The 115,343-nt window shown below is 72.7% G+C and carries 96 protein-coding genes, 2 pseudogenes and 2 riboswitches (2 of these 100 only partly in view); of the genes and pseudogenes, 48 read left to right on the top strand and 50 right to left on the bottom strand.

The window, feature by feature from the left end:
- Positions 1–1,549 carry the 3' portion of a Tex family protein gene (locus BLV05_RS06570; protein WP_269149040.1) on the top strand. The gene continues 845 nt to the left of window position 1, outside the view, so only the last 1,549 of its 2,394 coding nucleotides appear in the window; its start codon lies beyond the left edge, outside the window; it ends in the stop codon at positions 1,547–1,549.
- A gap of 4 nt (positions 1,550–1,553) precedes the next feature.
- Here BLV05_RS06570 and BLV05_RS06565 read toward each other — a convergent pair whose 3' ends face one another.
- Positions 1,554–2,132 (bottom strand): hypothetical protein, encoded by a 579-nt coding sequence (locus BLV05_RS06565; protein WP_052762116.1) that lies wholly within the window; start codon positions 2,130–2,132, stop codon positions 1,554–1,556.
- 220 nt (positions 2,133–2,352) lie between these two features.
- Between BLV05_RS06565 and BLV05_RS06560 the strand changes: the two genes are divergently transcribed.
- Positions 2,353–3,417: a zinc-dependent alcohol dehydrogenase family protein gene (locus tag BLV05_RS06560; RefSeq protein ID WP_046766863.1), complete on the top strand. Its 1,065-nt coding sequence runs from the start codon at positions 2,353–2,355 to the stop codon at positions 3,415–3,417.
- Here BLV05_RS06560 and BLV05_RS06555 read toward each other — a convergent pair.
- The gene (locus BLV05_RS06555; protein ID WP_046766864.1) at positions 3,396–4,025 is read right to left on the bottom strand and encodes a TetR/AcrR family transcriptional regulator; all 630 of its coding nucleotides are present in this window, start codon (positions 4,023–4,025) and stop codon (positions 3,396–3,398) included. The genes BLV05_RS06560 and BLV05_RS06555 overlap by 22 nt on opposite strands.
- A gap of 119 nt (positions 4,026–4,144) precedes the next feature.
- Here BLV05_RS06555 and BLV05_RS06550 point away from each other — a divergent pair, with 119 nt between their 5' ends.
- The 8 genes and pseudogenes from BLV05_RS06550 (at position 4,145) to BLV05_RS06520 (ending at position 10,037) form a co-directional block, all read left to right on the top strand.
- Entirely contained in the window at positions 4,145–5,161 is a 1,017-nt protein-coding gene (locus BLV05_RS06550) for an aldo/keto reductase (RefSeq protein ID WP_046766865.1), read from the top strand.
- Between the two features lie 11 nt (positions 5,162–5,172).
- On the top strand, positions 5,173–6,195 hold the full coding sequence (locus BLV05_RS06545; protein ID WP_046766866.1) for an aldo/keto reductase: 1,023 nt from the start codon (positions 5,173–5,175) through the stop codon (positions 6,193–6,195).
- Positions 6,192–6,665, top strand: a pseudogene (locus BLV05_RS38520) (NAD-dependent epimerase/dehydratase family protein); the annotation flags it as partial. The gene BLV05_RS06545 and the pseudogene BLV05_RS38520, both read left to right, overlap by 4 nt.
- 106 nt (positions 6,666–6,771) lie before the next feature.
- Complete coding sequence (locus BLV05_RS37550) at positions 6,772–7,092, top strand: Rossmann-fold NAD(P)-binding domain-containing protein (protein ID WP_046766868.1); 321 nt, start codon at positions 6,772–6,774, stop codon at positions 7,090–7,092.
- Positions 7,093–7,105: 13 nt separating this feature from the next.
- Entirely contained in the window at positions 7,106–7,930 is an 825-nt protein-coding gene (locus tag BLV05_RS06535; RefSeq protein ID WP_197683558.1) for a glycoside hydrolase domain-containing protein, read from the top strand.
- Between the two features lie 46 nt (positions 7,931–7,976).
- On the top strand, positions 7,977–9,314 hold the full coding sequence (locus BLV05_RS06530; protein WP_046766869.1) for a glycoside hydrolase domain-containing protein: 1,338 nt from the start codon (positions 7,977–7,979) through the stop codon (positions 9,312–9,314).
- A gap of 90 nt (positions 9,315–9,404) precedes the next feature.
- Positions 9,405–9,590 (top strand): YegP family protein, encoded by a 186-nt coding sequence (locus BLV05_RS06525; RefSeq protein WP_046766870.1) that lies wholly within the window; start codon positions 9,405–9,407, stop codon positions 9,588–9,590.
- Positions 9,591–9,659: 69 nt separating this feature from the next.
- Positions 9,660–10,037: a VOC family protein gene (locus BLV05_RS06520; protein ID WP_046766871.1), complete on the top strand. Its 378-nt coding sequence runs from the start codon at positions 9,660–9,662 to the stop codon at positions 10,035–10,037.
- Positions 10,038–10,428: 391 nt separating this feature from the next.
- On the opposite strand, the gene BLV05_RS06515 is transcribed toward BLV05_RS06520, so the two are convergent.
- The 5 genes from BLV05_RS06515 to BLV05_RS06495 form a co-directional block, all read right to left on the bottom strand.
- A complete protein-coding gene (locus tag BLV05_RS06515; protein ID WP_197683557.1) occupies positions 10,429–12,639 on the bottom strand; it encodes an ABC transporter permease in 2,211 nt (736 codons plus the stop codon).
- Between the two features lie 154 nt (positions 12,640–12,793).
- On the bottom strand, positions 12,794–13,342 hold the full coding sequence (locus tag BLV05_RS06510; RefSeq protein ID WP_197683556.1) for a GNAT family N-acetyltransferase: 549 nt from the start codon (positions 13,340–13,342) through the stop codon (positions 12,794–12,796).
- Positions 13,343–13,894: 552 nt separating this feature from the next.
- The gene (locus BLV05_RS06505; RefSeq protein ID WP_157524214.1) at positions 13,895–17,416 is read right to left on the bottom strand and encodes a hypothetical protein; all 3,522 of its coding nucleotides are present in this window, start codon (positions 17,414–17,416) and stop codon (positions 13,895–13,897) included.
- A gap of 300 nt (positions 17,417–17,716) precedes the next feature.
- The gene (locus tag BLV05_RS06500) at positions 17,717–18,493 is read right to left on the bottom strand and encodes an META domain-containing protein (protein WP_052762117.1); all 777 of its coding nucleotides are present in this window, start codon (positions 18,491–18,493) and stop codon (positions 17,717–17,719) included.
- A gap of 1 nt (position 18,494) precedes the next feature.
- Positions 18,495–18,962, bottom strand: a complete 468-nt coding sequence (locus tag BLV05_RS06495) for an META domain-containing protein (protein WP_052762118.1) — start codon at positions 18,960–18,962, stop codon at positions 18,495–18,497.
- Between the two features lie 135 nt (positions 18,963–19,097).
- Between BLV05_RS06495 and BLV05_RS06490 the strand changes: the two genes are divergently transcribed.
- Positions 19,098–20,957: an acyl-CoA dehydrogenase gene (locus BLV05_RS06490; protein WP_046766875.1), complete on the top strand. Its 1,860-nt coding sequence runs from the start codon at positions 19,098–19,100 to the stop codon at positions 20,955–20,957.
- 174 nt (positions 20,958–21,131) lie between these two features.
- Positions 21,132–22,727, top strand: a complete 1,596-nt coding sequence (gene aceB, locus BLV05_RS06485) for a malate synthase A (RefSeq protein ID WP_046766876.1) — start codon at positions 21,132–21,134, stop codon at positions 22,725–22,727.
- 220 nt (positions 22,728–22,947) lie between these two features.
- Here aceB and BLV05_RS06480 read toward each other — a convergent pair whose 3' ends face one another.
- Positions 22,948–24,333, bottom strand: a complete 1,386-nt coding sequence (locus BLV05_RS06480) for an NAD-dependent malic enzyme (protein WP_046766877.1) — start codon at positions 24,331–24,333, stop codon at positions 22,948–22,950.
- Between the two features lie 81 nt (positions 24,334–24,414).
- Between BLV05_RS06480 and BLV05_RS06475 the strand changes: the two genes are divergently transcribed.
- On the top strand, positions 24,415–25,191 hold the full coding sequence (locus BLV05_RS06475) for an IclR family transcriptional regulator (RefSeq protein ID WP_046766878.1): 777 nt from the start codon (positions 24,415–24,417) through the stop codon (positions 25,189–25,191).
- 5 nt (positions 25,192–25,196) lie between these two features.
- Here the strand turns inward: BLV05_RS06475 and BLV05_RS06470 are convergent, their stop codons facing one another.
- From BLV05_RS06470 to BLV05_RS06460, 3 genes are read right to left on the bottom strand one after another with little or no spacing between them, the layout of a single operon-like run.
- Entirely contained in the window at positions 25,197–26,516 is a 1,320-nt protein-coding gene (locus tag BLV05_RS06470) for a (Fe-S)-binding protein (protein ID WP_046766879.1), read from the bottom strand.
- Positions 26,507–27,667, bottom strand: a complete 1,161-nt coding sequence (locus BLV05_RS06465) for an FAD-binding oxidoreductase (RefSeq protein WP_046766880.1) — start codon at positions 27,665–27,667, stop codon at positions 26,507–26,509. The genes BLV05_RS06470 and BLV05_RS06465 overlap by 10 nt, the downstream gene beginning before the upstream one ends.
- On the bottom strand, positions 27,664–29,106 hold the full coding sequence (locus BLV05_RS06460) for an FAD-binding oxidoreductase (protein ID WP_046766881.1): 1,443 nt from the start codon (positions 29,104–29,106) through the stop codon (positions 27,664–27,666). Before BLV05_RS06460 ends, BLV05_RS06465 begins: the two co-directional genes overlap by 4 nt.
- Positions 29,107–29,372: 266 nt before the next feature.
- Between BLV05_RS06460 and BLV05_RS06455 the strand changes: the two genes are divergently transcribed.
- A complete protein-coding gene (locus BLV05_RS06455) occupies positions 29,373–30,059 on the top strand; it encodes a GntR family transcriptional regulator (protein ID WP_152690569.1) in 687 nt (228 codons plus the stop codon).
- Positions 30,060–30,141: 82 nt separating this feature from the next.
- Here the strand turns inward: BLV05_RS06455 and BLV05_RS06450 are convergent, their stop codons facing one another.
- The gene (locus BLV05_RS06450) at positions 30,142–31,695 is read right to left on the bottom strand and encodes a DEAD/DEAH box helicase (RefSeq protein WP_052762120.1); all 1,554 of its coding nucleotides are present in this window, start codon (positions 31,693–31,695) and stop codon (positions 30,142–30,144) included.
- Positions 31,696–31,967: 272 nt separating this feature from the next.
- On the opposite strand from BLV05_RS06450, the gene BLV05_RS06445 reads away from it, so the two are divergent.
- Entirely contained in the window at positions 31,968–32,387 is a 420-nt protein-coding gene (locus BLV05_RS06445) for a PPOX class F420-dependent oxidoreductase (RefSeq protein WP_046766882.1), read from the top strand.
- Here BLV05_RS06445 and BLV05_RS06440 read toward each other — a convergent pair.
- The 5 genes from BLV05_RS06440 to BLV05_RS38135 form a co-directional block, all read right to left on the bottom strand.
- Complete coding sequence (locus tag BLV05_RS06440; RefSeq protein WP_046766883.1) at positions 32,372–33,979, bottom strand: PH domain-containing protein; 1,608 nt, start codon at positions 33,977–33,979, stop codon at positions 32,372–32,374. The two genes, BLV05_RS06445 and BLV05_RS06440, sit on opposite strands and share 16 nt — an antisense overlap.
- On the bottom strand, positions 33,976–34,473 hold the full coding sequence (locus BLV05_RS06435) for a PH domain-containing protein (RefSeq protein ID WP_046766884.1): 498 nt from the start codon (positions 34,471–34,473) through the stop codon (positions 33,976–33,978). The genes BLV05_RS06440 and BLV05_RS06435 overlap by 4 nt, the downstream gene beginning before the upstream one ends.
- The gene (locus BLV05_RS06430) at positions 34,466–35,110 is read right to left on the bottom strand and encodes a TetR/AcrR family transcriptional regulator (protein ID WP_046766885.1); all 645 of its coding nucleotides are present in this window, start codon (positions 35,108–35,110) and stop codon (positions 34,466–34,468) included. The genes BLV05_RS06435 and BLV05_RS06430 overlap by 8 nt, the downstream gene beginning before the upstream one ends.
- Before the next feature lie 57 nt (positions 35,111–35,167).
- Positions 35,168–37,006 (bottom strand): NHL domain-containing thioredoxin family protein, encoded by a 1,839-nt coding sequence (locus BLV05_RS06425; RefSeq protein WP_046766886.1) that lies wholly within the window; start codon positions 37,004–37,006, stop codon positions 35,168–35,170.
- A gap of 260 nt (positions 37,007–37,266) precedes the next feature.
- The gene (locus BLV05_RS38135; protein WP_267884842.1) at positions 37,267–37,395 is read right to left on the bottom strand and encodes a thioredoxin domain-containing protein; all 129 of its coding nucleotides are present in this window, start codon (positions 37,393–37,395) and stop codon (positions 37,267–37,269) included.
- A gap of 122 nt (positions 37,396–37,517) precedes the next feature.
- On the opposite strand from BLV05_RS38135, the gene BLV05_RS06420 reads away from it, so the two are divergent.
- Positions 37,518–38,972: a glycerophosphodiester phosphodiesterase family protein gene (locus tag BLV05_RS06420; RefSeq protein WP_046766887.1), complete on the top strand. Its 1,455-nt coding sequence runs from the start codon at positions 37,518–37,520 to the stop codon at positions 38,970–38,972.
- Positions 38,972–40,744 (top strand): bifunctional metallophosphatase/5'-nucleotidase, encoded by a 1,773-nt coding sequence (locus BLV05_RS06415; protein ID WP_046766888.1) that lies wholly within the window; start codon positions 38,972–38,974, stop codon positions 40,742–40,744. Before BLV05_RS06420 ends, BLV05_RS06415 begins: the two co-directional genes overlap by 1 nt.
- 21 nt (positions 40,745–40,765) lie before the next feature.
- Here BLV05_RS06415 and BLV05_RS06410 read toward each other — a convergent pair whose 3' ends face one another.
- The 6 genes from BLV05_RS06410 to paaN form a co-directional block, all read right to left on the bottom strand.
- On the bottom strand, positions 40,766–42,829 hold the full coding sequence (locus BLV05_RS06410) for a S9 family peptidase (RefSeq protein ID WP_231948763.1): 2,064 nt from the start codon (positions 42,827–42,829) through the stop codon (positions 40,766–40,768).
- Between the two features lie 62 nt (positions 42,830–42,891).
- Complete coding sequence (locus BLV05_RS06405; RefSeq protein WP_046766889.1) at positions 42,892–43,899, bottom strand: LacI family DNA-binding transcriptional regulator; 1,008 nt, start codon at positions 43,897–43,899, stop codon at positions 42,892–42,894.
- Positions 43,900–43,930: 31 nt separating this feature from the next.
- Entirely contained in the window at positions 43,931–44,845 is a 915-nt protein-coding gene (locus tag BLV05_RS06400; RefSeq protein ID WP_046766890.1) for a carbohydrate ABC transporter permease, read from the bottom strand.
- On the bottom strand, positions 44,842–45,780 hold the full coding sequence (locus BLV05_RS06395; protein ID WP_046767187.1) for a carbohydrate ABC transporter permease: 939 nt from the start codon (positions 45,778–45,780) through the stop codon (positions 44,842–44,844). The genes BLV05_RS06400 and BLV05_RS06395 overlap by 4 nt, the downstream gene beginning before the upstream one ends.
- A 116-nt stretch (positions 45,781–45,896) precedes the next feature.
- On the bottom strand, positions 45,897–47,261 hold the full coding sequence (locus BLV05_RS06390) for an ABC transporter substrate-binding protein (protein WP_046766891.1): 1,365 nt from the start codon (positions 47,259–47,261) through the stop codon (positions 45,897–45,899).
- Between the two features lie 178 nt (positions 47,262–47,439).
- Positions 47,440–49,116 (bottom strand): phenylacetic acid degradation protein PaaN, encoded by a 1,677-nt coding sequence (gene paaN, locus BLV05_RS06385; protein WP_046766892.1) that lies wholly within the window; start codon positions 49,114–49,116, stop codon positions 47,440–47,442.
- A 96-nt stretch (positions 49,117–49,212) separates the two neighbouring features.
- On the opposite strand from paaN, the gene paaI reads away from it, so the two are divergent.
- On the top strand, positions 49,213–51,120 hold the full coding sequence (paaI, locus tag BLV05_RS06380) for a hydroxyphenylacetyl-CoA thioesterase PaaI (RefSeq protein ID WP_063932491.1): 1,908 nt from the start codon (positions 49,213–49,215) through the stop codon (positions 51,118–51,120).
- Complete coding sequence (gene pcaF, locus BLV05_RS06375; protein WP_046766893.1) at positions 51,117–52,316, top strand: 3-oxoadipyl-CoA thiolase; 1,200 nt, start codon at positions 51,117–51,119, stop codon at positions 52,314–52,316. Before paaI ends, pcaF begins: the two co-directional genes overlap by 4 nt.
- Positions 52,317–52,402: 86 nt before the next feature.
- Here the strand turns inward: pcaF and BLV05_RS06370 are convergent, their stop codons facing one another.
- The 4 genes from BLV05_RS06370 to BLV05_RS06355 form a co-directional block, all read right to left on the bottom strand.
- A complete protein-coding gene (locus tag BLV05_RS06370) occupies positions 52,403–53,758 on the bottom strand; it encodes a dihydrolipoamide acetyltransferase family protein (protein ID WP_046766894.1) in 1,356 nt (451 codons plus the stop codon).
- Between the two features lie 10 nt (positions 53,759–53,768).
- Positions 53,769–54,746: an alpha-ketoacid dehydrogenase subunit beta gene (locus tag BLV05_RS06365; RefSeq protein WP_046766895.1), complete on the bottom strand. Its 978-nt coding sequence runs from the start codon at positions 54,744–54,746 to the stop codon at positions 53,769–53,771.
- The gene (gene pdhA / locus BLV05_RS06360) at positions 54,743–55,921 is read right to left on the bottom strand and encodes a pyruvate dehydrogenase (acetyl-transferring) E1 component subunit alpha (RefSeq protein WP_046766896.1); all 1,179 of its coding nucleotides are present in this window, start codon (positions 55,919–55,921) and stop codon (positions 54,743–54,745) included. The genes BLV05_RS06365 and pdhA overlap by 4 nt, the downstream gene beginning before the upstream one ends.
- 369 nt (positions 55,922–56,290) lie before the next feature.
- Positions 56,291–57,544, bottom strand: a complete 1,254-nt coding sequence (locus BLV05_RS06355) for a thioester domain-containing protein (protein WP_046766897.1) — start codon at positions 57,542–57,544, stop codon at positions 56,291–56,293.
- Positions 57,545–57,739: 195 nt separating this feature from the next.
- On the opposite strand from BLV05_RS06355, the gene BLV05_RS06350 reads away from it, so the two are divergent.
- Genes BLV05_RS06350 through BLV05_RS06340 form a run of 3 tightly spaced genes read left to right on the top strand, consistent with a single transcriptional unit; the run spans position 57,740 to position 60,296 of the window.
- Entirely contained in the window at positions 57,740–58,537 is a 798-nt protein-coding gene (locus tag BLV05_RS06350; RefSeq protein WP_046766898.1) for a thioesterase family protein, read from the top strand.
- Positions 58,538–58,545: 8 nt separating this feature from the next.
- A complete protein-coding gene (locus tag BLV05_RS06345) occupies positions 58,546–59,694 on the top strand; it encodes a sensor histidine kinase (RefSeq protein WP_197683554.1) in 1,149 nt (382 codons plus the stop codon).
- Positions 59,691–60,296, top strand: a complete 606-nt coding sequence (locus BLV05_RS06340) for a response regulator transcription factor (protein WP_046766899.1) — start codon at positions 59,691–59,693, stop codon at positions 60,294–60,296. Before BLV05_RS06345 ends, BLV05_RS06340 begins: the two co-directional genes overlap by 4 nt.
- A gap of 4 nt (positions 60,297–60,300) precedes the next feature.
- Here BLV05_RS06340 and BLV05_RS06335 read toward each other — a convergent pair whose 3' ends face one another.
- Genes BLV05_RS06335 through BLV05_RS06325 form a run of 3 tightly spaced genes read right to left on the bottom strand, consistent with a single transcriptional unit; the run spans position 60,301 to position 65,106 of the window.
- Positions 60,301–61,563 carry an Nramp family divalent metal transporter gene (locus tag BLV05_RS06335; protein ID WP_082154928.1) on the bottom strand — a complete coding sequence of 421 codons (1,263 nt, stop codon included), beginning with the start codon at positions 61,561–61,563 and terminating at the stop codon, positions 60,301–60,303.
- Between the two features lie 5 nt (positions 61,564–61,568).
- Entirely contained in the window at positions 61,569–62,573 is a 1,005-nt protein-coding gene (locus BLV05_RS06330; RefSeq protein ID WP_046766900.1) for a ribonucleotide-diphosphate reductase subunit beta, read from the bottom strand.
- Between the two features lie 19 nt (positions 62,574–62,592).
- Positions 62,593–65,106, bottom strand: coding sequence for a ribonucleoside-diphosphate reductase subunit alpha (locus tag BLV05_RS06325; protein WP_046766901.1), 2,514 nt, complete (start codon positions 65,104–65,106; stop codon positions 62,593–62,595).
- Positions 65,107–65,262: 156 nt separating this feature from the next.
- A riboswitch (cobalamin riboswitch) is annotated at positions 65,263–65,496 on the bottom strand.
- A gap of 184 nt (positions 65,497–65,680) precedes the next feature.
- On the opposite strand from BLV05_RS06325, the gene BLV05_RS06320 reads away from it, so the two are divergent.
- A complete protein-coding gene (locus tag BLV05_RS06320; protein ID WP_046766902.1) occupies positions 65,681–66,643 on the top strand; it encodes an EamA family transporter in 963 nt (320 codons plus the stop codon).
- Between the two features lie 110 nt (positions 66,644–66,753).
- Entirely contained in the window at positions 66,754–66,915 is a 162-nt protein-coding gene (locus tag BLV05_RS35600; RefSeq protein ID WP_157524212.1) for a hypothetical protein, read from the top strand.
- Between the two features lie 82 nt (positions 66,916–66,997).
- On the opposite strand, the gene BLV05_RS06315 is transcribed toward BLV05_RS35600, so the two are convergent.
- Together BLV05_RS06315 and hisC are read right to left on the bottom strand one after the other, a co-directional pair.
- Positions 66,998–68,407, bottom strand: a complete 1,410-nt coding sequence (locus BLV05_RS06315; RefSeq protein WP_082154929.1) for a tetratricopeptide repeat protein — start codon at positions 68,405–68,407, stop codon at positions 66,998–67,000.
- Between the two features lie 298 nt (positions 68,408–68,705).
- Positions 68,706–69,776, bottom strand: coding sequence for a histidinol-phosphate transaminase (gene hisC / locus BLV05_RS06310; protein WP_046766903.1), 1,071 nt, complete (start codon positions 69,774–69,776; stop codon positions 68,706–68,708).
- Positions 69,777–69,831: 55 nt separating this feature from the next.
- Here hisC and BLV05_RS06305 point away from each other — a divergent pair, with 55 nt between their 5' ends.
- The 6 genes from BLV05_RS06305 (at position 69,832) to BLV05_RS37545 (ending at position 74,240) form a co-directional block, all read left to right on the top strand.
- The gene (locus BLV05_RS06305) at positions 69,832–70,206 is read left to right on the top strand and encodes a phage holin family protein (protein WP_046766904.1); all 375 of its coding nucleotides are present in this window, start codon (positions 69,832–69,834) and stop codon (positions 70,204–70,206) included.
- A gap of 196 nt (positions 70,207–70,402) precedes the next feature.
- Positions 70,403–70,840, top strand: a complete 438-nt coding sequence (locus BLV05_RS06300) for a hypothetical protein (RefSeq protein ID WP_046766905.1) — start codon at positions 70,403–70,405, stop codon at positions 70,838–70,840.
- A gap of 12 nt (positions 70,841–70,852) precedes the next feature.
- Positions 70,853–71,422 carry a low molecular weight protein-tyrosine-phosphatase gene (locus tag BLV05_RS06295; protein ID WP_046766906.1) on the top strand — a complete coding sequence of 190 codons (570 nt, stop codon included), beginning with the start codon at positions 70,853–70,855 and terminating at the stop codon, positions 71,420–71,422.
- Positions 71,403–72,269 carry a fructosamine kinase family protein gene (locus BLV05_RS06290; protein WP_046766907.1) on the top strand — a complete coding sequence of 289 codons (867 nt, stop codon included), beginning with the start codon at positions 71,403–71,405 and terminating at the stop codon, positions 72,267–72,269. Before BLV05_RS06295 ends, BLV05_RS06290 begins: the two co-directional genes overlap by 20 nt.
- Positions 72,270–72,403: 134 nt before the next feature.
- The gene (locus tag BLV05_RS06285; RefSeq protein ID WP_083421284.1) at positions 72,404–73,579 is read left to right on the top strand and encodes an ATP-binding cassette domain-containing protein; all 1,176 of its coding nucleotides are present in this window, start codon (positions 72,404–72,406) and stop codon (positions 73,577–73,579) included.
- Positions 73,479–74,240 (top strand): ABC transporter permease subunit, encoded by a 762-nt coding sequence (locus BLV05_RS37545; RefSeq protein WP_083421283.1) that lies wholly within the window; start codon positions 73,479–73,481, stop codon positions 74,238–74,240. The genes BLV05_RS06285 and BLV05_RS37545 overlap by 101 nt, the downstream gene beginning before the upstream one ends.
- 1 nt (position 74,241) lies before the next feature.
- On the opposite strand, the gene BLV05_RS06275 is transcribed toward BLV05_RS37545, so the two are convergent.
- Together BLV05_RS06275 and BLV05_RS06270 are read right to left on the bottom strand one after the other, a co-directional pair.
- Complete coding sequence (locus tag BLV05_RS06275) at positions 74,242–74,907, bottom strand: SIMPL domain-containing protein (protein ID WP_052762122.1); 666 nt, start codon at positions 74,905–74,907, stop codon at positions 74,242–74,244.
- 4 nt (positions 74,908–74,911) lie between these two features.
- Positions 74,912–75,547, bottom strand: a complete 636-nt coding sequence (locus tag BLV05_RS06270) for a VOC family protein (protein WP_046766910.1) — start codon at positions 75,545–75,547, stop codon at positions 74,912–74,914.
- A 143-nt stretch (positions 75,548–75,690) separates the two neighbouring features.
- Between BLV05_RS06270 and BLV05_RS06265 the strand changes: the two genes are divergently transcribed.
- Entirely contained in the window at positions 75,691–75,966 is a 276-nt protein-coding gene (locus BLV05_RS06265) for a GNAT family N-acetyltransferase (protein ID WP_197683553.1), read from the top strand.
- A 1-nt stretch (position 75,967) separates the two neighbouring features.
- On the opposite strand, the gene thiE is transcribed toward BLV05_RS06265, so the two are convergent.
- Positions 75,968–76,612, bottom strand: coding sequence for a thiamine phosphate synthase (gene thiE / locus BLV05_RS06260; protein WP_046766911.1), 645 nt, complete (start codon positions 76,610–76,612; stop codon positions 75,968–75,970).
- 41 nt (positions 76,613–76,653) lie between these two features.
- Positions 76,654–76,759, top strand: a riboswitch (TPP riboswitch).
- On the opposite strand from thiE, the gene thiO reads away from it, so the two are divergent.
- The 5 genes from thiO to BLV05_RS06235 all read left to right on the top strand — a co-directional run bounded on the left by thiO (position 76,752) and on the right by BLV05_RS06235 (position 80,141).
- Positions 76,752–77,912 (top strand): glycine oxidase ThiO, encoded by a 1,161-nt coding sequence (gene thiO / locus BLV05_RS06255; protein WP_197683552.1) that lies wholly within the window; start codon positions 76,752–76,754, stop codon positions 77,910–77,912. Its footprint overlaps the riboswitch before it by 8 nt.
- On the top strand, positions 77,909–78,133 hold the full coding sequence (gene thiS / locus BLV05_RS06250) for a sulfur carrier protein ThiS (RefSeq protein ID WP_046766913.1): 225 nt from the start codon (positions 77,909–77,911) through the stop codon (positions 78,131–78,133). Before thiO ends, thiS begins: the two co-directional genes overlap by 4 nt.
- Position 78,134: 1 nt before the next feature.
- Positions 78,135–78,920 carry a thiazole synthase gene (locus tag BLV05_RS06245; RefSeq protein ID WP_046766914.1) on the top strand — a complete coding sequence of 262 codons (786 nt, stop codon included), beginning with the start codon at positions 78,135–78,137 and terminating at the stop codon, positions 78,918–78,920.
- 61 nt (positions 78,921–78,981) lie between these two features.
- Positions 78,982–79,572, top strand: a complete 591-nt coding sequence (locus BLV05_RS06240; protein WP_046766915.1) for an HAD-IA family hydrolase — start codon at positions 78,982–78,984, stop codon at positions 79,570–79,572.
- A 50-nt stretch (positions 79,573–79,622) separates the two neighbouring features.
- Positions 79,623–80,141: a DinB family protein gene (locus BLV05_RS06235; RefSeq protein ID WP_052762123.1), complete on the top strand. Its 519-nt coding sequence runs from the start codon at positions 79,623–79,625 to the stop codon at positions 80,139–80,141.
- A 9-nt stretch (positions 80,142–80,150) separates the two neighbouring features.
- Here the strand turns inward: BLV05_RS06235 and BLV05_RS06230 are convergent, their stop codons facing one another.
- The 5 genes from BLV05_RS06230 to BLV05_RS36880 all read right to left on the bottom strand — a co-directional run bounded on the left by BLV05_RS06230 (position 80,151) and on the right by BLV05_RS36880 (position 93,024).
- Positions 80,151–80,888 (bottom strand): alanyl-tRNA editing protein, encoded by a 738-nt coding sequence (locus tag BLV05_RS06230; RefSeq protein WP_046766916.1) that lies wholly within the window; start codon positions 80,886–80,888, stop codon positions 80,151–80,153.
- A gap of 28 nt (positions 80,889–80,916) precedes the next feature.
- Complete coding sequence (locus tag BLV05_RS06225) at positions 80,917–82,383, bottom strand: NAD-dependent succinate-semialdehyde dehydrogenase (protein ID WP_046766917.1); 1,467 nt, start codon at positions 82,381–82,383, stop codon at positions 80,917–80,919.
- A gap of 170 nt (positions 82,384–82,553) precedes the next feature.
- On the bottom strand, positions 82,554–91,850 hold the full coding sequence (locus BLV05_RS06220; RefSeq protein WP_046766918.1) for a carboxypeptidase regulatory-like domain-containing protein: 9,297 nt from the start codon (positions 91,848–91,850) through the stop codon (positions 82,554–82,556).
- Between the two features lie 145 nt (positions 91,851–91,995).
- Positions 91,996–92,280, bottom strand: a complete 285-nt coding sequence (locus BLV05_RS06215) for a putative quinol monooxygenase (protein WP_046766919.1) — start codon at positions 92,278–92,280, stop codon at positions 91,996–91,998.
- A gap of 9 nt (positions 92,281–92,289) precedes the next feature.
- Entirely contained in the window at positions 92,290–93,024 is a 735-nt protein-coding gene (locus BLV05_RS36880; RefSeq protein ID WP_046766920.1) for a nuclear transport factor 2 family protein, read from the bottom strand.
- A gap of 79 nt (positions 93,025–93,103) precedes the next feature.
- On the opposite strand from BLV05_RS36880, the gene BLV05_RS06205 reads away from it, so the two are divergent.
- Both BLV05_RS06205 and BLV05_RS06200 read left to right on the top strand, forming a co-directional pair.
- A complete protein-coding gene (locus BLV05_RS06205; protein ID WP_046766921.1) occupies positions 93,104–93,691 on the top strand; it encodes a TetR/AcrR family transcriptional regulator in 588 nt (195 codons plus the stop codon).
- A gap of 76 nt (positions 93,692–93,767) precedes the next feature.
- Positions 93,768–94,169: a cupin domain-containing protein gene (locus BLV05_RS06200; RefSeq protein ID WP_046766922.1), complete on the top strand. Its 402-nt coding sequence runs from the start codon at positions 93,768–93,770 to the stop codon at positions 94,167–94,169.
- A gap of 4 nt (positions 94,170–94,173) precedes the next feature.
- Here BLV05_RS06200 and BLV05_RS06195 read toward each other — a convergent pair whose 3' ends face one another.
- From BLV05_RS06195 to BLV05_RS06175, 5 genes are all read right to left on the bottom strand, one after another.
- Entirely contained in the window at positions 94,174–94,821 is a 648-nt protein-coding gene (locus BLV05_RS06195) for a nitroreductase family protein (RefSeq protein ID WP_046766923.1), read from the bottom strand.
- Between the two features lie 8 nt (positions 94,822–94,829).
- Entirely contained in the window at positions 94,830–98,249 is a 3,420-nt protein-coding gene (locus tag BLV05_RS06190) for a TM0106 family RecB-like putative nuclease (protein ID WP_046766924.1), read from the bottom strand.
- A gap of 111 nt (positions 98,250–98,360) precedes the next feature.
- Entirely contained in the window at positions 98,361–98,753 is a 393-nt protein-coding gene (locus BLV05_RS06185) for a hypothetical protein (protein ID WP_157524210.1), read from the bottom strand.
- 179 nt (positions 98,754–98,932) lie between these two features.
- Entirely contained in the window at positions 98,933–99,286 is a 354-nt protein-coding gene (locus tag BLV05_RS06180) for a hypothetical protein (RefSeq protein WP_152690570.1), read from the bottom strand.
- Between the two features lie 120 nt (positions 99,287–99,406).
- Positions 99,407–100,111, bottom strand: a complete 705-nt coding sequence (locus BLV05_RS06175) for a sulfite exporter TauE/SafE family protein (protein ID WP_197683551.1) — start codon at positions 100,109–100,111, stop codon at positions 99,407–99,409.
- Positions 100,112–100,139: 28 nt separating this feature from the next.
- On the opposite strand from BLV05_RS06175, the gene BLV05_RS06170 reads away from it, so the two are divergent.
- The gene (locus tag BLV05_RS06170; RefSeq protein WP_231948762.1) at positions 100,140–100,469 is read left to right on the top strand and encodes a nucleotide pyrophosphohydrolase; all 330 of its coding nucleotides are present in this window, start codon (positions 100,140–100,142) and stop codon (positions 100,467–100,469) included.
- Between the two features lie 5 nt (positions 100,470–100,474).
- On the opposite strand, the gene BLV05_RS06165 is transcribed toward BLV05_RS06170, so the two are convergent.
- The 5 genes and pseudogenes from BLV05_RS06165 to BLV05_RS38515 form a co-directional block, all read right to left on the bottom strand.
- Positions 100,475–101,425, bottom strand: a complete 951-nt coding sequence (locus BLV05_RS06165; protein ID WP_052762124.1) for a DUF4862 family protein — start codon at positions 101,423–101,425, stop codon at positions 100,475–100,477.
- Positions 101,426–101,513: 88 nt separating this feature from the next.
- Positions 101,514–102,872 (bottom strand): MFS transporter, encoded by a 1,359-nt coding sequence (locus BLV05_RS06160; RefSeq protein WP_046766928.1) that lies wholly within the window; start codon positions 102,870–102,872, stop codon positions 101,514–101,516.
- Positions 102,869–104,068, bottom strand: a complete 1,200-nt coding sequence (locus BLV05_RS06155; RefSeq protein WP_046766929.1) for an MFS transporter — start codon at positions 104,066–104,068, stop codon at positions 102,869–102,871. The genes BLV05_RS06160 and BLV05_RS06155 overlap by 4 nt, the downstream gene beginning before the upstream one ends.
- Positions 104,069–104,451: 383 nt before the next feature.
- Entirely contained in the window at positions 104,452–104,925 is a 474-nt protein-coding gene (locus BLV05_RS38130; RefSeq protein ID WP_052762125.1) for an AAA family ATPase, read from the bottom strand.
- A 70-nt stretch (positions 104,926–104,995) separates the two neighbouring features.
- Positions 104,996–105,517, bottom strand: a pseudogene (locus tag BLV05_RS38515) (hypothetical protein); the annotation flags it as partial.
- 381 nt (positions 105,518–105,898) lie between these two features.
- On the opposite strand from BLV05_RS38515, the gene BLV05_RS38510 reads away from it, so the two are divergent.
- The 9 genes from BLV05_RS38510 to BLV05_RS06105 form a co-directional block, all read left to right on the top strand.
- Positions 105,899–106,702 carry a WYL domain-containing protein gene (locus BLV05_RS38510; RefSeq protein WP_082154932.1) on the top strand — a complete coding sequence of 268 codons (804 nt, stop codon included), beginning with the start codon at positions 105,899–105,901 and terminating at the stop codon, positions 106,700–106,702.
- On the top strand, positions 106,699–107,685 hold the full coding sequence (locus BLV05_RS06140) for a WYL domain-containing protein (RefSeq protein ID WP_046766931.1): 987 nt from the start codon (positions 106,699–106,701) through the stop codon (positions 107,683–107,685). The genes BLV05_RS38510 and BLV05_RS06140 overlap by 4 nt, the downstream gene beginning before the upstream one ends.
- Positions 107,686–107,722: 37 nt before the next feature.
- A complete protein-coding gene (locus BLV05_RS06135; RefSeq protein WP_046766932.1) occupies positions 107,723–108,475 on the top strand; it encodes an 8-oxoguanine DNA glycosylase OGG fold protein in 753 nt (250 codons plus the stop codon).
- 72 nt (positions 108,476–108,547) lie between these two features.
- A complete protein-coding gene (locus tag BLV05_RS06130) occupies positions 108,548–109,315 on the top strand; it encodes an 8-oxoguanine DNA glycosylase OGG fold protein (protein WP_052762126.1) in 768 nt (255 codons plus the stop codon).
- Positions 109,316–109,471: 156 nt separating this feature from the next.
- Positions 109,472–111,289 carry a helicase domain-containing protein gene (locus BLV05_RS06125; protein ID WP_046766933.1) on the top strand — a complete coding sequence of 606 codons (1,818 nt, stop codon included), beginning with the start codon at positions 109,472–109,474 and terminating at the stop codon, positions 111,287–111,289.
- Between the two features lie 249 nt (positions 111,290–111,538).
- Entirely contained in the window at positions 111,539–112,402 is an 864-nt protein-coding gene (locus BLV05_RS06120) for a WYL domain-containing protein (protein ID WP_160312710.1), read from the top strand.
- A gap of 2 nt (positions 112,403–112,404) precedes the next feature.
- Complete coding sequence (locus tag BLV05_RS06115) at positions 112,405–113,403, top strand: helix-turn-helix transcriptional regulator (protein ID WP_046766935.1); 999 nt, start codon at positions 112,405–112,407, stop codon at positions 113,401–113,403.
- Positions 113,404–113,433: 30 nt separating this feature from the next.
- Complete coding sequence (locus BLV05_RS06110) at positions 113,434–113,856, top strand: OsmC family protein (RefSeq protein WP_046766936.1); 423 nt, start codon at positions 113,434–113,436, stop codon at positions 113,854–113,856.
- A 7-nt stretch (positions 113,857–113,863) separates the two neighbouring features.
- Positions 113,864–115,343: the 5' portion of an SWIM zinc finger family protein gene (locus tag BLV05_RS06105; protein ID WP_046766937.1), read on the top strand. It continues 41 nt past the right edge of the window; only the first 1,480 of its 1,521 coding nucleotides appear in the window; it begins with the start codon at positions 113,864–113,866; its stop codon lies beyond the right edge, outside the window.

The raw sequence follows: 115,343 nt of genomic DNA, 5'->3' as shown, positions 1-115,343 counted from the left end.
CTGGCGCACCCGCATCCTGCTCCGCCTCGACCTCGACCTGCGCACGCGGCTGCGCGAGGCGGCCGAGGAGGAGGCGATCAGGGTCTTCGCCACCAACCTGCGCGACCTGCTGCTGGCCGCGCCGGCCGGCACCCGCGCCACGCTCGGCCTCGACCCCGGGTTCCGCACCGGCGTGAAGGTCGCCGTCGTCGACGCCACCGGCAAGGTCGTCGCCACCGACACGATCTACCCGCACCAGCCCACGAACCGGTGGAACGAGGCGCTCACGGCGCTGGAGCGGCTGGCGCGCGAGCACGACGTCGACCTCGTCGCCATCGGCAACGGCACCGCTTCACGTGAAACGGACAAGCTCGCCGCCGACCTCGTCAAGTTGCGGCCCGGGCTGACCAAGGTCATGGTCTCCGAGGCCGGTGCGTCGGTGTACTCCGCATCGGCGTTCGCGTCGCAGGAGCTGCCCGGCATGGACGTCTCGCTGCGCGGCGCGGTGTCCATCGCCCGGCGGCTGCAGGACCCGCTGGCCGAGCTGGTGAAGATCGACCCGAAGTCCATCGGCGTCGGCCAGTACCAGCACGACCTCCCCGACTTCTCGCTGTCCCGCTCGCTCGACGCCGTCGTCGAGGACTGCGTCAACGCCGTCGGCGTCGACCTCAACACCGCCTCGACCCCGCTGCTCAGCCGTGTCTCCGGCATCACGCCCGGGCTGGCCGAGAACATCGTCACGCACCGCGAGAACCACGGCCCGTTCCGCACCCGCACCGCGCTCAAGGAGGTCACGCGGCTCGGCCCGAAGGCGTTCGAGCAGTGCGCCGGCTTCCTGCGCATCCAGGGCGGCGACGACCCGCTCGACACCTCCGGCGTGCACCCCGAGGCGTACCCGCTGGTCCGGCGAATCGTCGGCACCTCGGGGCGTGATCTCAAGGGGCTGCTCGGCGACACCCGGGCGCTGCGCGAGTTCCGTCCGGCCGACTTCGCCGACGACGTCTTCGGCGTCCCGACGGTCACCGACGTGCTGCGCGAGCTGGAGAAGCCCGGCCGCGACCCGCGCCCGTCGTTCCAGACCGCCACGTTCAGCGACGGCGTCGAGAAGCTCACCGACCTCACGCCCGGCATGCGACTGGAGGGCGTCGTGACCAACGTCGCCGCGTTCGGGGCGTTCGTCGACGTCGGCGTGCACCAGGACGGTCTCGTGCACGTGTCGGCGATGTCCAAGCGGTTCGTGTCCGACCCGCGCGAGGTGGTCAAGCCCGGCGACGTCGTGCAGGTCAAGGTCATGGACGTCGACGTCGATCGCAAGCGCATCTCGCTGACGCTGCGCCTCGACGACGAGCTGCCCGCGCCCGGCGCCGGCGGCCGGCAGCCGCGCGGCGGCCAGCCCCGCGGCGGTCAGCCAGGCGGCGGTCAGCCAGGCGGCGGTCAGCCAGGCGGCGGTCAGCCAGGCGGCGGGAAGCCGCCCCGCAACCGGCCGCCGCGCGAGCGTGACTCCACCCGCGACTCCACCCCTGGCGGCGCCATTGCCGACGCGTTCCGGCGGGCCGGCTACGACCGCTGACCCCTCACGGGGTGGTGCCCAGCTTGGGGTCGAACGCCCGCACCCAGAACACCCCGTGCTCGGCGTCGTAGTCCTGGATCATCGCGGTGTTGCCCGGGCGCAGCTCCTCAGCGCCGTCGTGGCGCACCTCGATGACGACGGGCGCGCCGTCGGCGCCGGTGACCTCGGCCTGGCCGGCGTCGGGACCGACCTCGCCGGTGCGCACGACGCAGATGCTGCCGACCAGCCGGGCCGGGTCGGCGGGCCGGCCGGGCCGCAGCACGCGGCGGATCGGCCGGGTCAGTACGGCCGTCCCCAGCGCGGCGGCCGCGAGCGCCAGCACGACGATCACCACGGACGCCACCAATCCCGGCGGACGTGCCGAGACGTCGCTGTCGTGCAGCAGCGTGCCGGCCAAGGTGGCCAGCCAGGCGAGCAGGAGGAACACGGACCCGATGACGTTCAGCGGCACGCCGTCGCCGGACACCGGCGGGTTCCCGCCGACCATGACCAGCAGCCAGTACACGAGGACGGCGACGGCGAGGAACGTGAACGGCACCACCGGGGACGTCATGGCGGCGTCGAAGAGATCGTTGATCGCCACCGTCCAGCCTTCCGAACGCGCAGGTGGTCAGCGTGACTATAGCGCCGCAGCCGGGCGCGCTACCGGCATTTTCGGCCAACACCTAAGGTCGCCCTGTCGAGGGTCAGGCACACCGGCGGCGACTGGGGGCCGGAGGCTCCCACGAGTCGTCGGTCGAGGGCGTGAGGTGACCGGAGCGAGTGACGGCCGGTGCCTGGCCCGAAGCATGAGAGGGGTTGCTGTGCGGGCGATGGTGTACGAGAGGTTTCGCGAACGGCCGGTCGTCCGCGACGTTCCCGAGCCCGCCTGCCCGCCCGGCGGCGCCGTCATCAAGGTCGAGGCGACCGGCCTCTGTCGCAGCGACTGGCACGGCTGGCAGGGCAGCGACGACGACATCGAGGTGCCGCACGTGCCCGGCCACGAGCTGGCCGGCGTGCTCGCCGAGGTGGCGCCCGACGTCGCGGACCACGGCTGGCGGCCGGGCGCGCGCGTCACCGTCCCGTTCGTCTGCGCGTGCGGCGAGTGCGAGCAGTGCCGGGCCGGCGACCACCAGGTCTGCGAGCGGCAGACGCAGCCGGGCTTCACCCACTGGGGCTCGTTCGCGGAGTACGTGGCGATCGAGCACGCCGCGATCAACCTGGTCCGGCTGCCCGACGAGGTCGGGTTCGCGACCGCGGCCGGGCTCGGCTGCCGGTTCGCGACGGCCTACCGCGCGGTCGTGCAGCAGGGCCGGGTCGCCGACGGCGAGTGGGTCGCGGTGCACGGCTGCGGCGGGCTGGGGCTGTCCGCCGTCATGATCGCCGCCGCGCACGGAGCGCGGGTGGTCGCCGTCGATGTGACGGCGCCGGCGCTCGCGCTGGCCCGGACGGCAGGCGCCGCGGTCACCGTCGACGCGAGCGACGGGACCGACGTCGTGGCCGCCGTCCGCGACGCCACCGGCGGCGGGGCACACCTCTCCCTCGACGCGCTGGGCAGCACGGCGACGTTCCAGAACTCGGTGCGCGGACTGCGCCGGCGCGGGCGGCACGTCCAGGCCGGGCTGCTGCTGGCCGAGCACGCGACCCAGGCGGTCGCGATGGGCCCGCTGGTCGGGACGGAGCTGGAGCTGCTGGGCAGCCACGGCATGGCGGCGCACCACTACCCGGCGATGCTGGCCGAGGTCGCCGACGGCACGCTCCGGCCGGAGCTGCTGCTCGGCTGCGAGCTGACCCTGGAGGACGGCGTCGACGCGTTGCTGGCGATGACGGACGGCTCGCCGACCGGCGTGACGATCCTGCGGCCGGGTCAGGTCGCCGGGCGCGAGTAGAGCGCCGACATCCACACGTGGGTCAGCACGTCGGCCAGCCGCTTCCGGTCGCCGAACGGCTCGACGTCGAGCGCGGCGAGGTAGTACAGGCGCTCACCGAGCCAGGTCAGCGTCGCGGCGAGATCGTGCGGGTCGACCGACGACGGCGTCAGGCCGCGCTCCTGGTCGGCGCGGATGCGCGCCTCGGTGATGGCGGTGTAGCTGCCCATCAGCTCCAGCCACAGCGCGCGCAGCCGCGGGTCGGAGTGCCAGTTCTCGACGACGGCGCGCAGCAGCGCCGCGTGCTCGGCCCAGAAGGTGGCACCGCCCTCGATGCCGGCCCGCACGCCGGGCTCGGGATCGGCGCCGGGCGGATGCTCGAGCCACGGATCGGCCATCTCGCTGGTGACGCCGACGGCCTCGCGGATCAGCTCGGCCAGCACGTCGTGCTTGCCCTCGAAGTAGAAGTAGAAGCTGCCGCGCGCGACGCCCGCCGCCTGGAGCACGTCGGCGACGCTGAGCTCGTCGAACCGGCGCTCGTCGAGCAGATCCTTGGTGGCGGTCAGGATGGCCCGCCGCACGTCGCGGTCGTCGCCGGAACGCGCGGGCGGTACCCGTCGCCGCGCCACGAGGTCAGCCTAGCGACAGCCATGGACAATCAGTCTGGACACTTCGTCTAGACGGGTCGTATGCTCGAAGCTGAACACTTTGTCTAGACGCTGTGTTCAGCGTCCGATGAGAGGACACCATGCGTTATCGACTGCTCGGTCGCAGCGGCCTGCGCGTCTCCGAGCTCTTCCTCGGCACCATGACGTTCGGCGAGGACTGGGGCTGGGGCGCCGCGGAGGCCGAGTGCCGGGCGATGCTCGACGCGTACGCCGCGGCGGGCGGCAACGTCATCGACACCGCCAACCAATACACAGACGGAGCCAGCGAGCGGATCCTGGGCGAACTGCTGGGCAAGGACCGAGACCGATACGTGCTCGCCACCAAGTACACCCTGACGCTGGACGGCAGCGACCCGAACGCGTCCGGGAACCACCGCAAGAGCCTGACCCGTTCGCTCGAGCACAGCCTGACCAGCCTGCGTACCGACCGCATCGACCTGCTCTGGGTGCACATCTGGGACCAGCACACGCCGATCGAGGAGACCATGCGCGCCCTGGACGACGCCGTCCGCGCTGGCAAGGTGCTCTACGTCGGCATCTCCGACGCCCCGGGCTGGGTCGTGTCGCGCGCCAACATGCTGGCCGAGCTGCGCGGGTGGACGGCGTTCGCCGGGCTCCAGGTTCCGTACAGCCTCACCCGCCGAGACGTCGAACGCGACCTGCTGCCCATGGCCGACGCGCTCGGTCTGTCCGTCGCCGTCTGGTCGCCGCTGGCCGCCGGCGTACTGACGGGGAAGTTCACCCGCAGCACGCCCGCCGCGCCCAGCCGGGTGGCGAGCGCCGACGTCTCCGAGCGCGACCTGCGCATCGCCCGCGAGGTCGACGCCGTCGCCGACGAGCTCGGCGTCACCTCGTCGCGGGTGGCCTTGGCCTGGACCATGGCGCGGCGGTCGAACGTGCACCCGATCGTCGGCGCCCGCAGCGTCGACCAGCTCACCGACAACCTGGCCGCCGCCGACCTCGTCCTCCCCGACGAGGCGCTGGCCCGCCTGGACGACGTCAGCACCATCGAGCTGGGCTTTCCACTGGACTTCATCGACTCCGCCCAGGGCTTCGTCTACGGCGAGGCCGGCACGCGCGTCACCGCGCGATCCTGAGAGGACAGGCATTGCTCTACACCCGGCTCGGCACGTCCGGTCTCGTCGTCTCCCGGCTGACCTTCGGCGCCATGACCTTCGGCAGCTACGAGGTCGGCAACGGCTTCCGCGCCGACGTCGGCCAGCGCGACGCGGACCGGATGGTCGGCGTGGCGCTGGACGCCGGCGTCACCGTCTTCGACACCGCGGAGGCGTACGGCAACGGCGCGAGCGAGGAGGTCCTCGGCGCCGCACTGGCGCGGTCAGGCGCCCGCGACCGCGTCGTCGTCGCCACCAAGGTCTTCAACGGTCCCGGTCCCGACGTCAACGGCAGCGCGCTGTCGTACCGGCACGTGGTCAACAACGCCGAGGCGGCGCTGCGCCGGCTCGGCACCGACTGGATCGACCTCTACCAGCTGCATCTGCCCGACTTCCACACCCCGCTGGACGAGACGCTGCGCGCCCTGGACGACCTGGTCCGCCGCGGCCTGGTGCGCTACACCGGCTGGTCGAACTTCCCGGCCTGGTACGCGGCCCAGGCGCGCGCCGTCCAGGAACGCGCGGGCTGGGCGCCGTTCGTGTCCGGGCAGCTCTACTACTCACTGGTCGGCCGCGACGCCGAGGACGAGCTGCTGCCGTACACGCGCGCGGCGGGCCTGGGCACGCTGATCTGGTCGCCGCTGGCCAGCGGCTTCCTCACCGGCAAGTACACCCGGGCCGACCCGTCCGGCGGGGGCGGGCGGCGCCGCGACTTCGCCGTCCCGCCGGTCGACCTCGAGCGCGGATACGACGTCGTCGACGCGCTGCGCGAGCTGGCCGGCGAGCACGGCGTCACCCCGGCGCAGGTGGCCTACGGCTGGCTGCTCGCCCGGCCGGGCGTCAGCTCGCTCATCGTCGGCGCCAGCAGTCCCGAGCAACTGGCCGAGAACCTCGCCGCCGCCGACTTCGTGCTGCCGGCCGGCGACGTCGCCCGGCTGGACGCGCTGACCACGCCCGCGCCGCGCTACCCGGCCTGGGCGGTGCCGGCAGGCGACCCGGCAGAGGTGCCGCGGTGAGGGTCTTCGTCACCGGCGCGACGGGGTTCGTCGGCGCCGCGGTCGTGCGGGCGCTTCGCCGGCGCGGGCACACCGTCACCGGCCTGGCCCGCAGCCCGGCCAGCACCGCGGCGCTGGTCGCGGCCGGCGTCGAGCCGCTGCCGGGCTCGCTCGGCGACGGCGACGCGCTGCGGGCCGGCGCGGCGCACGCCGATGCCGTCGTGCACGCCGCCTTCTCGCGGCAGTACCTCGACGACACCGGCGCGGCGGTCGCCACCGAGCGAGCCGCCGTCGGCCACCTGCTCACCGCGCTCGACGGCACGGCCACGCGGTTGCTCTACACCAGCGGGCTGGGCGTGGTCGGCGACACCGGCGACCGCGAGGTCGGCGAGGACACCGACGTCGAACCGCCGGCCCCGATGCGCTGGCGGCGCGAGCTGGAGCTGCGAGTGCTGGCGTCCGGGCACGGCGTCGTGCTGCGGCCGCCGCTGGTGTACGGGCACGGCCAGGGCCACGTACTCGAGATCATGGTCCGGACGGCGCTGGAGCGGGGCGCGTCGTCGTACCCCGCCCCGGGGGACCCGCCCCTGGCCCAACGTGCACGTCGACGACCTCGGCCGGGCGTTCGCGCTGGCCGCCGAGGACGCGCCCGCCGGGACCCTGCTGCACGTCGTGGGTGGCGTGTCGACGGCGAAGGAGATGAGCGAGGCGATCGGCCGGCTCATCGGCGCACCGGAGGCGACGTCGGCGCTGCCGCTGGACGTCGCCCGGCGCGAGCTGCCGATCGCCGACTGGATGGCGGTGCGCCAGCGCATCGGCGCCCGCCGCGTGCGCGACCTGCTCGGCTGGCGGCCGGAGGGGCCGTCCATCGCCGCGGACCTGGCCGAAGGGACCTATCGCCGGTTGCTCCCGCAATGATATGACTGTTTCCATGACCCGGAGACGACACGCGGTCATCGCCGCCACCGTCCTGTTCGCCGCCACCTCCGTCACCGCAGCCGCCCCGGTGAGCGCCACCGACGCGCGCCTCCCGGAGCCCACCATCGCCACCGGCCTCGGCTTCGACACCTGCACCGCACCGTCGGTCGCCGCGCTCGACGCGTGGTGGGGCACGTCGCCTTACACCACCGTCAACATCTACTTCGGCGGCATCAACCGCGGCTGCCGCCAGCCGAACCTGACGCCGTCGTGGGTCCAGACCGTCAGCGGCATGGGCTGGGGCCTGCTGCCGACCTACATGGGCCACCAGCCGATCTGCATCCTCGGCACCAAGGAGCACCGGTTCACCGAGGCCGACGCCACCGCCATCGGCACCGCGAACGCGCAGGACGCCATCGCGCAGGCCCAGCACCTCGGGCTGCTGCCGGGCAGCGCGCTGTACGCCGACGTCGAGCACTACGACCGCCGCGACACCTCGTGCATCACCGCGGTCCGCCGCTACGTCTCCGCGTGGACGACGACGCTGCACGACGCGGGCTACCTGGCCGGGGTGTACGTGCACCAGGACTCCGGCGTGCGCGACCTGTCCGCCGTCTACGACTCCCCCGACTACGCCCGTCCCGACGCCGTCTGGATGGCGCGGTGGGACGGCAACCCGGCGCTCACCGGGTGGCCGACGGCGCCCGACAGCCAGTGGTCGAATCACCAGCGCGCCAAGCAGTACCTCGGCGACCACAACGAGACGCACGGCGGCGTCACCATCAACATCGACAGCGACTCCCTCGACGCGCCCATCGCCACGGTTGCAGATCGATAACTAGGCTGACCTCCCTGTTCACGCCCTGTTCGCAGGAGCAGACTCGATGGTGACGGACGGGGGGTCCATCATGCGCACACTCACCAAGGCGGCGGGGGCCGCCGTCGCCGCCGCCACGTTCGTGGCCGCGAGCATCAGCACGGCGGCCGCGCTGCCGGACTCGCCGGTCTACTATCCGCCCGGGTCGGCATCGACTCTCGCCATCGGGCGCGGGTTCGACACGTGCACGGCCCCGTCGATCTCGGCGCTGAAGACGTGGCTCGCGTCGTCGTACCGGACGGTCAACATCTACTTCGGCGGAGTGAACCGCGGCTGTGCCCAGCCGAACCTCTCCGCCGGCTGGGTGCGCGACGCGACGGCGGCCGGCTGGCGGCTTCTGCCCACGTACTTCGGCCGGCAGCCGTACTGCATGCTGGGCACGAAGCCGCACCGCTACACCGCCGGGACGGCCGGGGCGTACGGCACCTCCGAGGCGCAGGACGCCATCGCCCAGGCACGCGCCCTGGGCCTGCTGCCTGGCAGCGCCCTCTACGCCGACGTCGAGCACTACGACCGCACCGACGCCACCTGCGCGCTCGCGGTGCGCCGCTACGTCTCCGCCTGGACGACCACGCTGCACGGCGCCGGCTACCTGGCCGGGGCGTACGTGCACCAGGACTCAGGGCTGCGCGACCTGTCCGCGTCCTACGGGAACTCGAGCTGGGCCCGCCCGGACGCCGTGTGGATGGCCCGGTGGGACGGCAACCCCGCGCTGAGCGGCTGGCCGACGGCGCCGAATGCGCAGTGGGCCGGGCACCAGCGGCTCAAGCAGTACCTCGGCGACCACAGCGAGACCTGGGGCGGCGTCACACTCCACATCGACAGCGACGCCCTCGACGCGCCGGTCGCGACGACCGCCCGCAGCTACAGCGTGACCAGCTCGACGTCGCTGAACGCGCGCAGCGGGCCAGGCACGTCCTACCCGGTTGTCAGCAGCCATACGCCCGGCAGCACGCTCGCGGTGATGTGCCAGGGCCTCGGGTCGGTGGTCGGGACGAGCTCGGTGTGGGACCGGCTCACCAACGGCGCGTGGGTCGCAGACTATTACGTCTCGACGCCGTCGAACACGACATTCTCCAGCCCATTGCAGCGGTGCACGTACCCCGGTCAGGTCACCAGCACCACACCGCTCAGCGCGCGCACCGGACCGGGTGTGTCATATCCGGTCAGCGGCGCTGCGCTGCCGCCTGGAGCGCTGGCGTGGGTGATGTGCCAGAACACGGGAACGGCGGTGGGCACCAGCGCCGTCTGGAACCGGATGGCCGACGGACGCTGGGTGCCCGACTACTACGTGGCCAACCGCTCCAACACGACGTACAGCGCACCCGTGCCGCGCTGCCCGTGAGCCGACACGGGCCGGTTCGTGCGGCGCGGGTCCGGCCCTGCCTCTACGCTGCTGCTGCCAGGTGTTGTCGTCACAAGGAAGGTCTCACCGATGGCTGGGAAGTTCGAGCTCTACAAGGACAAGTCCGACCAGTACCGCTTCCGCCTGAAGGCCGGCAACGGCGAGGTCATCGCCGTCGGCGAGGCCTACACCAGCAAGAGCGGCGCGCTGAACGGCATCGACTCCATCAAGCGCAACGCCGCCGACGCGGAGGTCGACGACCAGACCGACGACTGACGTCCGGGCGTCGCGAGAGCCCCGGTCCGCAGTGCGGGCCGGGGCTCCGGTCGTCTAGCGTCGGGGCACATGGCAGCCCTGCGTGAGATCGTCATCGACTGCGAACACGCCCCGAGCCTGGCCCGCTTCTGGGCCGCCGTGCTCGACGACTACGAGGTCCTTCCCTACGACGACGCCGAGATCGCGCGGCTGGCCGCGCTCGGCCTCACCCCCGAGACCGACCCCACGGTGGGTGTCGGCGGCCCCGGCCCGACGCTGTTCTTCCAGCAGGTGCCCGAGCCCAAGACCGTCAAGAACCGCGTCCACCTCGACGTCGAGGCGCCGGACCAGCAGGCCGAGGTCGACCGGCTGCTCGCCCTCGGGGCCACCGTGCACAGCGTCCACGAGCGGTGGACCACGATGCTCGACCCCGAGGGCAACGAGTTCTGCGTCGCGCAGCCCGGCTGACGGGCAGCGTGTGTCTCCACGGTCTAGGGCTGGGCATCGGCCGGTTCTGGGCGGCGCGTGAACGGCCACCTTGCAATGAGCACCGTGACGCACCACCCTCAGCCGAACGCAGCTTGGCACGGCTGGCGTCGCGCTTGGTTGGGCTGATCGTCGCCGGCGTGTCCGGAATGTCGGCCTCTGAACGACGATCTACCCAGCCAAGCCGTCATGGTCCATCGTGCCGGAGGCCCGGCCCCGCAGCGGGGTGGTGCGTGGAAGCGCTCATTGCAAAGCGCTGCGGACGGCCGGGCGAGTCGCCGGTATCTCGGCCGGCCGTGCCCGATCAGGTGACACCACGCGGAGCAGGTGAGGCGCCCCGGGTAGCGCCGACACTGCCCATTCCGCGCGGTTCTCAGTCGGCCGTCGCCGCCGCCTGCGCCGCCCGCTGCCGTAGCGCCCGCCAGGCCGGCAGCAGTGTCGCAGTCAGCGTCAGCCCCAGCGCCACGGCCACCACGCCCAGGTAGATCAGCGGCGAGCCCGACGGCGTCAGCTGGTCGGCCCGCGCGAGGCTGAACGGGACCAGCGTCGCGACCGAGGCGAGCGTGCCGAGCGTGATGCCGACGGCCGCCACCAGCACGCCCTCGGCGCTGACCATCCGCAGCACCTGGGCGCGGGTGGCCCCGGTCAGCCGTTGCAGCCCGAACTCGCGCCGCCGCGCGCCGGTACTGGCCGACAGCACGTTGATCACCGAGATCGCGGCGTACGCGACGATCATCAGGACGATGGTGTAGTTGGCGAACGCGAGGGTGCGCTGCTGGTCGCCGTAGTCGTCGAACAGCGCCGCGCGGTCGGCGACGGCCAGCCCGGGCGTCGCCGCGGCCAGCTCGCGCAGCTCGGCCAGGACGGGAGCGGCCGACCCGCCGTCGGCGGCGACCAGGATCTCGTGCGCGCCGCCGGTGGTCGTGTGCGGCGCCAGCAGGTCCGCCGGCAGCAGCAGCGTGTCGTAGTCGTCGGCGGCGTCGAAGGTCGCGGTCACCTCGACCGTCGCGGCCGCGCCGTCGCCCAGCCGCAGCGTCAGCTCGTCGCCGATGCCGACCCCGAGCGACCGCGCGTGGTCCGCGTCCAGCGCGACGGTGTCGCCGGTCAGGTCGGTCATCGCGCCGTCGACCGTCGTGACCGGGGTGGTCGCGGCCGCGCCGGCGGCGGTGACGCCCTGCAGCGTCCAGCCCTCGTCGCTCTGCGAGTCGTCGTGCGGCGACTCGACGAAGCCCGTGCTGCGGACCAGCTCGGAGGCGCCGGCGACGCCCGGCAGCGCGGCGATCCGGTCCACCAGCTCCGGCTCGGCCGACACGGACGACGTCACGACGGCGTCGGCGACCAGCCCGCGGGTGAACGTCTCGCGGTTGACCGCGTCCTCGGTGGCCTGCAGGTAGAGGGTGCCGGTGGCGATGCCGGTGAGCATGATGATCGGGGTGACGACGGCGGCCGTGCGCGCCGTGCGGCCGCGGGCGTTGAGCACGGCCAGGTGCCCGGAGACGCCGGCGACGGCCCGGACCGGCCACTGCAGCAGTGCGGTCATCGCACGGGTCAGGACGGGGGCCAGCAGCGCCAGGCCGATGGCCCACAGGAACACCGCGGGGCCGGCCGTGCTGGACGTGAGCGGGCCGCTCATCACCGTCACCGTGACGACGCCCAGCGCGATGCCGCCGCTCAGCGCCAGCAGCCCGAACACCCAGCGCCACGCACCCATCGTGCGGGTCTGCAGGTCGGCCTCGGTCAGCGCCTGGGTGGGCCGGACGGCGGCCGCCCGGCGGCCCGCGACCAGCGCGCCGCCGATCGCCGCGATCAGCGCCGCGCCGACCGCCGACACGATCGGGATCCAGCCCTGCCGGAACTCCACACCGGCCGGCACGACACCGGCGTCGGTCATCCGCTCGAACAGGAACCGGCCCAGGTACTGGCCGGGGATCAGCGCGACGGACGTCGCGACCACGGACAGCACCAGCGTCTCGCCGAGCACCATGCGGCGCAGCTGGCCGGGCGTCCCGCCGACCGCGCGCAGCAGCGCCAGCTCGCGGCCGCGCTGCTGGATGGACAGCGCCAGCATCGACGCCACGCCGAACATCGAGACCATCGTCGCCCAGCCGCCGAACACCCCGGCCAGCGAGATGAGGTCCTCGCTGCTGGCCTGCGCCTCGGGCAGCTCGGCCAGGCCGCGGTCGTCGCCGGTGAGCGTCGTCGTGGCGGTGCCGTCGAGCGCGGCGTCGATGCGCTCGCTCAGCTCACCCGCGCCGACGCCGGGCGCGGCCGTCACCGCGATCGCGTCGACGGTGCCGGCGGGTGCGGGCTCGTCCAGCACGTGCCCCTCGGCGGCGGCCACGCCGTCGACGGCGGCGACCGTCGCGACCAGGTCGTCGTCGACGCGCACCCGCTCGGGCAGCACCGCCGACTCGTCGGTGCCGGGGATGGCGTAGCGCTGCTCCCCCGCGACGACGACGTCGGCGCCGGTCAGCTGCTGCGGCGGCACGGCGGTGCGGATGCCGGTCTCCATCAGCCCGCCGCACGCCATCACCATGGCGGCGCCGAGGACCATCGCCACGAACGCCGCCACGAACGCTCCCATGCGATACCGCAGGGTTCGTACCGCCAGACCGAACATCGGTTGCTCCCGAGAACCTGGTCGCGCGGGGTGCGCGACGTCGGGTTCGACGCTACGGAGCGGGCGGCGCGGTACCCATGGCGCTGACCGGCGGCTTCACCGGGGGGACAGCCCCACCTCAGACGCTGCGGCGGGCCAGCCAGTCGGGCCGGAGCAGGCCCATGACGATGGTATCGACCCGCTGGCCGTCCCACAGCAGCGACTCGCGCATCCGGCCCTCGACGACGAACCCGCACTTCTCGTAGGAGCGCTGCGCCCGCGGGTTGAACGCGTACACCTCGAGGTCGACCCGATGGACGCCGACCTCGTCGAACAGGTGGCGCAGCATCAGCTCGATCGCCTCCGGGCCGAGGCCCCGGCCACGGTACGTCTCGATGAGGTCGATGCGGAAGCCGGCGGTCTCGTTGTCGGCGTCGATGTCGTTGACGGCGATGCCGCCGGCGTACTCACCCGTGACGGCGTCTTCGATGACCCAGTCGAGCCGCTCGTCCTGCTCGGCCCGGCTGGCGCAGTAGGCGTCGATATCGGCCCGGGTGAACGTGCGGTGGGTGCCGGTGAGCCGCATCGACTCGGGATCGTGCAGCGACTCGAACAGGGCCGCGGCGTGCTCGGGGCCGAGCGGGACCAGCCGAATGCGCTCGCCGGTCAGCGTGGGCGTGGTGGCCACGGCTGCTAGGTTGATCACCGGCCCTGTCTACCGGCCGCGGGTCGCCGGCGGCAATCGAATTTGCGCAGCCGGACAAAGGCGAAGGCCCCTCGGAGTAAGGGTCCGAGGGGCCTTCTCAGTCGACCAGAACCATCACCGCCGGATGAACCGGCCGGATGCTCGCCACCTCCGATGACGGCAGCTCGAGCGGCGGTGCTCTCACGGTTGCCCGTGGGTGCTCCACTGCCCTTCCGGTCTGCCGGCTGGCTCCGTCAGCCGCCCCGCGCATCGGTGTGCGGTTCGTCGGGTTGCCCCGACGTGGCGAACTGCCGTTATCCTTCCGGCCCGCCCTCGACTCGTTCAGTGCCTTTGACCAGGTCACCCCGGCTTTCCGGCTCCGAACTCGTCGATGACGATGGAGTATTTCTAGTCCTGTCGCGCACGCCGCACAAGGGGTTCGGCGAAGATTTCCGGGCCCTTTCGTCACCCACAAGGCTGTCCACAAGAGGCTGAGCGTGAGCCGTCCGTTACCCACACCCCTGTGCACAGAATCTGTGGACAACTCGGCGGACTTCACCGCCGGTTCAGCACCCGTGTGACGGCCGCGACGACGGTCGTGGCGAGCACCGCGCCGCAGAAGACGAGCCCGTAGGCCACGACCAGATCCATCCCGCGCGGGTCCCACGCGGCGTCCTGGCCGAGACTCAGGATCGGGATCAGCAGGTCGAGCGTGTAGCCGATCGGGTTGAACGTCGGGTGGACGTTCACCTCGACCGGGTCCAGCTCCTTGCCCCAGAAGTACACCGTGCCGAACAGCAGCAGGCCGACGAACCAGAGCGCCGCCAGGCCGGGCCGATAGCCGAAGCCGACGGTGTAGTCCTGCAGGTAACCCCAGCCCTTCATCAGCAGCTGGCCCAGCGACGACGTGCCGAGCAGGTCGCGGCGGTGCCGGAGCCGGGCCAGCAATACGGTGCGCGCGGCGGCGTCGTCGCCGGAGCGGCGGTAGTGGTTGGCCAGCTGCTCGTACACCTGGTGCTGGTAACCGGTGGGGTCGCGGCGCAGCCAGGCGAGCGCGGTCTCGACGTCGGCGTCGCCGGGGTCGTCGAAGGTCAGGCCGGACAGCATCACCATCGACGTGTCGGTGGGGTCCATCACCAGCGTGCGGACCTCGGACTCGCGCAGGTCGACGGCGATCTCGCCGGCCGGCAGCTCGACCGTGCCGGCCTGCAGCTCGGACAGGTCGATCAGCGTCCGCGCCTCACGCGCCGTGGTGGCGGCGACGTTCAGGTCGTTCATGAGGATCCGCCGGGCCACCACGGCCTCGTGCAGGCTGACCAGCGGCCGCTCCTGCTCGGTGCCGGCCTTCGGGGCGTCGGCGGTGTGGTCCTGGCTGATGGTGACCTGTTCGCAGGAGAGCTCGCCGATGTGCGCGCGGTCCAGGCGCACCTCGCCGACGATGGTCAGGGGGCCGTTGCCGGTGGAGCGCCGCGAGCCGAGCTCGACCGCCCCGGACACCTGCAGGTTCGGCGCGAACACCGCGGTGCGGCCCGGGTTCGTCAGCGTGGTGCGGCCGCGGACCAGCAGCCGGCCGGTCAGGGCCACCTCGGCCAGCGAGAACTGCCCGGTCAGCTCGACGTCGCGGCACTCCAGGTTGCCCTCGACCTTGAGCCCGGCGGCCGCGACGATCTCCCCGACGGGCACCCGGCCGTCGTTGCGCTCGCCGATCACGCCGTGCACGTCGGTCAGCACGACGCTGAAGCCCACCTCGGCCCGCCGCAGCGCCACACCGCCGGTCAGCTCGGCGTCGCGGAGCTGGAACGAGCTGCCGACCACGACCTGGGCGGCGTCGACGGCGATCCGGCCCGGGTGGTGATAGCGGCCGCCGTCGAGGATGAGGTCGCCGCCCACCCGCGTCCGCGCGAGCACGACCGCGCCGTCGACGTCAAGCCGGGTCAGCCGGAACACCCCACAGCGGACCTCCGGCAGCAGCAGTGCCGTCCGTCCGGGCGCGGCGAAGCGCGCATGGCGCAGGCTCAGCCCGGCCGAGAAGGTCGACCCGGTGAGCCGCAGCGCGCCGCGGAACTCGCCGCCGTCGACGAGGAACTCGTCGGACGTCGCCTGGATCGCACTGAACACGATCGACCCGTCGGCCGACCCGACGCCGTGCCCGGCCAGCGTCGAGCCGCTGAGCACGAACCGGCGCCGCACGTGCGCCTGGTCGAAGGAGACGGTGCCCTCGATCTCGGCCCGCTCGAACGAGACCTTGCCGCCCACCTGCATGCCGGTGCCGTCGAGCGCCCGATGGTCGGGGCGGCGCAACTCGGCGCCGTCGAACACGAGGTCGCCGCCGACCTTGCCGTCGCGCATGACGACGCCGCCGTCGGCCCAGAAGCCGCCGAGGTCGGTGGAGTACGGGTCGTTGCCGACGACGAGGTCGCCGCGGACGTCGATGCGCGGCGCGATCAGCGCGTTGCCGTCGGGGTTGTAGATCTGCGCGCCGGTCAGCACGACGCTGTCAGCGACCGCCGCGGTGAGCCGGACGGCGCCGTCGCAGACCATGCCGCGGGCGGTGAACCGGCCGTCGACCCGCAGCCCGATGGCGTCGACGCCCATGCCGGACGCCTCGATGTAGGCGCCGCGCAGCAGCACGTCGCTGCGGACCCGGGCCTGGAACAGCCGCAGCTGACCCTGCACCCGGACGCCGTCCATGGCCAGGCTCTTGCCGAGGTCGGCGTGGGCGAGGTCGATGTCGCCGCGGCAGCGGAACCGCCGGCCGAGCACCAGCCGCTCGCCGATCACGGCCCGCGACGCGGCCAGCGCGCGGTAGCCGCCGTCGAGGTTCGCGCCGCTGAGGAAGACCGCCGCGCCGACCCGGATGCCCTTGATGTTCAGCCCGCCCATGGCGGACAGCCGCTCGAGGTTGAGGTCGCGACGGACCGTCGCCGACTGCAGGCTCACCGCCCACGAGTCGTCCGGGTTGGTGACCCGGGTGCCGACGAGCCGGACCGACGTCGCCTCCATCTCGTCCAGCATGACGCGGCCGACCAGCCGGGCGCGGTCGGCCACCAGGGAGCCGACCGCGGCGCCGATGCCGACCAGCGCGTACCCGCCGGGGTTGCTGATCTCGACGCCGCTCAGCGCGAGGGTGTCGCGGACGACCCCGCGTGGGATCAGCATGCGGCCGAGGATGCGGGTGCCGTTCTCGGCCTCCAGCCGGTCGGCCTCGATGTCGCTGGCGATCAGCGCGTCGCCGCCGGGGTTGGCCAGCACCGCGGCGTCGAACACGACGCTGCCGGCGATGGTCGCATGGCCGAGGTCGATGGCGCCGCTGCAGCGCAGGCCGCGGCCCTGCACGCCGCCCGCGACCAGCCGGCGGGCGTCCAGCGCGACACCGTGCCGGTTGCGCAGGACGGCGTCGGTGAGGTCGACCCGGCCGGCCACCGTCGCGCCCGACAGCACGATCGGGCCGCGGACCCGCGCGCCGACCAGGCCGAGGCCGCCGTCGACCCGCAGCCGCTCGGCGTCGACGGCCTCGCCGGACGACGCGAACAGCCGCGCGCGGGTGAGCAGCAGGTCGCCGCCGACGCTGAGGTTGCGGGCGTGGAACAGCGTGGAGTGACCCTGGAAACGGCTGTCCTCGAACGACGCCGACCGGTGCACGTGGGTGTCGACCATGCTCACCGAGCCGACCAGGCACTCGCGGACCGACAGCGCGTTCTGCACGTCGACGGACTCCGCACGCAGGTCGGGCACCCGGCAGCGGACCAGCTCGACGCCGGCCGCGGTCAGCTCCGCGAGCGCGAGGAGGTCGTCGATCCAGCACATGTCCAGCCGCAGCGGCCGCTCCAGGCGCCCGTAGCGCAGCTGCAGGCCGCCGGTGATGCGCGCGCCGGTGAGCCGGACGGCGGCGCCGGGCACCCCGCCGGGGTCGCGGAGCAGCTCGTCGACGATGCGGGCCCGGACGGTACGCGACTCGTCCCACGCGTCGGCGGACTCGACGGAGCGGGGATCGATGTCGCGTCCGAGGTCGGCCTCGCCGCCGCGCGCCACGGCCGCCCGCAGCGCTGACTCGGCCCGGCTGAGCCTGTCGCGCACGCTGCCTCCCGGTCCGGCCATCTCATCCTCGCCGTTGTCGGTGATCAATGTAACGGCAACGGCAAAGCGGTTGTATACGGACGGACCAGCTCGAAGCGATCCCGGCGATACGCCGTGTCGTTACGCGGCGTTCATCCGCGGATGCGATAAGAATCAAGAAGACCCCTCGGGGTAAGGGCCCGAGGGGTCTTTCACCTGCGCCGACGCGAGCACCAACGCGTCGATACGCAGCGTGACCCACAGGTTGTGGATCAGTTGTGGAAAGCCGCGCCGAACCGTGACAAACGGCGCCGCCTTCGGTCAACCGGCGGACACCGCCTGCACCCCGAACCCGCTCGGCGCCTCCAGCGACAACCGGTCGGCCGTGATGGAGAACCGGACCGCGCCGTCCAGCGCCGCGAGCACGACGTCCTCGACGTACCCCGTCGCGCCGTTACAGGCCATGTCGGTCATGCCGAGGTCGGCGACCGTGAGGGTGTCGCCGTCGATCGTGACGGTGCCGTCGATGGCGTTGCAGCCGGTGTGGCCGGTCAGGGCATCGCCGTCGATGCGCAGGAACGGCGTGACGCCCACCGGCACGGACGATGCCGTCGCGCCGTCGGTGAGCCCGTCGATGTCCCATTGCCGGCCGGTCAGCTCGACCGGCGGCTCCAGCACGTCGCGGTCGGTCAACGACACCGTCTGGTCGCCCGCCGTGAGCACCAGCACGTCGTCGGCCAGCTCCCAGGCCGGCTCGGCGGACAGCAGCTCGACCAGCCACTCGTCGGAGGCCATGACGGCGGGCTCGCAGCCCATCTCCGTCAGGCCGAGGTCGCTGACGAGCCGGCCGCCGGACAGCTCGACCGGCCCGTTGGCGCTGTTGCAGCCGGCCGTGGCCAGCAGCCGGCCGTCGTCGGTGAAGGTGAGGTCCAGCGGGCCGCCGCCGGGGATGCCGACGTCCTCGGTGGAGACGAAGGTGCGGCCGGTCAGCTCGTTGCCGCCGCCGTCGCCACCGTCCGTGCCTGCGGCGGAGTCGCCGCAGGCGGCCAGGAGCATCAGGACGCCCAGCAGGCAGAGGGCACCCGCTGGGCGTCGCATGTCAGAGGTCGGTGGACGGAGCGTCGGAGGCGAGCAGGCTCAGCGAGTCGCCCTCGGTGTTGGTGAGCGTCAGGGCGTCGCCGGTCACCTCGACCGTGACCTCGCCGTTGAGCACCGCCAGCATGTGGGTGTCGATCTGGCCGAGCTCGCCGGAGCAGCCGCGGCGGGTCGAGATGAGCGGCTGGAAGGTGATGCTGGCGTCGCCCACCTCAGCCGACCCGCTGAAGCCGTTGCAGCCGGTCGTGCCGGTGACGTCGCCGTTCTCGTCGATCTCGAAATATGCCTCCGGGTCGGACTGGCCCGCGACCGTCGCGCCGGCGGCCTGCAGTTCCTCGAGCACCCACCGGCTGCCGACGATCGGCACAGCCGGTTCGGTGGAGCCGTCGGATCCAGAGTCGCCAGGGACGGCGGTGGTGTCGTCGCCGCTGTCGTTACCGCCACAGGCCGCCAGCAAGGCGATGCTGGCCACCGCAGCGAGGGTTCCTAGTCGTCGCATATCCATGGGACGGACGCCGGGCCTCCGCCGTTCCTGGGTTGCGCGAAGTTACCGACAAGTAGCACCATGGAGTTACCGGCTGGTAGCAACGTGCTGACGGAGGATGCGATGAGCCACTACAGGTCCAACCTGCGCGACATCGAGTTCGCGCTGTTCGACGTGTTCGGCAGCGACGCGCAGTTGGGCAGCGGGCGCTACGAGGAGTTCGACGCCGACACCGTGCGCAGCATCCTGGCCGAGGTCGACCGCATGAGCCGCGAAGACCTCGCCGCCTCGTACGTCGAGTCCGACCGCACGCCGCCGGTCTACGACCCCGCCGCCCGCACCGTCGCGCTCCCCGAGGCGTTCAAGAAGAGCTTCGCCGCGCTGATGGACTCCGAGCTCTGGCGCTTCGCGCTGCCCGAGGGCCTGGGCGGCACGCCGCTGCCGCCGTCGGTGTTCTGGGGCGCCGCCGAGCTGATCCTCGGCTCCAACGCCGCCGCCTGGATGTACGCGTCGGGCCCGTCGTTCGCCAGCGTCATCTGGCGCAACGCCACCGAGGCGCAGAAGCGCATCGCCGAGATCATGATCGAGCGGCAGTGGGCGGCCACCATGGTGCTCACCGAGCCCGACGCCGGCTCCGACGTCGGTGCCGGCACCACCAAGGCGTACCCGCAGCCCGACGGCACCTGGCACGTCGAGGGCGTCAAGCGCTTCATCACCTCCGGCGAGCACGACATGAGCGAGAACATCGTCCACCTCGTGCTCGCCCGGCCGGTCGGCGTCGAGGGTGCCGGCGGCCCGGGCACCAAGGGGCTGTCGCTGTTCGTGGTGCCGAAGATCCGGTTCGACCCCGCGACCGGCGAACTGGGCGAGCGCAACGGCGTCTACGCCACCAACGTCGAGAAGAAGATGGGCCTCAAGGTCTCGACGACCTGCGAGCTCACCTTCGGCGACGGCGAGCCGGCCACGGGCTGGCTGCTCGGCGACGTCCACGACGGCATCGCGCAGATGTTCCAGGTCATCGAGTACGCCCGCATGATGGTCGGCACGAAGGCCATCGCGACGCTCTCCTCCGGCTACCTCAACGCGCTCGACTACGCCAAGGAGCGCGTCCAGGGCGCCGACCTCACCCGGGCCAACGACAAGACCGCGCCCCGCGTCACCATCACCCACCACCCCGACGTCCGCCGCTCGCTGATGACCCAGAAGGCGCACGCCGAGGGCATGCGGGCGCTGGTCCTCTACACCGCCACCATGCAGGACGCCGTCGCGGCCGCGGCGGCGCGCGGCGAGACCGACGAGAACGCCGAGCGCGTCAACGACCTGCTGCTGCCGATCGTCAAGGGCTACGGCTCGGAGCGGTCGTGGGTGCTGCTCGGCTCGGAGTCGCTGCAGACCTTCGGCGGCTCGGGCTTCCTGCAGGACTACCCGCTCGAGCAGTACGTCCGCGACGCCAAGATCGACACCCTGTACGAGGGCACCACGGCCATCCAGGGTCAGGACTTCTTCTTCCGCAAGATCGTCCGCGACAACGGCCAGGCCCTCGGCTGGCTGTCGCAGCAGATCCAGCAGACCGTCGACGACGAGTTGGGCGGCGGCCGGTTGAAGGTCGAGCGCGAGCTGCTGGCCAAGGCGCTGGCCGACGTCCAGGGCATCCTCGGCACGATGGTCGGCTTCCTCATGTCCGCCGACGAGCGCACCGAGGGCGGCGACGTCCGCAACGTCTACAAGGTCGGCCTCAACACCACCCGGCTGCTGCTCGGCGCCGGCGACCTCGTGGTCGCCTGGCTGCTGCTCCGTCAGGCTGCCGTGGCCCTGACCAGGCTCGACGGCGAGGTCGCCGAGAAGGACCAGGCGTTCTACGAGGGCAAGGTGGCGGCCGCGCAGTTCTTCGCCCGGCAGGTGCTGCCGCGGCTCGCGGCCGAGCGGGCCGTGGCCGAGGCCACCGACAACGCCCTCATGGACCTCGACGAGGCCGCCTTCTGACCCGTCGCGACTGACCGCCGCCCCCGATCCGTCGGCCCTCGGACCGTTCCACCCACGGTCCGGGGGCCGTCGCCTGACCCGCATCGCGCATCCCGGTTGACCACCCCTTCACGCCCCTCGTATTCTGTTATACAGATAGCAGTTTCCGAATCGCGGAATTTCGAGGAGCGCACGATGGCGGGTATCGAGGTCACCGGTCCGATGCACGAACGGTTCGACGAGGTGTTGACCCCTGCCGCGCTGGCCCTGATCGAGCGGTTGCACCGGGAGCTGAACCCGCGCCGCCTCGATTTGCTGCGCCGTCGCGCCGAACGGACCGCCGCCGTGGCCGCGGGCGCCGACCTCGACTTCCTCGCCGAGACCAAGGACGTCCGCGAGGACGACTCGTGGCGGGTCGCGCCGCCGGCGCCGGGCCTGGAGGACCGCCGGGTCGAGATCACCGGTCCGACCGACCGCAAGATGACCATCAACGCGCTCAACTCCGGCGCCAAGGTGTGGCTGGCCGACCAGGAGGACGCCAACACGCCGCTGTGGGAGAACGTCGTCCAGGGGCAGCTCAACCTGAGCGACGCCATCGACGCGACGATCGAGTTCACCAACCCCGACGGCAAGCACTACGCGCTGCGCACCGACCAGCCGCTGGCCACCATCGTCGTCCGGCCGCGCGGCTGGCACCTGCCCGAGAAGCACATCACCGTCGACGGCGAGCCGACGTCGGGCGGGCTGGTCGACTTCGCGCTGTACCTCGCCACCAGCGGGCGCAAGCAGCTCGACCGCGGCCAGGGGCCGTACTTCTACCTGCCGAAGATGGAGAGCCACCTCGAGGCGCGCCTGTGGAACGAGGCGTTCGTCATCGGCCAGGAGGCGCTGGGCATCCCGCGCGGCACCATCCGCGCGACCGTCCTCATCGAGACCTACCCGGCGGCGTTCGAGATGGAGGAGATCCTCTACGAGCTGCGCGAGCACTCCGCGGGGCTCAACGCCGGCCGCTGGGACTACATGTTCAGCGTCATCAAGACCCACCGCACCCGCGGCACCGACTTCGTCCTGCCCGACCGCAACTCCGTCACCATGACGGTGCCGTTCATGCGCGCCTATACCGAGCTGCTGGTGCGCACGTGCCACAAGCGCGGCGCGCACGCCATCGGCGGCATGGCCGCGTTCATCCCCAGCCGCGACCCGGAGATCAACGAGGCCGCGTTCGCCAAGGTGAAGGACGACAAGACCCGCGAGGCCGGCGACGGCTTCGACGGCTCCTGGGTGGCCCACCCGGGCATGGTCGAGGTCTGCCGCGAGGCGTTCACCGCCGTCCTCGGCGACCGCCCGAACCAGATCGACCGCGCCCGCGACGACGTCCACGTCACCGCCGCCCAGCTGCTCGACGTCGCCTCGACGCCCGGCGACGTCACCGAGGCCGGCCTGCGCAGCAACATCTCCGTCGGCATCCAGTACCTCGCCCACTGGCTGGGCGGCACCGGCGCCGTCGGCATCAACAACCTCATGGAGGACGCCGCGACCGCCGAGATCAGCCGCAGCCAGGTCTGGCAGTGGCTGCACAACGGCGTCGAACTGGCCGACGGCCAGCGGGTCACCCCCGAGCTGGTCCAGCGCCTCATCGACGAGGAGTGCGCGGCCATCGAGCAGCGCATCGGCGCCGACGCGTTCGGCGGCGGTCACTGGGCCGAGGCCAGGGCCACCTTCACCGACCTCGCCCTGGCCGACGACTACACCGACTTCCTCACCCTGCCCGCCTACGAGCGCATGCCCTGACACCGTCGCGGGATGCCGCAACGCGAGACCCGCCGTCCGGATGTGCCGGGCGGCGGGTCTCGCGTTTCGAGCGAGGCTGTCAGGCGCTCGCGTGAATGCAGATGGCAAACGTCACGAATTTCGTGACGCTCCGCGAGTGTCCCTCACGCCCGGCCTCCAGCCGGACTGCGCCGACCGGTGGGGGTGGGCGAGCCCAGACCACTGACCAGAACGATTCGAACTAGTTCGCGTGGGCGGCGTGCTTGACGGCGGCGGCGACGGCCGGGGCGACCTCGGGGTCGAACACCGACGGGACGATGTAGCTGGCGTTCACCTGCTCCGGGCCGACGGCGTCGGCGATGGCCCGGGCGGCGGCCAGCATGGCGGCGTCGGTGATCTCGTGCGCACCGGCGTCGAGCATGCCGCGGAAGAACCCGGGGAAGGCCAGCACGTTGTTGATCTGGTTCGGGAAGTCCGATCGGCCGGTGGCGACGACGGCGGCATGCTCGCGCGCGGCGATCGGGTCGACCTCGGGGTCGGGGTTGGCCAGCGCGAACACGATCGCGTCGGGCGCCATCGTCGCGATGTCCTCGCCGGTGAGCAGGTTCGGGCCGGAGACGCCGATGAACACGTCGGCGCCGGCCAGCACCTCGCGCAGCGAGCCGGTCGCGCCGCGCGGGTTGGTGTTCTGGGCGATCCAGCGGCGGAACTCGTCGCGGCCCTCGCCGTCGGGGTGGACGGCGCCGTGGCGGTCGCAGGCGACGATGTCGGTGACGCCCTGGGCGTGCAGCAGCCGGATGATCGCGTGGCCGGCCGCGCCAACGCCGCTCACGACCACACGCACGCCGTCGAGCGGCTTCCCGACCACACGCAGCGCGTTGTAGAGCGCCGCCAGCACCACGATCGCGGTGCCGTGCTGGTCGTCGTGGAAGACGGGGATGTCGAGCAGCTCGCGCAGCCGCGCCTCGATCTCGAAGCAGCGCGGCGCGGAGATGTCCTCGAGGTTGATGCCGCCGTAGACCGGGGCGAGCGCCCTGACGATCGAGACGATCTCGTCGGGGTCCTGGGTGTCGAGGCAGACCGGCCAGGCGTCGACGCCGCCGAACTGCTTGAACAGCGCCGCCTTGCCCTCCATGACCGGGAGCGCGGCCGCCGGGCCGATGTTGCCCAGCCCGAGGACGGCCGACCCGTCGGTGACGACGGCGACGGTGTTGCGCTTGATGGTGAGCCGGCGGGCGTCCTCGGGGTTCTCGGCGATCGCCAGGCAGACCCGGGCGACGCCGGGGGTGTAGGCGCGGGAGAGGTCGTCGCGGTGCTTGAGCGGGACCTTCGGGTTGACCTCGAGCTTGCCGCCGAGGTGGATGAGGAACGTCCGGTCGCTCACCTTCCGGACCGTGACGCCGTCGACCTGTGTCAGCGCCTTGGTGATCGACTCGCCGTGGTCGGAGTCGACGGCGTCGCAGGTGACGTCGACGACGAGGCGGTCGGCGAAGGACTCGACGACGTCGAGGGCGGTCAGCGCGCCGCCGGCCGCGCTGACGGCGGCGGCCAGGCCGCTGGTGGCCGTCGACGAGGACGGCGCCTCGACGCGGACCGTGATCGCGTATCCCGGGCTGGGCGTTGCCATCTCATCTCCAGTGTGTGGTTGTGGCCGCCAGCGACGGCCCAAATCAGAAAATTTTGCATTGCGGATGTTAGTGTCTGCTGTGTGGAAACCGACTCGTCGCGGGCTCGCTCGGGTGGCGTGCAGTCGGTCGAGCGTGCCTTCGGCCTGCTCGAGACCATGGCCGACCACGGCGGCAGCATGGGGTTGTCCCAGCTGGCCACGGCCTCGCAGCTGCCGCTGCCGACCATCCACCGCATCGTCCGTACGCTCGTCGACCTCGGCTACCTGCGTCAGGAGCCGTCGCGACGCTACGCCCTCGGGCCGCGCCTGATCAGGCTCGGCGAGAGCTCCTCGACCATGCTCAGCACGTGGGCACGGCCGCAGCTCACTCACCTGGTCGACGAGCTGGGCGAGTCGGCGAACCTCGCGATGCTCGACGGTGACCAGATCGTATACGTGGCGCAGGTGCCGTCGCGCCATTCCATGCGGATGTTCACCGAGGTCGGCCGCCGGGTCTGGCCGCACTGCACCGCAGTCGGCAAGGCCGTGCTGGCCACCCTGCCGGAGCGGACGGTGCGCGAGATGCTGCAGCGCACCGGCATGGCGCAGCAGACCGAGCACACCATCACCGACCCCGCCGAGTTCGGCCGCGAGCTCACCCGCACGGCCGGCCGCGGCTACGCCGTCGACGAGGGCGAGCAGGAGATCGGCGTGCGCTGCGTCGCCGTCGCCGTGCCCGACGCGCCGTCGAAGCTGGCGCTGTCCATCTCCGGCCCGGCCACCCGCGTCACCGACGACCTCGTCGCCCGCGCCGTCCCGTTGCTGACCCGGGCAGCCCGCGACCTCTCCGAGCAGCTCAGCGGCCAGGCCCGGGCCTGACGCGGTCACCGTCGCGCCTTGTCCAGCGGCGCCCCGCGGATCGAGGCGTCCAGGATCTCGATCGGGTGCACCAGCGGGATGTCCGTGCTGAGGAAGCGGCGCACCTGCAGCAGGCATCCGGCGTTCGCGGTGGCGATGACGTCGGGCGCGGCCGACTCGAGGCTCGCCGCCTTGCGCCGGCCCAGCTCCTCGGCGGTCTCAGGCTGCACGAGGTTGTAGATGCCGGCCGACCCGCAGCAGATGTCCGCCTCCGGGACGTCGGTGACCTCGACGCCGGGGACGGCGCGCAGCAGGTCGCGCGGCTGCCGGCGGATGCGCTGGGCATTGGCCAGGTGGCAGGCGTCGTGGTAGGCGACCTTGGCCTGGACGGGGTGCCGCACCGCGCGCGGTTCCAGCTCGGCCAGCAGCTCGTTGACGTCGCGGACGGACGCGGCGAACCGGGCCGCGCGCTCGGCATAGGCGGGGTCGTCGGCGAGCAGCCGGTCGTACTCCTTCATCGACGAGCCGCAGCCGGCGACGTTGACGACCACGACGTCGGCGTTCGCCTGCTCGAACGTGTCGATGAGCTTGCGCGCCCGGGCGGCGGCGTCGTCCTCGAGGCCGGCGTGCAGGTTCAGCGCACCACAGCACTGCTGACCCTGCGGCACGACGACCTCGCAGCCCTCGGCCGCCAGCACCCGCGCGGTCGCGGCGTTGACGTCGCCGAACAGCACCCGCTGGGCGCAGCCCTCGAGCAGGGCCACCCGCAGCCGCCGCTCCCCCGCCGCCGGGGTGACCGGCCCCAGCCGGCGGAACAGCGACCGGACCGGCACCGGCGGCAGGAGGTCCTCGGCGGCGCGCAGCTCGGCCGGCAGGCGGTCCACGATGCCGAGCCGGTGCGCCAGCGCGCGCAGCCCGAGGCGCCGGTACAGCACGCCGAACAGCGCGGCGACCCGCATCCGCGCCGGGTACGGGAACACCGCGAAGATCGCCCGGCGCACCAGCCGCTCCCGCCGGGTGCGCGGGACGTGCCGCTCCAGCTGCGGCCGCGTCGCCTCCAGCAGCAGGTCGTACTGGACGCCCGACGGGCAGGCCGGCACGCAGGCCAGGCAGCCCAGGCAGGAGTCGATGTGCCCGGCGATGGTGCGGTCGAGCGGGATCTCGCCGCGCTGGGCGAGATCGATCAGGTAGATGCGCCCGCGCGGCGAGTCCATCTCCTCGCCGCCGACCGCGTACGTCGGGCAGCTGGGCAGGCAGAACCCGCAGTGCACGCAGTCGTCCAGCAGCTCGCGCCGCGGCGGGTGGTGCGCATCGAACGAGCCGGAGCCGCCCGGCGTCAGAACCATGGCGCGAACCTTCCGTTGCCGAGCCGGTCGTCGGGGTCGAAGGCGCGTTTGACGGCGCGCAGCACGGCGACGGCGGGCGGCGGCGCGCCCCACGCGGGCAGCTCGACGCGCAGGCCGGCGGCCCAGCGGCAGACGGTGGTGGCCGGGTAATCGGCGCGCAGCGCGGTGACGACGGCGGCGTGCGCGGCCGCGGTACCGCCGCGCAGCCGGACGGTGTGCGCGCCGGCGAACGGGCTGCTGGTCATCGCGGCGTCGACGGCGTGCGCGGCAGCCTCGCGGGTGACCAGGCCGGCCAGCGCCGGGGTGCGGTCGGGCGCCGTGCCGAGGCGGACGACGGTGTCGCCGTCGATGCCGCGGACGAGGCCGGCGACGCCCTGCCAGTGCGTGGCGGCCCGCTCGTCGTCGCCGGGCAGCCACTGCGCGTCGGCACCGGCCAGCGCCGTCGCCCGGCGGCCGCGGTCGTCGACGCCGCCGGCCGTCCCGTCGAACCGGGCGAGCAGCGTCCCGTCACACCACTCGACGGCGACCGGCTCGAGCGAACCGTGGATCAGCCGGCCGCCGAGCTCGAACGCCGCGGCCGCGTCGCACGGGACCGCCAGCGTCGCCGTCGCCGCCGCGCGCGGATGCACGCGGAGCACCACCTCGGCCAACACGCCCAGTGTGCCGAGCGAACCGTGGAACAGCTTGGCGAGGTCGTAGCCGGCGACGTTCTTGATGACGTGTCCGCCGGAGCGCGCCACCGTCGCGTCGGCCAGCACCACCGTCACGCCGATGACGCAGTCGCGCGACGTGCCGAACGTGTGCCGCACCGGACCGGCGTCGGCCGTAGCCACCAGCCCGCCGACGGTGGCGCCGTCACTCGCGCGGGCCGGGTCGAGCGCCACCCACTGGGCGTGCGCGGCCAGCGTCTCCTGCAGCGCGGCGAACGGCATGCCGGCCTGCACGGCCACCGTCATGTCCGTCGGGTTGTAGCTGATCAGGCCACTCATCGCGGTGGTGTCGAGGACGGCGTCGTACGTCGGCTCGCCGCCCCAGTCCGCGGCGGTGCCGGCCCCGGCGACGGCCAAGGGCTCGCCCGCCCGGGCGCTGTCCGCCAAGGCGTCACGCAGCTCGGCCAGGCTCGCAGGCCGGTACGTCGTCACGGTGCTCATAGCCGCTCGATCACCCCGGCCTCCTCCAGCGGGTGCGGGCGGTACGGCCCGGGCCGCTCGCCGCACAGCCGCGGCGTCGGGAACACCTTGCCCGGGTTGCACAGGCCGTCGGGGTCGAAGGCCGAACGCAGCCGCAGCATCGTCGCGAGGTCGTCCTCGCCGAACATCCGCGGCATCGAGCAGGCCTTGTCCGCGCCGATGCCGTGCTCGCCCGACAGCGACCCGCCCAGCTCGACGCACAGCTCCGCGATCTCGGTGGACAGCCGCTCGGCGCGGTCGTGCTGCCCCTCGGCCTCGCTGTAGAGCACCAGCGGGTGCAGGTTGCCGTCACCGGCGTGGAAGACGTTCGCGACCCGGATGCCGGCGTCGTCGGCCATCGCGGCGATGCGGCCGAGCACCTCGGCCAGCCGCCCGCGCGGCACGACGCCGTCCTGAACGAAGTAGTTGGGGCTGATCCGCCCGACCGCGGCGAACGCCGCCTTGCGGCCCGTCCAGATCAGCGCCCGATGCTCGGCGTCCCTCGCCAGCATGATCTTCGTGCTGCCGTGCCGGCGGCAGATCTCCTGCACCTCGTCGAACTGCTCGGCGACGTCGTCAGGCGGGCCGTCCAGCTCGACCACCAGCGCGGCGGCGGTGTCGGGCGTGTAGACGCTCTCGGTCGACGCGGCGACCGCCTGGATCGCGAGGTTGTCGAGCATCTCCACCGCCGCCGGGACGATGCCCGCCGCGACGATGCCGGTGACCGCGTCGCCGGCGCCGGCCACCGTCGCGAAGTCGGCCACCATCGTGCGGACGGCGGCCGGCTTGGCCAGCAGCCGCACGGTGACCTGCGTGACGATGCCGAGCGTGCCCTCGGAGCCGATGAACGCGCCGAGCAGGTCGTAGCCGGGCAACTGCGCGGAGTCGCCACCCAGCCGGGTGACGGTGCCGTCGGCCAGCACGACCTCCGCGGCCAGCACGTGGTTGACGGTGAAGCCGTACTTCAGGCAGTGCGCGCCGCCGGAGTTCTCCGCGACGTTGCCGCCGATGGTGCAGACCTGCTGGCTGGACGGGTCGGGCGCGTAGTAGAGCCCGTACGGCGCGGCGGCCTTGCTGATATCGAGGTTCGTGACGCCCGGCTCGACGACGGCGCGCAGGTTGACCGGGTCGACCTCGACGATGCGGCGCAGCCTCTGCAGCGAGACGACGATGCCGTCGGCGACCGGGAGAGCACCACCGGACAGCCCGGTGCCGGCGCCGCGGGCGACGAACGGGACGCCATGCCGGGCGCACACCCGGACCGCGGCGGCCACCTCGTCGGCGGTGCGCGGCAACACGACCATCGCCGGCTGGACGCGGTAGCCGGTGAGGCCGTCGCACTCGTAGGTACGCAGCCGGGCCGGGTCGGTGATGACGTTGTCGCGGCCCAGAGCCTCGGTCAGCTCGGCAGACCAGCTCATATTCCACGATCCGGAACGGAACACGTCGCCATACGGATACCTTAGGACCGCCCGTTGGGGCGGTCAACCGGCTCCGGCAGGGCACCGTTCCACCGTCGGCGAGCTTCCCGGCACAACCTATAGGATCACTGCGACGTTTCCGCCGTGTTGCCTTGCGGTAACACCGCTGGGAAGCGACCTGATCTGCGGAGTTGTCTGCGCGCAACACTCTGGGTCGAACGGACGATCAGATAGGATCTCGCTGTTCGCGCGGAGGGAGTTGCATCGTGTCCACGGGCGCCATGACCACCGGCATCGCCGGTCTCGCACCGCTGAATCGCATGCAACGGGCCGGCCGCACCGCGCCGCACGTCCGCGACCTGCTGGAAGAGGCCATCCTGCAGGGTGTGCTGCTGCCCGGCGCGCACCTCAACGCCGACGGGCTGGCCAAGCAGCTCGGCATCAGCCACATCCCGGTCCGCGAGGCCCTGCGCGCCCTCGGCGTCGACGGCTGGATCGAGTTCCGGCCGCATCAGGGCGCGTTCGTCCGCGGCCGCAGCGAGCAGGAGCTGGCCGACCTGTTCGAGAGCCGCACGTTCCTCGAGGCCCAGGTCGCGGGCCTGGCGGCGGAGCGGCGCACGGGCGAGCAGCTGGCGATCCTCGACGACGTCCTCGCCCGGCAGCGGCGCTCCACCGACCCGGTCGAGCTGGCCCGCATCAACGCCGAGTTCCACAGCGCCATGGCCGACTGCTCGCAGAACAACCTCATGGCCGGCTTCGTCCGGACGTTGAGCATGCGGGCACGGTTCTACTTCTCGACCGTCCCGCCGCTGCGGCAGGACACCTCCCGGCGCCAGCACGAGGCGCTGGTCGACGCGATCCGGCGGCGCGACAGCGCGGCGGCCGGGCAGCTGGCCCGCGACCACGTCGCCGCCACCCGCCGCGACGTGCGCGCGGAGCTGCTCGCCCCCTGAACTACCGGCAACGCCGACGCGCCGCCGCAGCCCGGGTGCGGGCCACGACGGCGCGTGGTGTCGAACTGTGGTGCGGCGGGTGTCAGTCGCGGCGGCGGCCGTAGCCCGACGGGCGGCCGCGGCCGGCGCCGTTGCCCTTGTACGGACGGCCGGAGCCGGAGCGGTTCGGACGACCGCCGTTGCCGGACGAGCGGGGCCGCTCGCGCTCCTGCGCCATGGCCGGTGCGTCGGCGAGGGCCGTCGGGGTGATCGGGCCCTCGACGGTGCGGGCGTCGACGTTCTTGGCGGTGACGCCGGCGCGGCGGAACAGCTCGCCGAGCCCGCGCACCTGCCGTGCGGTGGCGACGGTGACGACGGCGCCCGTGGCGCCCGCGCGGGCCGTGCGGCCGGACCGGTGCAGGTACGACTTCGGCTCGCCGGCCGGGTCGAAGTGCACGACCATGCCGACGCCGTCGACGTGGATGCCGCGGGCGGCGACGTCAGTGGCGACGACGACCTTGGCGCGGCCGGAGCGGAACCGGTCGAGGTTGCGCTCGCGGACCCGCTGCGAGAGGTCACCGTGCAGGTCGACCGCCGCGACGCCGGCGTCCTCGAGGTCCTCGGCGAGGCGAGTGGCGCCGTCCTTGGTACGGGTGAAGACGATGCTGCGCGGGTTGGCCCGCATGAGCTCGGTCATGACCTCGAGCTTGTTGTACGGCCCGACCACGAGCACGTGGTGGTCCATCGTGGTGACGGAGCCGGCGTCGGGGTCGATCTCGTGCTTGGCGGCGTCGTTGAGGTGCCGGCGGACCAGCTTGTCGACGTCGCCGTCGAGCGTGGCCGACAGCAGCATGCGCTGCCCGCCCGCGGGCGTGGCGGCGAGCAGTTCGTCGACGACCGGGAAGAAGCCGAGGTCGCACAGGTGGTCGGCCTCGTCGAGCGTGACGACCTCGACGTCGTCGAGCTTGCAGACGCCCTTCTCGATGAGGTCGCTGAGCCGGCCCGGGGTGGCGACGACGATGTCGGCGCCACGGTCGAGCCGGCGGATCTGCCGGTCGTACGGCGCGCCGCCGTAGACGGTGACCATGCGCAGCCGCAGCGCCTCGGCCAGCGGCTCGAGCGCCGTGGTGACCTGGCCGGCCAGCTCGCGGGTCGGCACGATGATCAGCGCGCGCGGGCGGTTCGGCTCGCTGCGGTCGCCGGCCAGCCGGGCGAGGATGGGCAGGCCGAACGCGAGCGTCTTGCCCGAGCCCGTGCGGGCCCGGCCGAGCACGTCGCGGCCGGCGACGGCGTCGGGGATGACGGCCGCCTGGACGGGGGTGGGCTCGACGATGCCGTCGACGCCGAGGATCTTCACGACCCGCTCGGGCATGCCCATGGCGGAGAACGCCGAGCCGGCCGGGTCGAACGCGTCGATGGCGGCGCGGCGGGCGGGGTCGAAGGAGCGGCGCTCGTTCGGGCGGCCGCCCTGGCGGCGGTCGCCGCGGAACGGCCGGCGGCCGTCACCGTCACGACGGAAGCCACCCTCGCGGCGGTAGCCGCCGCCGTCCTCGCGGCGCGGGCCGCCACGGCGCTCGGGTCGCTGCTGGCGGTAGCCGGAGGAGGAGGAGCGGGAATCGGTGCCGGTCGAAACGCCGGCAGGGTCGTACGAAGTCACTGTGCTCCGAATCGGTAGAGCGCGGGTGCGCACCCCAGCGCGTCCGCAAGCGGGCGGACGCACGGTGAGCCTTCGAGGGTGCGGGGTACCCGACTTTCCCTCGACGTTTCCACCGTCACAGAATTCGGGCACGAATCAGGCCCCGTATGATCACGAGGCCCTGGCTTGTGCTTCAGTCTACCGGTTCGCGACCCGCCAGGCACACTCGACGGCGGAGACGCTCGTCACCCCCGCCGGAATGCGGACGGCACGCGCCTGCGTTGGTCGCGGACATGAGCGACGATTCCCTCCGCAAGCTCCTCGCCGCGCACCGCCTGGGCGTCCTGGCGACGGTGAAGTGCGACGGCCGCCCCCAGGTGTCGGTGGTGACCTACCACTACGACCTCGGCTCGGACCTGATCCGCGTCTCGGTCCGCGACCCGCTGGCCAAGACCCGCAACCTGCGCCGCGACCCGCGAGCCACCTTGCACGTGACGGGGCCGGGCGGCGGCACGTGGGTGGCCGCGGAGGGGTTGGCGCAGCTGAGCCCGGTGGCCCGCGACCCGCACGACGACACCGTCGAGGCGCTGGTCGAGCACTACCGCGACGCCCGCGGCGAGCACCCCGACTGGGACGAGTTCCGCGCCGCGATGGTCCACGGCGAGCGGGTGCTGCTGCGGCTGCCCGTCGACCACGTCTACGGGCGGGCCTGAGCCTCCAGCGGAACCGGAACCGCAGCGGGCTCCGTCGTCGCCGCGCGGAACGGGGCGAGCAGGCCGGGGACCGCGCTGTCGGCGAGGTCGACGGCGTCGGCCGCGGCGACGTCGGGGGTCGTGTAGGCGCCCAGGCCGGCCGCGGTCGTGACCTCGACCGTCGCGAGCCGGAGCCGCCGCTGCAGCAGCGACTGCCGGAACGTCACGCCGACGACGGCGCGGCCCTGCAGCGCCGCGGTGCTGCGGCTCCAGGCGCCGGACCGGGTGACCAGGTAGCCGTCGACGACGGTGTGCCCGAGCGCGCGGTACGCCACGACGGCCAGCGCCAGGGTGATCGGCAGCAGCCCGAGCCCGGCCAGCCAGACGAGGTCTGGCATCGCGTCGATCAGCGTGGTGAGCCAGGCCAGCAGCCCGGTGACGACGGCCGTCGCCATGAGCGCCCAGCCGACCCGGCGGCGCAGCGCCCGGCGCGGGTGCGGCCGCAGCGGGCGGTCCAGCGGGCTGTGGCCGGTCTGGAGCACCTGCCCGGCCACCCGGCGAGCGACGGAGACCGGCCCGCGCGGCAGGATCTGCGCCGACGGCGTCGTGCTCCAGATGCTCAGGCCGGTCGAGATGACCGCGGTGTCGGCCATGCCCATCCACCGCCAGAGCAGCGGCTCGTCGAGCTGCACGCCGCGCAGGCGGTTGTCGTCGCGGTTGACCTCACGGGTCTTGAACAGGCCCTGGGTGGTGCGCAGGACGGTGCCGCGGTCGCCGGGGACGCGGGCCAGCACGAACCGCCAGTTCTCGGTGAAGAAGTTGATCGCCAGCCCGACCACGCCGATGACGCCCACCGTCGCGACCGCGATGACCACCGTCCACGCCGTGCCGAAGGCGTCCCAATCGGCCAGGCCGCGGACGAACCCGGCCGAGTCGACGCCGAACATCTGCAGCGACCAGTACGTTCCCCAGAGCAGGCCGGCCGCCATGAGGAACGCCCAGATGCTGAACATGTTGTAGAAGACCCAGGACCGCTCCAGCCGGGCGAACACCTGCTCGTCCCGCGGCGGCGCGGGCGCGGCCTCGGTCTCCTCGACCGGGCGCTCCGCCGGCCCGCCGTAGAGCAGTTCCTGCCGCAGCCGCTGCGCGGTCTCGGCCCGGACGGCGTCGAGCATCAGCGCCGCCTCGCCTGCCGCGCTGTGCTGGCCGGCGCCGACGGTGACGACGCGCAGCCCGGCCAGCTTGTGCCGGAGCTTCGCCGACGTGTCGACGCTGCGGATGCGGTCGCGCCGGATGGACCGGTGCTTGCGGACCAGCAGCCCGGTGCGCCGCTCGACGTACTCGTCGGTGATGCGGTAGCGCGTCTTCACCCAGCGCAGCAGGTCGGCCAGCCCGCCGATGACGCCGAAAGCGGTGGCGGCCAGGATCGGGCCCATCGAGCCCCAGCTGATCTCCGCGCCGAAGAACGCGATGGCGACGCTGGCCGGCACCAGCGAGAGCACGGTCTTCGCGGAGTCGACCCAGACGACGCGGGTGTCCAGGCGCTGCCACGGCACCTCGTCGTCGGCCGGCCGGTCGTCGATCGGCCGGTCGTCGACGGGCTCGCCGGTCATGTCGCGTCGCCGGGCGTGCGCTGGGTGATCTTCGCCAGCTCGGCCGCCACCTGGGCGGCGACCGTGGCGTCGATGCCGGTGACCTTGATCGGACCGCGCGACGACGCCGTCGTGACCTCCAGCGTCGCCAGCCTCAGCGCCTGCTCGAGCGGCCCGCGGGTGGTGTCGACCGTCTGGATGCGCGAGATCGGCGCCACCCGCCACTCGCGGACGACCCAGCCGCTGACGGCGTAGACGGCGTCGTCGGTGACCTCCCACCGGTGAACGGCGTAGCGCCATACCGGCATGACCACGGTGACCACGGCGCCCCAGACGACGACCACGACGAGGATCGGGCCGAGCCAGGACCGGGCCGAGTCGAAGATCAGGTAGGCGGTGAGGATCAGGCCGGACAGGATGGCGAAGCCGAAGACCGACTGCAGCGCCCACAGACCGATGGCGCGGCGCTCGACCCGGTGCTCGGGCGGCCGCAGGGCGATGGGTTGCTCAGCCACGGGTGATCCGGCTCAGCCGGGACTTGCGGACGGCGAGGTCGTAGGTCATGGACAGCTCCTTCGCGTAGGCGGCGACATCGGTGTCGGGGCGGGCGAACAGCTCGCTCGGGATGGCCTCGATGCTGCCGAGCAGGGTGACCGCCATGAACCGGGGTGAGAAGTCGCGGAACTCGCCGTGCTCCTGGCCTTCGCGCAGCATCTGCTCGATCTGGCCGACGGACTGCTCGCGCTGCGACCGGACCAGCTCGCGGTTCTCCTGACCGCCCGCCCCGGCCAGCACCTGGCCGAGGGCGAGCACGTGCGCGCGGTGGGAGTCGCAGAACAGCACGAAGCCCTCGATCAGCCGCTGCAGAGCCTCGCGGTAGGTGCCGGCGTCGCCGATGTGCCGGGTGAGCCAGCCGTCCATCAGCGCGTTGATGTCCTCGACGACCTGCTGGAACAGCTCGGCCTTGTGGTCGAAGTGGTACGAGATGAGCCCCGCGCTGATGCCGGCGTGCTCGGCGATGCGGGCGAACGACGCCTTGGCGTAGCCGACCTCGGCCAGCGTCTCGACGGCGGCCTGGACGATCTGGTCGCGGCGGGCGGCCTCGATGAAGGACCGAGACTTCTGGTCGGTCGCCTCATTTCTTGGTCGCATGACCAAAATTCTAGCGGCACCGGCAGGGAATTCGGAAGGTGTGCGTGTCGGAGCAGGTCAGCCGGACAGCACGAGCTCGATGCTGCTGGCGCCGCCGTCGACCACACGGACCGGGATGCCCCAGTCCTGCTGGTGGATGTGGCAGGCGGCGTTCTCGCCGCCGTCGTCGCACGACGCGGCCATGGCGGCGACGTGCAGGACGCCCGCGCCGTCGCCGTCGGGCGTGATGGTCAGCCGGCGGGTGAGTGCGGTGTCACGGCCCTCGCCGCCGGCCAGTAGCGGCGCGGGCGTCGACGACACCGTCAGCCGGGTGGCCGAGCCGTACCGCTCGTCCAGCTTCTGCCCCGGCGGCGGGTCGAACACGACGACCAGCTCGACCTCACCGGGCGCGACGTCGAGGGGCGGCCGCTGGGTCCGGTGCGCCGAACCGGACGCCGTCGCCGCCGACCCCAGCGGGACGCGGGTCAGCCGGTGCGCCGCGGACTCGACCACCACCAGGTGCTCGCCGTCGACGACCGCGCCACTGGGCTCGCGCAGGCCGGTGGCGAGCGTGCTGACCTCGCCGGTCGCGGGGTCGTAGCGGCGGACGGCGTTGTTGTAGGTGTCGCTGATCGCGACCGAGCCGTCCGGCAGCGCCGTCACGCCGAGCGGGTGCTGCAGCAGCGCCTGGCCGGCCGGGCCGTCGCGGAAGCCGAAGTCGAACAGCCCGGTGCCGACGGCCGTCTCGACGGCGCCGTCGCGGACCGCCCGCAGCGCCGACGTCTCGGAGTCGGCCAGCCAGAGCGTGCGGTCGGCCGTCACCGCCAGGCCGGACGTCTGCGCGAACCAGGCGTCGCGCAGCTTGCCGTCGACGAGCCCCTCGTTCGTGGTGCCGGCGAGCACCTCGATGGACGGTTCCTTCGGGTCGAACGCCCAGAGCTGGTGGATGCCCGCCATCGCGACGACGACGGTCAGGTGGGCGGGCGACCACGCGACGTCCCACGGCGACGACATCGGGACGGCGCGCGGGTCGCCGCTGACGTCGTCGCCGTTGGGGTCGCCCTGCATCCACGGCGAGCCGGTACCGGCGATGGTGCTGACGTGGCCGTCGGCCAGCCGGACGCCGCGCAACACGTGGTTGACGGTGTCGGCGACGACGACCTCGTAGCCGGTCCACGAGTGGAGCTCCGGCGGCAGCAGCGTGAGGCCCTGCGGCTCGTTGAAGCGCGCCTCACCCGGCCCGCCGTCGGCCAGGCCGCGCTCGCCGGTGCCGATGCGCCGGACCACCGTCTCGAGGTCGTCGGCCAGCTCGACCAGGCTGTGGTTGCCGCTGTCGCTGACCAGGAACCTGCCGCCCGGCAGCGCGACGACCTTGCCGGGGAAGCGCAGCGTGCTGGGCTCGGGCTCCGGCGGGACGTACGGGCCGTCGCCGCGGCGCAGCGTGCCCTTGACCTCGTGGACCGGGATCAGCTCGTCGAGGATCGCGGTGAGCGCGTGCGCGTGCCCCTCGCCGGAGAACTGGGCGACGATGTACCCCTCGGGGTCGATCAGCGTCAGCGTCGGCCAGGCCCGGACCGCGTACTGCTGCCACGTCGTCAGGTCCGGGTCGTCGAGCACCGGGTGGTGCACGCCGTAGCGCTCCACCGCGGCGACGACCGCCTCGTGCTCGGCCTCGTGCACGAACTTCGGCGAGTGCACGCCGATGATCGTCAGCCCGTCACCGTACTGCTCCTCCAGCGGCCGCAGCTCGTCGAGGACGTGCAGGCAGTTGATGCAGCAGAACGTCCAGAAGTCCACGACGGCAAACCGACCTCGGAGGTCGGCGAGGGAGAGGTCCTCACCTCCGGTGTTCAGCCACCCTCCGCGGCCGACCAGCTCAGGGGCACGGACGCGCGCTCGCGCTCGGTGTTGCGTCATGGACCCATTGTCCGCGAACGCCGAACGCCCCGCCCTCCGAGGTGAAGGACGGGGCCATCATAGGCGCCGCGTCAGCAACAGAAGTGGTTGTCGGCGGCGGCCGGGGCCGCTGCAGCGACGCCGCCGAGGGTCAGGCCGACGGCGGCGAAGATGGCGATGATGAGCTTCCGCACTAGATCACCTCCTCCCGCGGGCGAGTGCGGGCCGGAATGGGATGAATGCGCCCAATGTAGCAGCCGTTAGTGGACCGTCAACGACTCTCAGAAGTCGAGCAGCACGAAGCGGCCGCGCAGCTCGGCGAGGGTCGGCGCGGTGTCGCCGGTGTTGAGCCAGCCGCCGCGGCCGACCAGCTCGGGAGCGCGGACCCGGGCGCGTCCAGTCGATGCCATGGGTCAATCGTGCGCGCCCGTCTTCACAGGAGCGTCGGGCGGGCGTCACCGGGCGGCCCCTTGCCGCACACCTTGCCTGCCGAGAGTGGGTGGTTCACCCCCACCCCCATCGGGAGCACCCCATGCCCAGCACCTGGAGGACCACCGCGGTCACGACGGCCGCGGTCGCGCTGACGGTGGCCGGCTTCGTCCGCGCGGACGATCAGGCCTCGCCACCCGCCACGCCCGCAGCCCAGGCCGCCCCCGCCGTCCGCGGGATCGAGGACATCCACGAGATGTACCTGGACCACGGGCCGGACGCCGGCGTGATGGTCATCGCGCACCGCGGCTACTGGCGCGGCGCGCCGGAGAACTCGATCGCCGCCATCGAGCAGGCGATCGAACGCGGCGCGCACGTCGTCGAGATCGATGTGCAGCGGACGGCCGACGGCCACCTCGTGCTCATGCACGACACCACGGTGAACCGGACCACGAACGGCACCGGCGCGGTCTCGTCGCTCACGCTCGCCCAGATCAAGGCGCTGCGGCTGAGGGAGCACCTCGGCGGCGCGCAGGCCGCCGTCACCGGCCACCAGGTGCCGACGCTGGAGGAGGCGCTGGCCGTCGTGAAGGACCGGGCGATGGTCAACCTGGACAAGGGCTGGCCGTTCCGCGACCAGGAGTACGAGCTGCTGGTCGAGACCGGCACGCTGCGCAACGCGATCTTCAAGAGCGACGCGCCGGTGGCCGAGGTCGAGGCGTTCCTCGCCCGCGACCCGGAGATCCTCTACACGCACGTCGTGGGTGACGGCAACGCGGCGTCAATCGGCACGTTCGCCGACGACGCCGGCCGGCCGCAGGCCTACGAGCTGGTCTTCGACCGGCTGACCGACCCGCAGATCCAGCCCAGCACCGTCGCCGGCATTCGGGAGGACGCCAGGGTGTGGATCAACACCATGTGGTACGGCCTGGCCGCCGGGTACACCGACGAGCGGTCGCTGACCGACCCGGCCGAGGGCTGGGAGCCGGTGGTCGAGCGGCACGGCGCGTCGATGATCCAGACCGACGACCAGGACGCGCTGGTCGACTGGCTGGCCGCCCGCGACGCCGGTCAGGACTGGCCGGTGCTCCCCCGCAACGTGCTGCGGGTCGAGGCCGAGGACTACTCGACCGACGGGCTCGGCGTCGGCTACGCGGACCAGGACGTCGAGAACCGCGGCGGCGCGGCCCGCGAGTACGAGGGCATCGACGTCTGCGACAACGGCGGCGCGACCGTCGTCTGCTGGATCCGCGGCGGCGAGTGGATCCGTTACTCCGTCGACGTCCGGGTGCCGGGTCGCTACGCCGTCACCGCACGGGTGTCGTCGCCGTACCGCCCCGCCGGCCGGTTCACCGTCGAGTTCGACGACGGCGCCGGCCTCGGCCCGGTGGACGTGCGGACGACGACCGGCCACAACAACTTCATGACCCAGCAGGTGGGCGACGACGGCGTGCTGCTGGGCCGCGGGACGCACGAGTTCACCGTGCGGATCGACCCGGACGCGTACCAGAACTTCAACCTCGACCACCTCGAGTTCGAGCGGACCGGGAGCCGTTGATGCGCCGCACGATCGTCCTCACCGGCATCGCCGGGCTCGCCCTGGCCGGCGCCACCGCACCGGCCGCCACCGCGGACCAGCCGGCGGCGGGCACCGTCCCGGTCCAGCTGCTCTCGCTGACCGACCTGCACGGCTACTTCGGCAGCTACACCGCGACGATCCGGGGCGCGCACGCCGGCGACCCCGCGCAGACCGTCGGCGGCGGCGCGTACCTGGCGACCCACCTGAAGCAGCTCGCCGCCGGGCAGCCGAACTCGATCCTGTTCTCCGCCGGCGACGACTTCTCAGGCTGGCCGGACGAGACCGAGTTCTTCTGGAACGAGCCGACCGTCGAGTACCTCGACGCGATCGGGCTGGAGTTCTCCACCGTCGGCAACCACGAGTTGGACCGCGGCTTCGCGTTCCTCGACCACCTGCGGAACGGCACCTGCGAGGGCCGCCCGGACGACGACCTGTGCTTCACCGACTCGACTGGGCAGGTGTTCGACGGCGCCGAGTACGAGTACTACTCGGCGAACGTCATCGACCGCGCGACCGGCGAGCCCGCGCTGTCGCCGTCGCACGTCGAGTATGTCGACGACGGCGCCGGCGGCACGCTGCCGGTCGGGTTCGTGCACGCCACGACGTCGCTGACGTCGAGCGAGCAGATGTCGTACACGCCGGCCGGCTACGACTACGCACCCGAGGTCGCCGCGATCAACGCCGCGACGGCGGACCTGCGCGACCAAGGCGTCGAGGCGATCGTCGTCGTGCTGCACGAGGGGTTCTCGCAGCAGGCCGGCACCGGCTACAACAACTGCGTCGCGCCGTTCGGCCCGGCCGTCGACTTCAACCGCGAGATCGACGCCGAGGTCGACGCGATCGTCACCGGGCACTGGCACGGCATGGTCAACTGCCTCCTGCCCGGCCCCGACGGCGTGCCGCGGCCGATCGTCCAGGGCGGCAACCACGGCCACCTGATCAGCGAGATCGGCCTGCAGCTGGACCCGGCCACCGGTGACGTCGTCCGCGACCGCACCACGTCCGTCCTGCACCCCAACACCCAGGACGTCGCGCCGGACCCGGAGGCGGTGCGCATCGCCGACTACTGGCGGGGCGAACTGGCCGAACGCAACGCCACCGAGATCGCCACGATCACCGGCGACATCCGCCGGGCGCCGGGCGACGCGGCGGAGTCGCCGGCCTACAACCTGGCCGCCGACGCGTTCCTTTGGGCGGCGAACCAGGACGGCGCGGCCGACCTGGCGGTGGCGATGCCCGGCATCCTGCGCGCCGACCTCGCCCATGCGCCGAACGCCGCACTGCCGGCCGACGCGCCGGGCCGGGTGCTGTTCCCGGAGCTCGCGGTCGGCGTGGTCTACGACTCCGGCATCGGCGTCGGCATCGTCCGCGGCACGGTGACCGGCCGTGACGTGCTCGACCTGCTGGAGAGCCAGTGGCAGGCGGGCTCGAACGGGACGGTGACGTTCCGGTCGATGGCGGTGTCCGGCAACGTCACGTACGCCTACGACACCGACCGGCCGGTGGGCCGGCGGGTCGTGCCGGGCAGCGTCCGGATCGACGGGCGGCCGCTGCGGCCGGGCGGGCAGTACCGGGTGGCGACGCTGGCGAACAACTTCTTCGCCAAGAACTCCACCCCGGGCTTCACTGCCCTGTTCGACGCTCGCGACCAGGACCGCAGCCTCTTCAACGGCGGTGACGCGCTGTGGCGCTACGCCGAGGCGCACTCGCCGCTCGCCCCGCCCGAGGTGGGCAGGGCGAGCGCGCGCTGAGCACACGGGGCGCGCCGGCGGTCAGGTGAGGATCGCCGGCGTCTCCCAGTCCTTGCCCAGCACGTTGTGCGCGAGGAAGGCGAACACCGTCTCGTACCAGACCTTCGCGTGCTGCGGGGTGAGGATCCAGTGGTTCTCGTCGGGGAAGTAGAGGAACTTGTGCGGGATCTCGCCGTCCTCGGCCTCGGCCCGGGAGGCGATCTCGAACCAGAGCCGCAGCGCCTCGCCGATCGGCACTCGGTAGTCGCGGTCGCCGTGGATGACCAGCATGGGGGTCGTGATGGTGTCGACGTGGTTGTGCGGCGAGTTGGCCGCCGCCATCTCGGCCGACATCTCCTTGACCCAGTAGAACGCGGCATCGGTGGTCGGGCCGAACTGGTCCAGGGCCCACAGGCTGGCGTGGGTGACGATGGCGTCGAAGCGGTCGGTGTTGCCGGCCACCCAGTTCGCCATGTAGCCACCGAACGAGCCGCCCATCGCCGCGGTGCGGGTCTCGTCGATGTCGTCGCGGGCGACGGCGGCGTCGGTGATCGCCATGAGGTCGGTGTACGGCGCCTTGCCCCACGCGCCCCAGCCGCGGCGGATGAAGTCGAGGCCGTAGCCGGTCGACAGCGCCGGGTCGGGCAGCAGGACGGCGTAGCCCTGCGCGACCGCGAGCCACGGGTTCCACCGCCACGACCACGCGTTCCAGGAGCCGAGCGGGCCGCCGTGGATCCACAGCAGCAGCGGCGCCGGGCTGGTGGCCGACGCGCCCTCGGGCAGCGCGAGCCAGGCGCGGACGCGAACGCCGTCGGCGGCCGTGGTGTCGAGCTCGGCGATGGTGCCGGGCAGCGCGGGCACCGGCGACGGCGCCGGCAGCGGCTGGGAGTCCTGCCGGGCGGCGGTCGCCGACAGCCGGACCGGCCGCGGCGGCTCGAGGTAGGACGTACGCAGCGCGTAGACGCTCGTGCCGTCGGGCGAGACGACGAGGTCGGAGTAGGCGAAGTCGTCGGCGGTGAGCCGGGTGATCTCGCCGCTGGCGAGGTCGGCCCGGAACACCGGGGAGCGGCCGTCGTCGTCGGCCGTGAAGAGGATCGCCGCGCCGTCCGGCGTCCAGGCCGGCGACCCCGGCCAGCGGTCCCAGTCACCGGTGAGCGAGCGGGAGGCGCCGTCGGCCACCGAGATGACGACCAGGTCCTGGTCGACCGGCTCGGTGGGCGTGGAGCGCCGCCCCTTGACGGCGGCGACGCTCGATCCGTCGGGGCTGAACTTCGGCGCCTCGAACTCGTGGTCGGCGACGTCGGCCAGCACGCGCCGCTCGCCGGAGGCGACGTCGATCAGCACCAGAGCCTGGCGGAAGCCGCCGCGCTCGGGCAGGTTCCACACCGCCACGACGGTGGAGCCGTCGGGGCTGACGTCGTACGTGGTGGAGTCGAGCGCCCGGCCGGCGTCAGGGGTGAGGTCGCGCAGGTCGACCGCGGGGTCGTCGAGCGGGGACTCGCCGTCGTGCAGCGCGCCGGCGAACAGCCGCGGCGCGTCGGGGCCGAGGTCGTGGTCCCAGTACCGCACCGGGTAACGCTCGTGCAGGATCGCGGCGACCTTCTTCTCCTTGCGCTCCTTGCGCCGCTTCTCCTCGGACTCGGTGTCGGTCGACGAGGGGAAGGTGCTGGAGGCGACCACGACGGTGCCGGACTCGCGCGCGACGACCACACCGCCCACCCCGCCGGGCCGCTTCGCGACGACGCGGGCCTCGCCGCCGTCGGCCGGCAGCAACCAGAGCAGCGGCACCTCGTCGTCATCCTTCACGGACGGGTCGGGGCGGGCCGATCCGAACAGCAGCGAGCCGTCGGGCAGGAACGCCGCGCCGCTCTCGCCCTTGGCGCTGCGGGTCAGCCGCCGGGCCGGACGCTCGCCGGCGGGGTCGACCTCCCAGAGCGCCGTGACGTACTTCGTGCTGTCGGGGCTCAGCGTGGACACGGCGGTCACCAGGCGGCTGCCGTCGGGTGACAGCGTCAGCCCGCCGGTGCGCGGCAGTGCCACGTAGGCGTCCAGGTCATGGAACGGAGTGGGTGGGATGTCCGGGGTCTCCGGCGTGGTCTCTGTCACGGTTTCTTACCTATCACGGGAATGAGAGGTCCTGACAGGACTACGTACGTACGCACTGGCGCTCAGCGCGGCGGCGCGGTGCTGGAGCGGACGATCAGCCGGGTCGGGACGGTGGTGATCGACGGCTCGGTGTCGACGCCGGAGCGCAGCCGGTCGACCAGCGCCGCCGCGGCCAGCCGGCCTTCCTCGCGGACGTCCTGCTTGACCGTGCTGAGGCCGAACAGCCAGGACAGGTCGTGGTCGTCGACGCCGACGACGGAGAGGTCCTCGGGCACTCGGACGCCGTCGTGCTTGGCGGCGTAGATGATCCCCATGGCGACCTCGTCGGAGACCGCGAACAGCGCCGTCGGCCGCACGTCGCGGGCGGTCAGCTCCTCGTAGGCGGCGATGCCAGCCTCGACGGTGAACCTGGCCGGCACCGTGAGCCGCGGATCGGGCTCGACCCCGGCGTCGCGGAGCACCTCGAGGTAGCCGAGCCGGCGGTCCGGCGAGACCGGGAAGCCGAGGTGGTCTTCGGGGTCACCGCCGGCGAACGCGATGCGCCGGTGGCCCAGCTCGACCAGGTGCCGGGTCGCCTGCCGGCCCACCTCGACGTCGTCGATGCGGACGGTCGGGATGCCCGGCACGATCGGACCCACCACCATGACCGGGCGATGCATGGTGTGCAGCGCGGCGACCTCGTCGGCGTCGAGCGGCAGGCTCATGATGAGCAGGCCGTCGGCCCGCTTGCGCAGCAGCTGGGTGTCGAAGACCTTGCGCCGGTTCGTCTCGACCTCGGACAGGTCGTAGCGCAGCACGTCGTACCCGTGCTGCGTCAGGACCTCCTGCGCACCCTCCAGCACGGCGGTGAAGTACCAGCCGCGGGCCACCGGCGACACGACGGCGACGGCGCCCGTGCGGCCGGTCGGCAGCCCGGCCGCGCTGGGCGAGGCGACGTAACCCAGCTCGGACGCGATGTCCTGCACGAGCTGCCGGGTGGTGGCGGACACCCCCGGCAGCCCACGCAGCGCCCGGGACACCGTCGCCACCGATACCCCGGCACGGGCGGCGACGTCGACGATTCCGGTCATCGCTCAGATCTCTCGGCCGCGGACGCCAGGGTTACCCCTTGACGCTACCCGCGAGCAATCCTCGGACGAAGTACCGCTGCAGCGCCAGGAACACGATGACCGGGACCACCATCGAGATGAACGCGCCGGCCGTGAGCAGGTGCCACTCCGTCCCCTGGCTACCGGCCAGCTCGGCAATGCGAGCCGTCAGCGGCGCCACGTCGCGGGTGCCGCCGACCATGGTGACGGCCACCAGCAGGTCGTTCCAGACCCAGAGGAACTGGAAGATGCCGAACGCGGCGATGGCGGGCGTCACCAGCGGCAGCATGATCCGCAGGAAGATCGTGACGTGACCCGCGCCGTCGACCCGGGCCGCCTCGACCAGCTCGGCCGGGACCTCCTTGAAGAAGTTGTGCAGCAGGAAGATCGCCAGCGGCAGCGCGAAGATCGTGTGCGAGATCCACAGCGGCCAGAACGTCCCCCGCATGCCGGCGTCGACGTAGAGCGACAGCAGCGGGATCAGCGCGATCTGCAGCGGCACGATCTGCAGCGCGAACACCGCGACGAAGATCGTGTCGCGGTAGGGGAACTTCATCCAGGCGAACGCGTACGCCGCCATGCACGCGAGCGTCACCGGGATGATCACCGCCGGGATCGTGATGACGATCGAGTTGATGAAGTAGGTCGACAGCGCCGTCGCGCCGTAGAGCACCTCGTCGTAGTTCTGGAGGGTCAGCTCCGGGTTGGTGAACCACGTCCACCAGCCGGTGGTCTTCAGCGACTGCTCGGGCCGGAACGACGTGAGCAGCAGGCCGAACGTCGGGATGGTCCACAGCACCGCGATGATCAGCGCGGCGAGCGAGGCCCAGCGTGACGTCATGCGCTTCTTGGCCCGGCCGGAGATGGTCGCCGGCTCGAGCCCGGCCAGCTCCTCCTGGACGGCGGGCGTGGGGATGACGGCGCTCATCGGTACTCCGCCTTTCGCATCTGCCGGACGTTGTAGACAACGATCGGCACCACCAGCACGAACAGGACGATGGCGAGCGACGAGGCGATGCCCGTGTTCAACGTCCGGAAGCCCTGCGTGTAGAACTCGTACGAGATGACGCTGGTCCCGAACTGGCCGCCGGTCATGGTCCGGACGATGTCGAACACCTTGAGCGTGCCGATGGCGATGGTCGTCAGCACCACCACGAGCGCCGGACGGATGCTCGGCACCGTGATGTAGCGGAACATTCGCACGCCGGTCAGCCCGTCCAGCTGGGCCGCCTCGGTGATGTCCGCCGGGATCGCCTTGATGGCCGCGGCGAGCACCGTCATGGCGAAGCCGGCCTGGACCCAGACCATGATGACGATGAGGAACAGCGTGTTCCATGGCTCACCGATGAGGAACTGCCGTGGTTCCGCGCCGAGCCAGACGAGCACCTGGTTCAACAGGCCGATCTGCTCGATGCCCTGCTGGTCCGGCCGGTACTCGTAGACGAACTTCCAGATGATCGACGCGCCGACCAGCGAAATGGCCATCGGCAGGAAGATGACCGCCTTGGCGGCCGCCTCGACCCGGCTGCGATCGACCAGGACCGCGTAGACCAGTCCTATGAACGTCGACAGGATCGGCGTCAGGAACACCCAGATCGCGGTGTTCCGCAGCACCGTGATCATCGCGTCGTTGGTGAAGACGAACTGGTAGTTGTCCAGCCCGACGAAGTTCTCGGCCGTGCGGTCGAAGAACGACTGGTACGCCGTGCGGATGGCCGGGTAGATCAGCCCGACCGTCAGGAGCAGCAGCGCCGGCAGCACGAACGCCAGCGACTGCCAGAGGTCGGCGCGCCGCCCGGCTCGGCCGGCGACCAGCAGGATCAGGCCCATCAGCGCGACGAACAGCGCGATCGCCAGGACCATCTGCACGAGCTTCTCGGAGTTGTCCACGTGTCACCACCTCGAGGCAGGAGGACAGGGCGTACGCAGGAGGCGCGGGTGGACGGGGAGCCTCCCCGACCACCCGCGCCCCAGGCCCCTTACGGCCAGGCGTCTTCGATGGCGTCGACCGTCTCCTGCGTCTCGGCACCGGTGATCCAGTTGACCATCCCGGTCCAGAACGCGACGGTCCCGACCTCGGCCGGCATCAGGTCCGACGCATCGAACCCGAACACCGCCTCGGGGTCCGCGATGATCTCGGCCGACAGCTGGTTGACCGGGCTGTCGTAGGCGTCGACCGGCACCGTGCGGTTGGCCGACACGAAGTTGCCCTTGCTCGCGCGCTCGGCATGGAAGTGGTCGGTGGTCAGGTACCTCTGGAAGGCCTGGACCTCCGGACGCTCGGTGAACGCCGCGACGAACTCGCCGCCGCCCAGCACCGGGTTGCCGTGCTCGGGGTTGATGCCCGGCAGGTAGAACGCGTAGACGTCGCCGTCCTCGCCCACCTCGACGCCCTCGCCCCAGTTGGCCTGGTAGAACGACGCCTGACGGTGCATCCAGCAGTTGCCGTCGAGGATCGGCAGGCCGCCGTCCTCGAACCGCGTCGTGGCGATGCTGGTGACGTCGCCGAGGCCGCCGTTGACGTACTGGTCGTTCTTGAGGATCTCGGCGACGGTGTCGAACGCCTCGACCACCTGCGGGTCGTTGAACGGGATCTCGTGGTTGTACCACTGCCGGTAGACATCGATACCGGCGGTGCGGAGCATGACCTCCTCGACCCAGTCGGTGCCCGGCCAGCCGGTGGCGTCACCGGAGCCGAAGCCGGCGCACCAGGGCATGCCGCCGTCGGCGACGATCTGGTCCGAGAGCGCGATCAGGTCGTCCCAGGTCGTCGGGATCTCATAGCCGGCGTCGGCGAAGGCCGACGGCGAGTACCAGACGAACGACTTGACGTTCGCGCCGAACGGCGTCCCGTAGTAGGTGCCGTCGACGGTCCCGTAGTCGACCCATGCCGGGTCGAACGACGCCTCGACGTTGGCCCGGGCATCCTCCGGCACCTCGATGACGGCGTCGAAGTCGCGGACCAGCGTGGCCAGCAGACCCGGCTGCGGGATGATCGCGAGATCGGGCGGCGAACCACCCTGGATGCGCACCGGCAGCTGCGCCTCGAACTCGTCAGAGCCCTCGTAGACGACCGTCATGCCGGTGCACTCCTCGAACGCGTCGAACGACGCCTCGAGCGGCGCGTCCTCGGGCGCCACAATGGTGCTGTAGACGGTCACCGAGGTGCCGTCGAGGTCGGTGAAGTCCTCCGCAAACGCGCAGTCGCCGCCGCCGCCGGTGTCGCCGCCCCCGGCGGTGTCGTCATCGCCGTCGTCGTCGCCGCCGCACGCGGCCAGGACGAGCGACACGCTTGCAGCGAGGCCGACAGCTGCCCAGCCCTTGCGGGCGCTGCTCATCGCCATGTGTCTGTCTCCCTCCCAGAAGGGATCGGTCCGAGCACCTGACGCTCGAATGCCAATGCGTGTTCCAGTGCATGAACGAAAACGTTTACGCTCGAAAATTGCAAGAGCCCATCGGCAACTTCGCCGTAACGATTACGTCACGCCGCTCCGGCGAGTGTGAGATGTGACACGGAACAGCTCAGGCGTGCCTGCGTGCGGCCACCACTCGGAACCGCGACGCCACGAACGCGGCGTCGGTGAGCGCGGCGTTGGCGGCCGGGTTCGCGCCGGTGCCGTGGAAGTCGGAGAAGGCGGCCGACTGGTTGACGAAGACCCCTCCGGTCAGGTTGATCGACAGCGGCACGCCGGCCTCGACCGCGGCCAGCTCGGCGGCGTCGAGCACGGCCGGGTCGGTGGAGTAGACCGACGCCGTCATGCCGCCGTGCTCGCGGACGGACGACGCGAACCGCTCCAGCGCCTGCGCGGTGGAGTCGGCCGCGATGAGGAACGACACCGGGCCGAAGCACTCGGCCGAGTAGCGGTCGTCGTCGGCGATGTCGACGGCGACGACGGCGGGTGTGCGGACGGTGGCGCCGGGCCAGGCCGGATGGGTGATCGTGCGCGCGGCGAGCACGGCGCCGTCGCCGGCCAGCGCGTCGACGCGGTCGCGGACGCCGTCGTTGACCACGGCGCCGAGGATCTCGACCGCCCGGGCGTCGTCGCCGAGCAACTTGTCGATGGCGCCCGCGAGCGCCGCGCCGAACTCGTCGAAGCTCACCTTGCCCTGGTCGGTGAGCACGCCGTCGCGCGGGACGAACACGTTCTGCGGCGCCGTGCACATCTGGCCGGTGTAGAGGCTGAGCGAGAACGCGAGGTTGTTCACCAGGCCCTGCAGGTCGTCGGTGGAGTCGACGACGACAGTGTTCAGGCCGGCCTTCTCGGTGAACACGACGGCCTGGCGGGCGTGCTCCTCGAGCCAGGAGCCGAACGCCGTCGAGCCGGTGAAGTCGACGATGCGCACCTCGGGCCGGACGGCGAGCACGGCGGCCAAGCGGTCGGCCGGGTCCTCGGCCGCGAGCGTGACGAGATCGGGGTCGAAGCCGTACTCGCCGAGCACCTCGCGGATCGACTGCACGGTGATGGCCAGCGGCAGGACGGCGTTGGGGTGCGGCTTGACGACGACGGCGTTGCCGGTGGCCAGCGACGCGAACAGGCCGGGCCAGGAGTTCCAGGTCGGGAACGTGTTGCAGCCGATGACGAGGGCGACGCCGCGGGGCACCACGTGGAACGTCTTCGTCATGCGCAACGGCTCGCGCTTGGAGGGCTTCTCCCACACGACCTCGTCGGGGATGCGCGCCTGTTCGGCGTGCGCGTAGGCGACCGCCTCCAGCGCGCGGTCCAGCGCGTGCGCGCCGCCGGCCTGGAAGGCCATGACGAACGCCTGGCCGGAGGTGTGCATGACCGCCTGGGCCAGCTCGAAGATGCGCGCGTGCAGCCGCGACAGCGCCTCGAGGCAGACCGCGGCGCGGGCGTCGGCGCCGGCGTCGCGCCAGGCCGGCATGGCCGCCTGAGCCGCGGCCAGCAGCGTCGTGACCGCCTCGTCGGTGGCCGGCACCCGCGGGTAGCGCACGCCGAGCTCGGGCCCGAACGGGCTGGTCTCGGTCGCGACGGTGCCGTCGGCGCCGGGCGTCGCGAGCGGGAAGTCGGCGCCGAGGTGCGCCTCGTGCGCGGCCTGCCCGTCGGCGGCGGCCGTCTCGCCGTAGACGCGCGGGCTCGGCGACTCGGGGTAGGCGGAGAAGTACGTCCGCTCGCCGATGGCCGTCTCGGCCCGGCCGAGCAGGTCGCGGTGCCGATCGATCAGACTGCCCAGCACCATCGCGGGACCTCCACAGCGTGTGACAAACTGGCGCACAGTTGGCTCCACTCTGTCACAGTCACCCGCCGCCCGTCCATGAGGGGAGACACTCGAAGCATGGACGCGATCGCTCGTTCCGTGCCCGTCGGCGTCGTGGGCGCCGGAACCATGGGCGCCGGCATCGCCCAGGTGGCCGCGGTTGCTGGGCACGAGGTGCGGGTGTACGACGCCGCCGGCGGCTCCGCGGCTGCCGCCGTCGAGGGGATCTTCCAGCGCCTGGCTCGCGAGGTCGACAAGGGCCGGCTGCTCGCTGAGGAGGCCGAGGACGCCGCCACCCGGCTGCACGCCGTCGCCACGCTCGAGGACCTCGCCGGCTGCGGCCTGGTGATCGAGGCGGTCGTCGAGGACCTGGAGGTCAAGCGGGCGCTGTTCACCGGGCTCGAGGCGGTCTGCGGTCCCGACGCCGTGCTCGCGACCAACACGTCGTCGCTGTCCGTCGACGCGATCGCCGAGTCGCTGGCGCAGCCGGGCCGGATGGCCGGGCTGCACTTCTTCAACCCCGCACCCGTGCTGCCGCTGGTCGAGGTGATCAGCGGCGCACACACCGACGCCTCGGTGGCCGACCGGCTAGTGGCGACGGCGCAGGCCTGGGGCAAGACCCCGGTGCGAGCGGCGTCGACGCCGGGCTTCATCGTCAACCGCGTGGCCCGCCCGTTCTACGGCGAGGCGTTCCGGCTGCTCGAGGCGGGCTCCGCCGACGCCGCGACGGTCGACGCGCTGCTGCGCGAGTCCGGCGGCTTCCGGATGGGCCCGTTCGAGCTGGCCGACCTCATCGGCCACGACGTCAACCTCGCGGTCAGCCGGTCGGTGTGGGAGGCGTTCGGCCGCGACCCGCGGTTCACGCCGTCGGTGCTGCAGGAGCGGCTGGTCGCCGACGGGCGCCTGGGCCGCAAGACCGGCCGCGGCCTCTACGTCACCGACGAGCCGCGCCCGGAGCCCTCGACGGCCGACCCCGTCGCGGGCCTGCCGACGACCTGGACCGGCTCCGGCGGGTTCGACCCGTCCGCGCCGGGCTGGAGCCTCGGCACCGACGAGGTGTCGCTGCGGCTCACCGACGGGCGCACGGCGGCGCAGCACACCGGCGGCGGTCCACGGACGGTCGTCCTGGTCGACCTGGCACTGGACTACGCCGGCGCGAGCCGGGTCGGCATCGCCGCACCCGAGCACGCGCCGAAGGAGCACGTCGACGCCGCGGTGGGGTTCCTGCAGGGGCTCGGGCTCGCGGTCACGGTGCTGCCCGACACCCCCGGCCTGGTGGTCGCCAGGACCGTGGCGACGCTCGCCGCGGCGGCCGCCGACGCCGCCGACTCCGGGGTGGCGACCGCCGAGGACATCGACACCGCGATGCGCCTCGGCGTGAACTACCCGCGCGGCCCGTACGAGTGGGGCACGGCGCTCGGCTGGCACTGGGTCGCCGGCGTGCTGGACGCGCTGGCCGCCGCCGAGGACCCGGTCCGCTACCGAGTCTCGGCTCAGCTGCGCGATCGCGCCGCGAACGGCGAGCCGGCCCTCGAGACCGCCGAGAAGCTCCCGCCCGGCATCGTGCTGGCCAGGCGGGCGGCCGAGGCCATGCTGGCCGGCGACGCCGCCTCGCGAACGCTCGGCATGACGCTCGACGACGTCGTGCCCGGAGCCGCCCACGTCAGCATGCGAGTGCGGGCCGACATGGTGAACGGCCACGGCATCTGCCACGGCGGGCTGATCTTCACGCTGGCCGACACCGCCTTCGCCGTCGCCTGCAACTCGTACAACCGCAGCACCGTGGCACAGAGCGCCGAGGTCACCTTCCTGGCGCCGGCGCGCGAGGGCGACCTGCTGGTCGCGGCGGCCCAGGAGCGCCACCGCAACGGGCGCAGCGGGCTCTATGACGTCACGGTGTACCGCGACGACACGACGATCGCGGAGTTCCGCGGCCGGTCCCGGGAGATCCCCGGCACGCTGGTGCCGGACGAGGAGGACACATGACCGAGGCGTTCCTGGTCGGCGGCGTCCGGACCCCGATCGGCCGCTACGGCGGCGCGCTGTCGTCCGTGCGGCCCGACGATCTCGCGGCACACGTGCTGCGCGAGCTGCTGGCCCGCCACCCGGGCGTCGCGGCCGACACGGTCGACGAGGTCGTGCTCGGCTGCGCCAACCAGGCGGGCGAGGACAACCGCGACGTCGCCCGCATGGCGGCGCTGCTGGCCGGCTACCCGCCGTCGGTGCCCGGCGTGACGGTCAACCGGCTGTGCGGCTCCGGGCTGGACGCGCTGGCCTACGCCGCCCGGGCCGTGCGCACGGGCGAGGCGGACGTCGTCGTGGCGGGCGGGGTCGAGTCGATGTCGCGGGCGCCGTTCGTGCTGCCCAAGGCGCAGACGGCGTTCGACCGAGGCAACGCGCAGGTGTACGACTCCACCATCGGCTGGCGGTTCGTGAACCCGGCGATGGAGGCGGCGTACGGCACCGACTCGATGCCCGAGACCGCCGAGAACGTCGCCGCCGAGCACGGCGTCGGCCGCGCCGACCAGGACGCGTTCGCGCTGCGCAGCCAGCAGCGCGCCGCCGCCCCGCGCAAGGAGCTGGCGGCGGAGATCGTCCCTGTCACGGTCCCCCGCAAGCGCGGCGAGCCCGACGTCGTCGACGCCGACGAGCACCCGCGCGAGACCACGCTCGAGGCGCTGGCGAGGCTGCGCCCGATCGTGCGGCCGGACGGCACCGTCACCGCCGGCAACGCGTCCGGCGTCAACGACGGCGCCGCTGCGCTGCTGGTGATGAGCGCGGCCGCGGTCGAGCGGCACGGCGTCGAGCCGCTGGCTCGCATCACCGGCGCGGCCACCGCCGGCGTCGAGCCGCGGGTCATGGGCCTGGGGCCGGTGCCGGCCACCCGCAAGCTGCTCACCCGGGCCGGCGTCGCGCTGGCGGACGTCGGGAACGTCGAGCTGAACGAGGCGTTCGCCGCGCAGTCGCTGGCCTGCCTGCGGCTGCTCGGCCTGCCCGACGACGCCGAGCACGTGAACCCCAACGGCGGCGCCATCGCGCTCGGCCACCCGCTGGGCATGAGCGGCGCCCGCCTCGCGCTGTCCGCCGCGCTGGAGCTGCAGCGGCGCGGCTCGCGGCACGCGCTGGCGACGATGTGCATCGGGGTGGGCCAGGGGATCGCGGTGCTGCTGGAGCGCCCCTGAGCCGGGGTCCTGCAGAGGCGTGTCAGGTGCCTTTGCAATGAGCACCTATACGCACCGGTGCGTATAGGTGCTCATTGCAAACGGGCTCAGGCCCAGACGAGCGCGTTGCCCGGGTCCTCCAGCAGGGCAGCGACGTCGGCGAGGAACCGCGACCCCTGCTCGCCGTCGACCAGGCGGTGGTCGAACGACAGCGCCAGCGTGGTGACCCAGCGCGGCTTGACCTCGTCGTTGTGCACCCACGGCTGCTTGCGCACCGCGCCGAACGCGAGGATGGCCGCCTCGCCCGGCGGCAGGATCGGCGTGCCGGTGTCGACGCCGAAGACGCCGACGTTGGTGATCGAGATGGTGCCGCCGAGCATGTCCTCGGGCGGCGTCCTGCCCTCGCGGGCGGTCGCGGCCAGCTGGTTGATCGCCACGGCCAGCCCGCGCAGCGGCAGGCGGTCGGCGTCCTTGACGTTCGGCACGACCAGCCCGCGCGGGGTGGCCGCGGCGATGCCGAGGTTGACGTAGCGCTGCAGGACGATCTCGCCGGCCGCGTCGTCCCAGCGGGCGTTGACGTCCGGAGTGCGGCGGGCCGCGATGCAGACCGCCTTGGCCACCACCGCGAGCGGCGACAGCTTGACGTCGCGGAAGTCGCGGGACTCGCGCAGCCGCTCGACCAGCTTCATCGTGCGCGTGATGTCGAAGGTGACGAACTCGGTGACGTGCGGCGCGGTGAACGCCGACGTGGTGACCGCCTTCGCCGTCGCCTTGCGGACCGACCGGATCGCGACCCGGTCCTGCCGCGGCAGGCCGTCCCAGCCGGTGCCGGTGCCGGCCGGAACGGCGACCGGCGCCACCGCGGGCGCGGCCACCGCGGCTTGGACGTCGTCGCGGGAGATGGTGCCGTTGGGGCCGGTCGGGACGACGATGGTGAGGTCGACGCCGAGGTCCTTGGCGAGCTTGCGCACCGGCGGCTTGGCCAGCACCGACACGCGAGCGACCGCCGGCTCGGGCGCCGGCGCGACGGGGACGGGCGGCGGCGCGACCGGCTCGGGCACGGCCGCGACGGCTCCCTTGCGTGGCCGCCGCTTGGCCGCCGTCGTCCGCGGGCCGTATCCGACGAGGACGGCCTGCCGCTCCCCCTCGGGCTCGGCCGGCGCCGGCGGCACCGGGACGAGGTCCTCGGCCGGCCCGCCGACCGCGGTGGCGGCGTCGCCGGCGCCCGTCCGGACCGCGATGATCGGGGTGCCGACGTCGACCGTCTGACCCTCGTCGACCAGCAGCGTCTCGACCACGCCGTCGAACGGGCAGGGCAGCTCGACCAGCGACTTGGCCGTCTCGATCTCGACGATGACGTCGTTGACCTTCACGGCGTCGCCGGGCTTGACCTTCCAGGACACGATCTCCGCCTCGGTCAGCCCTTCGCCGACGTCGGGGAGGTTGAACTGCGACACACTCATGCAGACCTCCTCAGTAGGCGAACGTGCGGTCGACGGCGTCGAGGACGCGGTCGAGGTCGGGCAGGTACTCCTCTTCGACCCGCGCCGACGGGTACGGGGTGTCGTAGCCGGTGACGCGCTGTACGGGGGCCTCCAGCGAGTAGAAGCACTGCTCCGTGACCCGGGCGGCCACCTCGGCGCCGACGCCGAGCGTGCGCTGCGCCTCGTGCACGACGACCAGCCGGCCGGTGCGCCGCACGGAGTCGTACACCGCGCGCAGGTCCAGCGGCGACAGCGTGCGCAGGTCGATGACCTCGAGCGACCGGCCGTCGGCGGCGGCGGCCGCCGCCGCGTCGAGGCAGGTCTTCACCATGGGGCCGTACGCCGCCACCGTGGCGTCGGTGCCGGGCAGCGCCACCCGGGCCGACTCGAGCGGGAGGTCGGGCTCGCCGTCGAGATCGACCTCGGCCTTCTCGTAGTAGCGCCGCTTGGGCTCGAAGAACACCACCGGGTCGTCCAGCCGGATGGCCTGCTGGATCATCCAGTACGCGTCGAGCGGGTTGGAGCAGGTGACCACCTTGAGGCCCGGCGTGTGGGCGAAGTACGCCTCGGGGCTCTCGCTGTGGTGCTCGACGGCGCCGATGCTGCCGCCGTAGGGGATGCGGATGACGATCGGCAGCCGCAGCCGGCCGCCGGAGCGGAAGTGCATCTTCGCGACCTGGTTGACGATCTGGTCGTAGCCGGGGAAGACGAACCCGTCGAACTGGATCTCGCACACCGGGCGGTAGCCGCGCAGCGCCAGGCCGACCGCGGTGCCGATGATGCCCGACTCGGCCAGCGGGGTGTCGATGACGCGGTCCTCGCCGAAGTCCTTCTGCAGGCCGTCGGTGACCCGGAAGACGCCGCCGAGCTTGCCGACGTCCTCGCCCATGACCAGCACCTTGGCGTCGCTCTCCATGGACCGCCGCAGGCCGGCGTTGATAGCCTTGATGATGTTGAACGTCGTCATCGGGCCACCTCCTCGGCGAATTTGTCACGACCGAGGGACGCTTGTCCCCCGAGGGCGAAACTGTCGAGGTAGGTCGTCATCTCGTCGCGCTGGGCGACGAGGTCGGGCGTCGGCTCGACGTAGACGTGGTCGAAGATCGACACCGGCGTGGGGTCGGGCAGCGCCCGGCAGGCCGCCCGCAGGTGCACGGCCAGCTCCTCGGCGTCGCGCTCGACGCTGTCGAAGAACTCCTGGTCGGCGAGGTCGCTGCGGACCATGTACGCCTTCACCCGCTCGATCGGGTCCTTGAGCTTCCAGTGCTCGAGCTCGGCGTTGAGGCGGTACCGGGTGGGGTCGTCGGTGGTCGTGTGCGCGCCCATGCGGTACGTGAACGCCTCGACCAGCGTCGGGCCCTCGCCGTCGCGGGCCCGCTGCAGCGCCTCGCGGGTGACGGCCAGGCAGGCGAGGACGTCGTTGCCGTCGACGCGGACGCCGGGGAAGCCGAACCCGGCGGCGCGGCGGTACAGCGGCACGCGGGTCTGCCGCTCCAGCGGCTCGGAGATGGCCCACTGGTTGTTCTGGCAGAAGAACACCACCGGGGCGTTGGTGACGCTGGCCCAGATGAACGCCTCGTTGACGTCGCCCTGGCTGGTGGCGCCGTCGCCGAAGTAGGCGATGACGGCGGCGTCGCGCTCGAGGTCGCCGGTGCCGATGGCGCCGTCGCGCTGGATGCCCATGGCGTAGCCGGTGGCGTGCAGCGTCTGCGCGCCGATGACGATCGTGTAGAGGTGGAAGTTCGTCCCGACGGTGTCCCAGCTGCCCTGGTCGACGCCGCGGAACAGGGCCAGCAGGCTGACCGGGTCGACGCCGCGGCACAGCGCGACCGCGTGCTCGCGGTACGTCGGGAAGACGTGGTCCTGGTCGCGCATGGCGCGGGCGGACCCGACCTGGGCGGCCTCCTGGCCCAGCAGGCTGGCCCACAGGCCCAGCTCACCCTGGCGCTGCAGCGCGACGGCCTCGCCGTCGACGCGGCGGCCCAGGACCAGGTCGCGGTACATGGATCGGACGTCGTCGCCGGTGATGTCGGCGATGAGGGCGTCGTAGCGCTCGTTCGGGACGCGCTGGCCCTCGGGGGTGAGCAGCTGGACGAGCTCGGGATCGGGCGGGGTGGCCCCGGCCGCCGTCTCGACAGTCATGTGTCTCCTTCACGTCGTCGGCTCCGCAGGATTGCCGCGGGAGCCTGCTCCTCGTGACCACCGGCGGCGGGGGTGGGGACTAAGGGTGGGTCCTCGCCCTCGCCGCGGCGCATGACCGTGACCGTGGTCACGACCTCGCTACCGCAACGGTACCCAGATCCGGGGTGGGACGGGTGCACCGAGGCGGCAGGTGGGGCTCCATCCTGCAGCACCTGTATGCCAGCCTGCCCGCTCGGGACCGCCCGAAGGGTCGTCGTTCCGGACAAACTTCATCGCCCGGACCCGTCACTGAACGCACAAGTCCTCCGTCGTCCGAGTAGTACGGGACGACGGAGGACTCGTGGCGGTGCTCAGGTGGTTCGACCCGTCCTACTCGGCGGCTCCGACGAACCGGCGGCGCAGCAGGAACCCGGCCGCGGCGACCAGACCCAGGCCGACGGTCAGCAGCAGCGTCGGCGAGGCGCCGGTGTCGGGCAGGTCCTCGTCGGGCGTCTCGCTGGGCGTCGGGGTGGGGCTCTCACTCGGCGTCTCCGACGGCGTCGGCGTGGGCGTCTCGGACGGGGTCTCGCTCGGCGTCGGCGTGGGCGTCTCCGACGGCGTCTCGCTCGGCGTGGGCGTCGGGGTCGGCGTCGGGGCCGCGGTCCAGTCGACCGTCCCCTCGACCTCGAGCTCGGTCTTCTCCGACTGCGCCAGGATCAGCGACTGGGTGCGGATCTCCTCGGTGGAGCCCACGAACAGCCGGCCGGTGCTCAGGTTCGCCTCGGCGTGCAGCCGGACGGTGCCCTCGCCCGCCTCGGCGTCCTCGGGCACGTCGACACCGATCGTGTCGCCGTCGCCCACCTGGCCGCCCAGCGGCGCGCCCTCGGCGTCGACCAGCTCGACACCCTCGGGGAGGTCGGCCGTGACGTCGACGGCCTCGGCGTTGGTGCTGACGGTGAACGGGCCGAGGACCGAGCCGGCCTCGCCCGACACCGACGTCGGGTCCAGCGACAGAGCGGGCTCGGGCTGCTCGCCGATGCCGACGTTCTCCGCACCGGTCAGGTACTCGTAGACGGCCCGGACGTCGGCGTCGATCTCGTCGTCCTGGGTGGTGATGTCGTCGAGGTCGACCGTGATGGCGTCGCTGAACGTCCACACGGCGGCCGACGTGGCGCTGATGGCCTCGTCGACCGTCAGTCCGTCGTTGAACGTCACGTCGGGCAGCGCGGCCTCGATTTCCTCGACCGAGAGCACCGGGTACGAGTGCTGCAGCACCCAGAGGATCTTCGGCGAGTTCTCGGTGAACGGCGCGTCCGGCTCCGGGTACGCGTCCCAGGGCACTTCCGACATCTCCACGTCAGGGGAGGCGATGGGCACGCTGATCTCGACGCAGTAGGCCTGCAGCAGCGCGCCGTCGTCGGCCCGCAGCCCGAACAGGACACCCTGGACGGTGGCGTCCTCGACGTCGGTCCGGTTCACGTCGTAGGCGTAGTCGTGGTCCCCGGGCTCGAGGTTCGCCTTCGGCTCGACGCCGGACAGGTCGAACTCCGCCGCGGCGGCGGGCGTGAGATACGCGGCTCCGCCCAGCACGCCGGCGACCAGCGCACCGGCGCCGAGGCGGCGCCGGTTCAGATGGATGAACATAGGACTCCTTTGGAGATGTCAATGCTCACGAAGGCATGCGTCGGAGTGAGGACGCGAAGGAATGCGCAATCGAAAGCCCCCCAGCGCGGGCATCCTAGTTGATTTGGCCATCTATCGTGAAGACCCGGACAATCTGCGCGGCTTACGGGCGTCGGCCCTGTCCGTGCCGCGCGGAGTCGCATAGGGTCTTGACCCGTGCCTGACTTCGCCGAAGTGTCGGCAACCCGCCGGGTGTCGCCCGGGCGGCACGACGTCGACATCGACGGGACCTGGTCCGTGGGCGACGTGCCGAACGGTGGCTATCTGCTGGCCATGGTGCTGCGGGCGGTGCTGGCCGAGTCAGCACATCCGCACCCGGTGAGCACCAACGCGCACTTCGTGGCGCCGCCCAGCGCGGGTCCCGCCCAGGTGCTGGTCGACGTCGTGCGCACCGGGCGGACGATCGAGACGCTGCGGGCCACGCTGGTCCAGGACGACGAACCGCGGGTCGAGGCCACCGTCACCACCAGCACGCTGTCGCGCACGTCGCCGGTCGAGTGGGCCGGCCCGCCGCCTGAGCCGGTCGCGCCGGTCGACGAGTGCATCCCGGCCGTGGTCGACCTCCCCGACGGCACCCACGTCGGCCTGCTCGAACACGTCGACCTGCGGCTCGACCCGCAGACCCTGGGCTGGTTCTCCGGCCGCCCGGCCGGCCAGCTGTCCATGCGCGGTCATGTCCGGCTGGTCGACGGCACGCAGCCCGACCCCGTGGTCCTGGCGCTGGCGGTCGACTCGCTGCCGCCGACGGTGTTCGGCCTGGGCCGGCTGGGTTGGGCGCCCACCGTTCAGCTGACGGTGCTGACCCGCAGCCTGCCAGCGCCCGGCTGGCTGACGGTGCACCTACGCGGCCGGCTGGTCCGCGACGGCTGGTTCGACGAGGAGGCCGAGGTCTACGACGCCGACGGCGCCCTGGTCGCGCAGTCGCGGCAACTGGCCCGGATCCGGGTGACCTGAGCCTGCCGATGGCGGCACCCGACGCTCGGTTGCGCCGCGCCCGATGGGTGGTGCTGCTGTTCGCCGTCGGCTCGGCCGTCGGGACGGCGTTCACCGGCGGCGTGATCGGCGTGCTGAACGAGGACGACCCCACCCGCGCCGCGCTCGGGACACTCGGCGTCCTGGCGTTCAGCACCACCCAGGCCGGCGCCATGTACGTCGTGCTGACGCCGTGGGCCACCGAGACGGCGCGACGGCGGTGGCTGGTCGCGTTCCTGCTGGCCGCCGCCGCGTCGGTGCCGCTGGCCGGGCCTGCCGACGCCGCCGAATGGGAGACGTGGGCCTGGCTCGGCGGTTCGCTGGCCGGCTCAGCGCCGCTGCTGGTCGGGCGCCTCGCCGGTGTCGCGCTGGCCGTCGCCGCCGTCGCCGCCTCGGGCGCGATCGGCTGGTGGGCCGGCGGCTCGGTGCCGACGTACCTGCTGCTCACCCTCGTCAACGGGGTCGCCGTCGCGGCGCTGTGCGGGGTGCCGATGTGGCTGTGGGACCTGCTGGTCGAGGCGCGCGAGGGCCGCCTCGCCCAGGCCCGGCTGGCCGCCACCGAGGAACGGCTGCGGTTCGCCCGCGACGTGCACGACCTGCTCGGCCACACGCTCTCGGTGATCGCGCTGAAGACGGAGCTCGCGTCCCGGCTGGCGGCCGCCGACGGCGAGCGGGCCGGCCGCGAGGCCGAGGAGGCTCGCACGCTGGCGGCGTCGGCGCTGACCGAGTTGCGCCAGGTGGTGCACGGCTACCGGGCGGTCGACCTCGCCGCCCAGCTGGACGCGATCAGGCGCGTCCTGGAGTCGTCGGGCGTCCGCTGCACCGTCACCGGCCCGCCCGCGCCGCTGCCCGAGCAGGTCAGCGCGCTGCTGATCCCGGTCCTGCGCGAGGCGAGCACCAACGTGCTGCGGCACAGCCGGGCCCGATGGTGCACCATCGACATCGGCGGCGGCATCGGCGACGGTGACGAGGTGCGCATGACGGTGGTCAACGACGGCGCGGCGGGCGACGGCCCCGACGCGCACAGCTCCGGCCTGCGTGGGCTCGCCGACCGGCTGGCCGAGGCCGGCGGCACCCTGCGCTCCGGCCGCGACGGCGACACGTTCACCCTCGACATCACGCTGGCGGTGCGGCCGTGATCCGGGTGCTGCTGGCCGACGACGAGGAGCTGATCCGCACCGCCGTCGCCGCACTGCTGGGCCTCGAGCCCGACCTCGACGTCGTCGCGCAGGCGCCGGACGGCCGCGCCGCCGTCGACGCCGCGCTGGCGCACCGTCCCGACGTGGTCGTCGCGGACCTCGAGATGCCCGAGCTGACCGGCATGGAGGTGGCGGCCGAGCTGGCCACGGCGCTGCCGTCGTGCTCCGTCGTCATCCTCACCGGGCACGGCCGGCCGCCGCACCTGCAACGGGCCCTGACGGCGGGCGCGAAGGGGTTCCTGCCGAAGGGGTCGCCGGGCGGCACGCTGGCCGACGTCATCCGCCGCGTGCACCGCGGCGAGCGCTACGTCGACCCTGCGCTGGCCGCCGACGCGCTGACCGCGCCGGTCAACCCGCTGACGCCGCGCGAGCTGGAGGTGCTCCGGCTGGCCGGCTACGACACCCCGATCGCCGTCATCGCCCGGCGCACCCACCTGTCGCCCGGCACCGTCCGCAACTACGTGGCCGCTGCGGTCGCCAAGCTGGGCGCGTCGAGCCGGGCCGAGGCCGTGCGCATCGCCGACGAGAACGGCTGGCTCTGAGCCCCTACCCGAGGATGGTCAGCGTCAGCAGCGCGACGTTGAGGCTGACCACGACGACGCTGACCAGGACCGCCAGCGCGGTCGTCAGGCGCGAGTTGGCCCACCGGCCCATGACCGACGACTTCGCCGTGACGGCGACCAGCGGGATGATCGCGAACGGGATGCCGAAGGACAGCACCACCTGCGAGAGCACCAGCAGCCACGTCGGTTCGGCGCCTGTCGTCAGGATGAGCACCGCCGGCACCAGCGTCACCAGACGCCGGAGCAGCAGCGGGATGCGCCGCAGCAGCAGCCCTTCCATGATCACCGCGCCGGCGTAGCAGCCCACCGACGTCGACGCCAGGCCCGACACCAGCAGGCCGACCGCGAACAGCACGCCGATCGACGTGCCCAGCCCGGAGTCGACGGCGGCGTGCGCCCCCGCGATGGTGTCGGTGCCGTCGACGCCGCGCAGGGACGCCGCCGCGACCAGCAGCAGCGCGATGTTCACACTGCCCGCCACCAGCATGGCGATGCCGACGTCGGCGCGGGTCGCCTTCAGCAGCTTGCCGATCAGCCCGGGCTCGGGCATGGCGCCGAACCGGTCGCGGGCCAGCGCCGAGTGCAGGTAGACCACGTGCGGCATGACGGTGGCGCCGAACATGCCGGCCGCCAGCAGCACGGTCTCGGTCCCGTCGAAGCGCGGCAGCAGCCCGTCGACGATGCCCGACGGCGACGGCGGCTCGACGAACAGCCCGGCCACGAACCCGACCGCGATGACCAGCAGCGCCGTCGTGACGACCCGTTCGAACAGCCGCTGCCCGCCGCCGTTCTGCACCGTCAGCAGCGCCATCGACGCGACGCCGGTGATGACGCCGCCGAGCCACAGCGGCAGGCCGAACAGCAGGTTCAGCGCGATGGCGCCGCCGACCACCTCGGCGATGTCGGTGGCCATCGCGACCACCTCGGCCTGCAGCCAGTACGCCAGCCGGCCGCCGCGCGGCATCCGGTCGCGCAGCACCTCGGGCAGCGACGCACCGGTGACCACGCCCAGCTTCGCGGACAGGTACTGCACCAGCCCGGCCATCGCCGTGGCCATGACCAGCACCCACACCAGCAGGTAGCCGTACCCGGAACCGGCCGAGATGTTGGTGGCGACGTTGCCGGGGTCGACGTAGGCCACTGCCGCCACGAACGCGGGACCGAGCAGGCCCAGTCCCGCGCCGGGCAGCCGAGGCGCCGGGCCGTCCAGCCGGTCCGGACGGCGCCGGCGCACCCGTACGTACATGCGTCCTATCCTCCGCTGGCCACAGATCCTCCACCAGCACGGGCGTCGACCTCGTAGCTGGTGTTGATGGACTCGAAGAAGTTCACCAGTTGCAGCGTGTCATTCGCAGTGGCCATCCACTTGGCGGGATTGGTGACCTTGTAGTGCGGTTCGAAGCCCAGCTCCTCCAGCCGGCGGTCGGCGAGGTACTTCACGTACTGGTTGATGTAGTCGGCGTTCATCCCCAGGATGCCGGTGGGCAGCAGGTCGCGGTTGTACTGCTCCTCCATCGTGACGCCGTCGATGATCATCTGCTCGATCTCGGCGGCGAACTCAGGCGTCTGCAGTTCCGGGTTCTCGTCCAGCACGGTGAGGACGAGGTTGATGCCGAACTTCAGGTGCAGGCTCTCGTCGCGGACGATCCAGTCGATCAGCGACGCGAAGTTGCGCAGCAGGTTCCGCTGCCGGAAGCTCAGCGCGACCATGAACCCGCTGTAGAACCAGATGCCCTCGAGCACGATGTTGTAGGCGACCAGGTTGCGGACGAAGTCCTGCTTGCCCTCGATGGTGGTGATGTCGAGTGTCTGCTCCGACATCCGCTTGATGTAGCGGACCTCGAACTCCTCCTTGGCCACCATCGACGGGACGGTGACGTGGGCGGCGTAGGCCTGCTCGCGATCGATGGGGAACGTCTCGAGGACGTACTCGAAGGCCATGACGTGGTTGGCCTCCTCCCACATCTGCTTGGCGAGGTACAGGTGCGCCTCGGCCGCGCTGAGGTACGGGTACACGCCGAACGCCAGCGCCTTGTTCACCAGCAGTTCGTTCGGGTTGAAGTAACTCATCAGGAACGTCAGCGCGTGCCGCTCGTCGTCGGACATCTTCCGGAAGTCGGCCATGTCCTCGCCGAGCTGCACCTCGTGCGGGAACCAGGTATTCGCGACGGCCTGGTTGTACAGCTCGTAGGCCCAGGGGTAGCGGACCGGCTTGAGCAGCAGGCCCTCCTGGATGCCGGTGCCGAGAATGCTCATCGAACGGTCTCCTCTCCGGTCACTGGCACGACTCGCACTGCAGCCGTTCCTGCGGATCGACGGGGCAGGCGGCCGCCTCGTCGCCGGTGTCGACGACCTCCAGCTCGGCGACGGCGGCCATCGCGGCAGGCTTCGCCGCCGCCCGGGCCGCCCCGAAGCCGCGCCGGGTACCGCTCGGCGCAGAATCGGCGCCGTTCAGCGATTCGGCTTTGTTCACCCGGACGGTGCTCTGCTCGGCCGTGTGCCGCGGCTTGACGTGCAGGTAGTAGGTGGTCTTGACGCCCTTGGCCCAGGCCGCGGAGTAGATGTCGATGTAGTCGTCGACGTCGCGGGTCTCGAGGTACATGTTGCGGCTGATGGCCTGGTCGATCCACTTCTGCGCCCGGGCCGCCACCTCGATGAACGCGTACGGCGAGAGCTGGAACGACGTCTTGTAGATCTGCTTGAGGTCGGCCGGCACGGCGTCGAGCGCCGACACGTCGCCCTGGGCGCGCAGCAGGTCGTCGCGCACCTGCTCCCACAGCCCGCGCTCCTTGAGGTCGGCCACCAGGTTGCGGTTGACCTCGAGGAACTTGCCCGAGCTGGTGGCCCGGCTGAACAGCTGCGAGAACTGCGGGTCCAGGCCCGGCGTGGTGCCGGCGACCAGGCCGATGGACGCCGTCGGGGCGATGGCCATCAGCGTGGCGTTGCGCATGCCGCCGCGGACCTTGTCGCGCAACACGTCCCAGTCGAGCCGGCTGGACCGCGACACGGTGATCGGCACGCCGCGCTCGCGCTCGGCGCGGTCGATGGTGTCGATCGGGACCAGCCCGCGGCTCCAGCCCGAGCCGTCGAAGTTCGCGTACGAGCCGCGCTCACCGGCGAGGTCGGCGCTCTGGTCGATGGCGTGGTAGCTGATGAACTCCATCACCCGGTCGATGAGGTCGTAGGCCTGCTCGCTGTCGTAGGACCAGCCCAGCCGCTCGACGACGTCGGTGAAGCCCATGACGCCGAGGCCGACGGCGCGGTTCAGCTCGTTGGACCGCTCGGACTCGGGCACCGACGAGATGGTGATGTCGATGAGGTTGTCGAGTTGGCGGACCGCGAGCCGCACGCTCTCGCTCAGCCGGTCCCACTCGATGCGGCCGCCGACGAGATGCGCGGACAGGTTGATCGACGCGAGGTTGCAGACGGCGATGTTGTCGCGGTCCTGCGGCAACGTGATCTCGGTGCACAGGTTGGACAGGTGGATGGTGCCGGTGTTGTCGTTCAGCGCCCGGTTGTTGATGGTGTCCTTCCACGTCAGCCAGGGGTGCGACGTGGTCTGCAGGGCCACCAGGATGGCCCGGAACTGCTCGCGCGCCTTGATCTTGGTGAACGTCCGCAGCTCTCCCGCCTCGGCCGCCGCGACGTACTCGGCGTAGCGCCGGCTGAACGCGGCGCCGTACAGCTCGGGCAGGTCGGGGACGTCGAGCGGGTCGAACAGGTACCAGTCGCCGTCGTCGGCGACCCGGGTCATGAACTCGTCGGAGATCCAGACCGCGGTGTTGGCGGTGCGGACCCGGCGGTACGGGTCGCCGGCGTTCTGCTTGAGGTCGAGGAACTGCGGGAAGTCGAGGTGCCAGTTCTCGATGTAGAAGGCCAGCGCGCCGAACTTCTTGCCGCCCCGCGACACCGCCCGCAGCGTCGAGTCGATCGTGTGCATGAACGGGATCGGGCCGGTCGAGACGGTGTTGTTGCTGCGGATCGGCGAGCCCTCGGAGCGCAGCTTCGTCACCGACAGCCCGATGCCGCCGGTCCCCTTGGTCAGCCACATGACGTCGCGCACGCTCTTGGCGATGTGCTCGATGTCGTCGTGCATCTCCATGACGAAGCAGTTGGACAGCTGCGAGTACGCCGTACCGGCGTTGACCAGCGTCGATCCGGCGGCCAGGTAGTCCAGAGCCGACATCTTCCGGTAGAACTCGACGGCCGCGGACGTCGGGTCGGCCTCGTTCAGCGACAGGCCCATCGAGACCCGCATCCAGAAGAACTGCGGCACCTCCAGCCGGTGACCGTCGCGGTCGTTGATCATGTACCGGTTGCTCATGGTGACCGCGCCGATGTAGCGCAGCAGGTCGTCGCGCGCCGGGTCCAGCGCGGCGGCCAGCCGGTCGAGGTCGAAGTGGGTCGCGAGCCGATCGTCGAGGAGCCCGGCGGCCACGCCCTCCGCCACGTAGCCGGGGAACCTCTGCCGATGCAGCTCGGCCAGCTGGTCCGGGGTCTCGTAGTCGCCCAGGACGCGCTTGTACACCGTCTTCAGCAGCACGCGCGCCGCGACGGTGTCGAACGCCGGGTCGTCGCGGACGTTCTGCAGCGCCACCTGGACGACGGCCTCGTCGAGCTGCTGGCTGGTGATGCCGTCGAACAGGGTGATCTCGAGTTCGGACTGCAACTGGGTGACGCGGGCGACCTGGTTGTCCAGGCCCACGCTGGCGGCCTCGATGGCCCGGGCGATCTTGTAGCCGTCGTACGGCTCGACCGACCCGTCGCGCTTGACGACGTTGACGCTCATGCTCTCTCCTCGCGAGCTCGGCTGGCTCGGCCCGCGGCACTGAGGTGGGGGTCGGGAGAGATGCGTCGCCGGCACCGCGCCCCGGGCGCGGCGGTGAGTACGTCGCCGTATCGTCCCCTGGCCCCTCCCTCGGGAGCCGCGGACCACCGCACGCGTAGGACGTGCGGTGCGCTGGCAGGTCTTCGGACTCACGGGCACGGAGGCCACCTGGCGGGTTGGCGCTCCATCTACTGGCCGTCGCTTCCCAGGTCCTCTCGCGTGGAGGGCCCAGTGCTTCTTGACGGCGGTCGTTCCCGTTCACCGCTGCGGGGCAGTCCCGGACTCACACCGGGTTCCCTGTTGCCTCCACCGCTCTGGCTGACCGGTGGAACCAGCTGCACGAGCCACACTATCTGGTAGTTACAAAGATGCAAGTCACCTACATCTAGTGTCTCGCCATCCGATCGCGCACACAGTGACATTTGCCGCAGGGGCGCTGTCGCGATATCACAGCGACATGGCCGAAACTCGCTGTCGCTACTGGCCCGCCATCCGTCACAATGAGCGGCGTCAGTACTGATCGAGGGAGACGCTCATGACCCACCCTCCTGCGCGGCCGGCGATGATCTGGGCCGCGCTGGTCGTCGTCTACGTCGTGTGGGGCTCGACGTACCTCGGCATCCGGGTGGTGGTCGAGGCCGACATCCCGCCGTTCCTCGGCATGGGGCTGCGCTTCACCATCGCCGGCCTGCTGATGGTCGGCTTCCTGTGGCTGCGGCACGGGCGGTCGCGGCTGCGGGTCGGCCGGCGCGAGCTGCGCGCGTCCGCGGTCATGGGCCTGCTGCTCCTGGTCCTCGGCAACGGCATGGTCGCCGTCGCCGAGCAGACGGTGCCGAGCGGGCTGGCCGCGCTGATCGTCGGCGCCATCTCGCTGTGGTTCGTGCTGCTGCAGGTCGCCGGCGGACAACGACCGCCGGTGCTCACCTGGGTCGGCGTCCTGGTCGGCCTCGCGGGGGTGGCCGTCATCTGCCTCCCCCGCGGTGGCATCGAGGGGGTGGAGTGGTGGGGCGTGGCGATCCTGTTGTTCGCCACCATCTCGTGGGCGTTCGGGTCCTACTTCTCGCCCCGACTCGGGCTGCCGCGCAACGCGCTGGTGGCCTCGGCGTACGAGATGCTGGCCGGCGGCGTGGTGCTGCTGATCGTGTCGGCCACGACCGGCGAGTTCGGCCGGCTGCAGGTGTCGGAGGTGCCGGCGAAGGGCTGGCTGGCGCTGGCCTACCTGATCGTGCTGGGCTCGCTGCTCGGCTACACGGCCTACGGGTACCTGCTGGCCAACGCGCCGCTGTCGCTGGTCGGCACGTACGCCTACGTCAACCCGGTAGTCGCCGTGCTGCTGGGCTGGGCCATCCTCGCCGAGCCGGTGACGTCGATCGTGCTGATCGGCGGCGCGCTCGTCGTCGGCGGCGTCGTCCTGGTCGTCAACGGCGAGCGGACGTCGGCGAAGGGGCGCCGCTCGGACCCCGCTCCCGACCGCACTCCGGACGAGGTGGCCGCCTGATTCCGTCCTTCATCGACGTTGACATTTCGTCGAGTGGGTTGCAAGGATTCAGGACGATCCTCCGAAAGGACGCGTACATCGCGTCCCACCCACCGGAAGGGGTGAGTGACGTGATCCGAAGGATTGCCCTCGCGACGCTGGTCGCCGTGGCCGGCCTAGCTGGGACCGCCGTGGTCGCCGTCGGCGGTGTCGGCGCCGCCCCGGCGGAAGTGGCCCCATGGAACGACGGGGTGAGCGAGACGCCGGACGGCGGCTCGCTGTACTGCTGCTGATCGGCCAGACCCGAGAACACGTCGATGCCCCGGCGCCGTCCTGGCGCCGGGGCATCGGTCTTGCGTGGTGCTTGGTGTTCCGTCAGGCGGTGGCCGACGGAGCGAGCCGCATCGGGCCGACCAGCCCCCCGCCGACGGCCTGGTCGGCGAAGCTGGCGGCGATGTGCGGACCGACGCGGACCGACCGCAGGGCGCTGTCGTAGGCGTCGAGCGCGGCGTCGGTGCGACCGAGGTCGCGGTAGAGGTCGGCCAGCTCGCGCCAGGCCAGGGCCGCCACCCGCGACGCGCCCATGGACTCCAGGGCCGACGCGGCCAGCGCCGCCTCGCGGATGCTCTGCTCGACGTCGCCCTGCGCCCGGAGCACCCGGGCGAGGGTGAGTCGCGCCAGTGCCCCGCCCATCCACGGCCGGTCGCCCAGCTCGCGCAGCGCCGCGTTGGCCGCAACGTGGGCTTCGTCGAGCCGGCCGAGGCGCAGCAGGGCCTCGGCTCGCTTGCTGCTGAAGGTCGCGATGTCGCTGGCGCTGCCGTGCTGGCGGATGGCCGCCTCGACGCCGTCGAGGATGGCCAGCGCCTCCTGCGCCTTGGGCTCGGTGCCCTGCAGCAGCAGCCATGCCTGGGCCAGCCGCAGCCGGGCGAGGTTGCGGAGGTCGTCGCCCTCGCCGAACATCGCCAGCGCGCGGTCGACCAGGTTCAGCGCCAGCGCCAGCTCGCCGCGGGACTCGGCGATGAGCGAGGCGTTCCAGTACGCCGCGCCGCGGGTGTACGGCGCGCCGATGCGGTCGGCGGCGGCCACCAGCTCGGCCGCGAGCGCGTTGGACCGCACGAGGTCGCCGCGGCCGGAGTAGGCCCCGAGGACCGTGCAGCCGAGGCGGATGTACTCGTCGGTGTTCTCCAGCCCGATGTCGAGGGCGGCGCGCCGCGCCTCCTCGCCGACCTGGATGGCCATGTCGTAGTCGCCGGCGCGGTCGTAGCACCGGGTCAGCGCGATGGCGACGTCGAGCCAGGACTGCACCGCGGGCGTCTGCCGCGCCTCGTCGGCCAGCTCGCTGAGGACCTCGATGGCGCCCTCGAGGTCACCGGTGCGCTCACGGGCCAGCGCCCGGCCCAGGCGGGCGGCGCGGCTCTGCTCGTCGTTCAGACCGGGGTCGCCGACCAGCTCGGTGAACTGCTCGTACGCCTCGTCGGCCCGGCCTTCGCGCAGCGCCATCTCGGCGCGGCCCAGGGCGAGGCGAGCCTTGGTGCGGACGGACGCGTCGACACCGTCGCGCAGGTACTCGACGTCGATGCGCAGCCGCTCGGCGATGTGCGAGAGCGCGGACGAGGCCGGCTGGCGGCGGCCGCTCTCGACGAGCGAGACGTAACTAGGGGACAGCATGCCCTCTGCGATCTCGGCCTGGGAGAGGCCGAGCTCCAACCGGCGGGATCGGATACGCTGCCCGACGGGCGTCGGAAGCGGCGCCTCGTCCACTGTTGCTGGCTGGTCTTCTGTCATGACAGTATTGGACTACAGTCAGTCACATTTTGCCAGCCCAAATGCCGACTTTAGGAGTTCGATCTAGATGGGACGCGCCAAGCGAGTAGTGATCGCGGTTGTCGCATCGTTCGCACTCATGTTCACGGTAAGTACCCCGGCGGTGGCCGCCTTCGCGCCGACCGCGGACCCCGGAATGTTCTGCTGCTGACGCGGCAGTCATAGACCACGGACGGCGTCCGGCGTCTCGCCCCCCGAACGCAGGACGCCGTCCGTGCTATTTCCCCAGTACGGGGGGTTCAGAGCTCGGAGGTTTGCGTCAGCGTGCTCGCCATTCGCCAGCGAGCCTGATGAGCCTGTCGTTGGCCTCCGGCTCGGCGATCGTGACTCGGCAGCCATCGCCGGCGAAAGGCCGCACGACCAGCCCCGCGTCCTCGCAGAAGCGGGCGAAGTCGACGGCCTGCCCGCCCAGCGCCAGCCAGACGAAGTTCGCCTCGGTGTGAGGAATCTCCCACCCCTGTGCCGCCAGCGCGTCGTACACTCGCGCGCGCTCGGCCACCAGCGCCTCGACCCGCTCGAGCAGCTCGGCCTCACGGGCCAGCGACTCGACGGCGGCCCGCTGGGCGATGCCTGAGACGCCGAACGGCACCGCGGTCTTGCGCAGCGCGTCGGCCACCTCGTCGTGCGCGATGGCGAACCCGACCCGCAGCCCGGCCAGACCGTACGCCTTCGAGAACGTCCGCAGCACGCACACGTTGGGGTGCTCGCGGTAGAGGGCGATGCCGTCGGCCGCCTCGGGGTCGCGGACGAACTCGCGGTACGCCTCGTCGACGACCACCAGGACGTCCTCGGGCACCCGGCGCACGAACGCCGCCAGCTCGTCGTGCCGCACGGCCGGGCCCGTCGGGTTGTTCGGCGTGCACACGAACACCACGCGGGTGCGGTCGGTGATCGCGTCGGCCATGGCGGTGAGGTCGTGGCGCGCGCCGTGCGCCAGCGGCACCTGTATCGCCGTCGCGCCGGAGATGCCCACCACGATCGGGTACGCCTCGAACGACCGCCACGCGTAGATCACCTCGTCGCCCTCGGCGGCGGTCGCCTGGACGACCTGCTGGAGCACGCCGACGCTGCCGGTGCCGGTGGCCACGTGCTCGGGCGGCACGCCGAACCGGTCGGCCAGCGCCGATACGAGCCCGGTGGCGAACATGTCCGGGTAGCGGTTCAGCGACGCCGCGGTGGCCGTGACGGCCTCGAGCACGCCGGGCAGCGGCGGGTAGGGGTTCTCGTTCGAGGAGATCTTGAACGCCTGCTCCGCACCCGCCGCCGGCGCGGCCGGGCGGCCGGGCTTGTAGGACGGAAGACCGTCGAGAGCCTTGCGAATACGCACCATGTCGGCACGATAGCCCGCTCCCGCGGAGGGCCTCGGATGTGTACGCTCGGCAGCCGTGACGTCCTTCCTCATCCGCCTGATCGTCAACGGTTTCGCCCTCTGGGTGGCGACCCGCATCGTCGACGGCGTGACCATCAGCTCTGACAGCACGTCAAGCGAGATCCTGACCTTGCTTGTCGTGGCGTTGATCTTCGGCGTGGTCAACGCCCTCATCAAACCAGTGGTCCAGTTGTTGTCACTGCCGCTCCTGGTGCTGACACTCGGCTTGTTCACGCTGATCGTCAACGCCCTGATGTTCTGGCTGACCTCGTGGATCGCCGACGCGCTCGACGTGCCCTTCCACGTCGAAGGGTTCTTCTGGGAAGCCGTGCTCGGTGCGCTGGTGGTCTCGTTCGTCAGCTGGATCCTGAATCTGTTGTTGCCGAACTGACGAACGGTCACAACCGGTCGACCATCCGTCGTCGCGGCGTGGACCTTAGCGCCGATTTGATATGACCCTTCTTCCGCTGGGCCGATGTTTGACGTACCTTTGGCCTAGCATCCTCTTGCACGACGGATAGGTGCCGGTTCCGCCGGCGCCACGGGGGTTCGTTGTGCCCTGAACTCAGTGTGGGCATGGTGAACAAATGACGATCGGCTACGGCCCCGTCGGTTCGGTTCTGACCGAGCAACCTCCTTCGGGCCATCAGCGCGCCCGGCACCCGGAACGCGGCACGTCTCCGTCGCGTCCGGTGCCTCTCGCGGTCACGACTCCGCCGGGCTATCCCGAACCCGACAGCAACCGGCACGCGCTGGTGGGTTCGATGGTCTACGAGGTGGTCTACGACGATCCGAACGGCAATCCCATGCTCGCCTTCGCCGACGGCCAGTGGTTCGACGTCACGTCCTTCGCTCCGCGTCCGGTGTCGGTCCGGCACGCGCTGCGCCGCGACCCCGCGTGGTCCGGCGCGGTGGTGCAGACCATTTGCCTGTGGATGCGCAGCAACCCCAACCACGAGCGGTCCTTCGATCTGGCCACCGAGCTCGCGTTGGCCGTCGGGGAGCTCGCGCGCCAGCGCCGCTGAGGCGCGCGAGCCGTGACCGACCCGAGCACTCCATACCGCGTCTGCGTCGTCTGCGCCGGGAACATCTGCCGGTCGCCCATCGCCGAGTTCGTGCTGCGCCGCCGCCTCGACGAGGCCGGCCTCGGTGACCTCGTCACCGTCGACTCCGCCGGCACCGGCGGCTGGCACGCCGGCCAGCAGGCCGACCCGCGCGCCCTCACCGCGCTGCACGACCACGGCTACGACGGCAGCGGCCACCGGGCCCGGCAGTTCCGCCGCGAGTGGTTCGACGACGTCGACCTCGTGCTGGCGCTGGACCGCGAGAACTACGCCGACCTCAGCACGCTGGCCCCCGACGACGACGCCCGCGCCAAGGTGCAGCTGCTGCGCAGCTACGACACCGAGGCCGAGACCGGCGACGACACCGACGTGCCCGACCCCTACTACGGCGACGACACCGACGTGCCCGACCCCTACTACGGCGACGCCGCCTCGTTCGAGCGGGTGCTGCTGATGATCGAGCGGGCCGCCGACGGCTTCGTGGCGGCAGCACGCGACGAGATCGAGCTGGACGTGCCGGGCGGTGAGCCCAGTCGACAGTGAGCATCTGCACACGCTGTTGGGCACCGCCGTCGAATCGCTCACCCCGGTCGGCGGCGGTTCCATCTGCGAGGCCCGGCGGGCCTGGCTGAGCGACGGCCGCTCCGTCTTCGTCAAGTCCCGGGCCGGAGCGCCGGCCGGGTTCTTCCAGGCCGAGGCGCTCGGCCTGCGCCGGCTGGCAGCGGCCAGGGGCGGCGTCCCCGTCCCGCAGGTGCTCGCGCACGACGAGCAGTGCCTGGTCCTCGAGTGGGTCACGACCGGCGTCCCGTCGGCGGCGGCCGCCGAGCGGTTCGGCCGCGCCCTCGCCGCCACGCACCGCCACGGTGCCGACGTGTTCGGCTCGGCCGACGGCCCCGGCTGGATCGGCAGCCTCGACCTCCCGCAGGGGCCGTGGAAGACCTGGCCGGAGCTCTGGGCGTACGGACGGCTGGAGCCGTATCTGCGCGCCGCCCGCAAGGCCGGCGCCGTCGACAAGCGCACCGTCGCCGAGGTCGAGAAGGTGATCGCCGAGCTGCCCCGGCTGGCCGGGCCGGACGAACCGCCCGCGCTGATCCACGGCGATCTCTGGGCCGGCAACGTGCTGTGGACCGAGACCGGCGCGTTCCTCGTCGACCCGGCGGCGCACGGCGGGCACCGCGAGACCGACCTCGCCATGCTCACGCTGTTCGGGCTGCCGCACCTCGACCGCGTCCTCGCCGCCTACGACGACGCGTGGCCGCTGGCGCCGGGCTGGCGCGAGCGGCTGCCGCTGCACCAGCTGCACCCGGTGCTCGTGCACGCCATGCTGTTCGGCGGCTCGTACGGCGCCCAGGCCGGCCAGCTCGCCCGCCAGGCACTTCGCCACCCCTGAGCGCCGGGCCGACCCGGTTCGCCCTAGGGTGTCCTCCTCCTGAAGTCGGACACGCACGTTCGGCAGCCTGAATGAGCTGGCAGGGGCCTGGGAACCGATAGGTTCGCTGCGACCGACCGACCATCGGGAGAAGCATGATCACGGCCCAACAGCTCCACAAACGTTACGGCGCCAAGACCGCCGTCGACCACCTGACCTTCGAGGTGCGTCCCGGCATGGTGACGGGCTTCCTCGGACCCAACGGCGCGGGCAAGTCCACCACGATGCGGCTGATGCTCGACCTGGACAACGGCGGCGGCGAGACGCTGTTCGACGGGCGCAAGTTCGGCACCATCCGCCATCCGATGCGCGAGATCGGCGCGGTGCTGGAGGCCAAGGCGTTCCACCCCACCCGCACCGCGCGCAACCACCTGCGCATGCTGGCCGCCGGCAGCGGCATCCCGGGCTCGCGCGCCGACGAGGTGCTCGACTTCGTCGGCCTGTCCGACGTGAAGAACAAGAAGCCGAAGAGCTTCTCCCTCGGCATGGCGCAGCGCCTCGGCCTGGCCCAGGCGCTGCTCGGCGACCCCAAGACACTGATCCTCGACGAGCCCGCCAACGGCCTCGACCCGCACGGCATCCACTGGCTGCGCGACGTGCTGCGCTCGCTGGCCCGCGAGGGCCGCACCATCTTCGTCTCCAGCCACCTGCTGTCGGAGATGTCGCTGATGGCCGACCAGCTGGTCGTCATCGGCCGCGGCCAGATGATCTACAACGGTGACGTCGACGGCTTCGTCCAGCAGTTCACCCAGTCCAGCGTGCTGGTGCGCAGCCCGCAGGCCGCCCAGCTGGCCGAGGCGCTGCGCCGGGTCGACGGCGTCACCGTCGTCGAGCCGGCCGAGCACCCGGGCGCGCTGCAGGTGTCGGGCATCGAGACCGCGGCGGTCGGCGAGATCGCCTTCCAGAGCAACGTCATGCTGCACGAGCTGGCCACGCAGACCGCGTCGCTGGAGGCCGCGTTCATGAGCGCCACCGGCGACTCCGAGGAGTACGTCGCCCAGGAGCTGCTCGGCGGACATCCCGGTGGGGCGGCGCCGGCGGCGCCGGCGGCCCCGGCCGATCCGGCCGGTCCGGCGGCGGGACCGCCCGCCGCGCCACCCGTTCCGCCGTCCCAGCCCGGCGACACCACCCCGGAGGTGCCGCATGAGCAGCGCCCTGCGCTACGAGTGGGTGCGGCTGCGCACCCTGCGCTCCACCTACTGGCTGATCGGCCTGGCCATTCTGCTCTCGGCGGGCGTGGCGTTCATCGCCGCGTTCGCCACCCGCAATGACTCGGATGCGATGGACCCCGACGTCGTCGGGACGGTGCTCTTCGGGGGCGGCAGCCTCACGCCCTTCCCGTTCATCGCGATCTTCATGGCCATCGTCGGCATCTTCGCCACCGGCCACGAGTACCGGCACAGCACCATCCAGCCGACGCTGACCGCCATTCCGCAGCGGTCGACCGTGCTCGGCGCCAAGGTCATCATGGTCGCCGCCGTGTCCGCCATCGTCACCGTCGTCTCGGTGGTCGTCAACGGCGCGGTCGGCCTGATCTACTGGGGGGAGCTTCCCGACCTCTCCGCACCGCTCGACGAGGCGATCGCCGGCTACGTGGTGTTCGTCGTCATCTACGCCCTCAGCGGACTGGCCCTCGCGCAGCTGTTCCGCGGCGTGCCGTCCGCCCTGGTGTTCGTCCTCGTGTTCCCCCTGGTGATCGAGTCGCTCGTCGCCGGCCTGTCGATGCTGTCCGCACTCGACTGGCTGGAGCCTGCGCTGAAGTTCCTGCCCTACGCGGCCGGCAGCCGGCTGTTCGCGACCGAGCCCTACGACCCGCAGGGCGGCCCGGACTTCGACTTCCTGGACCGCTGGGCGTCCGGTGGCGTGTTCGCCGCGTTCGTGGCGATCGTCTTGGCCGTCGCCTGGTACCTGTTCAAGAAGCGCGACGCCTGACCTACCCGGAGGTCGTGAAGTCGGCGGTGACCGTCGCCGACACCTCGATCCGCTCCGGGCGCATGGAGATCACCTGGCCGCCGCCGGCACTGTCGGCGGCGGCCATCCGCCCGTACTGGACCACGCGGCCCTCGAAGCCGGGCTGGGTGTGCGGCCGCAGGCCGGGCTCGTACAGGGCGGCGATGGTGACGCCGGACAGGCCGAGCGCGTCTGCATAGACGGCCGCGCGGTCCTGCGCGTCGCGCACGGCCTCGGCCCGCACCTCGCGCTCGACCTCGCGGCGGCGTTGCTCGGTGAGCTCCCACTCGACGCCGTCGACGACCACGCCGTCGGCGGCACCCACCTCGGAGACCCAGGTGGACAGCACGCCGAAGTCGGCGAACCGCACGGCGACGCCGGCGGCCGCGACCTGGAAGGTCTCGCTGACGTCGGAGTCGCGCCGGTAGCGCTGGACGGTCGACACGTACAGCTGATCGGCCGACCAGCGGGTGGCCGCGCCCGCGGTGACGTGCCGCTGCGCGTCGGCGGACAGCCGCGCGTGCAGGTCGGCCACCACAGGGACGACGTCGGCGGACCGGCGCGCCTCGCGCACGGCCCGCACGTGGACGGTCCCGCGTTCGGCGGGCAGGAAGCGGTGCGCGCTGCCGGCGACGGTGATGGTGACCATCGGCTCAGACCGTGACCTCTCCGTGGCCGGTGCGGAACCGGACCGAGCGCACGCCCGGGCCGCCGTTCGGCGGCAGCCACCGCACGTCGACGTCGTCGAGCGGGTGGTCCTCGGGTTCGCCCAGCCAGGCGGTGACGAAGTGCGGGTCGCCGGCGATGTCGAGGCTGAGCAGCTCGACGTCGTGGCCGCCCTTGGACGGGTGTTCGGCGGGGTCGGACTCCCAGTGCACGAAGAACGGCAGCTGCGGGTCGTTCATCAGGCCCATGACGCCGATCTGCCGCCACACGAGGTCGAAGCCGTCGGGCCGCAGCCGGTGGCCGCCGACGGCGGGCCGGCCCAGCCGCTCCTCGACCGGCGCGAGGTCGTCGACGGCGACCACCCAGCCGAGCCAGCCGCCGCCGGCCTCGGACCGGGCCTTGACCGCCTGGCCGAACGGCACCTTGTCGGCCGCGGGGTGGTCGAGCGCCGCCACCACCTCGAGATAGTGGCCACCGGCCAGCGGCAGCACGCGGTTGCGGGTGCCGAACCGCGGGTGGATGCCGCCGTCGACAAGCTCCACCCCCAGCTCGCCGGCCAGCCGCTCCGCGGTGCTGTCGAGTCCGTCCGGTCCGGCCGCGTACGAGAGGTGATCGAGGCGCATTCGAGCATCGTGGCAGCCTCCGCACCGGTTTGGCGAGCCGAGCCCGATGGACCCGGCCGATGGTGCGTTACGGTTGCAGATCGGTAGACATGATCAAGCACCACCTGTGGGGATCGATCCACCACCCCTGGAGGCGACTGCGCGTGAGCATCGAGATCACCAGGACCGCCCGCAGCTACGCCGCATACCTGGACGGACTCCGGGTCGGCGAACTCATCTACGCCCGCCGCGACAACGAGATCGTGGCCCTGCACACCGTGGTCGAGGAGGCCGCCGAGGGCAAGGGGGTCGGCGGCGCACTCGCCCGGGCCCTCCTCGACGACGTCCGTGAAGGCGGCCTCAAGGTCGTCGCGCAGTGCCCGTTCGTGGCCGGCTTCCTCGACCGGCACCCCGAGTACGCCGACCTGCGGGCCGGCTGACCTACTGCCCTAGCGCCGCCCGCAGCCGCCGGGCGGCGCCCTCCGGGTCGTCCGCGGCGGTGATGGCCCGGACGACGACCACCCGGCGGGCGCCCGCGTCGACCACCTCGGCGACGGTTCGCTCGTCGATACCGCCGATCGCGAACCACGGGGTGACGGGCGCGGTAGCCGCGACCGCCCTGACGGTGTCGACGCCGACCGCCGGCCGGCCCTGCTTGGTGGGCGTCGGCCAGACCGGGCCGACGCAGAAGTAGTCGACGTCGGGGTCCGCCTCGGCCACGGCGGCCTGCTCGACGGAGTGCGTCGACCGGCCCAGCAGCACGTGCGGGCCGAGCAGCCGCCGGCTCGCCGCGACCGGCAGGTCCTCCTGGCCGGTGTGCAGGATCGCCGCGCCGGACAGCTCCGCGACGTCGGCGCGGTCGTTGACGGCGACCAGCGCGCCGTACTGCGCCGCGACGCCGGCCACCAGCGGCTGCAGTTCCAGCTCGGTGCGCGTGTCCAGGGTCTTGTCGCGCAGCTGGACGATGTCGACGCCGCCGGACAGCGCCGCGTGCAGGAACCGCTCCAGGTCGCCGCGGTCGCGCCGGGCGTCGGTGCACAGGTAGAGCCGGGCGTCGGCCAGCCGGCGTCTCGCGTCGGAGGTCACAGCCGGAGTCTGCCACGGCCCCGTCGGAGACGAGGGGTACGGTGGAAGGGCACGGGAGCCCTGGCGGCAGGGCTGAGAGGGCCAGCGGGCCGACCGTCTACACCTGAACTGGGTCATGCCAGCGGAGGGAGCGATCAGCGTGGGCGTCGACGTGGCGGTGGTCGGCTGCGGCATCATCGGCGCTTCGGTCGCCTGGCGGCTGTCGCAACTGGGCTTGGCGGTCGAGGTGTTCGATCCCGCGCCGGGCGACGGCGCCACCTACGCGGCCGCCGGCATGCTGGCCGACGTCACCGAGGCCGAGTTCGGCGAGAACCACCTGACCGCGTTGAACGTCGCGTCGGCGCGGGCCTGGCCGGACTTCGCGGCCGAACTGTCTGACGCGGCGGGCGGCGTGGACCTCGCGTTCCGCCGCACCGGCACGCTGACCGTCGCGTACGACTCCGGCGACCGGCAGCAGCTGCGCCGGCTGCTGGAGCTGCGCCATGGGCTGGGGCTGCCGATCGAGGAGATCACCGTCGACGACGCGCGCGGGCTGGAGCCGCTGCTCGGCCCTCGGCTGGCCGGGGCGACCTGGACGCCGGACGAGCACCAGGCCGACCCGCGCCGGGTGCATGCGGCGCTGCTGTCCGTCCTGGCGGACCGAGGTGTGGCGGTCGTCCGCCGGCGAGTCGCCGAGCTGAGCCTGACCCCGTCGGGCGGGGTGGACGGGGTGGTCGACGACCACGGCGACCGGCACCGCGCCGGGTCGGTGGTGCTGGCGGCCGGCTGGGCCAGCCGCGAGCTGGCCCGTGCGCTGCCCGGCCTCGCCGGCGTGCCGACCCGGCCGGTCAAGGGGCAGGTGCTGCGGCTGGACGCGTCCGGGCAGCCGGCGTTCGGGCTGAGCCGGGTGGTCCGCGGCTTCGTGCAGGCCCGGCCGGTCTACCTGGTGCCGCGGCCCGGCGGCGAGGTCGTCGTCGGCGCCACCAGCGAGGAGCAGCCCGACGACCGGCGGGTCACCGCGGGCGCGACGTTCGCGATCCTGCGCGACGCGCGGGCACTCGTCCCCGGCATCGACGAGCTGCCACTGACCGAGCTGACCGCGCGGGCCCGGCCCGGCAGCCCGGACAACCTGCCCATGATCGGCGAATCAGGCATACCCGGACTGCTGCTGGCGACCGGTCACCATCGCAACGGCATCCTGCTCGCGCCGCTCACCGCTTCGGCGCTCGCGGCTCGGTACGGTGCGGGAACGGTGCCGGAGTGGGCCGCGGCCGCTGACCCGCGCCGGTTCGCCGCGACTGTCACGGGAGGACCCACATGACCACAGTGGTCACGATCAACGGCGACGTCGTCGCGTTCGACTCGGGCGCGACGCTGGGCGACGTCGTCCTGCGGAGCATGACCAAGCCCGACGGCACGTACAGCGACAGCGGCATCGCCGTCGCCGTCAACCAGATCGTCGTGCCGCGCGCCGAATGGGCCGGCACGACGCTGCAGTCCGACGACAAGATCGAGATCATCACCGCCGTCCAAGGAGGCTGACGTGTCCACCGACCCTCTCGTCATCGCCGGCGTGCCGTTGTCGTCACGGCTGATCATGGGCACCGGCGGCGCGCCCAGCCTGCTCGGGCTGGAGGCGGCGCTGCTGGAGTCGGGCACGGAGCTGACGACGGTCGCGCTGCGGCGGGTGCAGGCCGGCGGCGAGGGGTCGGTCTGGGAGCTGCTGCAGCGCAACGGCATCCGAGCCCTGCCGAACACCGCCGGCTGCTTCTCCGCGGTGGAGGCGGTGATGACGGCGAAGCTGGGCCGCGAGGCGTGCGAGACCGACTGGGTGAAGCTGGAGGTCATCGCCGACGACGTCACGCTGCTGCCCGACCCGGTCGAGCTGGTGTCGGCGGCCCGGCAGCTGGTCGACGACGGCTTCACCGTCCTGCCCTACACCAACGACGACCCGATCCTGGCCCGCAAGCTGGCCGACGCCGGCTGCGCGGCGGTGATGCCGCTGGGCGCGCCGATCGGAACCGGACTCGGCATCCTCAACCCGCGCAACATCGCCGCGATCGTCGCCGACGCGTCGGTGCCGGTGATCCTCGACGCCGGCATCGGCACGGCGTCCGACGCGGCCCAGGCGATGGAGCTCGGCTGCGACGGCGTCCTGCTCGCCACCGCGGTCACCCGCGCCGCCGACCCCGTCCGCATGGCTCGCGCGATGCGGCTGGCGGTCGAGGCCGGGCGCGACGCGTACCGGGCCGGCCGCATTCCGCGTCGCGAGGACGCGCTGGCGTCGTCGCCGGTAGACGGCCGGGTCAACCTGGATCTGGCGATGTGACCGTCCTGGGAGTGGGATACCGGCTGTCGCCGGATGATCGTTCCTGGCACGATTCGTCCACATGGGTCTGATCGACGTCCTCCTGCTCGACCTCGACGGCGTGGTGCGTCACTACGATGCGGCGGCGACGGAGGCGATCGAGAAGGGTGCCGGCCTGCCGCCGGGGAAACTGCACGAGACGGTGTTCGAGCCGCGGCTGCTCCAGTCTGTCGTCACCGGCGCCATCACCCGCGCCCAGTGGGTCGACCGCGTCGCCGCGATCGTCGGCCCCGTGGCGGCCACCGCCTGGGCGACGCAGCGTCCGTCCGTCGATCGCGAGGTGCTCGGCCTCGTGCGCCGGCTGCGGACAGAGGGCCTGCGGGTCTGCCTGCTCACCAACGGCACCGACCGCGTCGGCGCCGAACTGGCCGAGCTGCGCATCGCCGGCGACTTCGACCAGGTGTTCAACTCCGCGGAGATCGGCGTGGCCAAGCCGGACCTGCGGGTGTTCATGCACGTGCTGCGCGTCCTCGGCGTCGACCGGTCGTCGGTGCTGTTCCTCGACGACTCGGCGGCGAACGTGCGCGGCGCGTCGGCGGTGGGCATGCGAGCGCACCTGTTCACGTCGGCGAGCGACCTCACCGACGCGTGCAAGACCTATCGGCTGATCTGAGCGCCATTGCCCCCGGGGTCCGCTACGGTCTGAACCACGAGGTGAGGCCGATGACCGACGCTGATTCGGTGGTACCGCTGGACCGCGTCGAGCCGCCGCTGCGGGCCGGTGAGAAGGACGCGCTGGTGCTGCGCCTGGACTTCCTGCGCGAGACCGTGGTCAACAAGGTGGCCGGGCTGAGCACGGCGCAGGCCACCACGGCGCCCGTCCCGCCGAGCATCCTCACCCCGGCCGGCATCGTCCGCCACCTCATGGGCATCGAGCGGGGGTGGTTCGCGCTGGACTTCGCCGTTCTTCCGGAGGTCGCCGACTCACCCGGCGAGCAGGACGACAGCGGCTTCGACCTCGCGCCCGGCGAGACACTGGCGGCCCTCGTCCGCAGCTATCTGGCCGAGTGCGCCCGCTCCAACGAGGTCATCGCCACCCACTCCCTCGACGACATCGCCCGCGGCGACGGCCAGGAGTTCGACCTGCGCTACGCCGTCATCCACCTCATCGAGGAGACCGGACGCCACTGCGGCCACCTCGACCTCCTCCGCGAAGCCATCGACGGCGCCGTCGGCGAGTGAGCGCCGGGCTCAGTCGACGAGCTTGAGGCGGATGCGGCGGAAGCCGCGGCCCTTGTTCTCGACCTTCGCCACCTCGATGCGGCCGATCTGCTTCGTCGACGCGACGTGGGTGCCGCCGTCGGCCTGGAGGTCCAGCCCGACGACGTCGACGAGGCGGATGTCCTCGAGGTCGGGCGGGAGCAGGTCGGTCGCCGTCTTGACGATGGGGCCGAGGGCGTAGGCCTGAGCGCGCGGCAGCACGCGGACCTGGATGGCGCGGTCGGCGGCGACCTCGGCGTTGAGCTTCTCGGTGAGGCTTTCCTTGAACCCGGCCGGCACCTCGGCGAGGTCGAAGTCGAGGCGGGCCTGGCCCGGCTCCATGTTGCCGCCGGTCACCGGCACGCCGAAGTCGCGGGCCATGACGCCGCGTAGCACGTGCAGCCCGGAGTGGGTGCGCATGAGCAGGCTGCGCCGGTCGTCGTCGACGGCGCCGCGGACCTGGGTGCCGACCGGCGGGAGCGGGTCGTCCGGGTCGGGCACCAGCCAGAGGTCGTCGCGCGGGCGGACGCCGACGATGCGGGTCTGGACGCCGCCCCAGAGCAGCACCCCCTGGTCCGGCGGCTGGCCGCCGCCGCCCGGGTAGAAGGCGGACCGGTCGAGGACCAGGCCGTCCTCCGGGTCGCTGGCGAGGACCGTGGAATCCCAGGTCCGCAGCGATTGGTCGTCGAGCTCGAGCCGGTGAGTACGGCCGTGGTGGTCGTGTCGCACCTACGCGAACGTACTCCCGGCCCGGACGTCAGGGAAGGCTGATCGCGACGTACTTGGTCTCCAGGTACTCCTCGATCCCCTCGACCCCACCCTCGCGGCCGAACCCGCTGGCCTTGACGCCGCCGAAGGGGGCGGCGGGGTTGGAGACGATGCCGGCGTTGAGGCCGACCATGCCGGCCTCCAGGCCTTCGCTGACCCGCAGCGCCCGCTGCAGGTCGCGGGTGAACACGTAGGCGACCAGGCCGTACTCGGTGGCGTTGGCGCCGGCGACCGCCTCGTCGTCGGTGCGGAACGTAGTAACAGGCGCGACCGGGCCGAAGATCTCCTCGGTCAGCAGCCGGGCGTCGTCGGTGACGCCGGCGAGGACGGTGGGCTGGTAGAAGTAGCCGGCGTCACCGGTGCGGCCGCCGCCGGTGACCACCTTCGCGCCGCGGCCGACGGCGTCGGCGACCAGCTCCTCGACGGTGCCGCGCTGCTTCTCGCTGACCAGCGGGCCGACGTCGACGTCGTCGTCGGTGCCGCGGCCGACGCGCAGGGCGGCCATGCGCCCGGCCAGCCGGTCGGTGAACTCGGCGGCGACGGACTCGTGGACGTGGAAGCGGTTGGCCGCGGTGCACGCCTCGCCGACGTTGCGCATCTTGGCCAGCATGGCGCCGTCGACCGCGGCGTCGAGGTCGGCGTCGTCGAACACCAGGAACGGCGCGTTGCCGCCCAGCTCCATCGAGACGCGGAGCACCTGCTGCGCGGACTGCTCGATCAGCCTGCGGCCGACCGCGGTGGAGCCGGTGAAGGAGAGCTTGCGCAGCCGCGGGTCGCGGATGATCGGCTCGGACACCTGGCCGCTCGACGTGGTCGGGATGACGTTGAGGACGCCGTCGGGCAGGCCGGCCTCGGTCAGGATGCGGGCCAGCGCCAGCATCGACAGCGGCGTCTCGTGCGCCGGCTTGACCACCATGGTGCAGCCGGCCGCGATGGCCGGCGCGATCTTGCGGGTGCCCATCGCCATCGGGAAGTTCCACGGCGTGATGAAGAACGATGGCCCGACCGGCTGCTTCATGGTGAGCAGCCGGCTGCCGCCCGCGGGCGCGACGGAGTAGCCGCCGCTGACGCGCACGGCCTCCTCGGAGAACCAGCGCAGGAACTCCGCGGCGTAGGCGACCTCGGCCTTGGACTCCTTGACCGCCTTGCCCATCTCCAAGGTCATCAGCAGCGCGAGATCGTCGGCCTGGGCGGTGACGGCCTCGAACGCGCGGCGCAGCAGCTCGCCGCGCTCCCGCGGCGGAGTCGCCGCCCACGACGCCTGCGCCTCGGCGGCGGCCGCCAGCGCCGCCAGGCCGTCCTCGACGGTGGCGTCGGCGACGGTGGTGACGACCTCGCCGGTGGACGGGTCCTCGACGTCGAACCGCCGGCCCGACGAGGCGGCCCGCCACTGCCCGCCGATCAGCAGGTCGACCGGCGCCTCGGACACCACGGCACGCTCTCTGTCCGCACTCATGCGTCCATTCCTATCGCGGCAGCCGTGCCATGTCTGCACGCCGCCCGGGTGTGCGCGCCGTCCTCGCTGGTCAGGTTGGCGGCACCCGCGCTTTGCAATGAGCACCTATACGCACCGGTGCGTATAGGTGCTCATTGCAAAGCGGTCGGAGCGCACACCGCTGACCTGGTTCAGCGCCCGGGTATGGACACCGCTGGCCCGGGGACGTCGAGGCGCAGGCCGTCGACGTCGAGTTCGGCGCTCAGCGTGTAGGTGCCGCCGGGCAGACCGGACAGCACGTGCAGGTAGCGCACCCCGGCCCAGCGCAGGTCACGCCGGGCCACCTCGGCACCGGTGGCGTCGCGGACGACGAGGACGGCGGCGTCGGCGGGCGCACCGGTGGCGGACGGTCCGGTGAGGTCCAGCGTGACCGGGCGCACCCGCCCGGTCCCGGTGACGGCCCACTCCGGCTCCCACCGCTCGACGGCGACGGGCTCGGCCGCGGCCGACTCGCCGGCGGCGTTGGCGGCGACGGCGGTCAGCTCGTTCGGGCCGACGTCGACGGGCACGTCGGCCCGCCAGCTGCCGTCGGCCGCCGTCCGAGCCGTCGCGACCGCCTCACCGCCGGCCGAGACCGTCACTGTGGACGGCCAGTCCGCGGTGCCGCTCGCCTCGACGGTGCCGGTCACGGTCACCGCGGGCGCCTCGAGGGCCGGGACGCCGGGCGCGGTCAGCGTGGCGTCGCGGGCCCAGTCGACGGCGTTCACCAGCAGCCGCTCGCCGTCCTCCGTCCAGCCGCGGCCGGGCCCGACGGCGCCCGTGACGGCGCTCGCGGACAGCACGACCTCGACGCTGCCGGCGGTGCGCCAGTCGTACCCGGCGGCGATGCCGGCGACCGGCGCCGAGAGCGACGCCAGCGGCCGCCCCGCGTACGACGACAGCGCGCTGTAGTAGCCGCCGTCGGTGATCAGCGTCGCCGGGTCGGACAGGCCGGCGAACAGCTCGTGCGCCGGGTCGAAGCCGGTCACCGTCACCGGCCCGTCGCCGTAGCCCTGCGCGCCTACCACGACCCGGTCCGTGTACGCCGCCAGCAGCCGGACGCCGCCCTGGTCGACGCCCCAGGTGCCGGTGAAGACGAGGCTGGTCTCGGCCGCGTCGGCCGCGGTCAGCACGCCCTCGAAGGTCGCGCGGTCGGGATCGCCGCCGTTGACCACGACCACTTCGTAGGCGTCCAGGCTCCCGGCCGCGACGGTCCAGTCCAGCGGCGCCGCCGCCACGCCCTCGTCGCGCAGGAACGCCGTCACCGCGCCGCCGGCGTCGCCGAGCACGCCGACGTCCAGCGGTTCCAGCGTGACGTCCAGCGTGGCGGTCGCGTCGGCGGCGACGGTCACCGACGCGGTCGCCGGCAGGTGGCCGTCCGCGGTCACCGTCACCGCGTAGGTCCCCTCCAGCAGGCCGTCGGCGGCATAGGCGCCGGCCTCGTCGGTCGTCGCGGTCCAGCCATCCGGCCCGGTCCCGGTGACGATGGCGCCCGCCACCGGGTCACCGCCGGCGGAGGTGACGGTGCCGGCCACGCTCCCCCGCGGCAGCGGCGTCAGGGCGACGTCGAGCGTGACCGTCCCCGACGCCGGGACCTCGACGGTGTGCGTCGCGGGCGCGTGCCCGAACGCCTCCACGCGGATCGTGTGCGTCCCGGACGCCAGGCCGAGCACGTACGAACCGTCCGGCTCGGTGGTCGTGGACACCGCGGCCTCGACGGCCGTGACCGTCGCCCCGCCGACCGGCAACCCACCCGCCGTCACCACACCGGAGAGCTGCGCCTGCCGTGCCTCGGTCGCCCAGGCGACGGCGTTGAGGTAGATGTCCGCGGCGGCGTCGGTCCAGCGGTCGCCGGGCCGGCCGTAGGAGCTGGCCGCGAGCCCGGCGAGCAGGATCTCGACGCTGGCCGGCGACGTGAACCGGTAGCCGATGCCGTCTCCGAGACCCGTCCCGTCCGCCCCGGACCGCAGCGACGCCACCGTCGTGCCGCTGTACCCGGAGTACGTGAGGTACTGCTGGTTGCCGCCGGGGTTGACCAGCAGCGGGATCGGCTCGCCTGCGGGATACCCGGCGAAGATCGGGTGGGCGGACGGCACGACCTCGACCGTCTCCGGCACGAAGTCGTACTCGACGTCGGCCGGGTCGCCGCGCAGGTCCGACAGCGCGCCGACGGCGTACCCGCCCCACTGCCCGGCATAGACGACGGAGACACCCGCCGCCTCGGCGGCCGCGACGACCTGCCCGAACGCCGCCCGCTCCGAGGTCAGGATCGTGCCGTTGAAGACGACGAGCCGGAAGTCGCCGACCCGCGCAGCGAGGCCCGCCAGCTGCGGCCCGGTGACCTGCTCGACGGCGTACCCCTCGCCCTGCAGCAGCCCGGTGATCGACGACGACAGGTCCTTCACGACGGCCACCGGCAGCGACGCCCGCAGCCGGACGTCCGCGTCCACCGTCGCGCCGGCCGGCACCGTGATCGGCCGCTCCGAGGCTTGGAAGCCGGCCGCCGTCACCCTCAGCGTCCACGCGTCCGCCGGCACACGCGGCACGCTGAACGTCCCGTCGGCGGCGGTCGTCGCCGACAGCGGGGTGCCGAGCAGCTCGACCCGCGCGCCGCCGACCGCGGCGCCGTCGGGCCCGGTGACGGTGCCGGCGACGGTGCCCATCGGCCGGGTGGCCAGCTGAATCGGCCGGGTCAGCACCTGACCGGCCGTGACGGTGACGGGCAGCTCGGCGGTGACGTGCCCGAAGCTCTCCGCCCGCAAGGTCCACGTGCCCGGCGCCAGCGCGACGACGAAGCTGCCGTCGCCGGCCCGTGCCGGAACCGTCTCGCCGGTCTCGGCGACCGTGACGGTGCCGGTCAGCGCGGCGCCAGTGGCGTCGGTGAGCGCGCCGCGCACCTCGGCGCCGAGCCGCTCGGCGTCCAGCGTGTAGCCGAGGGCGTTGCGCAGCAGCCGCTCGGCCTCCGGCGCCCACGCCAGCCCGGGCGCGTCGCCGTAGGCGGGGTAGCCGTACGTGCTCACCGACAGCGTCCCGAGCAGCACGTCGACCGCCCGCGCCCCGCGGTGCCGAACCCCGGCCAGCCCGCCGCCGGACCCGTCCGCGCCATGGACCGTCGCGATCGTCGTGCCGCTGAAGTCGTCGAACCAGGAGTACTCGGCGTCGTCATCGACCAGCGGGAACGTCGCCGGCAGCCCGGCCAGCAGCGGGTGCTCCGGCACCGCGGCGGACGCCGTGACGGCGCCGTCGTCGCGGCCCTCGCCGGCCACGCCCGGGTCGCCGTCGTGGTCGGACAGGTAGCGGAACGAGCCGCGGCCGAACTGGTCCAGCCAGATCGCCGGCACGCTGGCGCGGGTGAGCGCGTCGTCGAACGCGGCCCAGCCGGCGGCGCCGGGGTCGAACCCGGAGGCGGAGCCGAAGTTGCCGACCACGAGGTCGAGGTCGCCGACGGCGGCGGTGTCGGCCCAGGTCAGGGTGCGCGGCTCGTAGCCCCAGTACTCCAGGTACCCGGCCAGCCGGCCCTGGTAGTCGTCCAGGACGCCGACCGACGGCGACGACCGCAGCTCGGCGTCGCCGCCGGCCTGGCCGCCGATGGTGACCGTCACCGCGACGCGCGTGCGCACGTGCCCGCCGGCGACCACCTCAAGCTCGTAGTCACCGGGCTCCACCAGCGCCAGCGTGTACGTGCCGTCCGCGGCGGTCGTGGCCGTCAGCGGCGTGCCGAGCAGCGACACGGTCGCACCGGCGAGCGGCGGGCCGAGTGCGGACGGCCCGCTGATGTCGGCCTCGCCGGTGATCCGGCCGCGGATCGTCCCGGTGTCGGCCGGGGTCAGCTCGACGTCGAGGGCGGTGACGCCGTTACGCGTGACGGTGACGTCGTGCTCGGCGGTCTTGTAGCCGAACGCGCTGATCCGCAGCGTGTACTCGCCGGCGTCCAGCGGGACGACGTACGCGCCGTCGGCGTCCGCCGGCACGGAGCGCCCGGTCTCGGCCACCTCGATCGTGGCCGGGACGGGGACGCCGTCGGCGCCGGTGACGGTGCCCTCGACGCTGCCCAGCCCGGGCGCGGCGGCCCAGCGGACCGCGTTGAGGTAGAGCGCGCGGCCGTCGTCGGTCCAGTCCTCGGCCGGGTGCTGCAGCAGCGTCGCGGCCAGGCCGGACAGCAGCAGGTGGACGCTGCCGGGGGTGCGCGCGGTGTAGGCGGCGCCGACGCCGCGGTCGCCGCCCTCCTCGGTGGTCGTGTGCCCCAGCGGGACACCGGAGTAGCCGACGATCCCGGTGCTGAACCGGTCCGCGAGCAGGATCTCCGGCTGCGCCGGCAGCCCGGCGAACAGCGGGTGGTCCGGCCGCGTCGGCGCGAGCGAGACGATGCCCTCGCCGCTGACCGGCGTGGTGCCGGCCGGGTCGCCCAGGTACTTGCGCAGCAGCCGGGCGCCGCCGTCGGAGCTGAACCGGTCGTCCGGGAAGATGCCGCTGACCTGTGCGGCGTCCATCGCGTCGAGGAAGCCGAGGAACGCCGCCTCGCCCGGGTCGGGCGGGTCGTTGAACACGACGACGTCGAACTCGCCGACCCGCGCGACGTCGGTGAACGCGATCGGCTCGGCGGCGATCTCCGCGGCCGTGAGCAGCGCGACGATGCCATCACTGGCGTAGTCGCCGATGACGCCGACCCGCGGCGCCGGTGCCAGTTCGACGTCGGCGACGCTCTCCTGACCTGCGGTGACGGTCACCGCCGCGGTCGCGGAGAAGTGCCCCGCGGCCGACACCCGCAGCTCGTACGTCCCGCCCGGCACGTCGGCCAGCGCGTATGTCCCGGCGGCGTCGGTGGTGGCGGTCAACTCGGTGCCCGTGAGCGTGACCCGCGCGCCCGCGACCGGGCTGCCGTCGCGGCCGCTGGTGACGGTGCCGCGGATCGCGCCGAGGCCCGAGTCGGCCAGGGTCGCGTCGAGGGTGAGCGTGCCGCCGGCGGCGACGGTGACCGGCCGTTCGACCGGCGTGCTGCCGGCCCGGGCGAACCGGACCGTGTGGTCGCCGGGTTCGAGCAGCAGCCGGTAGCCGCCGTCGGCGCCGGTGGTGGCGGTCTGCCCGGCGGCGGTGACGGTGACGCCCGCGAGCGGCGCGCCGGACTCGTCGGTGACGGTGCCGGCGACCGCGCCGAACTCGGCGTCGGCGGCGTAGCGGACCGCGTTGCCGAGGACGGTGAACGCGGCCGGCCGCCAGTCGTCGTCGGGAACGCCCCAGTTGGCGGCCGCGGCCAGCGAGCCGAGCAGCACGTGCGCGCTGCCGACGCCGCGCGGGGCGTAGCCGATGCCGCCGCCGGCCGCGCCGGTCTCGTCGGTGTGCAGCTCCGCGACGGTGACGCCCGAGTAGCCGGTGAACGCCGACCAGGCGGAGCCGGCGTTCAGGAGCTCCGTGCGCTCGCCGAGCGGCAGCCCGGCGGTCAGCGGGTGCTCCGCCGTCGGCAGCAGCGAGATGCGGCCGGCGCCGCCGAGGTCGCCGGGCGCGGCCTGCGGGTCGCCGGTGTAGTCGACGAGGTGGTTGATCGCGCCCCAGCCCAGCGACCACTGGTCCAGCCAGACGACGCTGGTCCCGGCCGTGTCGGTGGCGGCGAGGAACGCGTCGAACGCCTCCTGGCCGGGCTCGGTGCCGTCGGCGCCGTTGGCCACGACCACCCCGAAGTCGTCCGGCCGCGCGGTGACGTCGGCGTAGTCGGTGGCCTGCGCGGCGTAGCCGAGGTCCTCGAGGACGGCGAGGATGCGGCCGCGGTCGTCGCCGACGACGGCGACCTCGTACTCGGTGAGCGTGAGGTCCGCGGTCACGGTCTGACCGGCGGTGACGGTGAGCCGCTGGTGCAGCGGCGCGTAACCGGTCCGCTCGGCCGTGACGGTGTACGTGCCGGCCGCGACCCCGTCGAACCCGAAGGCGCCGTCGTCGCCGGTCGTCACCGGGTCGAGCGACGTGCCGGCGAGGGTGACGGTCACGCCGGCCAGCGGGGCGCCCGCGGCGTCGCGGACGGTGCCCGCGACGGCCCCGGTCTCGACGGCGGTCAGCTCGGCGTCGATCGTGACGGTGGCGCCGGCGGCCAGCCCGACGGGCGCGGTGTGCGTGCTGAGGCCGTAGTGCACGACGGTGACGGTGTAGCTGCCGGGCGGCTCGGTGAGTTCGAACGCGCCGGTCTCCGGGTCGGCCGTGACCTCGGCGCCGGTCTCCTCGATGCGCACCGTGGCGGCGACCGGTCCGTCCGGCCCGGTGACGGTGCCACCGATGGTGCCGGTCGGGTGGAACGCGAACACGTTGCCGCGGACGTCCGCGCTGACCAGCAGTCCGTCGGCGTAGGCGGGCGAGGTCGTCACGTTGCCGCCGGCCGCGGCCTCCCAGGCCAGCGCGCCGGTCGACGCGTCGAGCGCCCAGATCCGGTTGTCCAGCTGCGAGCCGCCGACCACGAAGCCGTCGTCGGTGACCATGACGGACGCACTGACGGCGCCGGACACCGCGTACTGCCAGACCGGCTCGCCGGTCTCGCGGTCGTACGCGACGACCAGCCCGAGGCCGTGCGACCCGGCGATGACGAGGTCGCCGTACACGGCCGGTGTGCTGCCCTGGCCGTCGCCGTGGGTCGCGGCCTCCCAGCGCAGCGTCCCGGTGGCGGCGTCGACGGCGAGCAGGCTGCCGCCGCCGCCGCCGTCCGTCGTCGGGATGAACACGGTGCCGTCGACGATGCTCGCGCCGCCGATGAAGTAGTCGTCTTCACGGGTCAGCGTCCAGCGGGTCGCGCCGGTGGTGGCGTCGAGCGCGATCAGCTCGCCGTCGTCGGCGTTCCCGACGATCGCCAGGCCCTCGCCGACGGCCGGGCCGGCGAACACCGACGTGCCCACGTCGGTGGCCCAGAGCTGCTCCCCGGTCGCCGCGTCCAGCGCGAACACGGTGTCCTCGCGGTCCTGCGTCGGCCCGGTCGCCGCGTAGACGACGCCGTCGACGACGCTCGGCGCGGTGTAGACGGTGGCCCGGCCCGGCGTCGGCACGGACCAGCGCTGGGCGCCGGTGGCCGCGTCGAGCGCGACCAGTCCGCCGTCCAATCCGCCGCCGGTGACGACCAGGTCGCCGGCCACCGCCGGGGTGCCGCGCAGCGCGTCGCCGGTCTGGAACGACCACAGCCGCTCGCCGGTCCCGGCGTCGTACGCGGCCAGCCGGCCGGCGTCTGAGCCGAGGAAGACCCGGCCGCCGGCAATCACCGGCGAGGCGAACGTGACCGCGCTGTCCGCGTCCGCCGTCCAGCTCGGCTGCAGCGTGCCGGCGGCCAGCGCGTCGCCGGACATCCCGCTGCGGGTGGCGTTGTTCTGGTACTGCGTCCAGCCCGGGTCGGTCGGCTGGTCCAGTGCGTCGAGCGCGATGCCGAGGTCCACGTCGCCGTCGAGCGTCAGCTCCTGGGTGTGCGGCTGGTGGCCGGCCGCGCTGACCCGGACGGTGTACGTGCCGGCCGCGACGCCGCCGAACCCGAAGCCGCCGTCGTCGCCGGTGGTCGCGGGGTCCAGCGGGGTACCCTCGAGCGTCACCCGGGCGTGCGCGACCGGGCCGTCCGGTCCGGTGACGGTGCCGCTGACGTCGTGGGTGGCGGCGTCGTCGAGGGCGAGGTCGAGCGTCGTCGTCTCGCCGATCGCGACGCTGACCTGGCCGGTCGCCGTCACGTAGCCGTAAGCCGCGGCCGTCACGTCGTGGTCGCCGGCAGCGGTGGGCAGCGCGTACGTGCCGTCGGCGGCGGACGTGGTCGTGTCGTCGCCGGCGGTGATCGTGACTCCGCCGACCGGGTCGCCGTCCTCGTCGGTGACCGTCCCGGCGACGGTTCCCGAGTAGGCCGCACGGGTGACGGCGGCGAACGCGTCGACGATGCCGGCGCCGTAGGTGTCGTTCGGCAGCTCGCCCATGTGCGGCTCGGTGCGCGCGGTGTCCTCGAGCAGGCCGCGGATGTCGTCGATGGTGAGGTCCGGGTTCGCCGACAGCATCAGCGCGACGACGCCGGTGGCGTGCGGCGCGGCCATCGAGGTGCCGGAGATCGTGTGGTAGCCGTCCTCGCCGTCCGGGAGATCACGCGGCCAGGTCGAGCGGATGTCGGCGCCCGGCGCGCTGACCTGCGGCTTCCGGTACCGCTCGCCGTCCCAGATCGCCGGCCCGCGGCTGGAGAAGCTGGCCACCAGGTCGTTGACATCGGTCGCGCCGATGCCGATCGCGTGCGGGAAGCTGCCCGGCGAGCCGACCGTGCCCGGCGCCGGGCCGTTGTTGCCGTTGGCGAAGATCGGCACGATGCCGGCCGCCTCCCACGCGGCGACGTCGTCCCAGAACGTCGTCGCGCCGCCGGCGTCGGAGCCCCACGAGTTGTTCACGACGTCGGGCGCGGCGGCCGGGTCGCCGCCGGGCGCGAGCATCCACTGGAAGCCGTCGTGGATGATCGACTCGGTGGTGCTGCCGGAGTCGCGGAAGATCTTCGCGGCGATCCAGGTGGCGCCGGGCGCGACGCCGGTCAGCTCGCCGGGCGCGTTGCCGACGATGCTGCCGGTGACGTGCGTGCCGTGCCCGCTGCCGTCGCCGGGTGCCGGATAGTTCTCCCCGGTCGGGACGTACCAGCTGGTCGCCGGGTCGCCGGTGGTGCCGCGCCACGACGCGTTGAGCGCCGGGTGGCCGCCGTCGGCGCCGCCGTCCATGATGCCGACGACGACGCCCTCGCCGCGCACGCCGTACTCGCCCCACACGTCCGGCGCGTGGATCTTCTCCAGGCTCCAGCTCGGCAGCAGCGGCTCGCCGGGCGCGGGCTCGATCGGCTCCTCGAGCGTGATCTCCTCGTCCAGGCCGACGCTCTGCACGTCCGGGTGCGCGGCCAGCACGTCGAGCGTTGCCGCGTCGACGGTGGCGGCGACCCCGTTGAAGATCCAGTACGGGGTGACCGCGGTGGCGTCGCGCTCCGCCAGCAGGTCGAGGACAGCCGGCTGGCCGGCGTCGGCCGTCTCCCGCAGTTCGGTGACGACGGTCTCGGTGCGGGCGACCCTGGCCTGCTCCGCCACGGCGTGCTCGGTCCCCCGTGCGGTCGCGGCGACGGCGTCCGCCGCGGCGTCGGCCTGGGCCGCGACGGCATCGAGGTCGGGCTGGTCGCGCAGCCGGATGATCACCGGGACGGTGCCACCGTCCGCCACTGCGGTGCGGACGGCGTCCTCGACGCCGGTCGGTGCTGTGCTCGCGATGTCCGGTGTCGCGCCGGTCGCGGCCCCGAAGCCGGACGGGTCGATCGGCAGCCCCGCGGTCAGGTCGGCGGGGACGCCGTCACTCGCGGCCGCGACCTTCGGGACCGCCGCCCGCACCGGGAGCGGGCCTGACGCCGTCGCCGTCGGCGGCACCATCCCGACGACAAGCAGCGGCGCCAGGAGCACGGCGAGAGTGCGCGGGACCAGCGTCGGCACACCCATGGTGACCGCCCTTCACCACGAAGTCAGACATTGTGGTGCGTAACGGTATAGACCAGTCACACTGGGTGTAAAGGATCAGATGTGACGATTGCGTGACCGGTTACTGCCACTGACGCCTACCGGACAGCGGCTGCTGTCCACCGGGTCAGAACAGCGGCCCGCCGTCCGTCGCGTCGTAGCGCTTGATCTCCATGTGCTTCGGCTTGCCGACCTTCGGGCCCCTGGCCCGCCGGCGCCACGCGTTCAGCGCGTCGGCGTCGCGCCAGACCTCGATCAGATTGACGCGTTCGGGATCGACGGAGTCGGCGGTCATGGCCATGTGGATGCATCCGTCGAAGGCCCGGGCGCGTGTGACGAGATCGCGGAAGGCCGCGACGACGGCATCGCGCTGGTCGGCGTCGACGAGCTCGTAGCCGGCGATGATGATCATGTCTGCTCCTCAGGCCTTCACGTAGCCGCGCGCCTCGACGATCTGCCCGCCACGGATGCGGAGGAGGTTCACGCCGCGGACCCGGTCCTGCTCGCCGTCGCCCCACCGCAGCCCCCACGGCTGGACCGCGAGGTCGCCGTGGACGTCCGCCGGCTCCGGCGTGAACGTCAGCGCACGGTTCCCCGCGAGCTCGGACCACCGCGCCAGGCACGCCGCGCCGCCCTCGCGCAGGACCCCGTCGGGAGCCGGGCCGGAGTCCTCGATGACGCAGTCGTCGGCGATCAGGTCGGTCAGCAGCCCGGGATCGTGCCGCCGGAAGGCCTCGTTGTACTGGTCGAGGACCTCGCGGGTCGTCCGCTCGCCCGCCTCGGCGGCCAGCGGGACGCCGCCGGTCTTGCTGTAGGCGAGCGCCTCGACGATCAGGCCGTCGCGCACCCGCACGAGCGTCACGCCGCGCACCGAGTCGGCCGGACCGTCGCCGAAGTGGTACCGCCAGCGGATCGTCGCCCGCTCGCCAGAGACGGTCACGTCCTCGGGCTCGAACCGGGTGCCGCGGTCGGCCGCGAGTGCCTGCCAGAACGCCAGGCAGTCGTCGCGTCCCTCGGTGCGGGCGCCGTCCGGGGCCGGCTGGATGGCCTCCATGACGCAGTCCGCCCCGATCAGGCCGGCCAGCGCCTCGGCGTCATGGTCGGCGAAGACGCGGTTGAAGCGGTCGATCGTGTCTGCCGTCGTACGAGTCGACATCAGAACTCCTCCTAGATAGACCGTTCGGTCTATCGACCATATAGACCGGTCGATCTACTCGTCAAGTACACTGGGTCGCGTGACCACACGAGCCGTGCCGGGACCGCGGGAACGCCTGCTGGAAGCGGCCAAGGAGCTGACCTACGCGCAGGGGGTGGGTGTGGGCGTCGACGCGCTGCTGAAGTCCGCGAACGTGGCGCGGCGGTCGCTCTACGAGCACTTCGGCGGCAAGGACGGGTTGATCACCGAGGTGCTCCGGCTGACCGCCGCCGAGGACGAGGCCGCCTACGAGCAGACGATGCGGGCGGCCGGAGACGACCCGCGCGAACGCCTGCTGTCCGTCTTCGACTGGCTCGGCGAGGTCATCGAGGCGCCCGACTTCCGCGGCTGCCGGTACCTCGGCGCCGAGCTCGCCCTGGCCGACCGCGGCCATCCGGGGCACGACGTCATCCGCCGCTACCGCGAGCGCTTGCACGACCTGCTCGAGCGGGAGCTGCGCGCACTTGATCATCCGCGGCCGGCCTACGCCGCCGACCAGCTCGTCCTGCTGATCGACGGCGTCCTGGCCGTCGGGGCCATCCGGCCCGAGTCGCACCCGGCCGCGGCGGCCCGCCAACTCGCCGAACAGCTCGTCGGCGGCCAGCGCTCCGGCACCCGCGGCTCCTGACGACGGCAGGATCCTTGCGGCTTACGCCGTTCCCGGCCCTCGCACTACGGCGGCGTCGTGGTGGAGGCTTGATGGCATGACCTCTGACCCGATCAACCTCGACGCCGCCCTCGCCTCGTTCGACGACCTGTGGAGCCCGCGCATCGTCACGCGGATCAACGACTACGACGTCCGGATCGCCAAGGTCGTCGGCGAGTTCGTCTGGCACGCACACGACGACACCGACGAGTTCTTCCTGGTCCTCGACGGCGAGCTGACCATCGCGCTGCGCCCGTCCGCCGACGGACCGGAGTCGGCGGTCACCCTGCACCGCGGCGACGTGTACGTCGTCCCGCGCGGCACCGAGCACCGCCCCACGTCCGCCGGCGGCGCGTCGATCCTCATGTTCGAGCCGACCGGCACCGTCAACGTCGGCGACCACGAGGGCGACGTGCCCGGCCACATCGCCCGCAGCACCGGCCAGGCGCTCGCGGGTTAGGACCCTAGGACACCAGCGGGGTGCCCCAGTGGTCGAGGTAGCTCAGCTCCTCGACCGGCTGGCGGGTGCCGGGCTTGAAGTCCTGCGTCGTCGTGTAGGCGACCGGCAGCAGCCCGACCTGCGTGACGTCGTCGGGGATGCCGAGGATGCGAGCCGCCTCGGCCTCCTTGACCAGGTGGTACGACGTCAGCGTGGAGCCGAGTCCGCGCGAGCGCAGCGCCAGCTGGAAGCTCCACACCGCCGGGAAGATGCCGCCGTAGAACACGGAGTCGGCGGCGTTGTCGCCGTGCGGCCGGCCCTGCAGGCACGGGATGACGAACACCGGCACCCGCTCGATGACGTCGACGAGGTGCTGGCCGGACGCGAGGATGCGCTTCATCGGCTGCTGCTCGGCCGCCGCGCCCGCCGCCTCGCGTCGGCGCTGCATGTACGCGGTGCCGACCTCGCGGAAGATCGCGCCGAGCCGGCTGCGCACCTCCTGGTCGCGCACCACCAGCCAGCGCCAGCTCTGTGCCGCGCCCGGGGTCGGCGCCTGCACGGCCAGCCGCAGGCACTCGGCGATGACCTCGGGCTCGACCGGGCGGTCGAGGTCGAGCTTGCGCCGGACCGCGCGGGTGGTGCTGAGCAGGTGGTCGGTGACGGCGGTGTCCATGGGGCTCCTCACGTGATGGCGGCACCATCCTCCCCCGGCCCGTCCGTCGCGGACTCGACCAGACGGCACAGCGTGTTGACGCCCTGCACCTGGTCGAGGCTGCGCACCGGCGCGCTCAGCAGGGCCGGGCTGCCGACGAGCACGGCCAGCGACCGGGCCCGCGAGACGGCGACGTTGAGGCGGTTGCGGTTGGCGACGAAGTCGACGCCGCGAGGGGCGTCGGCGGCCGACGAGGTGGTCAGTGAGACGATGACGACCGGCGCCTCCTGGCCCTGGAACTTGTCGACGGTGCCGACCCGGGCCCGGCCGTCGAGCGCGCCGAGCAGCTGACCGACCTGGGCGTTGTAGGGCGCGACCACCAGGATGTCGTCGGGGCCGAGGGTCCTCGACGAGCCGTCGGCCGCCGTCCACGCGCGCCCGGTCAGCGACGCGACCAGGCCGGCGACGACCGCCACCTCGGCGTCGCTGCGGACGGAGCAGCCGGCATGCTCGACCGGCACCCAGCGCACTCCGGCGCCGGCCAGCTCGTCGTCGCCGCCGACCAGCTGGCGCTCGAGGCCGGACCGCGGCACCAGCAACGAGTCGTAGGACAGCTCGGAGACCGGCGCGCACACCGCCGGGTGCATGCGCCAGGTGGTGGCGAGGAACAGGCCCCGCTCGGGCGGGACGGTGTCGTGCTCGCCCAGCACGTGGTCGAGCGCGGACACGCCGGCGCCGTCGGGGTGGTTGCCCTTGACCGGCTGCGGCAGCTGGCGAGGGTCGCCGAGCAGGATCACGGAGTCGGCAGCGGCCGCCGCGGCGACGGTGTTGGCCAGCGAGAACTGCCCGGCCTCGTCGACCACGAGCACGTCGACGTGGATGTCGGGGCGGGCGAACAGCCAGCCGGTGCCGGCCACCAGATTCACGGCGCCGGCCGCGATGGCCGCCTCGACCTCGAGGTTGTCGGTGGTGACCGCGACCGACGGGTGCCGGCTGGCGTTGCCGTCGTCGGCCTTCTGGATCGCCCGCACCAGCGGCCGGCCGCCGAACAGCGCACCGTCCTCGGACTCATCGCCGGCGGCCTCCAACACGGCGTCCAGCAGGTGGGTGATGACCCGGTGGCTGAGCGCGGTGATGCCGACCGTCTTGCCCGCGCGCAGCAGCTCGACGACGGCGCGGGCGCCGGCGTACGTCTTGCCCGCGCCCGGCGGACCCTGGACCGGCAGTGCGCCGTCGAGGGCGGGCGCCACCCGGCGCAGTGCCTCGGAGCCGGACTCGCCGGCCACCCGCAGCGGCACCCCGCCGGCCAGGCGCGGCGGCCGTCCGGACAGCAGGTCGCGCGCGCCGCGGAACGGGCCGTCGGCGTCGAACCCGTGCTCGGCCACCCAGGCGCCGACCCGGACCAGCGCCTTCTCCTGCAGGCCGGCCGGGATGGGGTCGGACGGCAGCAGCGCGACCGGGTGCGGCTGCTCCTTGGCCAGCGCCCGCTTCAGCTCGACGACGCCGTTCTCGAGGTCGAGCCGCAGGATCTTGCTGGTGCCGCCGTCGGGACCGGCGTGCCCGCACTGGTCGCCGGGGCGCAGCCGGCTCTCCTGCGGCGGAACGGCGTAGCGCCATACGCCGGACCGCTTCTCGGTGCGCAGCAGCTCGGGCGAGTGCAGTCCGCCGAGCGTCGCGGGGTCGTCGACCAGCTCGTCGACGGCCAGCCGGCGGACCCGGAAGTACTCCCACCACTCGGCCCGGTTCTCCCGCCGGTGCCACTCGAGCAGCCCGGCCAGCAGCGCGTCGGCCCGCTGCGCCGGCGTGCGCGCCGCGGGGTCGGCCGGGACGCCGTCGAGCAGCCGCGCCTCGATGGCGACCAGCTCGGGGTCGCGCTCCTTGAGGTGCTCGGCCTGGTCGTCGCCGATGCCGCCGGGACGCGGGACGTCGTGCCCGGCGGCCAGCGCCTCGGACCGGCGCGCCTCCAGCCAGTCGCGCAACTGGCGGGTGCTGACGCAGTCGTCGCGGTTGTAGGCCTCGATGTCGTCGAGGATCTGCTGGTCGCGCTCGGCCAGCCAGCGCTCGTACTCGACGATGCTGGACCCGGCGTCCTTGACGGCGGCGCCGGCCCGGCCGTCAGGCGAGTAGAACCGCTCCAGGGCCTTGATGGAGTACGACTCGGTCCCGATGAGCAGTCCCTGCTTGACCACGGCGTAGAGGTCGACCAGCCGCTCGCCGCGCAGCAGCGCGTCGACCTCGTCGACCCGGGTGCCGTAGCGCTGCGACAGGCCCTTGAGCCGGCTCGGCTCGTAAGGCGCGTAGTGGTAGACGTGCATGCCCGGCCGGTCCCGCCAGGCGGCCATGATGTGGTCGACGACGTGCTCGAACGCGCGCCGCTCGGCCGGCGGGTCGTGTGCCCACCAGGACGTGAACTCGTCGTGCGCGTCGGACACGCCCCACAGGTACTCGAGGCCGTGGTCGCCGAAGAACGGGTCGCCCTCGAGGTCGAGGAAGAGGTCGCCGGCGTCGGGCTCGGGCAGCAGCGCCAGCCCTCGGCGCACCTCGACCGGTGTGACCAGCTGGTACGGCGGCAGCTCCTGCGACCGGGCGCCGACCTGCAGCCGGGCCTGCGTGGCCAGTTTGCGCTTGGTGGACGCTCCGACCCGGCCGACGGCGTCGAGTTCGCCCTTCGTCGTGGCGGCCAGCTGCTCGACCGTCGCGATGCCGGCCGACCGCAGCGCGTCGCGCTGGTCGCGCCGGAGGAACGGCACCAGCACGAGGTCGTCGTCGTCGCGCCACTGCCGCGCGCAGTTCTCCTTCCACGGGCAGATGGCACAGTGGCTGACGCGGATCGGGTAGGTCTGCGGCGGGTCGGCCAGCCACTGCTCGTATCGGCCCATGGCGTGCCGCGCGTACGCCGCGACGTCGACGTACGGGACGGCGACCTGCTGGCGGTCGCCGAGGATGACGGTGAGCGTCTGTGGCGGCACGCCCTGCAGCTCCTCGAGCCGCTGGGCGTAGACGGCCATCTGCAGCAGCGCCGCCGCCTTGACGTGCCGGGCGAGCTTGGTGTCGGCGATGTCGTAGGACCACGAGCCGAGGCCGGACGGGCGGTCGTCGTTGCGGACGAGGAAGTCGGCATGTCCGCGCCATCGGCCGTCGAAGAAGGTGGCCTGGAAGATGCGGTCGGCGCCGTCCTTCATGGCCGCCAGCGTGCGGTCCTCGGCGTCGGCCGGGCCGACGCCGCGCGGGATCTCGACGACCCGGTGCGCCGCCGTCATCTCCGCCAGCACGGCGGCCTCGTGCTCGTCGCCGCGGCGGCGCACGACGTCGGCGCCCGGGTCGTCGACCGCCGGCCGCGGCCGCCGCCCCTCGGCCACCTCGCGGTTCAGCCTGGTGAGGTGGGCGCACTCGAGATGGCCGACCAGGTCGGTCGGGCTCAGGACCAGGTGGCCGTCGCTGAGGTACATGCCGTCACCTCCTCTCTCCCGTCGCGCTGCCGCCCTTCGCGCGCCCGGGCCTGAGCCCAAGCCTGCCGCATGCCTCCGACAGAATCGGGTGCGACCTCGACCGCCGGGCCGTCAGGGCAGGAGTGGCAACACCAGGGTCGGGCCGTTGCCGCCCAGGCCGACGCACAGCAGCCGTCCCTTGCAGGACGCGTCGCCCAAGGGGCTGAGGGCGATACCGGTGTCGACGCCGGCGTCACCGTCGAGGCCCACCGCCACTCCGGTGCCCGCCTCCGCGTCGTCGAGGCCGATCGCGAGGCCGGTCCCGGCGGTCGCGCCGTCGTTGGCACTCACCGCCACCCCCAGCGGGGACGTGGCGTTCCCGTCCAGCGTGACGGCCACGCATCCCTCGGAGTTGCCGACGAGGTTGATCTCGATGCAGCCGACCTGGACCGCCACGGCCGCGGCCGGCACGGTCACGACCGCCAGCGCGCCCGCGGCCGCCAGGGCCAGTCGTCTCCTCCACACGATGTGCTCCTTTCGCGATTTCGTCGCTCCGGTGGCCCGCAGGCCACCCTGTATCGTGGCGAGACACGAGGGACCGGCCATCTCTGTCTTGGCCGGTCCCTCGTGCTCTTCCGGCGGTCACGCCCGTCAGGGTCGAGGCGACGGGAGTTCTCGCCGCATCCTCAGCCCACCCACTCGGTTCAGAGCGGGAGCAGGCCGACCACGATCTCGATGACCGTGTTGACCAGGTCCAGAATCGAGCCCATCGTTACCTCCCCTCTAAATGTGTGCCGTATTCGCGACCAGTTTGCGCGAACGCAGTCAAAGTAATGCGTCCGCGCAGGCGAAAGGCCGCCCATGAGAGAACTCTCATGGGTGAATTCTGCTGACTTCACTCTGAGTAACGAGGCCCGATAGCCGGTCGGCGCTCCAGTGTCGACGATCAAGGCGCTGACGTGGCAGATCGCGGACCATACCTGGTCAAGACCGCTACGCTGCGTGACGAATGACGGTCCGATATCGCGCTCGGTAGCGCTTGACAGGCCCACACCCATCGTCCAAAGTGTTCCCCGGTCGAGGCACGAGTAGAAGTCGCATGCGCATTTTCGCTGTGCGATCAATTAACAATGTCGCGGGTCGGCCTGCGCCCATTTCGAGGCGCCCCGACGGCCGATTCAGCCGGCGAGTGATCGCACGATCAACGTGACGGCCGACAACGTGCACACCGCCATCACCGCCAGCCGCAGCCGGCCGCCGTCGACGAACGTCCGCAGCACCGACGCCGCCACGAACCCGGCCACGAGCGCCGGGGTGAGCCAGAGCGCCGTCGTCGTCTCCGTCCGGTCCAGCTCGCCGACGACGGCCAGCGCCAGCAGCGAGAACCCGGCGCCGAGGAAGAAGTACACCGCCAATGTCGAGCGCACCCGCGGTCCCAGCTCGCTCTGGTAGACCAGCGCCAGCGGCGGCCCGCCGATGGACGTCGCCGTCCCGGAGATGCCCGACACCGCGCCGGCCGCCACCAGCACACCGCGCCGCATCGGCAGCCGGATCGTCCGCACGGTGAGCACGACCGCGACCAGGATCACCAGGCCGACGGCCACGCTCAGCACCCGCGGCGAGCTGACCGAGACGATCCACGCGCCGAGCACGGTGGCCGGGACGCGGCCGAGGAACGCCCAGGGCAGCCCCCACCAGTCGACGTGCCCCCACTCGCGGGCCAGTGTGAACACCGGCAGCAGCATCGACAGCCAGAGCAGGGTGCCCGGCACCAGCTCCGGCGCGAGCAGCGCTGCCACCGGCGCGGCCAGTAGGCCGAGCCCGAGCCCGATCGCGCCCTGGACCGCGGCGCCGAGGAACACGGCGACCGCGAGCACGATCATCACGTCAACGGGCGGCATCATGAGCCCCGTGACCGACACCTCGAGCCTGGACGGACTGCGCGACCGCCTGCTGCGCTTCGTCGCCGACCGTCAGTGGGAGCCGTACCTCACCCCCAAGAACCTCGCGATGGCGCTGGCCGGCGAGGTCGGCGAGCTGCTGGCCGAGCTGCAGTGGCTGACGCCGGAGGAGTCGGTCGCCGTGGTGACGGCGGACCCGGCCGCGGCCGCGCGGATCCGCTCCGAGCTGGCCGACGTCACCAACTACCTCGTCCATCTCGCGGCGTCGCTGGACGTCGACCTGGTCGCCAACGCGCACCACAAGCTGGACGAGGTGGAGGTGCGGTACCCGCCCGTCTGACGGGGTCACCCGCGGCTCTGCTCCGCGGCCACTGCGTCGGCGACGATGGCCACGTTCGCCCGCACCAGGTCCAGGCAGTCCGCCGGGGTGGCGGTGCTGGGCGCGCTGACCTTGACCCCGACGTACGCCGGGGCGCCGCCGGCCGCGCGCACGCAGTCCGTCACCTCGGCCGCGGTGAGCAGGCTGGACGCGGCCTCGGCGGCGACCGGGGTGTCGGACCAGTCGCGGATCGGCAGGTGCAGGTCGGCCCACGCGGGACCGTCGAGCGTGTCGGCGTCGGACGCACCGGAGAACACCAGGCCCTCGAGCCGGCCGTGCTGGAGCGCGGCGGCGATGTGCTCGCGCGGGCCGTCGGCGCTGTGGGTCTCGATGGCCGAGCGGCCCCAGTTCAGCCACAGCCCGATGCCGCGCTCCGCCGCGACCGCGAGCTCGTCGGCCAGCGTCAGGAACCCCTTGGCCGGCTCCTGCTCGTCGCTGTGCGCGTCGGAGTGCTCGATCAGCAGCCGGACGTCGCCCCAGTCCCAGGCCAGCGCCTCGTCCAGCGACGCGCGGAAGGCGTCGGCCGACGTGTGCGGGCGGCGTGGTGCCGAGTGCACCTCGACGGCGGTGAACCGGCCGCCCGGGCCGTCGTTGACCGTGGTGACGAACTCGAACGCGCGGCGCAGCTGCTCGACCGCCTGCTTCCGCCCGGCGTCGTCGGCCGAGGCCAGCCCCTGCGCCGCCGCCCCGGCCAGCGCCATCATGGTGGCCGGGATCATCGTCAGCACGTGCTCGCCGCCCGGGCCGGCCGCGTGCAGATAGGCCGGGTCGGTCCAGGGCGAGCCGTTCTCCTGGAACGGCACCTCCAGCCCGTCGACCGCCGGCAGCGCCAGCACGTCGTCCACGTAGGTCCGGAACCGTGTGCCTGGCTCGAGGCCTCGAGGGGCCGCCGCGTACGCACCGACGATGAAGGGCATGCCGATCTCCTCCGCTGCTGTGGGACCGCGTCGCGCTCAGCGTAGGTGGGGCCGACATGGAACGATATGCCGGGTCTGCCGTCGCGCGTCAGCGGCGCCGGACCGCCAGCAGGCCCAGGCCGAACAGCACGACCGCGACCCCGGTGATCAACAGGCCGACGTCGTGCACGCCGGCGGTCGACATGTTCTGTTCCAGGATGACGCCGAGCACGCTGGTCGCGGCGATGGCGCCGAGGTAGCGGAAGGTCTGGAACAGCCCCGCCGACGCGCCCATCCGCCCGGGCGGCGCGGCCGCGTAGAGCGCCGTCTGGAGGCTGAGGTTGGTGACGCCGTTCGGGACGCCGAGCAGGACGGCGATGCCGAGCAGCAGCGCGACCGACGTGTCGTCGCCGAGCAGTTGCAGCGCCGACGACGCGACCACGAGCAGGCCGAGCCCGAGCAGCCGCGGGCCGGCCGACCCGTGCCGGCGGATCGCCCGGGCCGTGACCGGCGTGACCAGCATGCTGAGCAGCGTCATCGGCAACACCAGCAGGCCGACCGTCGCGGGGTCGAAGCCGCGGACCTGCTCCAGCCACATCGGCATGCCGAAGAAGATGCAGTAGAAGACCAGGTTGATGCCGCCCTGCTGGGCGAGGACGCTGCTCAGCGCGCGGTTCGCGGCCAGCCCGCGCACGTCGAGGAACGGCTCGGGCACCGACCGCTCCCGCCACACCAGCAGGACGCTCAGCACGACCACGACCCCCGCCAGCCACCACAGGGGGTCTTCCGCCAGCGACAGCACGGCGAAGATCAGCGCCACCAGCAGGCCGCTGAACAGCGCGATCCCCGGCAGGTCCAGCTCGCGCAGCCCGATCCGCGGGCCCCGCTCCACCGGCACGCCGGCCAGCACCCGCACCGCCAGGACGATGCCCACCAGCGTCACCGGCACGTTGACCAGGAACACCGCCTCCCACCCGGCGACGGCGACAAGTAGGCCACCGAGCACCGGGCCGAGCGCCGCGCTCCCCGACGCGGCGACCGACAGGACGGCGAGCGCGCGGGCCGGTGGCTGGGCGCGGTCCCCGCCCGCGGACCGCACCAGGATCAGCGCCGACGGATACGCCGTCGACGTCGCGGCCGCCTGCACCAGCCGGACCACCAGCAGCCAGCCGAAGTCCGGCGCGAGCGGCGCCAGAGCCGATGCCGTCCCCATCACCACCAGCCCGCCGATGAACAGCCGCCGCGCGCCGAGCTGGTCGGCCAGGCGTCCCATCAGCGGCTGGCACACCGCGGCGACCACGTAGAACCCCGACGCCAGCCACGTCGACGTCGCGATGCCGACGGCGAAGTCGCGTTGCAGGCTGATCAACGCCACCGCGATCATCGACGAGTTCAGCGGGTTGAGCACCGTGCCCAACGACAACGTGAGTAGCAGCCGGTTGGAGACGCCGCCGGGCTCGCGGGTCATGGCACGGCGCCGTTCTTCGGCACCCAGTGGGCCATCAGCGCCGCGGCGACGAACGCGACGGCGCCGGCGGTCGCGATCGCGGCGCCCAGGGTGACGGCCGCCGTCACGGCGCTGACGAGGACCGGCCCGACGCCGTTCCCGACGTCGGCGAACAACCGCCACGCCCCGAGGAACGTCGCGCGGCTCACGTCCGGTGAGACGTCCGAGCCGATCGTCATGATGATGCCGCTGCCCAGACCGTTGCCGAACCCCATCAGCAGCGCGACCGCGGTGTACGTGCCGATGCCGTTGGTCAGCGGCAGCAGCACGAGCGAGAGGCCCAGCAGCACCATCGACGGGACGACGATCCGGCGGCGGCCGAGGCGGTCCATCGCGTAGCCGGCCGGGTAGAAGATCAGCATCTCCATGGCGCCGGAGACGCCGAACAGCAGACTCACCGTCGCCGGGTCCAGGCCCAGGTGCTCGCCCCACAACGGGATCGCCACCTGCCGCGACGCGCGGGCCGCCCCGACCAGCAACGCGCCGACGCCCAGCGTGCGCAGCACCGTCAGGTGGCGGCGGATGACCCGGGCGGTGCTCTCCGGTTTCCCTGACCGGTGGACCGCGGCCCGGCCACCGTGGGCCGCGGGCGGCGGCTCGGGCACCACCACCAGCACGACGATCGCCGCGACCGCCACCACGATGTGCACCCAGTAGCCCCCGCCGACGCCGAGCCGGCTCATCACCGCCGCGCCCAGGAACGGCCCCGCGAACAGGCCGATCCGCTGCGTCCCGCCGAGTGTCGACAACGCCCGGCCGCGCAGTTCGAACGGGATCGCCTCCGTGACGTACGCGTGTCTGGCCAGCCCGAACACCGACGACGAGATGCCGATGAACACCACCGCCACCGCCAGCAGGTGCACCGACGGCGCCAGCAGGCACGCAGCGAGCGCGGCCAGCACGACGCCGAGCGCCAGCAGCATCGCGCGCCGCTCCCCCAGGCGCACCGCCAGCACACCGGCCGGGAGGTCCCCGACGATCTTGCCGACCCCCAGCAGCGCGACCACCAGGCCCGCCGTCGCCACCGACCCGCCCAGCTCGCGTGCTGACAGGGGGATCACCGGCGCGATCGCCCCCTGGCCGATGCCGAACAGGAGCGACGGAAGGTACACCGAGGGACCGATCGACCAGATGCCGACCTCCGCGCGCCCCGTCAACGCCGGTCCTGCACTGCGGCAGCCTCCCTGGCCCGATCACGCGGGGCCGTGGCGCTCGTTCTGTCCGGGGTGTGTCGTACCGTCCTCTCGCTCTGGTCGACCTGCTCGGTCTTTGGGGGTGCGGGCAGGTCGGCCGGAGTCCAGCCGCATCGTTGCGGCGGGGGTCGTACGTCCGGTGGATATTGTAGACGGCGGCCGAGTGGGGCGGGCAGGTTCAGCCGGCTCCTGGCCGGCGGCAGCGCTGATGCCTGGGGATCCGGCGGATGGTCGCGGAACCGGCGGATGACAGCCTCATCCGGCCCGTACGCGCCGGTTTCGCGGGTACCGGCCCGTCTGGCGGGCGTCAGCCGGTGCAGGACGGGCCGGCGACGGTTCGGCCCGAGTCAGACGTACAGGCCGGCTCCGGTCGCGGGCGACCAGGCGCCGTCGCCCGCGAAGCGCTCGAGCGTCGCCGTCGTCACCTCGTCGCCGTCGGCGAGGACGGAGCGGCGGACCAGCTCGCGCAGGTCGGCGCCCGACGCGCCGTCGCTGCCGTCGGCGATCGCCTCGATCTCGACCGCGGCGGCCAGCGGCCCCAGGTTGCGGCGCAGGATGGCCCGCCGCTGGGCGCCGTCGGGCAGCGGCACCTCGACCGTCCGGTCGAACCGCGCGGCCCGCACCGCGGCGTCGTCGAGCACCCGCGGATCGTTGGTCGTGGCGACCGTGACGACGCCCTGATGCCGGCTCATGGCGCCGTCCAGCGCGGCGAGGAACCCGTGCAACCCGAGGTCGTTGCCGTGCCGGCGGCACCCGATGACGAGGTCGAGGTCCTCGAGGACGACCAGCGCCGGCGAGAGCCTCGTCAGCTCCTCGTACACCGCCTCGATGGCGTCGGCGATGCTGCGCGTCGCAGAACACGACCGTCACGTCGCCGGCCAGCTCGGCGGCGAGTACCCGGCACAGCGCCGACTTGCCGGTGCCCGGCGGGCCGTGCAGCAGCAGCCCGCGGTTGGTGCCCAGGCCGAGCCGTGCCAGCAGGTCGCGGCGGCGGAACAGCCCGGCGACGTTGAGGTCGAGGTCGGCCCAGACCGTGGCCGGCACGATGACCCTGTCGCGCGAGTCGTCGGGCACCGGGACCGGCACGACCTCGAACCCGTTGCGCAGGGTGCGGATGTGCAGGCAGCGGCCCTTGAAGTAGTTCCGCGGGCCTCGAGCCCGCGCGACGACGTCCTGCAGATACCGCTCCGCGGCGTCGACGTCGGCCGCACGGGCGTGGACGATCAACTCCTTGTCCGCCCAGCGCGCGTCGATCGCGACCGCCAGCGGGGCGGTGCTCAGCGTGCCCGGCGAGAACGCCGCCACCAGCGACGTCGGCACCGTCTCGACCGCGTCGCCGAGTTGGAGGCGGTCCCATCGCGGGCTCTCGTCGCTCTCCAGCCCGGCGAGGTCGGACGGCGCGTGCGCGCGCATGTCCTCGGCCAGCACCCGGGCCACCAGCGGCGCCGTGAACGGCCCGAGCCGCTCGCGCACCGCGACCACCCCCGCGGCGTCGCCCAGGTGCCGCCGCGCGAACTCGTCGTGGTCCTCGGCCGTCCGCAGCGGCAGCGTCTCATCCAGCACGTGCGCCAGCCACGACAACGTGTCGCGGATGCCGACCGGCATCCGCCGCGCCACGTCATCCACGCGCGCAAGCTCCTGCTCGGCGTCCACCACCGTGAAGGCGCTGGTCATTGCGGGGCTACCTCCCATCCCTCGACGATACGGGCGGCCACCGGCCGGACTCCAACGGATTTCCCGCGGTTGCGTCCGGGGCGGCATCTAGGGTGTGCGGCGACCTGTCGTCGGCGAAGGATGCGCATGCCTGGAGGACGTGACCAGCTCGGGCCGCTGGAGCGACTCACCCGGCTGCGGGTCGAGCTCACGCCTGAGCAACAGGTCGAGCTGGTGCGGGCCGCGCTGGTCGCGGGCGACCCCGGGTTCCGCGAGCGGCTCGGTGACGTTCCCGCGCCCGCCGACGAGGACCTGGTCCGTTCGGGCGAACCGCTGCGGACGGCGCCCGATCCACTCACGGAGGCCGCGTACGCCGTCGAGCAGCGCTGCCTCATCCGCTTCACCTACAAGAGCCGGCCGCGGGTCGTGCGCCCGCAGCTCGTGCGCCCGGGCGCGTCCGGGTGGTACCTGTACGGCCACGAGATCGACGGCCCGGAGATCGACTCGCCCGAAATGAAGTGGTTCGTCACCCACCGGATGTCCGACGTGGCACTCGACCCGCCCGGCACCGCCGGACCGCTTCGTGAGGTGACCGCCGACGAGCTGAACCCCATCACGTGGAAGCGCGACCCGCGCGTGGACGTCGTCGTCGAGACGTCGGCCGAGCACGAGCGGCAGGTGACGGCCATGCTGGGCGAGCCGTCGACGCGCGAGGCCGACGGGGAGGTCGTGCGCCTGACCGTGCCGATGACACACCGGGCGGCGTTCCGGGCCCGCCTCTACGAGCTCGGCCGCCGCGCCCGCGTCGTCGCGCCGCCGGAGGTCGTCGACGAGATCATCGCCGACCTGCGCCGGTTCGTGAGCCCGCTGGGCGGACCCAGTGCCGACCGCAGGTCCCCGGGTGGCGATGAGTCCCACAAGGGAAAAGAATCAGGCCCGGAATGAGCACACCGCAGTACGTCCGCCGCTTCGACCGGGTGACCCGGGCGCTCAACGAGCTGGCGCTGCACGCCGGCGGCCTGTCCATCGCGGTCCTCGCCGAGCGGGTGAGCACCGACGCCGCGACGCTGCGGGCCGAACTGCGCGCCTACTTCCGCGCGGACGTCGACCCGGCGTTCAGCCCGAACGCGATCCGTCAGACGACGATCCGCTTCCACGACGAGGACGGGGTCGACGTCGAGCCGGCCGAGGCCGAGTTCGTGTCCACGTCGCCGCGGCCCACCGAGGAGGTCGGCGCCGACTACGTCACCGTCGGCGAGCTGGCCCGCATCTACCGGGCCGGGCACGACCTCCTCGCCGTGGAGCCGGCGAACGCCGCGCTCGAGAGCGCGCTGCAGGCGCTGACAGCGACCGTGCTGGCAGGTCTCGGCACCGCGCGGTCCACCTGGCTGGCCGGCCTCGCCGCGTCGATCGGCGAGGCGCTGCGGTCGCCCCGCCGGGTCGAGCTGACGTACGCCCGCGCCTGGCAGCCCGGCGTCCGCACCCACGTCGTCGAGCCCTATCGGCTGGTCAAGACCCGTCGCGGCTGGGAGCTCGACGCGGGGTTCGTCGAGGACGACGCCTTCGGCGGCCGGGTCGGCAGCTTCCTCCTGTCGGGCGTCCGCGACGCCGTCGTCCTGCCGTCGACGTTCGAGCGACCGGCCGACGCCGACGCCCGGATCGCCGCCAACCGCCGCACGACCATGGTCGACCTGGTCGCACCCCAGAGCAGCCGCTGGGTGATCGAACGCTTCGCGGAGTCCATCGAGGTGCTCGGCGAGGACGAGGACATGATCCGGTTGCGGGCGCACCTGCTGCCCCCGGTGGAGCAGCGGCTGGGGCTGCTGCTCCTGGTCGCCGGGCCCGACACCTGGGTCAACACCCCGACACCCCTCCGCGACGCCGGCACCACGCTCGCCCGCGACCTGCTGGACCACTACACCGGCTGAGCCGATCATGTCGGTGCCGCCGCGTAGCGTGATCTCCATGAGCTCGTCGCCGCCGCCGGTGCTGCGCGATCTGCTGGACCGCTACGCCGACGTGCGCGAACAGCCCGCACGCCTCAGGCCGAGCACCTGGCAGAACGCGCTCATTCGGGTGCCCGAGTCGCTCGAGGTCACGACGCTGCTGACGGGCCGGCGGTTCACCCGTGCCGTCCCGGGGTCGAAGACGCACGATCGCACCGTCAGCCGCGGCGGCGTGCGCGCGGCCTGCGCCGCCATGAACGTCGACGACACCAGGGAGATCCTGCAGACGTTCGTGCTGGCCATGGCGTGGGCGGCGGGGCTGACCGGCGGCCGTTATCAGGCCAACACCGCGACGGCCGTCCTCGATCCGGCCCGGGCGTTCCGCGTGCTCAGCGACGCCGCGAAGGCGCTGCGGCACGCCGGCTCCATGCACGACGGCGCGTTGGAACAGGTGCACCGGTGGTGGTCGCTGCCGGGCGTCGGGCAGTCCTACGCCAGCAAGTGGTGGGCGTTGGCCGGCCGGGTCGAGGGCCGCGACTGGCAGCCGCTGATCCTGGACGACCGCGGGTACGCCACCCTCAACGACACCCTGAAGATCGGCGGCACGGCGCGGCTGGCCGGCTCGCGGCGCCGCGCCGACCGCTATCGCGCTTACGTCGAGACCGTCCACCGCTGGGCGGTCGAACTGCAGCTGGCCGGGCTCGACGTCGATGCCGAGCGGATCGCGTTCGTGCTGTTCCACCACAATGGAGGTGCGCCATTCAGTCGATAAACCACTGAGCAATAGTCCGCCCATGGGCGTAATGTCGCTTTCGAAGACATCAGCGGCCCACGGGGGTGGCCCATGGTGCGGACGATCAGCGGCACGGGACTGCCCGCCGCATTGCCGGCACTCATCGACAAGTACCGCGACGCCCAGCCGCGGCCGGTCCGGTACCGGCCGCCGAACTGGACCGCGGTGCTGTACCACGTCCAGCCGCAGCTCGACGTCACCGCTCTGCTGCGCAACCGCACCTACACGACGCCGCTGGACGGGTCGAAGGCGAAGGACCGCACGGTGACGTTCGCCGGTGTCCTGGCGGCGTGCCGGGCGATGGACATCGGCAACCAGCGCGAGGTGTTGCAGACGTTCGTGCTGACCATGGCATGGGCGTCGGCGGGCGCCGTCAACCCGACGCTGCGGGCGACGGCGCGTGCGCTCGAGGACCCCGACCGCGCGCACCGGGTCCTCAGCGACTCCGTCCGCCGGCTCCGCTCGGCCGAGACCCTGCACGACGGCGCGCTCGAGGAGAACCACCGGGCGTGGTCGCTGCGCGGCGTCGGGCAGTCGCCGGCCAGCCGCTGGTGGGCCGCCGCCGGACGGGTCGACGGACGCAGCTGGCAGCCGCTGGTGCTCGACGACCGGGTCTACGCGACGCTCAACCGCACCCTCCTGATCGGCGGCACGGCCCGGCTGGCCAGCTCACGCCACCGGGCGGCCCGCTACCGCGCCTACGTCGACACGGTGCACCGATGGGCCGTCGAGCTGCGGCTCGAGGGGCGCGACGCCGACGCGGAGCGGGTCGTGTTCGTGCTCGAACGACACGACGGCGGATCGACTCCGTCAGCCTGACAATGTCACTGGAAGGCATCTTTCCTGTCGTTCGCCTGACCCGCGCGGGGATCTGCGCAATCATGGTCAAATACCGCAACGGCGCGGGAGGTTCCGCGGGGTAGGTCGCAGCTGTCGACGTCGAACCCGGCACACCCTGGTGAGGAAGGGACAGACGTGACGACACACCCTGCTCTCGACGACGAGCAGCAGCAGCTCGACCGCTCGTACGCCCTCCTCGGCGACGACGCGTCGGACCGGCCGCTGGTCTTCGGCCGGGTCGACGATACCGGCGGGTCGCGCTACGTGGGTCGCATCGACGTGCGCGACGAGTCCGGCGGCGCCGTCGTCGTCGCGTGGCACTCGCCCGAGGCCGGCGCGTTCTACCAGGCCTGCGCCACCGAACCCACCGACGTCACGCTCAAGCGCGTCGTCACCGTCAGCGGCCGCCAGGTCATCGCCGTGCACGACGAGATCGCCGGCGGCGCCGCCGGCGACGTCAGTACCGGGCGCGACCACCGCCCCGTCGTCGGCAAGGTCGTCGTCGCGGCGCTCGAGCAGTTCCGCACCGGCGCGCTGGCCGAGGCCACCGCCACGCTGCGGCCCGAGCAGTTCGACATCATCCGCCGCCCGGCCCAAGGCGTCCTCGTCATCCAGGGCGGCCCCGGCACGGGCAAGACGGTCACCGCGCTGCACCGCGCCGCCTGGCTGGCCGCCAACGACGACGCCGTCCGTGCCGCCGGGCTGCTGGTCGTCGTCCCGACGCCGACGCTGCGCAACTACGTCGCCGACGTGCTGCCGCGCCTGGGCGCCGACGCCGTCACCACCGACATCGCCTCGCTCTACGACGGCCCGGCGCGCCGGCGCGGCCACGACACCCGGCCCGAGGCGGCACGGGTCAAGGGCTCGGCCGTCATGGCGATGGTGCTACGCCGGCTGGTCGAGTCCGCCGGCGAGCCGGGCTCGCCCGAAGAGCTGCTGCGCCACCTCTACGCCGACCCGGCGCTGCTCGAGGAGCTGGCCGACGACCTCCTCAAGGCCGGCCAGCGCGACGTGCTGTACCGCGAGCCGGCCGCGTCCGCCCACAACGAGCCGTGGACCGTCGACGACCTCGTGCTGCTCGACGAGCTGGCGCACCTGCTGGGCCGCGCTACGCCGCACTACGGGCACGCCGTCGTCGACGAGGCGCAGAACCTCTCGCCGATGCAGGCCCGCGCCATCGCCCGGCGCTGCCGCGACGTCACGCTGGCCGGCGACCTCGACTGCTCGACCGGCCCCGGCAAGCACGACGACTGGAGCGAGCTGACCGCCTACTTCGGGTCCGAGGCGCGCGAGGCCACGCTGAGCCTCGGCTACCGCGTCCCGCGCCCGGTCGTCGAGCTGTCGCGACGGCAGCTGCCCGACGGCGGCACGCTCGACCTGGCGCGGTCCCTGCGCGACGGGCTCGGCATACCGCTGGTCCGCCGGGTCGACCCGGGCGACGAGGCGGCGGTCGCGCTGTCCGCCGGTGAGGCCGCGGCCGGGACGGGGTTCAAGGTCGGCGTGGTGGTCGCGGCGGCCCGCTACGACGAGACGCTGCGGTACTGCCAGGCGGCCGGCGTCAAGGTCGGCGACGGCCGCGACGGCGACCTCGCCCAGCCCGTCACGCTGCTGCCGGCCGACCTCGCCAACGGCCTCGAGTTCGACGCGATCGCGCTGATCGAGCCGGCCGAGATCGGCGACGGGACCGAGCTCGGCCGGCGACTGCTCTACGTCGCGATGACGCGGTGCACGCAGTCGCTGGCGATCTTCCACGCGGCGCCGCTGCCGGCCGGCATGGAGCACCTGGAGCGGCCCGCGCCGCCGCCGCGCGAACCCGAGGTCGAGCACCGTCCGCGCCCGGCCCGCACCGAGGACCTCTTCGACCTCTTCAAGCTCCTTCGCGACGACGATCGCATGCTGGTCGAGGTCCTGATCCGCCGCCTCGTCCGCGACTCGCTCGAACGCGACGACTGAGCGCCCGGGCACGATCCGGCAATTGGTTCACCTAGTGAAACTATCTACACCCAGTGCCTAACGTATTCCAAGCGTTCTAGGGGTATTTGCCGCAATCTACCCGCCTGGAATTTCCCCCAAAATGAGAAATGGCGAACTAGTCTGGCCTTTCTCACGACACGGGCATAGCATGATCGTCCGATGTTGCTGTGGAGGGGCGCCATGGCGGGTGGACGGGATCAACTCGGTCCTTTGGAAAGGGTGACGCGGGTGCTGGTCGCGCTGGTCGCGGCCGAGCCGAAGGGGATCCCGACGCCGCGATTACTTCGGATCGCGGCCTTCGGTGGGGGAGAAGAACATCATGTACGGCAGTTGAAACGGCTGATCGAGGATCTCAACGGCGCCGGGTGGGACATCCGGAACACCGCGCCGCCCGGTCAGACAGCGGTCTATCGGGCGTTCGCAGGTGACAATCGGCTGCGGCTGACCCTGACGCCGGAACAACAGACCGAACTGGCCCGGGCCGCGCTCATCGCCGGCGACGCCGCATTCGCTGCGCGCGCCGGCATCGAGGGCACCGACGCGCCGATTCCGGAGCTGCGTACCGCACCGCAGGCCGAGCGCAACGACGACGCTCTCGACAAGGTGCTGTACGCGCTGGAGCGGCGCTGCCGGCTGCGGTTCGTGTACAAGCGGCGCGCGCGGGTCGTGCACCCGCACTTCGTCTATCCGGGCACGTCGGGTTGGCATCTGGTCGGCCACGAGGACGGCAGCGAGCAGGACAAACGGTTCGTCACCGACCGCATGTCAGACGTGCGGGTCGACCTGCCACGCACCGCCGACCCGCGGTTCGAGCCGTTCCGCGACGAGCTCGATCCGCTCCTGTGGGCGGTCGACGAGCCCGTCGACGTGACGGTCGAGACGACCCCGGCGCACCGCCACCAGGTCGAGACGCTGCTCGGCACGCCGTCGTACCACGAGATCGACGACGACGTCGTCAGGCTGACCATCCGAGTGACGCACCGGACGGCGTTCCGCAACCGCGTCTTCGAGCTCGGGCCGCGCGTGCGCGTGCTGACGCCCGAGAGTATCCGCAGCGAGCTCCTGCTGGAGCTGGACTCACTACTGGACTGACCATGAGCGTTCCTCCGCCGGTGTTCGTCCGCCGATTCGAGCGGGTGACACACGCGCTTCGCATCCTGACCATGCATCCCGATGGCGTGCCGATCCGCCGGCTCGCGGCCGAACTGGACGTCGACGAGCAGACGTTGCGGGCCGAGATCGTCGCGTTCTACTGCGCCGACAGCGCGGCGTTCGATCCCGGCCCGCTGCGCCAGGTGCGCATCGAGTTCGTCGGCGCCGACGGCGGGGCCGACGACGTCGACCCCGCGGTCGCCGAGGTCGTCCGGGCGTCGACCGACCGGCCCGCCGCGGAGATCGGCGTCATGCACACGTCGCCGGCCGAGCTGGCGCACGTCTACCGCGCCGGCCAGACGCTGCTGTCGCTGGAGCCGGACAACAACGTGCTCGACGGCGCGCTCCGCACGCTCGGCGACACCATGCTGCGCGGCGTCCGCCCGGTCGACGACCGGTGGAAGGTCGAGCTGGCCGGCATCCTCGTCGACGCGATCCGGCGGCGGCGCTGGGTGCGAATCGAGTACACGCCGGTGTGGCGCGACGACAGCACGGAGCACCGCATCGCGCCGTACCGCCTGCTGCGCACCCGGCGCGGCTGGGAGGTCGACGCCGGCATGTCGGCGGACGGGCGCGTGGTCGGCAGCTTCCTGCTCACCGGCATCCGCGAGGCGACGGTGCTGGACGAGATGTTCGAGCGGCCGCAGGAGGTCGAGGACCGGTTGTCCGGGCACCGGCACGAGCAAGAGGTCGAGCTGGTCGTGCCGCAGGACGCGCGCTGGGCGGTGGACCGGTTCGCCGAGAGCTCCGAGCTGCTCGCCGAGGACGAAGAGTCGGTGAAGCTGCGGGTCCGGCTGTTGCGGCCGGTCGAGCGGCGCCTCGGCATCCTGCTGCTGAGCGCCGGGCCGCTGGCGTTCGTCACCGACCCGCCCGAGCTGGCCGAGGCCGGGCGGCGGCTGGCCCGCGAGCTCCTGGACCACCACGGCACCACCGCCCGCTGACCGCCGGCCGCCGCATGTCAGGCTTGTGGCATGGCTGAGAACGCACAACGCACGGTGTCCCTGCAGCGAGTCGGCGAGCGCCGCTACGTCGCCACCAACGCCCGCGGCGGCGAGCTGCCGTTCGGGCAGGGCGACGACGGCGACTTCACCCCGGTCGAGCTGCTGCTGACCGCGATCGCCGGCTGCTCGGCCATCGACATCGACCTCATCACGTCGCGTCGTGCGGAGCCCGAGAAGTTCGAGATGGTGACCACCGCGAACAAGATCCGCGACGAGCAGGGCAACCGGCTCGAGGACATCGAGGTGTCCATCCGCATCCGGTTCCCCGACGGCGAAGAGGGCGACGCCGCACGCGAGGTGCTGCCCGACGCGGTCGCGAAGTCACACGACCGCCTGTGCACCGTGAGCCGGACCGTCGAGATCGGCACCCCGATCGCGATGCGGCTGGACTGACCCGGCCATGTCGTGGGCCGACCGGCTCGGCGAGCTGACCGACGCGCGCACGATCGAGCGTGGCCGGGCCTACGCCGACGGTGGCCGCGTGGCCGGCCTGGTGGAGGACGGTGACCGGCTCACCGCACTGGTGCGTGGCACGGAGGACTACCGGGTCGAGCTCGTCGCCGGCTCGATGAGCTGGTTCTGCGACTGCCCGGTCGGCGCCTCCGGCGCGTTCTGCAAGCACTGCGTGGCCGTCGCCATCGCGGCCGCGGGCGGCGGTACCGAGCCCGGTCCGGCCGACCTTTCCGAGTTCGAGCCTCGGCCCGGCCGCGCCGACGACCTCACGGTGCTCGCCGACGAGGTGGCGCGCGCGTTCACCCCGCGGCGCCGCTTCTACGACTACGACCAGGCCAACGCCTATGCGGACGCCGCGGAGGCGACAGTCGGGCTGGTCGAGGAGTGGAGCCGTCGCGCACCGTCCGCCGAGTTGCTGCCCATCGTGCAGGACGCGATCGACCGGGCCGCCCGCACGATCCTGCGCAGCGACGACTCGTCCGGTGGCCAGGGGATGCAGATCGGCCGGCTGCTCGACGCGCACCTGCGCACGGCCGCGGCCACGTCCCTGGACCGCAAGGCCGCGGCGACGACGGCACGGTGGCTGTTCCGCTTCATGTTCACCGGCACTCAGGACTTCTTCACCGTCGACATCGACCGGTACGCGGCCGGCCTCGGGCCGGACGGAGTCAACGTCTACCGCCGCATGCTCGAGCGGGTGGACGACGGGACGCACGCGTCGGCCGGCCGCTATGCACGCGGCCGGTTGGCGATCCTGAGCCGGGATTCGGAACAGATCAGGGCCCATTTCGGCGGCGAGCTGACGCATCCCATCCACGTCGAGGACCTGGTCGACGCCCTGGAGACCGCTGGGCACGGTGAGCTGGCGCTGGAGCACGCCCGGGACGCCGTGGCGGCTCATCCACGGTCGCCGTTCATCGGGTCGTTGGTCGAGCGACTGGTGGCGGACGCACGACGGCGCGGCGCCGACGACGAGGTCGCCGTCCTGCGTCGCGACGACTTCCACCACCGCCCGTCGACGACCAGCTACGCCGCGCTCGAGCACGCGGCCACCGCCGCGGGCAGCTGGGACGTCGAGCGCGTACGCGCGGACCCGGTGCTGGCCGCCGCCGATCCGCCGGGCTGGGTGTCGACGCTGCTGGGCCAGGGCGACGCGGCCGCGGCGTGGGCGGCGGCGGAATCGGTGCCGGAGCGGATCGGTCTCGACCTGTGGCGGCGGCTGTTCCGCGCGCGGGTGCGAATCGACCCGGCGTCGACGTTGCCGCACTACCGTCGCCTCGTGGAGGCCTCGGTGGTCACCGCGGATCGCCGGAGCTACCAGGTGGCCACCCGGCTGCTCCGGAGCATGCGCGAGGCGGCGGCCAAGGCGGACCGGTCGGCGGAGTTCGACACATATCTCGCCGATCTCCGCGACCGCTATCGCCGGC

Origin of the sequence: Jiangella alkaliphila (assembly GCF_900105925.1) — a bacterium.
Taxonomy (GTDB): Bacteria; Actinomycetota; Actinomycetes; order Jiangellales; family Jiangellaceae; genus Jiangella; species Jiangella alkaliphila.
The sequence above is the reverse complement of the archived record's forward strand: the minus strand, read 5'-3'. Positions and strand labels throughout refer to the sequence as shown.

What these genes read in the sequence shown, in the direction of transcription:
- BLV05_RS06550 (WP_046766865.1), top strand. Translation starts at nt 4,145, where the DNA reads ATGCGTTATCGACTGCTCGGTCGCAGCGGCCTGCGCGTCTCCGAGCTC.
- BLV05_RS06535 (WP_197683558.1), top strand. Translation starts at nt 7,106, where the DNA reads ATGACCCGGAGACGACACGCGGTCATCGCCGCCACCGTCCTGTTCGCC.
- BLV05_RS06530 (WP_046766869.1), top strand. Translation starts at nt 7,977, where the DNA reads ATGGTGACGGACGGGGGGTCCATCATGCGCACACTCACCAAGGCGGCG.
- BLV05_RS06525 (WP_046766870.1), top strand. Translation starts at nt 9,405, where the DNA reads ATGGCTGGGAAGTTCGAGCTCTACAAGGACAAGTCCGACCAGTACCGC.
- BLV05_RS06520 (WP_046766871.1), top strand. Translation starts at nt 9,660, where the DNA reads ATGGCAGCCCTGCGTGAGATCGTCATCGACTGCGAACACGCCCCGAGC.
- BLV05_RS06515 (WP_197683557.1), bottom strand. Translation starts at nt 12,639, where the DNA reads ATGGGAGCGTTCGTGGCGGCGTTCGTGGCGATGGTCCTCGGCGCCGCC.
- BLV05_RS06500 (WP_052762117.1), bottom strand. Translation starts at nt 18,493, where the DNA reads ATGCGACGCCCAGCGGGTGCCCTCTGCCTGCTGGGCGTCCTGATGCTC.
- BLV05_RS06490 (WP_046766875.1), top strand. Translation starts at nt 19,098, where the DNA reads ATGAGCCACTACAGGTCCAACCTGCGCGACATCGAGTTCGCGCTGTTC.
- aceB (WP_046766876.1), top strand. Translation starts at nt 21,132, where the DNA reads ATGGCGGGTATCGAGGTCACCGGTCCGATGCACGAACGGTTCGACGAG.
- BLV05_RS06480 (WP_046766877.1), bottom strand. Translation starts at nt 24,333, where the DNA reads ATGGCAACGCCCAGCCCGGGATACGCGATCACGGTCCGCGTCGAGGCG.
- BLV05_RS06470 (WP_046766879.1), bottom strand. Translation starts at nt 26,516, where the DNA reads ATGGTTCTGACGCCGGGCGGCTCCGGCTCGTTCGATGCGCACCACCCG.
- BLV05_RS06465 (WP_046766880.1), bottom strand. Translation starts at nt 27,667, where the DNA reads ATGAGCACCGTGACGACGTACCGGCCTGCGAGCCTGGCCGAGCTGCGT.
- BLV05_RS06460 (WP_046766881.1), bottom strand. Translation starts at nt 29,106, where the DNA reads ATGAGCTGGTCTGCCGAGCTGACCGAGGCTCTGGGCCGCGACAACGTC.
- BLV05_RS06445 (WP_046766882.1), top strand. Translation starts at nt 31,968, where the DNA reads ATGAGCGACGATTCCCTCCGCAAGCTCCTCGCCGCGCACCGCCTGGGC.
- BLV05_RS06440 (WP_046766883.1), bottom strand. Translation starts at nt 33,979, where the DNA reads ATGACCGGCGAGCCCGTCGACGACCGGCCGATCGACGACCGGCCGGCC.
- BLV05_RS06430 (WP_046766885.1), bottom strand. Translation starts at nt 35,110, where the DNA reads ATGCGACCAAGAAATGAGGCGACCGACCAGAAGTCTCGGTCCTTCATC.
- BLV05_RS06425 (WP_046766886.1), bottom strand. Translation starts at nt 37,006, where the DNA reads ATGACGCAACACCGAGCGCGAGCGCGCGTCCGTGCCCCTGAGCTGGTC.
- BLV05_RS38135 (WP_267884842.1), bottom strand. Translation starts at nt 37,395, where the DNA reads ATGGCATCGACTGGACGCGCCCGGGTCCGCGCTCCCGAGCTGGTCGGC.
- BLV05_RS06420 (WP_046766887.1), top strand. Translation starts at nt 37,518, where the DNA reads ATGCCCAGCACCTGGAGGACCACCGCGGTCACGACGGCCGCGGTCGCG.
- BLV05_RS06415 (WP_046766888.1), top strand. Translation starts at nt 38,972, where the DNA reads ATGCGCCGCACGATCGTCCTCACCGGCATCGCCGGGCTCGCCCTGGCC.
- BLV05_RS06405 (WP_046766889.1), bottom strand. Translation starts at nt 43,899, where the DNA reads ATGACCGGAATCGTCGACGTCGCCGCCCGTGCCGGGGTATCGGTGGCG.
- BLV05_RS06400 (WP_046766890.1), bottom strand. Translation starts at nt 44,845, where the DNA reads ATGAGCGCCGTCATCCCCACGCCCGCCGTCCAGGAGGAGCTGGCCGGG.
- BLV05_RS06395 (WP_046767187.1), bottom strand. Translation starts at nt 45,780, where the DNA reads ATGGTCCTGGCGATCGCGCTGTTCGTCGCGCTGATGGGCCTGATCCTG.
- BLV05_RS06390 (WP_046766891.1), bottom strand. Translation starts at nt 47,261, where the DNA reads ATGGCGATGAGCAGCGCCCGCAAGGGCTGGGCAGCTGTCGGCCTCGCT.
- paaN (WP_046766892.1), bottom strand. Translation starts at nt 49,116, where the DNA reads ATGGTGCTGGGCAGTCTGATCGATCGGCACCGCGACCTGCTCGGCCGG.
- paaI (WP_063932491.1), top strand. Translation starts at nt 49,213, where the DNA reads ATGGACGCGATCGCTCGTTCCGTGCCCGTCGGCGTCGTGGGCGCCGGA.
- pcaF (WP_046766893.1), top strand. Translation starts at nt 51,117, where the DNA reads ATGACCGAGGCGTTCCTGGTCGGCGGCGTCCGGACCCCGATCGGCCGC.
- BLV05_RS06370 (WP_046766894.1), bottom strand. Translation starts at nt 53,758, where the DNA reads ATGAGTGTGTCGCAGTTCAACCTCCCCGACGTCGGCGAAGGGCTGACC.
- BLV05_RS06365 (WP_046766895.1), bottom strand. Translation starts at nt 54,746, where the DNA reads ATGACGACGTTCAACATCATCAAGGCTATCAACGCCGGCCTGCGGCGG.
- pdhA (WP_046766896.1), bottom strand. Translation starts at nt 55,921, where the DNA reads ATGACTGTCGAGACGGCGGCCGGGGCCACCCCGCCCGATCCCGAGCTC.
- BLV05_RS06355 (WP_046766897.1), bottom strand. Translation starts at nt 57,544, where the DNA reads ATGTTCATCCATCTGAACCGGCGCCGCCTCGGCGCCGGTGCGCTGGTC.
- BLV05_RS06345 (WP_197683554.1), top strand. Translation starts at nt 58,546, where the DNA reads ATGGCGGCACCCGACGCTCGGTTGCGCCGCGCCCGATGGGTGGTGCTG.
- BLV05_RS06335 (WP_082154928.1), bottom strand. Translation starts at nt 61,563, where the DNA reads ATGTACGTACGGGTGCGCCGGCGCCGTCCGGACCGGCTGGACGGCCCG.
- BLV05_RS06330 (WP_046766900.1), bottom strand. Translation starts at nt 62,573, where the DNA reads ATGAGCATTCTCGGCACCGGCATCCAGGAGGGCCTGCTGCTCAAGCCG.
- BLV05_RS06325 (WP_046766901.1), bottom strand. Translation starts at nt 65,106, where the DNA reads ATGAGCGTCAACGTCGTCAAGCGCGACGGGTCGGTCGAGCCGTACGAC.
- BLV05_RS06320 (WP_046766902.1), top strand. Translation starts at nt 65,681, where the DNA reads ATGACCCACCCTCCTGCGCGGCCGGCGATGATCTGGGCCGCGCTGGTC.
- BLV05_RS06315 (WP_082154929.1), bottom strand. Translation starts at nt 68,407, where the DNA reads ATGACAGAAGACCAGCCAGCAACAGTGGACGAGGCGCCGCTTCCGACG.
- hisC (WP_046766903.1), bottom strand. Translation starts at nt 69,776, where the DNA reads ATGGTGCGTATTCGCAAGGCTCTCGACGGTCTTCCGTCCTACAAGCCC.
- BLV05_RS06300 (WP_046766905.1), top strand. Translation starts at nt 70,403, where the DNA reads ATGACGATCGGCTACGGCCCCGTCGGTTCGGTTCTGACCGAGCAACCT.
- BLV05_RS06285 (WP_083421284.1), top strand. Translation starts at nt 72,404, where the DNA reads ATGATCACGGCCCAACAGCTCCACAAACGTTACGGCGCCAAGACCGCC.
- BLV05_RS06275 (WP_052762122.1), bottom strand. Translation starts at nt 74,907, where the DNA reads ATGGTCACCATCACCGTCGCCGGCAGCGCGCACCGCTTCCTGCCCGCC.
- BLV05_RS06270 (WP_046766910.1), bottom strand. Translation starts at nt 75,547, where the DNA reads ATGCGCCTCGATCACCTCTCGTACGCGGCCGGACCGGACGGACTCGAC.
- thiS (WP_046766913.1), top strand. Translation starts at nt 77,909, where the DNA reads ATGACCACAGTGGTCACGATCAACGGCGACGTCGTCGCGTTCGACTCG.
- BLV05_RS06240 (WP_046766915.1), top strand. Translation starts at nt 78,982, where the DNA reads ATGGGTCTGATCGACGTCCTCCTGCTCGACCTCGACGGCGTGGTGCGT.
- BLV05_RS06235 (WP_052762123.1), top strand. Translation starts at nt 79,623, where the DNA reads ATGACCGACGCTGATTCGGTGGTACCGCTGGACCGCGTCGAGCCGCCG.
- BLV05_RS06225 (WP_046766917.1), bottom strand. Translation starts at nt 82,383, where the DNA reads ATGAGTGCGGACAGAGAGCGTGCCGTGGTGTCCGAGGCGCCGGTCGAC.
- BLV05_RS06220 (WP_046766918.1), bottom strand. Translation starts at nt 91,850, where the DNA reads ATGGGTGTGCCGACGCTGGTCCCGCGCACTCTCGCCGTGCTCCTGGCG.
- BLV05_RS06215 (WP_046766919.1), bottom strand. Translation starts at nt 92,280, where the DNA reads ATGATCATCATCGCCGGCTACGAGCTCGTCGACGCCGACCAGCGCGAT.
- BLV05_RS36880 (WP_046766920.1), bottom strand. Translation starts at nt 93,024, where the DNA reads ATGTCGACTCGTACGACGGCAGACACGATCGACCGCTTCAACCGCGTC.
- BLV05_RS06200 (WP_046766922.1), top strand. Translation starts at nt 93,768, where the DNA reads ATGACCTCTGACCCGATCAACCTCGACGCCGCCCTCGCCTCGTTCGAC.
- BLV05_RS06195 (WP_046766923.1), bottom strand. Translation starts at nt 94,821, where the DNA reads ATGGACACCGCCGTCACCGACCACCTGCTCAGCACCACCCGCGCGGTC.
- BLV05_RS06190 (WP_046766924.1), bottom strand. Translation starts at nt 98,249, where the DNA reads ATGTACCTCAGCGACGGCCACCTGGTCCTGAGCCCGACCGACCTGGTC.
- BLV05_RS06180 (WP_152690570.1), bottom strand. Translation starts at nt 99,286, where the DNA reads ATGGGTGTGGGCCTGTCAAGCGCTACCGAGCGCGATATCGGACCGTCA.
- BLV05_RS06175 (WP_197683551.1), bottom strand. Translation starts at nt 100,111, where the DNA reads ATGATCGTGCTCGCGGTCGCCGTGTTCCTCGGCGCCGCGGTCCAGGGC.
- BLV05_RS06165 (WP_052762124.1), bottom strand. Translation starts at nt 101,425, where the DNA reads ATGCCCTTCATCGTCGGTGCGTACGCGGCGGCCCCTCGAGGCCTCGAG.
- BLV05_RS06160 (WP_046766928.1), bottom strand. Translation starts at nt 102,872, where the DNA reads ATGACCCGCGAGCCCGGCGGCGTCTCCAACCGGCTGCTACTCACGTTG.
- BLV05_RS38510 (WP_082154932.1), top strand. Translation starts at nt 105,899, where the DNA reads ATGCGCATGCCTGGAGGACGTGACCAGCTCGGGCCGCTGGAGCGACTC.
- BLV05_RS06140 (WP_046766931.1), top strand. Translation starts at nt 106,699, where the DNA reads ATGAGCACACCGCAGTACGTCCGCCGCTTCGACCGGGTGACCCGGGCG.
- BLV05_RS06135 (WP_046766932.1), top strand. Translation starts at nt 107,723, where the DNA reads ATGAGCTCGTCGCCGCCGCCGGTGCTGCGCGATCTGCTGGACCGCTAC.
- BLV05_RS06130 (WP_052762126.1), top strand. Translation starts at nt 108,548, where the DNA reads ATGGTGCGGACGATCAGCGGCACGGGACTGCCCGCCGCATTGCCGGCA.
- BLV05_RS06115 (WP_046766935.1), top strand. Translation starts at nt 112,405, where the DNA reads ATGAGCGTTCCTCCGCCGGTGTTCGTCCGCCGATTCGAGCGGGTGACA.
- BLV05_RS06110 (WP_046766936.1), top strand. Translation starts at nt 113,434, where the DNA reads ATGGCTGAGAACGCACAACGCACGGTGTCCCTGCAGCGAGTCGGCGAG.